Genomic DNA, 115343 nt, shown 5'->3' with positions numbered 1-115343 from the left:
CGGTGTCGCGGGCCTGGTCCTGGCCATCGTGCTGGGCAAGCGCAAGGGCTGGCCGGGCACCCCGATGCGCCCGCACAACCTGCCGTTCGTCATGCTCGGCGCCGGTCTGCTGTGGTTCGGCTGGTACGGCTTCAACGCGGGCTCCGCGATCGGCTCGAACGGTATCGCCGGCGCCACCTTCGTCACCACCACCGTCGCCACCGGTGCGGCCATGCTCGCCTGGCTGCTGGTGGAGAAGGTGCGTGACGGTCACGCCACCTCCCTCGGCGCCGCTTCGGGCATCGTGGCCGGTCTGGTCGCCATCACCCCGTCCTGCTCCTCGGTCAACGTGATCGGCGCGCTCGCCATCGGTGTGGTCGCCGGTGTGCTGTGTGCCCTGGCCGTCGGCCTGAAGTTCCGCTTCGGCTTCGACGACTCGCTCGACGTGGTCGGCGTCCACCTCGTCGGTGGTATCGCGGGCACCCTGATGGTCGGTCTGGTCGCCGCCCCCGAGGCCCCGGCCGCGGTCAAGGGCCTGTTCTACGGTGGCGGTTTCGATCAGCTGGTCAAGCAGGCGATCGGCGCCGGTGCGGTGCTCGCCTACTCCGCCGTCGCGACGCTCGTCATCGCGCTCGCCATCAAGTACACCATCGGCCTCCGTGCGGACGAGGAAGCCGAGTTCGTGGGCTTGGACGAGTCGGAGCACGCTGAATCGGCATACGATTTCGCTGCTGTGGGTGGCACGGCACGTACCACCGCCGTCAAGGAGGCATGACGCATGAAACTGGTAACCGCAATCGTCAAACCGTTCACGCTCGAGGACGTCAAGTCCGGGCTGGAGCAGGCGGGCGTGCTCGGCATGACCGTCAGCGAGGTGCAGGGCTACGGCCGCCAGAAGGGTCACACCGAGGTCTACCGCGGTGCCGAGTACTCGGTCGACTTCGTCCCGAAGGTCCGGGTCGAGGTGGTCGTGGACGACACCTCCGTCGAGAAGGTCGTCGAGGTGATCGTCGAGGCCGCCCGCACCGGCAAGATCGGTGACGGCAAGGTCTGGGTGACGCCCGTCGAGGCGGTCATCCGGGTCCGCACCGGTGAACGCGGGTCGGACGCTCTGTAGTCGAGGACCGAGCGGCGGCCCCGTTCCCACCGGTGCACGATCGGGTGGGTGCGGGGCCGCACGCATATAACTGGACAGCTGATGCGCCCGAAAGTTCGCGGCCCGTCTCACTTCTGGACTGAGTGGAGCGGAGGAGCGAAGCGGGGGAGCGGAGCGAGGGAACAAGTGAGACTCCCAGGGCCGCGAACTCGCCGGAGCGCAGCGGAGGCAAATTAGATACAGGGGTGTGGTGTGGGTTTCCAGCAGGCACGCGACGAGAAGGACTCCACGGAGAAGGTCTCCAACGGCGCTTCGGATCTGGTCCGGGCTCGCAACCAACTACTCGCCGAACACACCGCCGCACATGGGCGCGCCACCCGGTTGGACCCGGAGGCGCTGCGGTTGGCGCTGGTCGACCTGTACGAATTATGGCTGACCACAAAGGGTCACGAGGTCGGCATCACCGAGGGGAGCGGGCTTTCGATCGTCGCGGTGGGCGGATTGGGCCGCCGCGAAATGCTGCCCTACTCGGATCTGGATCTGGTGCTGCTCTACGACGACATAGACCCCGCCAAGGTCGCCGAAGTCGCCGATCAGCTCTGGTATCCGCTGTGGGACGCGCACATCAAACTCGATCACAGCGTGCGCACGGTGCCGCAGGCGCTGCGCGTGGCAGCCGATGATCTGACCGCCGCCCTGGGCATGCTGGAGGCCCGCCATATCGTCGGCGATGAAGGTCTCAGCAATCTGCTCGTCAGCGGGGTGCGACGGGATTGGCGGACCGGGATCCGTTCCCGCTTCGACGGTCTCATCGCACAGGCTGAAACCCGTTGGCGGCGTAGCGGAGAGATCGCGCATCGCGCCGAACCCGATCTCAAGAACGGGCGCGGTGGGCTCCGCGATATCCAGCTCCTGGACGCTCTCGCCATCGCACAACTGACCGATGCCATGCCGGGGCTCGGTCCGGATGTGCCCGGTGGCGGGCTGAAACAGGCGCACCGCAGATTGCTGGATGTTCGCACCGAACTGCATCGGGTGGCCGGTCGTGCCCGCGATCAACTGCGCGCCCAGGATGCGGACGAAATCGGCGCGGCCCTGCGCATCGGTGACCGCTTCGACCTCGCCCGCACCCTCAGCGATGCGGCGCGAACCGTCAGCTACTCCACCGATGTCGGGCTGCGCACCGCCGCCAACGCGCTGCCTCGCCGCGGCCTGGCCCGGCTGCGCCGGATGCCGGTGCGCCGACCACTCGATGAGGGGGTGGTCGAGCACTCCGGTGAGGTGGTGCTGGCCAGGGACGCGCGGCCGCAGCGTGATCCGGGATTGATACTGCGCGTGGCCGCCGCCTCCGCGCAGACCGGATTGCCCATGTCCGCGACGACGTTGAACAGGCTCTCCGAGGACGCACCCGAGCTACGCGAGCCGTGGCCCAAGGAAGCCCTCAACGACCTGCTGGTGTTGCTGGGCACGGGCCGCGGCGCCATCGACGCGATCGAGGCTCTCGACCGAACCGGCTTGTGGGGCAGGCTCTTTCCGGAGTGGGGTGTGGTGCGCGATCTACCGCCGCGCGATGCCATGCACACCTGGACCGTCGACCGTCATCTCATGGAGGCGGTCGCGCAGGCCGGTGCCCTCGCCACCCGGGTGGCCCGCCCGGACCTGCTGTTGATCGGCGCGCTGCTGCACGATATCGGCAAGGGGCGCACGGAGGATCACAGTGCGGTCGGCGCGGAGCTGGCCACCTCCATCGGGCGCAGGCTCGGGTTGTGGCCCTCCGATGTGCGGCTGCTCTCGGCCATGGTGCGGCATCATCTGCTGCTGCCCGATACCGCCACGCGTCGCGATCTCGCCGATCCGGACACCGTGAAAATGGTGGTCGAGGCCCTCGACGGCGATTCGCAATTGCTCGAATTGCTGCACGCGCTGGCCGAGGCCGATTCGCTGGCCACCGGGCCGGGGGTCTGGAACGACTGGAAAGCCTCGCTGATCGGTGATCTGGTGCGCCGCTGCCGGTTGTCCATGGCGGGGGAGGAGCTGCCCGAACCCGAGGCCATTCCGGATGATCTGCGCGAAAAGGCGGAAAGCGGTGGCGTACATGTGGAATTGAAGCCCGGGGACGGGCGGTATACCCATATTGTGACGGTTGTCGCGCCGGATAATCCGGGTTTGCTCTCGGATGCGGCGGGCGTACTGGCACTGCATTCACTGCGCGTGCTCTCCGCGGATCTCGCCGGTGTCGGAAAATCCGCCATCGATACCTTCGCCGTCGCACCGCGTTTCGGAAATCCACCGGAGCCCGGCCTGCTGCGCCAGGAATTGATCAGGGCCATTAACGGTGATTTGGACCTGGTTTCGGTTCTCGCGCGTAAGGAACGCGAAGCCGGTGGCACCCAGCCGAGTCCATACGCGCAGGCCGCGCCGCGCGTGCTCTGGAATGAAACCGCCGAGCCCGGCCGGGTGCTGCTGGAATTGCGCGCCGAGGATCGAATCGGATTGCTGAGTCGTTTGGCGGCCGCGCTCGCGGAATCCGGTGCGAATGTGAGCTGGGCGAAGGTGTCGACCATGGGCGCGGCGGTGGTGGATACGTTCTGCCTGGATCTGGGGGCTGCCGACACGCCGGAGCGGCGCGCGGAAATCGCGGCGGCGGTGCTCGCGGTGGTGCCTCCGCAACAACCGAAGAAAACGCCCGAATCGGACACGGAAAACGGATCAACCTCGGTTTTCTGACCGATCGCCAGGATGCTGGATTAACTGGCAAACCGTACGTTTGCCAGTTAATCTGATCGTTGCACGTAATTTGCTGAAATACTGATCGAGCAATCCCGAATCCCCCTAATATCGCCTCAACCAATGCGGTCGCGTGTGCTATGAGGGGAGTTGGTCGGTGGCAATCGAAGTTGTTTCAGCATCGATGATGACGAGCGATTCGACCCCGCACATGGCGCGCTGCGTAGGCGGCGACCGCTGGGTGGTCTCCTGGCTCCCCGGTCGCACCCTCTCCGGTCAACAGGCGGTGACCGCCATGACCATCGCCGCCACCCTCGTCGACCATGTGCTCACCGACGCCGAATGGACCGTCCTGGACGCACTCGCCCTCGAACTCGGGCTCACCGCGCGCGAAGCCGTCGGCATGGTCGCCGCCGAACTGCACGATCTGCGCCGGCCCCCCACCCGCCCGCGCTCGCTGGAATAGCCCCGCCCGCAACGAATAGCGCTGCTCACGGTCCCTGGAATAACGGCCCGTCGCAGATCCCACTACCCTGGTATCTCGAGTGACGTCCCTCGAGATCAGGAGCATCGGTGTTCGAATCCCTTTCCGACCGGTTGGCCGGTGCCCTCAAGGATCTGCGCGGAAAGGGGCGCCTGTCACCCGCCGACATCGATGCCACCGCCCGCGAGATCCGACTCGCCCTGCTCGAGGCCGACGTCGCGCTGCCGGTGGTCCGCACCTTCATCGCCAAGATCAAGGAGCGCGCCAAGGGCGCCGAGGTCTCCGCGGCGCTGAATCCGGCGCAGCAGGTCGTCAAGATCGTCAACGAGGAGCTCATCGCCATTCTCGGCGGCGAGACCCGGCGACTGCAGTACGCCAAGAACCCGCCCACGGTCATCATGCTGGCCGGTTTGCAGGGCGCCGGTAAGACCACCCTCGCGGGCAAGCTCGCGAAATGGCTGAAGGGGCAGGGGCATCAGCCGCTGCTCGTCGCCTGTGACCTGCAGCGGCCGGGCGCGGTCACCCAGCTTCAGGTTGTCGGTGAACGCGCCGGTGTGCCGGTGTTCGCGCCCAATCCGGGCACCTCCATCGGCGGTGGCGAGAACCCGCTCGGTGTCTCGGCCGCCGATCCGGTGGATGTGGCGCGCCGCGGTATCGAAGAGGCCAAGGCCAAGCAGTACGACATCGTCATCGTCGATACCGCCGGTCGCCTCGGTATCGACGCTGAGCTGATGGCACAGGCTGCGGGCATTCGCGATGCCGTCAATCCGGACGAGACCCTGTTCGTCCTGGACTCGATGATCGGTCAGGACGCGGTCACCACCGCCGAGGCCTTCCGCGACGGTGTCGGCTTCACCGGCGTCGTGCTCACCAAGCTCGACGGTGACGCCCGCGGTGGTGCGGCGCTGTCCGTGCGTGAGATCACCGGCCAGCCCATCCTTTTCGCCTCCACCGGCGAGAAGCTGGAGGACTTCGACGTCTTCCACCCCGACCGTATGGCCAGCCGCATCCTGGGCATGGGCGATCTGCTCACCCTGATCGAGCAGGCCGAACAGGTCTACGACGCGCAGCAGGCCGAGGAGGCCGCGCGCAAGATCGGCTCGGGCGAACTCACCCTCGAGGACTTCCTTGAGCAGATGCTCGCCATCCGCAAGATGGGCCCGATCGGCAACCTGCTCGGCATGCTGCCGGGCGCCGGTCAGATGAAAGATGTTCTCGCGCAGGTCGATGACAAGCAACTCGACCGCGTCCAGGCCATCATCCGCGGTATGACCCCCGCCGAGCGCGATAACCCGAAGATCATCAACGCCTCTCGCCGCCTGCGCATCGCCAACGGCTCCGGTGTCACGGTCTCCGAGGTCAACCAGCTCGTCGACCGCTTCTTCGAAGCCAAGAAGATGATGGGCATGATGAGCCGCCAGTTCGGGCTGCCCGGCTCGCGCGGTGGCAACAAGGGTAAGGGCAAGGGCAAGAAGGGTAAGAAGGGCGGCCGCGGCCCCACCCCGCCGAAGGTGCGCGGCGGCTTCCCCGGCATGCCCGCCCTCCCGGGTGGGATGCCCGGCGGGATGCCGGACCTGTCCAACATGCCCGCCGGTCTGAACGAGCTCCCCCCGGGTCTGGAGGGCTTCGACCTCTCCAAGCTCAACTTCCCCAAGAAGTAAGGCTCACAAGAGAATCCGGCCCTGCCTTGCGGCGGGGCCGGTGCTCGTTCGGGCCCGGACTCGCCTTTCCGAGTAACTCCCATCCCCGCCCGGACGGGGTCCGGCCTCGTTCTAGTATGTGAAACAGTCCGAGACACGGAGGTCGGCGATGCGGCTGCATTTTCGCGGAGTGGTTCTGCCCGGATCTGAGGTACTCGATCTGTGGGTGCATGACGGGGTCATCTCGTTCGAGCCGCTCGCGGGTGCCGAGACCGTGCACGCTTCGGGATGGATCGTGCCGGGGCTGGTGGACGCGCACTGCCATGTCGGAATCAAATACGGTGGCGGGGACGAGGATTCGGACGGGGCGATCGCGCAGGCCGAGGTGGAGCGGGATGCGGGAGCGCTGCTGTTGCGCGATGCCGGTTCGCCGATAGATACGCGGTTCATCGACGACCGCGAAGACCTGCCCGAGATCATTCGCGCGGGGCGGCATATCGCCCGCCCGCGCAGGTACATTCGCGAACTCGGCATCGAGCTCGACGACGAACGGGATCTACCGGAGATCGTCGCCGAACAGGCTCGGCGCGGGGACGGCTGGGTGAAGATCGTCGGTGACTGGATCGACCGGTCGATAGGTGATCTGGCTCCGCTGTGGTCGGATGCCATTCTGAAAGAGGCCATCGACGCGGCCCACCGAGAGGGCGCGCGGGTCACCTCGCATGTGTTCGGCGAGGACGCGCTCTACGGGCTGCTGGACGCGGGTATCGACTGCATCGAGCACGGCACCGGCCTCACCGACGAGACCATCGCGATGATGGCGCGCAACGGCACCGCACTGGTCCCGACGCTCATCAATATCGACACCTTCCCCGAAATCGCCGACAGCGCAGGTAAATTCCCCATCTACGCGGCGCATATGCGCGACCTGCATCGGCGTTCGCGGGAGACCGTGGCCAAAGCACACGAGGCGGGGGTGCCGATCTATACCGGCACCGATGCGGGTGGTTCGATCCCGCACGGTCGCATCGCCGATGAGATATCCGCCCTCGCCGGTGCGGGTTTCAGCACGCACGACGCGTTGGGCGCCTCCTCCTGGAATGCGCGCTCCTGGCTGGGCCGCTCCGGTATCGAACCCGGAGCTCGCGCGGATTTCGTGGTCTACCAGCAGGATCCGCGCCTGAATCTCGCCGCGCTGAGCACTCCCGCCTGGGTGGTGCTGCGTGGTCGCGTTTACGATCGCCGCGATCCCGTCACCGGGTACCGGTAATTCCATGGGCTACTCCGACCGGCGGTCCGGCTTCTAGAATCCTTCTCACGCAGGCATTCGGAGGGGAATTGCCATGAGTACCACACCCGGCGGTCCCCAGCCGCTGCGGCGAATTCCCGGTCGAGGGCAGATTTCTCGACCGGTTCGCCGTGCCCGCCGATAGGCGCCCGTACCGCCGCGAATTACTCGGATAGCCCCCTTATCAGGGCGTACTCGTCGGTGCCGCATGTCAGAATCCCAGGGATCGAGAGTGATCCCCCACCGCATAAGCGCGGAGGTCTACGCGGCGGCAGGCGAGACCGTCGTCGCGCCGGGGCCTGTTCCGGTCACGGTCGACACCTCACTCTTGAGCTGACCGCGCGAAATCGGTTCACAGGTTGACGGATTCGGCTACGCGAAACAAGTGAATCAGTCATGCTTCACATGTTTTGTCGTTCCACCTTGTGAGGAGAAGACCTTGGGTTCCGTCGAGAGCTTTGTGACGGCCGTGCTGGCCGGACTGGTCGTCAAGCTGCTGACCGGCAGCATCGGCCACTAGCCGCACGCACACCAGCCCATCGAGGTCGCGCGGGCTTCGGTGGGCTGTCGCATGTCCGACCGATGAATTCCGGGTCCCAAGGGAGTCCTGAGTCGAAGGACGTTTCACGACCGGGAGGTTGATCATGCGGGATCTGGTTGTCACACAGAACATCACGCTCGACGGAGTCATCGACGCCAGCCAGGGCTGGTTCAGCGTCGGCGCGGGCGAACACGGCGAAACCGACGATGTACTCGCCGAACTCATGAAACACACCGAGAACTGCGATGCGGTGCTGTACGGGCGGGTCACCTTCGAAGGCATGCGCGAGTACTGGCCGAAACAGGCCGACGATGAAACCGGCATCACCGCCGAACTGAACGAGATGCGCAAATACGCGGTCTCACGGACCATGGGCGATCCGGGCTGGCAGAACTCCGAGGTGCTGCGGGACCTCGATGAGGTCCGCGTGCTCAAACAGCAGCCGGGCAAAGATATCGTCAGCACCGGCAGTATCACCCTGGTTCACGATCTGACCGCCGCCGGACTTGTAGACGAATACCGGCTGTTCGTCTATCCCGTGGTGCTCGGACAGGGTGCACGCATGTTCCCCGAGGGCGCCAAGGTGCCGTCGCTGCGGCTGATCGAGAACAAGCGGTTCCGCTCCGGCATCGTGCTGCTGCGCTACCGCACCGACTAGCCCGATTTCCGAGGCGTGTGGCCCGTCTGGCAGAATGGTCGATCGTCCTCATCGAGGACAGTGCAGCCCGTCTCCGGATACGTTCCGCGCGGCGGTCACACACTCAACGCAAAACCGGGCCCACCCCGTGTGGGCTGCTGAATTGCGCCGTGACCAATCAGGCCCTCCCGTGTGGAAGGCCGCCATCGAAAGGCACAGCTAATGGCTGTTCGTATCAAGCTGACCCGCATGGGCAAGATCCGCAACCCGCAGTACCGCATCGTCGTCGCCGATGCCCGTACCCGTCGTGACGGCCGCGCGATCGAATCCATCGGCATCTACCAGCCCAAGGAAGAGCCCTCGCTCATCCAGATCGATTCCGAGCGCGCGCAGTACTGGCTGGGTGTCGGCGCGCAGCCGACCGAGCCCGTGCAGCGTCTGCTGGAGATCACCGGCGACTGGCAGAAGTTCAAGGGCCTGCCGGGCGCCGAGGGCACCCTGAAGACCAAGGCCCCCAAGCCGTCCAAGCTGGACCTGTTCAACGCCGCGCTGGCCGCCGCCGACAGCGAGCCCACCGCCGAGGCCGTCACCCCGAAGAAGAAGGCCGCCAAGAAGGAGGAAGCCGCAGAGGCTTCCACCGAGGCTGCCGAGACCCCGGCTGCCGAGTAATGACGGCCGTCGTCGCCGATGCCGTCGAACATCTGGTTCGCGGCATCGTCGCCAATCCGGACGATGTCCACGTCGAGCTGATCACCAGCCGTCGTGGCCGGACCGTCGAGGTGCACGTGCACCCCGATGATCTGGGCAAGGTGATCGGTCGCGGTGGTCGTACCGCCACCGCACTGCGCACCCTCGTCGCCGGTATCGGCGGTAAGGGCATTCGCGTCGACGTGGTCGACACGGATCAATAGAGATGGAACTCGTCGTCGGGCGGGTCGCCAAGTCGCACGGAGTGCGCGGCGAACTCGTCGTAGAGGTCCGCACCGACGAGCCGGATCTGCGTTTCGCGCCCGGCAGCACCCTCAAGGGGCGGCTGCCGAAGGCGAAGCAGATCAACCAGTACGTCGTGGAGTCGGCCCGGGAGCACTCGGGCCGGCTTCTCGTGCGTCTGGACGGGCTCGTCACGCGTGAAGCCGCGGATGCGTTGCGCGGCATGCTCTTTGTGATCGATACCGCCGATCTGCCGCCTTCGGAGGAGTCGGACGAGTACTACGATCACGAACTCGAAGGTCTGACAGTGCAGCTCGGTGACGGCACTGTCGTCGGCAAGGTGCGCGAAGTCCTGCATTCCGCTGCGGGAGAACTGCTTTCGATCACCGCGGCCGAGGGATTCCCGCCCGCGGGGCGAGAGATCCTGGTGCCCTTCGTGAATGCCATGGTTCCGACCGTCTCGATCGCGGACTCGCTGATCGTCATCGATCCGCCCGAGGGTCTGCTGGATCCGGAGTGAGCGCGATGCGAATCGACGTCGTCACGATCTTCCCCGAATACCTGGAGCCGCTGCGAACGGCCTTGCTGGGCAAGGCGATCGACAAGGGGCTGCTCGAGGTCGGCGTGCACGATCTGCGCGGGTGGACCCATGACGTGCACAAGGCCGTCGACGACACCCCGTACGGCGGTGGGCCCGGCATGGTCATGAAGCCCACGGTGTGGGGTCCGGCGCTGGACGATGTGTGCCCGGACGACGCGTTGCTGGTGGTGCCCACCCCCGCCGGTGTGCCGTTCACCCAGCGGACCGCCGAAAGATGGTCCGCCGAAAAGCATTTGGTGTTCGCCTGTGGACGCTACGAGGGCATCGATCAGCGGGTTTTCGATGATGCCGCCCGGCGCGTACGCGTCGAAGAGGTCAGCATCGGCGACTACGTGCTGATCGGCGGGGAGGCCGCGGTGCTCGTCATGACCGAGGCCGTCGTCCGCCTGATTCCCGGCGTGCTCGGCAATCAGCAGTCACACGAACAGGATTCGTTCTCCGACGGACTGCTCGAGGGGCCCAGCTACACCCGTCCGGTCTCCTGGCGCGGTCTGGACGTCCCGGAGATCCTGCTCTCGGGCAATCACGCCAAGATCGACGCCTGGCGGCATGAGCAGTCCCTGGAGCGCACCCGGGAACGCCGCCCCGATCTGCTGCCCCCGACCGGCGAGTAACCTTCGCGCCGTTCGCGTTTCCGCGTGTCTCGCGGTGTGTCGAAAATCCCGGCGAGTGCGACTATCCGGTCTTTCGGTGCGGCACTGTTCAGCCTTGTCCCCGTACGACGGTAGTGTCTGCGGGCGTGACGATAGCCTCCGAACCTGTCAACGCAGACACCGTCAGCTCCACCGGAACCGGAACCGTCCGCCTAGCCAGTGTCGGCCGCCGTATCGCCGACGAGCTGGGGGTACGGGAAGAACAGGTGCGTGCCGCCGTCGAACTCCTCGACGCCGGATCCACCGTTCCGTTCGTGGCCCGGTACCGCAAGGAGGTCACCGGCGGCCTGGACGACGCGCAACTGCGCCAGCTCGACGAGCGCCTGCACTACCTGCGCGAACTCGACGAGCGCCGGGGATCGATCATCGAATCCATCCGCGGTCAGGGCAAATTGGATGACGCGCTGCACGCGCAGATCATGCTCGCCGACACCAAGGCCCGCCTGGAAGACATCTACCTGCCGTACAAGCCCAAGCGGCGCACCAAGGCGCAGATCGCGCGCGAGGCCGGACACGAGCCCGTCGCCGATGCCCTGATCAACGATCCGACCACCGATCCCGCGCAGTACAACGCCGAACAGCTCGACGGCGCGCGCTCGATCCTGGTGGAGCGCTTCGCCGAGGACGCCGACCTGGTCGGTGAATTGCGCGAGCTGATGTGGAATCGCGGGCAGATCAGCTCCAGCGTGCGCGCGGGCAAGGAAGAGGCGGGCGCGAAGTTCGCCGACTACTTCGAATTCAGCGAGCCGTTCTCGAAGCTGCCGTCGCACCGCATCCTCGCGCTGCTGCGCGGTGAGAAGGAAGAGGTGCTCACCCTGCACCTCGAGGCCGACACCGAAGAGCCCGAACCCGGCGAGCGCACCATCTACGAAGGCCGCATCGCCCACAAGTTCGGCATCGCCGCCCAGGGCCGCGCCGCCGACACCTGGCTGCTCGACACCGTGCGCTGGGCCTGGCGCACCAAGCTCCAGGTGAGCATGGGCATCGATATCCGCATGCGACTGCGCCAGTCCGCCGAGCGCGACGCCGTCGACGTCTTCGCCATGAACCTGCGCGATCTGCTGCTGGCCGCACCCGCGGGCACCCGCACCACCATGGGTCTGGACCCCGGCTTCCGCACCGGTGTGAAGGTCGCCGTGGTCGATGCCACCGGCAAGTGCGTCGCCACCGAGGTCATCTACCCGCACACCGGACAGACCGAGAAATCCCTCGCGGTGCTGGGCGCACTGGTGGCGCGCTTCAAGGTGGAGCTCATCGCCATCGGCAACGGCACCGCCTCGCGCGAAACCGATGCCCTTGCCGCCGAACTCATCTCGCGTATTCCGGAGAACAAGCCCACCAAGATCGTGGTCTCCGAAGCGGGCGCGTCGGTGTACTCCGCCTCCGCGTACGCCTCGGTGGAGCTGCCCGATATGGATGTCTCACTGCGTGGCGCGGTCTCCATCGCCCGCCGCCTCCAGGACCCCCTGGCCGAGCTGGTGAAGATCGACCCGAAGTCCATCGGCGTCGGCCAGTACCAGCACGACATCTCCGAGACGCTGCTCGCCCGCTCCCTCGGCGCGGTCGTCGAAGACGCCGTGAACGCGGTCGGCGTCGACGTCAACACCGCCTCGGTTCCGCTGCTGTCGCGCGTCTCCGGTATCAGCGGCGCGGTCGCGGAAAGCATTGTCGCCCACCGCGACGCCAATGGACCGTTCCGCAGCCGCACCGCGCTGCTGAGCGTTCCACGCCTGGGCCCCAAGGCCTTCGAACAGTGCGCGGGCTTCCTCCGCATCCGCAACGGTGACGACCCCCTGGACACCTCCTCGGTCCACCCCGAGGCATATCCGGTGGTCCGCCGCATGCTCGAGGCCAGCGGCCGCGGCATGCACGAACTCATCGGCAATACGACGGCCCTGCGCGCCCTGCGCCCGGCCGACTTCACCGACGAACGCTTCGGCGTCCCCACGGTCACCGACATCATCGCCGAACTGGAGAAGCCCGGTCGCGACCCCCGCCCCGAATTCAAAACCGCCGAATTCGCCGCTGGCATCGAAAAAGTCGCCGACCTGAAGCCCGGCATGGTCCTGGAAGGCGTGGTCACCAATGTCGCGGCCTTCGGCGCCTTCATCGACATCGGCGTCCACCAGGACGGCCTCGTCCACGTCTCCGCCATGTCACACAACTTCATCAAGGACCCTCGCGAGGTCGTGAAATCCGGCGATGTGGTCAAGGTCAAGGTCATGGAGGTGGACGTCCAACGCCAGCGCATCGGCCTGTCCCTCCGCCTCGACGACGAGCCCGGCGCACCCAAACCCGAACGCGGCGAAGGCCGTCCGCGCGGCGGCCAGGGCCAGCGGCCCCAGGGCCAGGGGCAAGGCGGCGGTGCCCGCCAGGGCGGCCAAGGCAATAACCCCCGGGGCGGCCAGGGTGGCGGTGGTGCTGCGCGCGGCGGCCAGGGTGCCGGTGGCGCTCGCGGTGGCCAAGGTGGCGGCGGTGCCCGCGGTGGCCAGGGCGGCAACCGCCCGCAAGCCGCGCCCTCCGGCTCGATGGCCGACGCCCTCCGCCGCGCTGGCTTCGGCAAGTAGCTCCGTACCTACCGGTCGGCAGAGACGAATCAACATGGATGTACTCACGCAGGGGTCTACTCGACGTTTGCCTGCGTGAGTACATCGGTGTACGTCTCTCCCGGGGAATCGGTCGAATGGGACGGTAGAAGGGGATGTACCCGGGGCCTTCGTAGCCGAATGCCCTGCGGGGCATCACGTTCCAGCGGGGTTCGGCAGAATGCCACGATTTTTCAGAGTGGTTACCTCGCCTGCCGTACCCGGCTTTCGCTCCCCACTCGGGCGCGAATACTCGCGCCCCAGCCGGGTCGGCCGGTAGCGGGAACCTTCAGAACCACCACGAAAAAACAAACTCCCCCACCCTCGAAGTCATCACACCCCGTGTCTAACCCGCACACCCCTTGTACGGGGTGTGATACCAGTACGCGGGGTGTGATAGCCCTGTGTCAGTGGTGCGGTCACCTCGGAAGTGGGGTACGGGCACCCCGAGGCGGCCCACTTTGCCCGGATTGTCTACTTCGTGCGGGTGGTTCCTCTGGTCCTGGCGTCTTTTGTCTTGGTTCTTGGTCTCTTGTTTTTTGTCGTTGGGGTTCTGAAGGTTCCCACGGCCGGCCGACCAGGCTGGTAGGTGAGAGTGTGCTCCCAAAAGGGGGAGCGAAAGCCGGGTACGGCAGGCGAGGTAACCACGCTGAAAAATCGTGGCCATCCTCCGAACCCCGCTGAGGCTGAAGGTGATTCGTCCGAGTCTGCTACGTAGGCCCCGAGTCGTAGCCGGAGGTTCATTCGACGGCCGATCTCGCGCGGGAGAATAGCCCTGACATGGGCATCCACAACCCATGGCTAGGCTCGGCAATGACCTTATGAGCGGATCCCGGAGACGAGAGTGGCATGAGAGGTTTTCACCGGTGGTGGGAGGACGACGTCATCGACAACGGCCGCCTACCCCTGGCCTGCCTGCTGCTCGGCTTCATCATCGGCTTCATCCTGATCCGCATCAGCGTGCGGCTCATCCGCAAACAGGTGCGCTGGTGGCCCGGGAACGTCCGCGCGGGCGATGTGCACATCCACCACATGGTCTTCGGCGTGATCCTGGTACTGGGTTCCGGTGTCGGCCTGGTGACGCTGTACGACAGCAGCAGCGGTGTGGTCGGTGCGGTGGCGGCGGTCTTCGGTGTGGGCGCGGCGCTGGTGCTGGACGAGTTCGCGCTCATCTACTACCTGCGTGACGTGTACTGGGAGGAGCAGGGCCGCACTTCGGTCGACGCCGTATTCGTCGCGGTCGCGGTGACCGGGTTGCTGCTGCTGGGTTTTCATCCACTGTGGTTGCTGGACATCAATGATCTGCGCTCGGATCCGGGTACCGCCGAACGCGTGGTGATCGTCGTCTTCGCGGTGGTGAATCTGCTGCTGGCCGCGATTGTCATTGCCAAGGGCAAGATTTGGACCGGCCTGTTCGGCATGTTCTTCCCGCCGCTGCTGTTCGTCGGCGCGCTGCGCTTGAGTCGGCCGGGTGCGCCGTGGGCACGCTGGCGTTACGGCACTCGCCGTGGGCGGATGCGGCGTGCGATCGTGCGCGAACGCAGGTATCGGCGGCCGGTGATTCGCGCCAAGATCTTCCTGCAGGATCTGGTGGCCGGTAGCCCCGATGTCGCCCATGTGCGACGCGCCGCCGAGGAGGAGTTGGTGCGCACCGTGGTGCCCGCGCCCTCCGCACCATTACCCACGCCACACCTGGGTAGCCGAAAGATCGCTGACTGAGCGATCGGCATGCCAGGGTTTGAGCATGGGCTACGTTGTCGGCGATTATCTGCTCGATCGGCTCCACGAACTCGGAGTCACCGAAATATTCGGGGTACCTGGCGATTTCAACCTGCAGTTCCTAGATCATGTGGTCCGGCATCCGGGCCTGCGATGGGTCGGCAGCGCCAATGAACTCAATGCCGGCTACGCGGCCGACGGGTACGCGCGACTACGCGGGATCGGCGCGGTCGTCACCACCTACGGTGTCGGCGAGCTCAGCGCCGTCAACGCGATCGCGGGCAGTTACGCCGAATACGTCCCGGTCGTGCACATTGTCGGTGTCCCGGCCAAGGACATTCAGGCCAATCACCGGATCATCCATCACACACTCGGCGACGGGGACTTCCACCACTTCCGCCGGATCGCCGCCGAGGTCACCTGCGCCCAGGCCGATCTCGGTGCCGCCGATGCCTGCCAGGAGATCGACCGGGTACTGAATTCCGTTCTGGTGCACCGCCGTCCGGGCTATCTGATGCTCGCCACCGATACCGCGCGCATGGCGGTCGACCCGCCGACCGCGCGCCTGTCACCACCCGCCGACTTCAGCAGCGACGGCGCGCGAGCCGCTTTCGCCGTGGCCGCCCGCGAATTCCTCGCCGAGCGACGCGTGACGATACTGGCCGACATCTTCGTCAATCGCATCGGCGCGACCGATCAACTGCGCGGTCTGCTCGCCTCCGGCGATCTGCCGTACGCCACCCTGGCCTGGGGCAAAACCCTGGTCGACGAATCGACCCCGAACTTCCTGGGCGTCTACACCGGCGCGGCCTCACCCGAGAGCGTGCGCGCCGCGGTCGAGGACGCCGAACGCCTGGTGACCGTCGGCGTGCAGTACACCGACAGCATCACCGCCGGATTCAGTCATCGCATCGACCCGCGCCGCACCATCGATATCGGCCCGGAGCGCACGGTCATCGGCGGTGTCGACGCCTTCGCCCCGCTCTCGCTGACGGCCGCGCTGGAGGTGCTCACCGATCTCACCGAAGAGTTCGCCGATCCGGACAAGACGATGCCGACCGCCGATGTCATCCCGATGGTCACCGACGCCAATGAAACCCCCCTCACCCAGGCCACGCTCTGGCCGCTCATCGCCGGAGCCCTCGACAACAACAATGTGGTTGTCGCGGACCAGGGTTCGGCCTTCTTCGGCCTGGCGACCCTGCGCATGCCGACCGGCATCACCTTCATGGGCCAGCCGCTCTGGGGCTCCATCGGCTACGCCCTGCCCGCCGCGCTGGGCGCGGGCCTGGCCTGTCCGGATCGCCGCGCCGTGCTGGTGATCGGCGACGGTGCGGCGCAGCTCTCCATCCAGGAGTTGGGCACCTGGATTCGTGAGCGGCTCACCGGCGTCATCGTCCTGGTCGACAATGACGGCTACGCCATCGAACGCGCCATCCACGGACCGAACGCCCCGTACAACGACATCGCCCCCTGGCGCTGGTCCGAACTCCCGCACGCCTTCGGCGGCGATGAGGACTCGGTGCTGACACTGCGCGCGACCACGGTCGGCGAACTACGCGAATGCCTGGAGGTTGCCGCGGCAGCGCAAGACTGTCTGGTTTTCCTGCAGGTGGTCACGGGACGCACTGATTACCCGCCGCTGGTCTCCGATATAGCATCGGCGATAACCCGGGCGAACTCCCGCTCCTAGCCCCGATTACAAGGGGTGCGGTTTCGTCTGGCACAATACTCAGGTTGCCTTGGGCGCTCGCATGCCCGGGCACCGCCCAATTATCCGGAGCACGAACCGGTAGAGCATCTCCCGCTCGGGAGGTAGCCGCCAGGTTCCTCTGTTCGCGCGAATCCAATAAGGACGGAAATGAACACCCTCGACTTCGTCGACGAAAAGTCGCTGCGTAGCGACATCCCGGCATTCCGCCCGGGTGACACGGTCAACGTGCACGTGAAGGTTATCGAAGGCAACAAGGAGCGCGTCCAGGTCTTCAAGGGCGTCGTGATCCGCCGTCAGAACGGTGGCATCCGCGAGACCTTCACCGTGCGCAAGGTGTCGTTCGGTGTCGGCGTGGAGCGCACCTTCCCGGTGCACTCGCCGAACATCGACCACCTCGAGGTCGTCACCCGTGGTGACGTCCGCCGCGCGAAGCTGTACTACCTGCGCGATCTGCGTGGCAAGGCCGCGAAGATCAAGGAAAAGCGCTGAGCTAGCTTTTCGCCCAGAACGCCGAGTAGCCCGGCACCGCATGGTTCTTCGCGGTGCCGGGCTACTCTGTTCCGGTGGCAGACGAGAGCGAGTCGGTGACGGTGTCCGGTGCGGACGACGAGGGTCGGGCAGCGGATGCGCCGACCAGCAAGCCGAAGAAGAAGCAGCGGCCGTTCTGGCAGGAACTGCCGATGCTCATCGGCATTGCCGCGGTCATCACCGCGCTGGTCGTGACATTCATCGGACGGCCCTATGTGATTCCGTCGCAGTCGATGGAGCCCACCCTGCACGGATGCGCGGGCTGCACCGGCGACCGCATCTATGTGGAGAAGCTGAGCTACTACTTCGGTGATCCCAAGCCGGGTGATGTGGTGGTGTTCGTCGGCCCGACCAATGACTGGAACAAGCACTACACCTCCATCCGCTCGCGGAACACCGTGGTGCGCGGCGTACAGAACTTCCTCTCGTTCTTCGGCCTGGTGCCGCCGGATGAGAACGACCTGGTCAAGCGGGTGGTCGCGACCGGCGGCCAGACCGTGCAGTGCTGTGACGCGCAGGGCCGCATCCTGGTCGACGGCAAACCGTTGGACGAGCCGTACGTGAAGTTCAACAATCCGTTCGATCCGGCGCACCCGGATGTGCCGTTCAATGCCGGCGGTCGCGCGTTCGGGCCGATCAAGGTGCCGAACGGCAATCTCTGGGTGATGGGCGACAATCGCGCCGAATCCGCGGACTCCCGCTATCACATGCGTGACGAGTTGCAGGGCACGGTTCCGGTCGACGATGTGCGCGGTAAGGCGGTCTACAAGATCTGGCCACTGGGCCGGATCGGATTCGTGAAGTCGCAAGACCCTCAGTCCAACTGAGCACAGCGGGATAATCGACCGGTGGGGAAGATGGCGAACGGGTCCATACGTGGTGTGAAGCCACGGGGCGGCAAGGTGATTCAGCCGATCGAACGCGGCGACTGGCCGCCGCGCGTGGTCATGCGCAAGGCGGGCGGGCTACGCACGCTCGAAGCGGCCTTGATTCGCAGCGGCCTCGGTCCCGTCGCCGGGGTCGACGAGGCGGGCCGCGGTCCGTCGGCGGGCCCGCTGGTGGTGGCGGCCTGTCTGCTCGCACCCAAGGCGTACACCTCGCTGGCCGGACTGGACGACTCCAAACGGCTCACCGAGGCGGCCCGCGAGGAGCTCTTCCCGATCATCAAACGGGTCGCCCTGGCCTGGAAGGTGATCGTCATCCCCGCCTGGGAGATCGACGCCATCGGTATTCACGTCGCCAATATCGAGGGCATGCGGCGTGCGGTGGCGGGGCTGGACCCGGTGCCCGGGTACGTTCTCACCGATGGGTTCCGGGTGCCGGGCATTCCGGTGCCGTCGCTGCCGGTGATCGGCGGCGACGCGTCGGCGGCCTGTATCGCCGCGGCGAGCGTGCTCGCCAAGGTCACCCGGGATCGGATGATGGTGCAGCTGGACGAGCAATTCCCCGGTTATGGATTCGCCGGTCACAAGGGCTACAACACGCCCGAACACACCGAGGCCCTACAGCGGTTGGGCATCACCCCGGAGCACCGTCGGTCCTGGCGCAATGTGCGCGAGACCGGCCGGGTGGCTACCGATACCGCGTATGCGGGATGATGTCTCTACACCCAGTTGGGCGACAAGGAGGACGTTCCACCCGATGAGCGCCGAGGATCTCGAGAAGTACGAAACCGAGATGGAACTCTCGCTATATCGCGAGTACAAGGACATCGTCGGCCAGTTCTCATATGTGGTGGAGACCGAGCGCCGCTTCTACCTGGCCAATACGGTTGAACTGCGGCCGCAGAACGCCGATGGCGAGGTGTACTTCGAGGTGCGCATGTCCGATGCGTGGGTCTGGGATATGTACCGGCCCGCTCGCTTCGTGAAGCATGTTCGCGTCATCACCTTCAAGGATGTCAATATCGAAGAGCTGGAGAAGCCTGACCTGCGGCTTCCGGAGTAATCCACAGCTTTTCGCTATCCACAGGCAACCTGTTTCCGCAGGTCGGCATGGCCGGGTCCGCTTCGGGCCCGGCCATGCTGGCCTCATGGGAGACAATCTCGCGCTCGGAGCGCATGGGGAGGAGCTGGCGGCGCGGTACCTGAGCGCCGCCGGGATGGAGATCGTTGCACGCAATTGGCGATGCCGGTACGGGGAACTGGATCTGATCGGGCGGGACACCGAGGGGGTGACCGCCTTCGTCGAGGTGAAGACGCGGCGCGGGGTCGCCTTCGGGTCGCCTGCCGAAGCGGTCACGTTTCTGAAGCAGCAGCGGATTCGGCGGCTGGCGCTACTGTGGCTGCACGAACAGCAGTGGCCGTGGTCGCGGGTCCGGTTCGATGTGGTGTCGGTGCTCATGCGGCAGGGCACCGAGCCGGTGGTGGAACACCTCAAGGGGGTGTTCTGAAATGCCTTTGGGGAGAGCGTTTTCGGTGGCCGTCGCCGGGGTGGACGGGCAACTGGTGGAGATCGAGGCCGATATCGGGCAGGGATTGCCCTCGGTGCACCTGGTGGGGCGGCCCGATACGACATTGCAGGAATCCCGTGATCGAGTGCGGGCGGCGGTCAGCAATACCGGGGAGAAGTGGCCGGACGGCCGGGTGGTCCTGGCCCTGTCCCCGGCGACATTGCCCAAGGTCGGCAGCGTCTACGACCTGGCCTTGGCGGCGGCGGTACTGGATGCGGCGGGCTCGATTCCCGCGCAGCGGCTCGCCGATACGGTGCTGCTGGGTGAGCTGGCCCTGGACGGCCGGGTCCGCCGCGTCCGCGGCATCCTGCCCGCCGTACTCGCCGCCCGCACGGCCGGTCGCGGCACGGTTGTGGTGCCCACCGCCGCGCTGCCCGAGGCCGGGCTGGTGGACGGTATCCGCGTCCTGGGCGCCGCCAGCCTGGGCGAACTGGTGGATTGGCTGCGCGGCGGCGGGGAGTTGGCACTGCCGGAGCCCACCGCGCCACCGCTCGTACCGCCCACCGGCGACCTGCGGGAGGTGGTAGGCCAGGACGAGGCCCGCTGGGCGCTGGAGGTGGCCGCCGCCGGTGGGCACCACCTGCTGCTCACCGGCCCGCCCGGCATCGGCAAAACCATGTTGGCGCAGCGTCTTCCGGGCCTGTTGCCGCCACTGCGCGAACGTGAGTCCCTGGAGGTGACCGCTATTCACTCGGTGGCGGGGATCCTCTCGGATGATCACCCGTTGATCTTCTCGCCGCCCTTCGTGGCCCCGCACCACTCGTCGTCGGTGGCCGCGATGATCGGCGGCGGTTCGGGTTCGGCCCGCCCGGGCGCGGCCAGCTGCGCCCATCGCGGCGTCCTGTTCTTGGACGAATGCGCGGAGATCGGAACGAAGGTCCTCGAAGCGCTGCGAACTCCCTTGGAGGAGGGCGAGGTTCGCATAGCCCGCCGCGACGGCGTGGCGCGCTATCCGGCCAGATTCCAATTGGTCCTCGCCGCGAACCCATGCCCTTGCGCGCCCGCGCGCGATATCGACTGCATCTGTGCCCCGCTGGCCCGCCGTCGCTATCTGGGCAAACTCTCCGGTCCCTTGCTCGACCGCATAGACCTCGCTGTCCAAATGCATGCCCAATCCGCAGGAGCCTTGAGCGGTGAAGAGGTCGAAAGCAGCGAGGTGGTCCGAGCCAGGGTGGCGGTGGCCCGTAACGCCGCCGCCGAGCGCTGGTCCGCCCTGGGTCTGTCCACCAATGCCGAAGTCCCAGGCCACATCCTGCGCCAAATGTTCCGCCTCCCACGGGAGGCCCTCGCCCCGGTGGAGAACGCTCTCCGCCACGGCCGCATGTCCGCCCGCGGCGCGGATAGAGCGATAAGGGTTGCCTGGACGGTTTGTGATCTTCGCGGCGGCGATCTCCCCACCGCCCAGGACGTCCTGCAGGCCTTGAACTTCCGACAGCGAGGTGCCGCATGACCGCGCGGCCCGGCCATGCCTCCGGCGATCACCGCATCGGACGTACCGACCACAGCCGAAGCCGCGGCCCTGCCTGCGATTCGAACGACTCGGACCCCTGGTCGCCTGACTACGCTGCGGAGAATCGCTGTACCCCAAGAGAATCCACGCCTGCCTCGGTCGAATCGAGCAGCGGCACAACAGCGCCGACCGTTGACCAGGAATTCGCGGTGACAGCGCAGTCCGGACGTGACAGCGAATCAGCGGGCGGCGAGACCGCTGCGAATGGGACGGTGCCGCTGACTCTTTCGAAATGCGGCCTTCCTGCCGGGAACGAGACCGTGGCCGCCGGAGCGGCCGGCGATGACCATCCCGCGTGCGCGGCGGTCGATGCCGACCGGCTCGGCAACGGAGATGCCGAGGCACGCAGACTGGCCTGGGTCTATTTGTCGCGGGTTGTCGAAGGGCCTTGTGCGGCATTGTCTTCGCTGATCGAGTCGGTCGGGGTGGTGGAGGCGGCGCGGGCGGTGCGAGAGTGTGCGCTGCCCGAGGTGCTACGGGGGCCGACCGAGATGCGGCGTGGGATCGACCGGGCCGCAGCGGATTTGGCGTTGATGGCCAAACTCGGAGGGCGGGTTGTGACCCCGGATGATGCGGAGTGGCCCGCTTGGCGGATGTTGGGGTTGCGACAGTTGGATCCGGAACAGGATGACGCGGCTGCCGTGCCGTTGGTGCTGTGGGTGCGCGGACCTCGGTCGCTGTTGGAGTGCACCGAGCGGGCCGTGGCCGTTGTAGGTGCTCGGTGCAGTACCGGGTATGGAAATCACGCCACGGGGGAGATCGCGGGGGAGCTCGCGGCGCGGGGGTGGACGGTGGTGTCCGGGGCGGCGTTCGGGATCGACGGGATGGCGCATCGGGCGGCACTGGCGGTGGGCGGGTCCACGATCGCGGTGCTCGGATGCGGTGTCGACCGGCCGTATCCGGTGCAGCATGATCACCTGCTGGCCGAGATCGCCGCCAGCGGGCTGGTTGTCAGCGAGTATCCGCCCGGTACATCGGCCCGGAAGCATCACTTCCTGGCGCGGAATCGGCTCATTGCCGCGCTGGCGGACACGGTGGTGGTCGTGGAGGCGGGTGCGCGGAGTGGTGCGCGCAATACCGTGAAATGGACTCGTCGCCTGGGGCGCCCGGCCTTGGCGGTCCCGGGGCCGATCACTTCGGCGGCCTCGGTCGGCTGCCACCGGATGATTCGCGATGGTGAGGCATTTCTGGTGACCAGCGCTGCCGACATCCTCGACGAGGCCGGGCCACTGCGCTTCTCCCTGCCGACGACCGTCTCCGCATCGCCGGAGGACGATCTCTCCGACGACGAGGCGCTGATCTACGCCGCCTTACCCGCGGCCGGTTCACGAGTGGCGCGCTCGTTGATGGTCGAGACCGGACTTTCGCTTCCGGTTGTCCGCGCGACATTGTCCGCATTGGAGATCGCGGGGCTGGTCGCCTGCGACGACTCCGGCTGGTACCGCCTCGCCCGCTCCACCACCCGCGGCGCGGAAGCCATAGTGGCCGAACACGACCGGAACCGGCGCAGGCGCGGCCGTGGCACGGTCGACGGCGCGGGGGCTTGATTTGCCGGGTGGGGGAGGTGAACGGTGGGGGGATGAGTGGATTGCCCGAGGATCTGGAGGAGCTGCTGACCGAGTACGGGCGGCATTTGCGGCTGGGGCGGAATCGGTCGGAGCATACGGTGCGGGCCTATATGGGGGATGCGCGATCGCTGCTGGAGCATTTGGTGGAGCGGGCGGCGGATTCCGGTGTGGGGGAGGTGGATTTGGCCTTGCTGAGGGCGTGGTTAGCGGCGCAGGCGGCGGGCGGTGCGGCTCGCACGACCATGGCGCGACGGACCTCCTCGGCGCGGACATTCACGGCCTGGCTGACGCATACCGGGAGGTTGGGCGTGGATCCGGGGCCTCGGCTGGGGTCACCCAAGGCGCATCGGGTGCTGCCCGCTGTTCTCGGGCGAGATCAGGCACGAGCGGCCATGGATGCGGCGGAATCGGGTGCGGCGCAGCATGATCCGATGGCGCTGCGGGATCGGCTTATCGTGGAGATGTTGTACGCCACCGGGATTCGGGTGAGCGAATTGGTCGGCCTCGATATCGAGGATGTGGATCGGGAGCGGCGATTGGCGCGGGTGCTGGGTAAGGGGAACAAGGAGCGGGCGGTGCCCTTCGGCGGACCGGCCGATCAGGCACTGGACGCCTGGTTGCGGTTCGGCCGGGCGGCGGTGGCGACTCCGCAGTCCGGGCGGGCGCTGCTACTCGGGCGGCGCGGGCGGCGACTCGATCCCAGACAGGCCAGAACCGTTGTGCACGAGGTTATCTCCGCGATTCCCGGTGCACCGGATATGGGGCCGCACGGCTTCCGGCATACGGCGGCGACACATCTGCTGGAGGGCGGGGCCGACCTGCGGGTGGTACAGGAGATTCTCGGTCATGCCAGCCTGGCCACGACGCAGCTCTACACGCACGTCTCGATCGATCGCCTGAAGAAGGTGCACGACCAGGCCCATCCGCGCGCATGAGCACGGCTGCGATGCCCGACTCGGTCGCATTGTGGCCGGGCGCGGCCGATTCACCGGTGATCCTGCACGTTCCGCACTCCTCGCGAGTGATTCCGGCAGCCGTTCGCGGCGATATCGTCCTCGATGACCAGGCGTTGGTCCGCGAACTCGACCACATCACCGATGCGCACACCGCACAATTGGCCGCCACCGCCGCGGCACTTGCCGCGACGCGGCCCTGGCAATTCGTGAACCGGCTTTCCCGGCTGGTCATCGACCCGGAGCGCTTCCCCGACGAGCGTGAGGAGATGCTCGCCGTCGGTATGGGCGCGGTCTACACGCGCACAACGCATCGGGACCTGCTGCGGGACAAGGATTTCGACCCCGTACTGCTCCTGGATAGTTACTTCCGTCCGTATGCGCGGGCAATGACCGATGTGGTCGCCGACCGACTGCTGGCGACCGGACGTGCCGTAATCATCGATGTGCACTCGTACCCCACCGAACGCCTGCCCTACGAACTGCACGGTGACGGCGACCGCCCGTCGATCTGCCTCGGCGTGGACGATTTCCACACTCCGGCCGAGCTGAAAGCCTATGCCGCGGAGGCATTCGCGGAGTTCGGCGGCGTCGGAATCAACAGTCCGTTCGCGGGAACCTATGTTCCGCTGGACTGCTACGGCATAGATCCGCGCGTCTCCGCGTTGATGGTGGAGATTCGTCGCGACACCTATATGACCGAGCCCGGCGGTCCGCCGGGTCCCGGCCTCGAGCCCCTGGCCGACGCACTGGCCACGCTGGTCGACAAGTTGTCGTGATCGACGATCTATCGGAACTCTATCGACGAACAGTCGAAGCGCATGCTAGGTTGAGTTAGGTAACCCTAATTATGGAGGTGCCCCTTGGCCCGCGTCCGCACAACCTTTGTCGTTCAGAACACCATCCGCCTCTCGGAGCATCTGATCCGCGTGCACCTGGGCGGCCCCGGCTTCGCCGCCTTCCAGCCCAACGGCTTCACCGATGCCTACGTCAAACTGGCTTTCCCCAGCGCGGACGGTGACGTCATGCGCACCTATACCGTGCGCTCGGTGGATGCCGCCGCGCAGGAGATCGCCATCGACTTCGTCTACCACGGTGACGAGGGCGTAGCCGGTCCGTGGGCGGCCGCCGCCGAACCCGGTGACACCATCGACCTGCTCGGCCCCGGCGGTGCGTACGCTCCGCGCGCGGACGCCGACTGGCATCTGCTCGCCGGTGACGACTCCGCCCTGCCCGCCATCGCCGCCGCTTGTGCCGCCCTCCCCGGTGACGCGATCGGTCGCGTCTTCGTCGAAATCTCCGGCCCCGCGGACGAACTCGCCTTCGTCCATCCCGAGGGTGTGGAACTGACCTGGATCCACCGCGGCGACGCCGATCCGGGCGAGCGCCTGGCCGCCGCCGTGCGCGCCGAACCCTGGCTCGAAGGCCAGGTCCACGTCTTCATCCACGGTGAGGCACAAGCCGTCATGCACGACCTGCGCCCGTACATCCGCAAGGAACGCGGTGTCACCGCCGAATGGGCATCCATCTCCGGTTACTGGCGTCGCGGCCGCACCGAGGAGGGCTTCCGCCGCTGGAAGTCCGAACTCGCCGAGAGCGAAAAGGGCACGCCCGCAGGGGTTTGACCGACGCCGTAAGGGTCGGACCGCCGACGGTGACCGGCCCGACCGCGCGACCGACCTCGAATATGTTCGACGAAGCTCGCCGCCGCACGTAGCGTCGATGATCATGACGACCGAACGCCCCAGCGAAGTCCCGCCCCTGCGTGATCGCCTGCGCGCTGCCCTCCCGGTGGCCATGAAGGCGCGCGATCGAAGTGCCACCGCCGCACTTCGATCGGCGCTCGGGGCGATCGACAATGCCGAGGCCGTCGACGCATCCGATGTTCACGCGGGCGCGATCGAGACCAGCGCCGTCGGTTTGGGCACCGCCGAGCGTGCTCGCCGCATCCTCACCGAAGCCGATATCGCGGCCATCGTCCAGTCGGAGGTCGACGAGCGCCGCACCGCCGCAACGGAATACGAGTCCCTGACCGGAGGAGCCGACCGAGCCGCCGCGCTCCGCGCCGAAGCGGACGCCCTCGCCGGACATCTGGACTAGCGAAAGAGCCGACCGCGATCCCTCGGCGTCGCATCCGTCCCGTCAACGACCGCGCAGGTATTCACGCTGGTGATAGTCGAGAAGGCCACTGCGGCATTACCCGCACATCGGCTGTATCAGCGCGGGCGCAGGGTTGCTATGTAGCGAGCGGCGAACCAGCGCTGGATGATTCGGACGACCGGGCCGCCTACCCGGGTGTACCAGGTGCCGGGGCGGGAGAAGGCCGCGACCATGCCGTGGACCGAGTCATCGGCGGGGTCGTATTCGACGGCGAACAACTCCTCTCCGCTCTCCGGGTGTCCGGGAAGCGTGCCGTAGGCGAAGCCGCGTCGGTTGGGTTCATCGAGGACATAGACCACACGGCACGGGGCGGTGATCCCGAACGGACCGAACCCGAGCCGGACACTCAATTCGGTGCCGGGTTCGGCGTTCGGCGTACTCGCCTGAACGAAAATGCCGGTCCCACGCTGCATTTCGTATGCGAGGAGCTGCGATCCGGCCTTGTCGAACAACGCCCGCCCCGAACCGATTCGGCGGCGTAGCCGGAAATGGTCGTACCCCGGTGGGAATTCACCACCGGTGGCTCCGACATCGGAGTAGGTGAATGGGGCTGAAGCGGACTCGTGCGACATTCCTACATCCTGGCCCCATCGTTCTTCATCCGGTGGTCGGTGTCAGGGGTTTGAGCCGGATAGGCGTCTGATGGATCAGGCCCAGCGGATTCAGATAGTCGCGTCCCCGGCGCAATCCCCAGTGCAGGCAGGCACTCACCGGACAGCCGCTGTGACCGCGATCGAGGGTCCCGATCGCGGTACCGCGATTCACCGTGCGCCCCACCGGAATTGACGGCGTCACCGGCTCATAGGTGGTGCGCAGTCCGCCGGGATGGTCGATGGAGAGCACCGGTTTGCCCGCGACCGTTCCGGCGAAGACCACCGTGCCAGCAGCCGCGGCCAGCACCTGCTGTCCCGGGGATCCGGCCAGGTCCACGCCGCGATGCCCCGGCAGCCAGTTCCGCTCCGGTTTGTCGAATCCGCGCACCACCGCCGGTCGAGGTTGTAGCGGCCAGTCGAATCCGGTCGGCGCGGCGAGGCATTCCGGTGCGAACAGCACCGGTCCGAGCAGCAGTAGGGGCAACCAGCCGAGGGCGATCGACACGATCAGGCGCATGCGTTCACTGTGCGCGTCCGCGTCTGTCCCCGGACTACCGTGAACGGCGAATGTGGATACTCCGCGCCTTGTGAATACCGCATGGTTGAAATCCTCGAAAGTTGCTGTACCAGGCACTATTCGCCAGCTCACCCGCAAAAACGAAGGAGAATGCAGATGGGCTCCGCCGAGCCGTCCGGAAATCCCGCGAAGCGGGACGAGACCGCTGTCGAACGAGGGATCGCCGACAGCGAAGCCCGGATCGAAGAGCTCACCGAGGTCCATGAGCAGGAGCTCGACTACCGTTTCACCCTCGCCAACGAGCGCACCTTCCTGGCCTGGATGCGCACCGCGCTGGGCCTGCTCGCGGGTGGCGTCGCGGTGCATGAACTCGTGAAACCCTTCCGCCATCACGGAGTCCGTTCGGCGGTTGCTGTCAGCTGCATCGTGCTCGCGGGCGTTATCGCGGTCGGCGCGTACGGTCGCTGGCGGCATGTGCAGGCGTCGATGGAGCGCGGTGACAAGCTCCCGCGCACGCTGATGGTCCCGATTCTGGCCGGCGGCATCGCGGTGATCGCGGTGCTCGCGGGCATCGGCCTGCTGCTGTCGTGACCGGTCCGGAGGCGGGTCTCGCGGCCGAGCGCACCGCTCTGGCCTGGCGGCGCACCGCGATCGCGGCCATGGCCAACGCGGTGCTCTTCCTCAAAGCCGGTTTCGACAGTGATTGGCCTGCGGTGACGGTGGCCGAATTCTTCGCCTGTATCGCATTGTTGGTGGTCACGGTGGTGTGTGTGCGCCGCGGTCGAGTACTGCATTCACATCGCAAGGGCGACTGGAACAATGGCGCGCGAGGTATTCGCGCGGTGACCGTCTCGATTGTCGCGGTGGCGTTGGTCGCGATGGTGCTCACGGTCGAATACGCCGTCCTGGGAAAGTGAGTATCCCCAGGCCAGCGGGTTGCGCGCGGGGCCGATTTCGGTCTCGGATGACGGCACCGTAAACTGATCCAGCGGTTTGCTTGAACGCAACCCGACTTCGCGCGCCCACATCGAGGGTCGTCGGCTGGTCCCCCAGATTTTCAGTTGGAGGTTCCGGTGGCCGTGGGCGCCAGGGCAGAGATCGCCGATCCCTGCGTCAACCAGCAATGAAAGGGTTACGAGGCCATGCCCGTCGTAACAATGCGGCAGCTGCTCGACAGCGGCGCCCACTTTGGACACCAGACCCGTCGCTGGAACCCGAAGATGAAGCGCTTCATCTTCACCGACCGCAACGGCATCTACATCATCGATCTGCAGCAGACGCTGACCTACATCGACAAGGCCTACGAGTTCGTCAAGGAGACTGTCGCCCACGGTGGCACCGTCCTCTTCGTCGGTACCAAGAAGCAGGCCCAGGAGTCGATCGCGGCCGAGGCCACTCGCGTCGGCATGCCCTACGTGAACCAGCGCTGGCTGGGCGGCATGCTCACCAACTTCGGCACCGTGCACAAGCGCCTTCAGCGTATGAAGGAGCTCGAGGCCATGGAGCAGACCGGTGGCTTCGAGGGTCGCACCAAGAAGGAAATCCTCATGCTGACGCGTGAGAAGAACAAGCTCGAGCGCACCCTGGGCGGCATCCGGGATATGGCCAAGGTTCCCTCGGCCATCTGGGTTGTCGACACCAACAAGGAGCACATCGCCGTCGGTGAGGCTCGCAAGCTGAACATCCCGGTCATCGCGATCCTGGACACCAACTGCGATCCCGACCTGGTCGACTACCCGATCCCGGGTAACGACGACGCGATCCGTTCGGCCGCGCTGCTCACCCGCGTTGTGGCTTCCGCCGTCGCCGAGGGCGTGCAGGCTCGTGCCTCGCGTGCCGGTGGCGATTCGAAGCCCGAGGCCGCCGAGCCGCTCGCCGAGTGGGAGCAGGAACTGCTGTCTTCGGCCACCCCGGCCGCCGAGGCCGAGGCTCCTGCCGTCGAGACCGCCGCTGAGGCCGCGGTTGCCGAGGTTCCCCCGGCTTCCACCCCGGCTGATTTCTGAGTCGCGTCCTAACGACGTTCGTTCACCCTGCCGCCCCTTCCTGTTCGGAAGCGGGCGGCAAGGTGTGACCACCACAGACCAACACTGAGGAGGCTCGCCCGACATGGCGAACTACACCGCCGCTGACGTGAAGAAGCTTCGCGACCTCACCGGCTCCGGCATGATGGACTGCAAGCGGGCGCTCGAGGAGACCGACGGCGACTTCGAGAAGGCCGTCGAGATCCTGCGCATCAAGGGCGCCAAGGACGTCGGCAAGCGCGCTGAGCGCGCCACCGCCGAAGGTCTGGTCACCGCCCTCGACGGCGTGCTGATCGAGATCAACTCCGAGACCGACTTCGTCGCCAAGAACGCGGAGTTCCAGGAGCTGGCCAACGCTGTCGTCGCGGCTGCCGCGAAGGCTCGTCCGGCCGACCTGGACGCACTCAAGGCTGTCGACCTGGGCGGCAAGACCGCCGATCAGGCCGTGCAGGAGCTGGCCGCCAAGATCGGCGAGAAGCTCGAGCTGCGTCGCGTCGTCTCCTACGACGGCCCGGTCGCGACCTACCTGCACAAGCGTGCCACCGATCTGCCCCCCGCCGTCGGCGTGCTGGTGCAGTACACCGGTGACAGCGAAGCCGCCGCCGAGGCTGCCCGCGCCGCCGCCATGCAGGTCGCCGCGCTCAAGGCCAAGTACGTCACCCGCGAAGAGGTCCCCGCCGACCTCGTCGAGAAGGAGCGTTCGATCGCCGAGGCGACCGCTCGCGAAGAGGGCAAGCCCGAGGCCGCCCTCCCGAAGATCACCGAAGGTCGCGTCAACGGCTTCTACAAGGACGTCGTCCTGCTGGAGCAGCCGTCGGTCACCGACAACAAGAAGACCGTGAAGCAGCTCCTGGACGAGGCCGGTGCCGTTGTCACCGCCTTCTCCCGCTTCGAGGTCGGCCAGGCGTAATTCGCCTGCCAAACCTGAAAAGGCCCCTCGCTCATCGGATTCCGATGAGCGAGGGGCCTTTGCCGTGTACCGCTGCGCTTTCGACGCGGCTCCGCTCAGCCGCCCTGCTGGTTGCAAGAATGCCCTGCGCTTTGGCACGAACTTCCGAAGGCGATGAGGAAGGGCACGAGCACCGCGTTTCCGAAGGCTTTCCAGATATCACCCAGTGGGTGGCTGTTGGAAGCCGCGGCGCTCAGTGAACTGAGCAGATCGGTGGTTCGCGGGATGGTGACCGAACCGAGGTTGATGGTTTCGCCGGATGTGTAGATGTTGTCGGCGGTGACCACCGGCGCGGCGTCCAATGGCACATCCGCGGCGGCCGACCCTGCGGCGGCCACCAGCGTGGCGGCGACCGCGAGCCCTGCGACCGCGCCTCGGATTCGAGATGTCGAATCCATATGATCAGCCGCCCTGCTGGTTGTTGCCATGGCCCGAGCCGGACTGACACAGCCCGCCGCCGCTCGCCGAGTCCGCACCGCAGACCACGGTGATGATGCCGTTGAGGATCGGGAACCAGATCGCTTGCACCGCGGAACTTCCGCTGGCAGCCGCGCTGAGTGAGCTGAAGTCGGGCAGGTTGTTGGCCTGCGCCCAGCCGCTGAAGCTGACCAGGGGCGCGCCGAGTGAACCGGCGGCGGAGCCTATGGGGCTGTCGAACGGACCACCGTCGACGCTGGTGTTGGCGGTAGTGTCGGCGGCCGGGGTAAGGGGGATATCCGCCGAGGCTTGGCCCGCGGTTGCCATCAGTCCCGCCGCGATTGTCAGGCCGGCAATGAACGCGCCGGTCCGATGTGTGAGATTCATACCCGCACATTAGCGAAATGCATATGTTTCAGACTGTGTTTCGGCAATTCCCCCGGATCATCCGACCGGGCGACTCTGTAGGGCTGTCAGCTGGTGAATGTCGTGCTTCAGCCGCAATTCGGCGATGAGGTCCGGGGTTGCTTCGCCGGACAGGAGTAGTTCGCTGAGTTCGGCGAGGTATTTCTCATGGCCGGAGGGGGTGACCAGGAAGAGCATTTTGGCGATTGCGGTGCCGGGGTTGTAGAAGGCGTGTGGGCAGCCCGCCGGGACGTGCATGAAAGCGCCTGGGCTGCCGCGGAATACGGTCATGCCGTCTTCGGCTTGCCAGGTCGTCCAGTCGCCGATGGGGTCGGCGGCGGGGTGGAAGGCCAGGAGATCCAGTTCGCCTTCGACTACGTAGAAGATCTCCTCGGCGTGGCCGTGCCAGTGGGCGCCGACGTCGAAGCCTGGTGGGACTTGGGCTTCGAAGGCGGACCAGATATCCGAGCGCTCCGCGCCGACCTTGAGGGTCATGGTGGGCTGGACCTTATCGCCCGCGCCGGGCGGCAGGAGTAGGCCGTTTCCGGCCAGCAATCCGTCGGTCATGGTGGCTCCTCAGAGTTTCCAGTCGGTGGCCTGCACCCAGTCGGCGAGGGTCATCAGGCCGGGGTGGAGGGCGCGCAAGGCGGTGACGTTGATGGCGGGGGCGGGGTGGGTATTGAACCAGGCGAACATCTTGGCCACCTGCTCGTCGAAGGCGCGCAGTTGTTCGATCGGGATCTGGACGGTGCGCGGGGTCAATCCGCTTGTCGCGGCCAAGGTTTCGGCGATCTGAACCGGTGAGAGGACGTCTCCGGCGAGACCGAGGGTGCGGCCGAGGAATTCGTCCGGCCGCTCGAAGGCGATTGCCGCGAATTCGCCGATATCGTGCACGGCGATCAGTGCCATCGGTGTTTCGGGTGCCATGGCCAGTGCCAGCGTCAGATTGTCACCGTCGCGGGCGGGTTTGTTGTAGGTCGCGAAATTATCCATGAACGACACCGGCCGCAGCACGGTGAAGGGCAGGCCGAGGGTGCGAATGTAATCCTCGATGTGCTCTTTGGCGTCGTAGTATTCGATGCCCGAGCCCGCGTCGACGCCATTGAGCGAGCTGTAGACCAGGTGTGCGACACCGGCTTTCGCGGCGAGGTCGGCGACGGTGCGCCCGTGCCGCTCTTCGGCGGCGACGGCCTCGAGGCTGATATTGACCCCGGACATCATGGTCAGCATGAGGAAGACGCCGTAGACGCCGTCCAGGGCCGCCCGCAGCGAATCCTCGTCCTCCAGATCGCCGACGACGAGCCGCGCCCCGGCCTCGCGCAGCGCGACGGCCTTGGGTGACTCCGGATCTCGGACGAAAGCCCTTACCTCCCAACCTCTTTCGAGTAGTGCTCGGGCGGCTGCCCCGCCTTGCTTGCCGGTTGCCCCGATGACCAGTACCGGTCCGTTGTGCTCGTTCACGTCGACTCCCCATGTTCTCGATCTGAGGATCACGGTAGGAACTCGCGCGCGGATCTGTCCTGGTGGCGATACTGCTACCCATAGTCTCAGCGCGGGGGAAGACGAAATGGTAAGTGGCGACGGCAATCCCGGACCGATTCCGAGCAGGCACGCCCAACTCGGCGAGTTCCTGCGCGCCCGGCGGGCCAAACTGCAACCGGGGGATGTGGGTTTGGCGCCGTACGGCGATCCGGCCCGCAGGCGCACCCCGGGTTTGCGCCGCGAGGAGGTCGCCGAACTCTCCGGTGTCGGCCTGACCTGGTACACCTGGCTGGAGCAGGGCCGCGATGTGGCGGCCAGCGCGCAGGTGATCGACGCCCTCGCGCGCACGCTGCGCCTGGATCCGGATCAGCACAGTCATCTGCGTTTCCTGGCGGGCCTGGCCGCACCCTACGACCGCACCGATGATGCCGACCGGAAACGCCTGCAGCGCTTGGTGGATGCGTCGATGCCGAATCCGGCCGTCATCTACGCCGCGGATTTCGACTATCTGGTGTGGAATAGCGCCTACACGCGGGTCCGGCACGATCCGATGGAATTGCCGCCGCGGCAACGCAATCTGCTGTGGATGATGTTCACCGATCCGGATAATCGCGACCGCATGCCGCGCTGGGAATTCGCCGCCAGGGCGGTGCTGAGTCAACTGCGCGAGGCGATGGGCCGCCGTCCCGGCGATCCCGCATTGGCCACGCTGGTCGCCGATTTGAGCGAGGCCAGTCCGGAGTTCCGCCGCTGGTGGTCGGAGTACCCGATCCGCCGTTTCCGCCCGAGCACCATTGTCGTCGAGCACGCGGAGGTGGGCGTGATCGAGTTGGAGCTCTTCCAATTACGCCCGGTGGAGAACCCGTGCCTGCTCATGGTCGTTCAGGTCCCGACCGGGGAGATCGCCGCCGCCCGGATGGCGACTCTGCTGGCCGGTGCGCGGCATTCGCCCAATGTCACGAATTCGGGCACGGTATAGAGGGTCGCCGCACCGTCGTACCCGCGCGTGGTGCAGGATAGACAGAAGTTTGTTGCCGTCCCGTGTGGTTTCATGCGCCGGGATGGTCTTTTCATGTGCGTGGTTACGCATCACCGCCGAGGACAAGGAGACCGATGACGGACCCGGATACGGCCCCAGACCGCAAGGGCTATCGCCGAGTGCTCCTCAAGCTGGGTGGCGAGATGTTCGGTGGTGGCAAGGTCGGTCTCGATCCCGATGTGGTGCAGGCGGTTGCCGAGCAGATCGCCGAGGTCGTCGAGGACGGTGTCCAGGTCGCCGTGGTCATCGGCGGCGGCAATTTCTTCCGCGGTGCGGAGTTGGAGGAGCGCGGTATGGAACGCGCCCGCTCCGATTACATGGGCATGCTCGGCACCGTGATGAACAGTCTTGCGCTGCAAGACTTTCTGCAGAAGCAGGGTATCGACACCCGCGTGCAGACCGCCATCACCATGGGTCAGGTCGCCGAACCGTATCTCCCGCTGCGCGCCAAGCGGCATCTGGAGAAGGGGCGCGTGGTGATCTTCGGTGCGGGTATGGGTATGCCGTACTTCTCCACCGACACCACCGCGGCGCAGCGTGCGCTGGAGATCGGCGCGGAGGTGGTGTTGATGGCCAAGGCCGTCGACGGTGTCTTCAACGCCGATCCGCGCGAGGATCCCAACGCGACCATGTTCACCGAGATCACCCATAAAGAGGTGCTCGAACAGGGTTTGAAGGTGGCCGACGCCACCGCGTTCAGCTTGTGCATGGACAACCAGATGCCGATGCTGGTGTTCAATTTGTTGACGAAGGGCAATATCGCCCGCGCGGTCGCCGGTGAGAAGATCGGCACGCTGGTCCGTTCGTGACCACCGAAGAACGAATGACGCTGTGGAGGAAACGCCGTGATTGAAGAAGCGCTCTTCGACGCCGAGGAAAAGATGGAGAAGGCCGTCTCGGTGGCGAAAGACGACCTGGGTGCCATTCGGACCGGTCGCGCGAATGCGGGCATGTTCTCCCGGATCGTTGTCGACTACTACGGGTCGCCCACACCCATCACCCAGATCTCCGGCATCACCGTGCCGGAGCCGCGCATGGTGATCATCAAGCCGTATGAGCAGTCGCAGTTGGGTGCCATCGAAACCGCGATTCGCAACTCGGATCTGGGTGTGAACCCGACCAATAACGGCGACATCATCCGGGTGTCCATCCCGCAGCTCACCGAGGAGCGGCGCCGGGAGATGGGTAAGCAGGCGCGGTCCAAGGGCGAGGACGCGAAGATCTCCATTCGCAATGTGCGCCGTAAGGCCATGGAAGAGCTGGGGCGCATCCAGAAGGATGGCGAGGCGGGTGAGGACGAGGTCGGTCGCGCCGAGAAGGATCTCGACAAGACCACCGCCCGGTACGTCTCGCAGATCGACGAACTGGTCAAGCACAAGGAAGCCGAGCTGCTCGAGGTCTGACGGCCTCGCGGGCGCTTCGAATCCCGGTACGGCGACTCGGCATCTGGTACGGACGGTCGGCGGCGCCGACCGGGGGTAGGGACGAACGGACGACAAGTGAGCGACAGGACAATCGTGGCCGAAGAAACTGCCGCCACCGGTGCGGTGACGCCGCCCCGCGAGGGCACCGCGGGGTCGGTGCCCGCCACACCGGGTACGCCGGGGTCCGAGTCGAGTACGGGCGGGGGAGAGCGGGACGCCGGTTCGCGGGGAGCGGCTGATCCGCAGGGCGCTGTTGCTTCCCCCACGTCATCCGATTCCCTGGGAACCGGATCCGACGCCACCGGAGTGGGTTTCGCCGCGGCTGGTTCGCAGTCGTCGTCCGGTCCGGCCGGGGCCGAGTCCGCCGCCGCCGGTTCGCCATCCGCTTCGGAGCCGCCCGCGCCCGCGTCGAAGGCGGGCCGTAATCTGCCCGCCGCCCTCGGTGTCGGCTTCGGTTTGGGCCTGTCGCTCATAGCGATTCTGCTCTTCGCCCCCAAGGTCCTGATCGGCGTTATCGCCGCGGCCGTCGCGGTCGCCACCTGGGAGGTCGCCAAGCGCCTGCGCGAGGCCGATGTCCTGGTCCCGCGCATCCCACTGCTGCTGGGCGGGCAGGCGATCATCTGGCTGGCCTGGCCGTTCGGCCCGCAGGGTGTACTCGGCGCGTTCGGCGCCACCGCCCTGACGGTGATGGTGTGGCGACTGTTCGACCACGGCCTGCGCGCGACCCCGCGAAACTATCTGCGCGACACCGCGATCAGCCTGTTCACCCTGTCCTGGATTCCGCTGCTGGCCGCCTTCGCCGTCCTCATGCTGACCGAGGACGACGGCAACCTGCGCGTCCTGACCTTCATGATCCTGGTCGTCTGCTCCGATGTCGGCGGCTATATCGCCGGTGTCCTGTTCGGCAAGCATCCCATGGTCCCGCACATCAGTCCGAAGAAGTCCTGGGAGGGCTTCGGCGGCTCCCTGGTCTTCTGCGTCATCGGCGGTCTGCTCACCGTAACGTTGCTGCTGCAAGCCAATTCGATGATCGGCGTACTGCTGGGAGTGGCCCTCGTCCTGGTGGCCACCAGCGGCGACCTCATCGAATCCCAGGTCAAGCGTGAACTCGGCATCAAAGACATGGGCACCCTCCTCCCCGGCCACGGCGGCATCATGGACCGCCTCGACTCCATGCTCCCGTCAGCCTTCGTGGCCTGGCTGGTCCTGACCGCCCTGCTCTGAATCGTCGCGTCAATTCCGGGGTTTCGACGGACCGGGGGACCGGGTGAGAGCGGCGAGGTGGTCGTCCAAGACCTCCAGCGCCCAGTCCGTCGACTTCCGCCGAGGTGTGGTCACAAGCTGAACCGCCAGCCCGTCGAAGAGCAGCCGCAGGCGGGTCGCTTCTTTTTCCGCATCCAAATGCCCCGGCAGCTCGCCCGTTCGTATGGCATGCGCGATGCGCTTCGCGAGTGGTTCGTGTAGTCGCCGGACCGCTTCTTCGGCCGCGTTCGCCAATGCCGGAACCACTGCGGCCTGAGCCATGAATGCCAGGTGGACTGTTGCCTCCTCGCGCCGTGCGGCGTCGAGTGGGAGCAATTCGAGTGCGGCGGTTCGCAGATCGGCCAGGCGCATGCCCCCGGCGGTATGGCGCCGAATGCGGTCGTCGACGCGCTCTCCCACTCGCCATAGCGCGGCGGCGATCAGCTCGTCTTTGTTCGGGAAGTAGTGCCGGATGGAGCCGATCGACCAGCCCGACTCCGTGGCGACATCGGCCAGGGTGGTGCCGGCGAGTCCGTTGCGTGCGATCACCGTGCAGGCGGCATCGGCGAGTATGCGCTGGCGCGCCTCGTGGTCCACCGTCTTCGGCATGGGTTCAATGTAGCATCGCCGTACTAGCATGATGGTGTTAGCATGGATGTGCTATTTAAATCTCATTGTGCTCGAAGGGAATTGGCCATGGTGCCGATCAAAGTTCCTGGGTTCCGCGTGCCGCGTGGCCTGCTTACCGGAACAATCGTGGCGAACGTGCTGGTATGGGGGCCCTTCGTGCTGCTGCCGGGTCAGAGCCCCATCGCCTCGCTCGTCCAGAGTGCGGTCTACCTCGGGTTGTTGGCGCTCACGTGCCACAGTCGACGGGCGAAGGTGCTGATCATCCGGACGGTGCAGCGGTACACCGTCAATCCGCTGATGCGTATGTTGCTCGCCATCGGGGTGAACCCGCTCGGACTGGCGATTCTGGAGACTCGGGGACGTCGGACCGGCGAGATTCGCCGGGTCCCGGTGGGGAACGGCCGCGAGGGGAACTCGTTCTGGATCATTGCCGAACACGGCACTCGCGCCGGATACGTCCGCAATATTCAGCAGGATCCACGCGTGCGGGTGCGGTTGCGCATCGGGCTGCGTTATCGCTGGGTGCCGGGCCTCGCCACCGTCATGCCCGATGATGATCCGCTCGCCCGGCAGCGGCGCATCATCGCCTGGCATCCATTGCGCGCGTTCAATGCGCTCAATGTGCGCGTGCTCGGCGCCGATCTACTGACCGTGCACGTTCGACTCGACCGTCGGGGCGAGGCGCTGGCCGGGTAGCGGAGTCGGCGGCCACGGCGGCATCGTGGATCGCCTGGACTCCATGTTGCCGTCCGCGTTCGTTGACCTGGCTGCTGCGCGATACCGATGCGCCGCTCGCGAGTGTGGCCCGTCGTACCGGGGCGGCTCGGAGTATGCCTTCGGCAAGGCGTTCAAACGCGAATACGGTACTGCCCCTGGGCAATACCGTAAGTCCGCGGACGATCTGCTGTTGGCGGGAGTGTGGTAGCGGTCAGCCGTGCTTCTTGGTGGCGCGGCGCAGCTGCAGAATGCGGTAGCCGCCGACGAGTGCTGTGAAGAGCGCGCCGGCGAACACCGAGAGCAGCACCAGTACGCCGATTGGCAGGTTCCAATCCCAGGCGAACAGGGTGACATGCGCCTGTTCCAGGTTCTGCAGGATGAAGATCAGTACGACGATGCCGAGCAGGGCGGCGATGACGAGGCCGACCCAGGCGTAGCCGGCGCGGGTTTTGAGGACGCCCTGGCCCTTGTTCTTGGTGTTCCCGGTATTCGGGGTCGGCTCAGACCCGGCGGTCGGTGCGGCGTCAGCGGTCATTGCTTTATCATTGCCGATTGCTATGACCGTTGCACGCATATTGCCCCTTATCGGCTATATGTCGTTTCTGCTGAGTGTTAGCCAGCGCACTGTTGCCGGTCTCACGGCGAATGTGATGAGCGCATCGCACCCCGCACGCCCGAAACGGCTGTTCGGATGGAACACTGGAAGGGCTATGACTGCCATCCCCGTGCCCCTCGTGTTCGACGCCCCCCGCCGTGGCCTGCCGCCCCGGCATCTCGCCGACCTCGATCCGCAGGAACGCAAGGCGGCCGTCGAGGAGCTCGGGCTCCCCAAGTTCCGCGCCGATCAGATCGCGCGCCAGTACTACGGTCGTCTGGTCGCCGATCCGGCCCAGATGACCGATCTGCCCGAGGCCATGCGCGCCAAGGTCGGCGAGGCGCTGTTCCCGCCGCTGCTGACCGAGGTCCGGCATGTGGTCTGCGATGACGGCAGCACCCGCAAGACGCTGTGGCGCGCGGGTGACGGCACGCTCCTGGAGAGCGTCCTGATGCGCTACACCGACCGCAATACCCTCTGCATCTCCAGCCAGGCGGGCTGCGGAATGGCCTGCCCGTTCTGCGCCACCGGCCAAGCGGGCCTGACCCGCAACCTCTCCACCGCCGAAATCGTCGACCAGGTGCGCGCCGCCGCCGCATCCCTGCGCGACGGTGAGGTCCCGGGTGGTCCGGGTCGCCTGTCGAACATCGTCTTCATGGGCATGGGTGAACCTCTCGCCAACTACAAGCGCGTGGTGAACGCGGTCCGCCGCATCACCTCGCCCGCCCCCGACGGCCTGGGCATCTCCCAGCGCAGCGTCGTGGTCTCCACCGTCGGACTGGCCCCCGCCATCCGCAAATTGGCCGACGAGAACATGTCCGTAACCCTCGCCGTCTCCCTGCACACCCCTGACGACGAACTCCGCGACACCCTGGTCCCGGTCAACAACCGCTGGTCCGTTGCCGAAGTTCTGGACGCCGCAAGGTATTACGCCGACAAATCCGGCCGCCGAGTCTCCATCGAATACGCCTTGATCCGAGACATCAACGACCAGCCCTGGCGAGCCGACATGCTGGGCCAGAAGCTCCACAAGGCCCTCGGCTCCCGAGTCCACGTGAATCTGATCCCCCTGAACCCGACCCCGGGCTCCAAATGGGACGCCTCCCCGAAACCCGTCGAGCGCGAATTCGTCCGCCGCGTGGAGGCGCAGGGCGTCCCCTGCACCGTCCGCGACACCCGAGGCCAGGAAATCGCCGCCGCCTGCGGCCAACTCGCCGCCGAAGGCTAGTCGAATACCGCTGGCTCAGCTGGGCCGACGCAGGGGTAGGCCCGCGGCTTCGTAGATGGCGTCGATGACGGTCATATTGGCGACCGCATCCTCGGGTGGGGTTTTCACCGGTTCGCCGCGTAGGACGGCGGCGGCGAAGGCTTCCAATTGGAAGGCGTAGGTGGGGCGGTGGGTGAAGCGTTGGGTGCGCTTGCCGTGGGGGGAGCGGACGGTGAGGCGGTGGGGGAGTTGGGGGCCGATGGGGTTGAGGATATGTAGTTCGCCCTGGTCGCCGATTACGCGGGCGCTGACGCGCAGGATGTCCGAGGACCACATGGAGCAGCGGATGCTGCCGGTGTGGCCGCTGGGGAAGCGCAGGTCCGCGCGCATGGCGCGATCGATGCGGGGGTCGCGGACTTTCGCCTGTGCCGCGGTGACTTCGGGGGTTTCGCCGCCGAGCACGCGCGCCATGTGGACCGCGTAGCAGCCCGCGTCCATGAGTGCGCCGCCGGCCAGGTCGTAGTTGTAGCGGATATCGGAGAACCGGGGAAGCGGGAAGCAGAAGGCGGTTTCAACGCGTTGGAGTTTGCCCAATTCTCCTGAGGCGATGATGTTTTCGGCCGCGAGGGTCAATGGGTGATAGCGGTAGTGGAATGCCTCCATCACCACGCGATCGGAATCCTTTGCCAGGTCCGCGATTTCGCGGGCTTCGGCGGCATCGGCGGTGAACGGCTTCTCACACAGCACATGCTTGCCGGCGGCGAGCGCGGCGCGAGTCCATTTGCCGTGCAAGCCATTCGGCAGCGGGATGTAGACGGCGTCGAGGTCGGGTGCGGTGACGAGTTCGTCGTAGTCGTCGTAGATCTGGGCGATACCGTGCTTGTTCGCATAAGCCTTCGCGCGGGCGGTGTTTCGGGCGGCGACCGCCGCGACCTGGACCTCCGGATTCGACTTCGCCGGGTTGATCAGAGCCGCGGGTGCGATACGCGCCGCGCCGAGGATGCCGATGCGCAGCGGTGAGATCGCGGGTTCGTTCATCAGGCCACCGTAACCGGTTATCGGTGGCCCGGGGGAGGTGGCGAGGTGCGGTGCAGTGCGATCAGCAGCCGCCACACCCGCGCGGCGACCGCATCGGCATCGGCGTCGATCAGACCGTGCAACCAGTCGGCCAGCACACCGGTGAAGGTGCCCGCCACCGCCGAGGCGATCAGATCGGCGGCGGGGGCATCGATCAGCAGCCGCTCCTGTCTGGAGCGTTCGCGCAGTTCGCGGTGGAGCAGCTCACCCAACGGCCCGGAACCGCCGGGGCGCAACAGGGTTCGGTACAGCGCGGCACTGTGTTCGATGACGCGGAAGAAATCGAGCAGAGCGCCCGGCGGCGTATCCGGATCGGGGATTCCGCGCCAGGCGTGCAGCGCCTCCACCCCATCGCGGACCACCTCCGCGCAGGCATCCACGGCGAGGGTCTCGAGATCCGGGTAATGCAGATAGAACGCCCCCCGGCTCACTCGCGCCCGCCGTACCACCGCCGATACGCTCACCTGCTCCAGCGGCCGTTCCGCGCACTCGTCGAACAGCGCCTGTCGCAGCTTGCCGCGAGTGCGTTCGGCCCGCGGGTCCCCCATAACGCTCACCCGGCGATGAGAACCGCGGCCAGCGCCAACGCGCCGGGTAGGGCCTGCGCGAAGAGAATTCGCCGATTCGCCGTGAGAGCACCGTAGACGCCCGCGATCACCACGCAGAGTGTGAAGAACACCTGCACGTCATGTCCGGCATCGCCGCCCAGGATCAAACCCCACACCAGGCCGGCCGCCAGAAATCCGTTGTAGAGCCCTTGATTCGCGGCCAGTGGTTTGGTGGCGACCGCCATCTCGGCATCGAATCCGGACAACTTCCGTCCCGGCGCCTTGTCCCACAGGAACATCTCCAACACCAGGATGTACGCGTGCAGCGCGGCCACTAGTGCGACCAGTACGACGGCAACGGTCCCCATGAGCCCTCCTCAGTTAATGAACGGTTGTCTAAATACTATAGACAGTTGTTCATAACAGCACGTAGGCGGGGCCAACCCCGTACCTCAGCCGGTGGCGGATTCCAGCAACGTGCGAATGGCGGCGGTACCGAAGGCTTGGCCGGTGGCGATTCGACCGTCCGAGGAGATTTCGATGGCGGTGGGGGTGCCGCGAACGGCGTAACGGTCGGCCACCTCCCGGTACTCCTGGACCAGGTAGCGGGTAAGGCCGTACTCCTCGGACCAGAGCGCATTGTCGGCAAGGGTGCCCGAGCCGATAACGGTGAGGTCGACGCGGCCGTCGAGTTTGGTTGTCCAGGACGCCAATTCATCGGCCAACTGGCGGCACGGGCCACAACCGTGATGCAGGAAGAGCAGGATCTGAGGATGACCGCTCGCGAGCAGATCGCGCAGGCTCGCCGGTGTTCCGAGCGCCGCGGGGAGCGTGAATCCCGGTGCGAGCGACCCGATCGGGAGTTGGCTGGGCGTCGACGCGGTGGGAACGGGGACGCCCCGCTCGCGTCGTAGTCGGCGCAGCGCCGAGCCCTGCCAGAGTTGAACTGTCACTACGGCGACAGTCACCGTTATCAGAGCGGTGCGGTCGAGGGGCAGCGGTGCGGGAAGCCGAGGGTAGCGCAACCCCACCAAATGCACTCACTATGTCGCGTGCGTGGGACATCAGCACGCCTATGAAATGGCGTGCGCCACCGGCCCGAACGGACAGCTTCTGCACTATGTCCAGGACTCCGGCCCGGACCCGACGACTTCTCGCTGTGACTATCCGGAGGTCGCGGGCTGCATGTACTAGCGGAATCAGGTGGTGACGACGAGTTTTCCTGTCGCACTGCCGGATTCCATAATCCTGTGTGCCTGCTGAATCCGGTCCATGGTGAAGACCTCGCTGATGGGCACGATCACTGTCCCGGCGGCGACGGCATCCAGGAAGTCCTGGAGAACCGCGGCGGGCAGATCACCGGCCTCGCCGCCGTAACCGGCGAGGCGGACCCCACGTGGCAGGTAGCCGATGGGATAGAAGTTCTCGACCGTCCATTGGTTCGACAGCATGCCGGTGAAGCAGACAACGCCGTGGAAACGGGTGGCGCGCAAGGTATCCGGGAGAGTCGGGGTGCCGACGAGTTCGAGCGCCACATCCACACCGCCATCGATGATCGCGCGGGCGGCGGGCGCCACCTCGCCCTTGTCCAGCAGGACGTGGTCGACCCCGATGCTATGCAGCGCCTCGGTCTTGTCCGGATTGCGTGTGGTGGCCAGCACGGTCATACCGCGCTGTTTGGCCAGCACCGTGGTGCACATGCCGATGGAGGAGGTGCCGCCGCGAATCAGAATCGACTGACCGGGCTGGGCGTCCAGGCCGACGGTGAGTGAGCCGTAGGAGGTCTGCAGCATCTCCGGGATCGCGCCGAGGGTGGCCCAGGGCAGTTCGCTCCGGAACGGAATCACCTGTCCCGCGGGCACACACGTGTACTCGGCATAGCCGCCGTCGAAGGTGCGGCCCATACCGCCCATGAGCGTGGCGACCTGCTGTCCGGGCTCGAACTCGCCGCCGGGGCACGCCTCGACGATGCCCGCGGCCTCGATGCCGAGTACGCGCGGAAAGACCACGCCCTCGGCCAATCCCAGCCGGGTGTGCAGTTCGGAGCGGTTGATACCGAACGCCTTCACCCGTATCAGTACCTGTCCGGGTGCGGGTACGGGAATCGGAAGATCACGAATTCGCAGGGCCTCGGGAGGCCCCGGCGCATCGAGAACGACGGCACGCATGGTCTCGGCCATTCCACACCTTTCGATCTTGGTCGGATGCGAACAGTATGGACCGCGCCCCGCGGTCGAGAGGAGCGGATGGGTCGCCCGGGTCACATATCCGCACGGTCAGTGACTTCCGCTATCAATACGCTTTCTTAGCTACCTATCAGTAACTTATTCCTGGACACTTGACTAGGGAGCTTTGAAAGGCCCTGAAACCGAATTCCCGTCAGTGTTCGAGCAAGGAAAGCAAACGAAGTGATGAAGTTCAGCAAGGTTGCCGCAACATCGGCCATGGTTATCGCGGCTCTCGGCATCACTGCCGGAACCGTTCACGCAGCTCCCGCTCCCGCTCTTCCCGCGGTTCCCGACATTGTCGGCGGCCTCAACCAGGCGGTCGACGGCCTGGTCCCGTCCATTCACTGGAATGCCGCCATCGAAGGCGATTCGGTCGTGCTGACCACCGATGCCGGTGTCATGACCACCGAGGATGACCAGTTCCAGCTGCTCGACAACAAGGGCGGTCTGGTTACCGCGTTCCCGCTCGGGTTCGTCAAGGACGGCATGCAGTACCCGATCCACGCCGCCATCGACGGCCTGCGCGCCGTGCTGACCCCGGATGTGAATCCGGCCGCCGCCCGCCCCGCCGATCTGCCGGTGCATCAGGTCGTGCAGCAGAAGGCATTCGACGATGCGGTATCGGCCGCGGGCTCGCAGTTCGGTGTCATCACCGCCGTCGGCACCCTGGTCGGCACCCTCGTGGGCGGCATCGGCGGTTGCGCGCTGGGCGCGTTCCTCGGCACCCCGGTACTGCTGCCGGGTTGGATCGGCGGCTGCTTCACCGGCGCGCTGATCGGTATCCCGCTGGGTGCCGCCGCTGGCCTGGTGCTGACCGGCGTTCCGGCCGCGATCATCGTGGGCATCGGGTTCTTCCAGCGCATCAACGATCCCGCGAACCAGTAGTAGAACCGCTCTGAACCACTAGGGGCCCGTACCGATCCAAGGATTGGTACGGGCCCTAGTCATGTACTGGAAGTTTGCTTAAACCGGCCTGAAAAGACCGTTTGAACATGAACTGTAACCGAAACGTGCTTGACGACCCATCGTTGCCATAGTTCGGCAACATCACGGCAACACATTGAAACGATGCTTCTTCTCAGGTGCTCGACGAGGACCTGCTCCCCAAGACAGGGGTCCCGCCCGCTGCAGAAAGCGACGAGAAGTCATGCGTTTCAAGAAGTTCGCCGCCACCTCGGCCCTGGCCATCGCGGCCCTCGGTATCACCGCCGGCACCAGCTATGCCGCCCCCGCCGACGCCCCGGAGGCCTCGGCCATCCACTACGACGCCAAGATCGAAGGCGCGTCCGTGGTTCTGAAGACCGATATCGGCTCCCTGACCACCCAGGGTGATCAGTTCCAGGTGCGCGATCCGCAGGGCGGTCTGGTCACGGCCTTCCCGCTGAACTTCATCAAGGACGGTCTGGCCTTCCCGATCGCGGCCCAGATCGACGGCAATACCGCCACGCTCACCCCGAATATGGATCCGGCCGCCGCTCACCCGGCCGATCTGCCGCTGCAGAATGTGGCCAGCCAGGCCGATCAGGACGCCGCCTTCTCGGCCGCCTCCTCGCAGTTCGGTGTCATCACCGCCATCGGCACCATGGTCGGCACCCTCATCGGTGGTATCGGCGGCTGCGCCATCGGCGCGTTCCTCGGCACCCCGGTGCTGCTGCCCGGTTGGATCGGCGGCTGCATGGCGGGCGCCCTGGTCGGTATCCCGCTGGGTGCCGCCGCTGGCCTGGTGCTGACCGGTGTTCCGGCCGCCATCGGCGTCGGTATCGGCTTCTTCAGCCGCATCTCGCAGCCGTGATAACCCTCGCCACAACAGATATCTTCGCGCCGTGATCGGCTGCGCTGCAACAGATATCTCCGCGCCGTGATCAGTTGCGCTGCAACAGACTTCGGGCCGGATCGCGTACTGCGATCCGGCCCGAAGTCGCTGCGGATGTCCGGAGACTAGGACTGCGCGCACACACCGTTGAGGATGATGGTGGCGTTGCCGATGCTCGCCGCATCGCCGTTCTTCAGCGCGTCGGCGTACTGCGCGATGGCGGTGCGCTCCTGGCCGCCGGCATCGATGGCCAGCAGCTGGTCGGCCACGCGGACCTCCAGGTCGTGGTCGGGACCGAGGGCCGTGACGCCGCCCAGCACATCGGCGACCTGAGCGCAGGCGGGGGACTGGGCGGTCGCGGTGCCGGCGGGCAGCACCAGCAGGGCGCCGACGGCCGACGCGGCCAGCAGGGTGGAGGGCAGGATCTTGCGCATACGTTTACTCCCGGAAACTCGTTGGCGGGTTTGCCGAATCGAGTTTGCCTGATGTTCAAGAGGAAACGACCACGGCCCCGCGAAAAACTTTGCGAGGCCGGGTATTAGCGCAGGTGAGAACCTAGCGAGGCTTCTTGTGCAGCAGCGAGTCGCGAATCAGGATGCCCGCGAGTCCGACCGCGAAGACGATCAGGAAGATGTATCCGGTGTGACCGCTGCCCGACGAGGCGCCCTGCGGGCCCTCGAAGAGCATGCCGAGCAGGATGAGGACGACGACCCAGCCGGCGGTGCGGAAGGTACGGCGCGACTCGCCACTCCAGCCCCACGCTGCCGACGGAACCTCGGCGGTGTCGACCTTGGTGACGACATCGGCGCTGTGGACGGATTCCAGTTCCGTGGCGGCCACTTTCGCTCCTTATAGGCTCGAATCGAATACTCGCCCATATCGTGGCATACGACCCAGCGTCGTAGCCAGCAGGGTGACGGCAGGGCGGCATGTCACCGCACCCACCGCCCGGACAGGGGTGGCGACAGCGGATTACGGACAAGGGAGAATGAGCGGGTGTCCGACGTTGTGAAGGTTCTGCTGCTGGGCAGCACGGGTTCGATCGGTACCCAGGCGCTGGAGGTGATCGCCGCCAATCCCGACCGGTTCGAGGTGGTGGGATTGGCCGCTCGGGGCGGTAATACCGAGTTGCTGGCGCAGCAGATCGCGGCCACGGGGACTCGGAACGTGGCGGTCGCGGATGCGGCCGCGGCGGCGAAACTCGGTGTGGCGCTGGCGGGTCCGGATGCGGCGACCGAGTTGGTGCGGCGCACCGATGCCGATGTGGTGCTGAACGCACTGGTCGGTTCGCTCGGGTTGGCGCCGACCCTGGAGACGCTGCACTCCGGCCGCAGGCTCGCGCTCGCCAATAAGGAATCGCTGGTCGCGGGCGGCTCGCTGGTGACCCGCGCCGCCAAGCCCGGCCAGATCGTGCCGGTCGACTCCGAGCATTCGGCGCTGGCACAGTGCCTGCGTGGCGGTCGCGCCGAAGAGGTGCGGGCCCTGGTGCTCACCGCCTCGGGCGGGCCCTTCCGCGGCTGGACCTCGGAGATGCTCGAATCGGTGAATCCGGCCGAGGCCAAGACGCATCCGACCTGGTCCATGGGTCCGATGAATACGCTGAACTCGGCGTCGCTGGTGAACAAGGGCCTCGAGTTGATCGAGACGCATCTGCTGTTCGGCGTCCCCTACGACCGCATCGAAGTGACCGTGCACCCGCAGTCGATCGTGCACTCCATGGTCACCTTCTACGACGGTTCGACCCTGGCTCAGGCCAGTCCGCCGGATATGAAACTGCCCATCGCACTGGCCCTGGGCTGGCCGGACCGGGTGCCCGGCGCTGCCACCGCCTGTGCTTGGAACACCGCCTCGACCTGGACTTTCGAACCCGTCGACAACGAGGTCTTCCCGGCCATCGACCTGGCGCGGCAGGCCGGTATGGCGGGCGGCTGCGTGACCGCGGTCTACAACGCCGCCAATGAGATCGCCGTGCAGGCCTTCCTGGACGGCCACATCCGCTTCCCCGAAATCGTGCGCACCGTCGCGCGGGTCGTGGAGTCCGCCGACCGCTGGACGGCCGAACCCAGTACCTTGGACGAGGTGCTCGCGGCCGATACGTGGGCGCGAGAGACCGCGCGCACGATCGTGCGCGGCTGACTGCAGGAGGGTTCGATACCGCATGGTCTACGCGATCGGCTTCGCACTGTTCGCCCTCGGTATCACCGTGTCGGTCGCGCTGCACGAGTGCGGCCACATGTGGGCGGCGCAGGCGACCGGCATGAAGGTGCGCCGCTACTTCATCGGCTTCGGCCCGAAGGTGTGGTCCACCACGCGCGGTGAGACCGAATACGGTGTGAAGGCGCTGCCGCTGGGCGGTTTCTGCGATATCGCGGGTATGACCGCCCTGGACGAACTCGATCCCGTGGATCTGGACCGGGCGATGTACCGGCAGAAGACCTGGAAGCGGCTGGTCGTCATGTCCGGCGGCATCCTGATGAACTTCTTCCTCGGCTTCCTGCTCATCATGCTGCTCGCGGTGGTGTGGGGACTGCCGCGCTTCGATCAGCCGCCCGCCACCCAGCTCGGCTCGATGAGCTGTGTGAAGGCGCAGAACCCCGATCAGACGTACGGCCCGTGCACCGGTGACGGCCCCGCCCAGCGCGCGGGCCTGCGGCGCGGTGATCTGGTGACCGCGGTCAACGGCACACCGGTCAAGACCTGGGAGGACTTCACCTCGCAGACGCAGAAGCAGACCGGCACCTTCACGTACACCATCAAGCGCGACGGCCAGACCCTCACCATCCCGGTCACGCCCGAGCAGTCGGTGGTCTACCCGGTGAAGGATGGTGCGCCCAAGACGGTCGGCAAGATCGGCGTCGGCCAGGACCAGTACCTGCCCGTCAAGCACGATTTCCTCGCCGCCATTCCGGCCTCGGCCGCGTTCACCGGTCAAATCGGTGTCCGCACGGTGCAATCGCTGGCGCAGATGCCCGCCAAGGTCGTCGATCTGTGGCATGCGGTGACCGGCGGCGAGCGCGATCCGGAGACCCCGGTCTCGGTCTACGGCGCCAGCAAGATCGGTGGCGAGACCGCCGAGCACGGCCTGTGGTCCCTGTTCGTCTTGACCCTGGCGAGCCTGAACTTCTTCCTCGGCGCGTTCAACCTGCTGCCGCTGCTGCCTTTGGACGGCGGGCATATGGCCGTGGTCATCTACGAGAAGATCCGCAATGTGCTGCGCGGCCGCAAGGGTCTGCCGGACGGCCCGCCGGTCGATTATCTGAAGCTCCTCCCGGCAACCTACGTGGTCGTGGTGCTCGGCGGTTCATACATGGTTCTGACCCTCGTCGCGGACATCGTGAACCCGGTCAAGCTCTTCCCCTGACGGATCGTGCCGATACTCCGGTGGCCGAAGCGTGTTGTCGGTCGCCGTGGGTAAGGTTGCTCCGGGGCAGCCGTTGAGCTCGGGGTGGGGATAGCTGTCACCGAACTACCTGGCGCAGTGGATGTCTCGACATTTTCTGGGCGAGAGAGAACGGTGTTGCGTCGTGGAGTTGACGCGTGGAGCGAACGCGCCGGTGGGTTCGGCCGCGGTATCGCTGGTGCTGGAGTGGGGCGCGGGCCGCGAGGTGGATCCGCAGGCGCTACTCCTCGCCGCGAGCGGAAAGATCAGGGGCAATGACGATTTCGTCTTCTTCAACGCGCCCCGCCATCCCTCCGGTGCGGTGGTGCTGGAGGACTCCGGCTTCGGCCGGGCCACCCTGCACCTGGCGCTGACGGCCATCGAACCCGGTGTCGATAAGGTAGTCATCGCGGGATCCGTTGAGCAGGGCTCATTTCGGGACGTCGACAATCTGACCCTGACCGTGCGCGATACCGGCGGAGTCCTGCTCCGCTACCCGCTGCAGCGCTCCGACGCCGTGACCGCCATGGTGCTGGGCGAGTTCTACCGCCGCAACGGGGATTGGAAATTCCGCGCCGTAGGCCAGGGCTGGGCCAGTGGATTACGCGGCCTCGCAGAGGAATTCGGCGTCGAGGTCGACGACGAGCAGACAGCGCCGCCCGTCGAATCGACTCCGCCGTCAATCGCGACTTCACCGGCTCCGCCTCCGGCATCGGCGGCCGTTCCGGCTCCGTCGCTGTCAGCCTCAGCTGTTCCCGCATCACCGGCAACCTCCGACATTCCCGTCGGATGGTATTCCGCCCCAGGCGATTCCACGCGGCTGCGCTGGTGGAGTGGCTCGGTGTGGACCGAGGATTACCGGCAGTCGTTCCCCGCGAACGATCCGGCCACCTGTCCGCGCTGCGGCCGTCCCAAGCATGTGCCGCGCTTCGGCGGCCCCGGTGCCTGCCGCTGGTGTGAGTCCGAGGTCAACGGTCTGCTGGACGCGTGGCGTGGGCAGGTGTGGCAGGTACTGACCTCCGGCGGCCCGCACGGCCCGGCGTGGGATGAGGTGTGGGGGCAGCTGCGCTTTCACATGATCAGCGACGCCACCGGTCGCGAAGCGCTGCGCCCGCTGGCGGTCGCCCATCTCGAGCGGGTGGTGGCCTTCGCCTTCGCGGACGGCGAGATCGACGAGAGCGAACTGGCCGACTTCGACCGCACCGTCGCCATCCTGCGGGCCGTCACCGATCTGTCCCAGGCCGCCCAGCACCTCGAGGGCTTGCGTCAGCGGATGCTGCGCGGCCGGGCCCTGACACAGGTCAAGGTCGGCGATCTGCCCCTGATCGAGCGTCCCGGCCTACACCTGGAGGCCGATGAACTGCTCTATCTGGATGTGAACGCCACCCAGATCCGCTATCTCGCCAACGGCCCCAAACAGACTCCCGGCCGGCTGATCGCCAGCAGTAAGAAGCTCCGCTTCGTCGGCGATACCGCGGGCACCGAGCTGACCTGGGCGAAAATGGTCGCCATTCGCCACGAGTACGACACCGTCGTCATCCAGGCCACCACCGCTCGCGGCGGCGGCAGCTACCGCGTCCCCGACGCAGAATACGTCGCCGCCATCCTCGAGGGTGCCCTCCGCGTGGCAAAACGCCTCGTCCTGGCCCCCGGCCAGCGTGATTCTCGCGCCGTCCCGCAGGACGTCAAGGCCCGTGTCTGGCAGCGCGACGGCGGCAAATGCCAACAGTGTGGCGACAACCGCTATCTGGAGTTCGACCACGTCATCCCCTGGAGTCAGGGTGGCGCGACCAGCGTCGACAATCTGCAGATCCTCTGCCGCAAATGCAATCAGCAGAAGGGAGCCCGCATCTGAGCCGGGTGTGGGGGCGGTCTCAGGCCGCCAGTTCGGCGAGGAGTCGGCGGCAGAGGCGGTCGGCTCGGCGGGTGGTTTCGGGTTGCCGGTATTCGGGGGTGAGTGAAAGCACCTGGGCGGTGGCGGTTTCGATATCGATGAGGTGGCCGATCGAGACGAAGACCGGCTTGACGTTGCTGCGGGTTCGCAGAGCTCGGCCTACCGCTTCGCCGTCGATGGTGATCTCGCTGCGGGAGCCGCGTTCCGCATCGGGCATCGTGTAGTCGCCCCAGGCGTTCTTGGCCACGCCCAGGGTCGGGATTCCGGTCAGCAGACCCACATGGCAGGCGAAGCCGAAGCGGCGGGGATGGGCCAGGCCCTGGCTATCGCAGATGATGAGATCCGGTGTGGTGGTGAGGTTTTCGAAGGCCGTCAGGGTGGTGGGCAGTTCTCGGAAGGCCAGCAGGCCGGGGACGTACGGGAAGTCGGTGGTGCCCCGGGCGGTCGCGGTGTCGACCGTTTCGAGGGTTTCGGCGTCCAGCACCACTATGGCCGCGACCACATTCCCGTCATCGTCATAGGCCGAATCCAGTCCGGCGATCGTGTGGAAACGCGGCGGAGCCGGATTGCTGGAGATAATCTGGGTGCGCAGTCGATCCTGAAGTGCCACGGCCTCTTCCGGTGTGCGGGGCCAGGGATCGAGGTTCGCTACCTTCACATCTCGAAACGTATACCTTCGCGCCGTCCGCAACGAATACAAAGCGTAGGCCCCGGCCGATTCCGGGCCGCTGCCCGGGCGCGGGTACCCTTGTCGCCGCCGTCACAGGGCGACCGGTATCCGTGCCTCGGTAAGCTCGGGACCGGAACGGGTGAGCACAAGACGAAAGTAGGCAACTGATCGTGAGCAGTGCCATCGCATTGGGGATGCCGGCCGCACCGGCCGCAGTCCTCGCGCCCCGGCGCAAGACCCGTCAGTTGATGGTGGGCAAGGTCGGCGTCGGCAGCGAATTCCCGATTTCGGTTCAGTCCATGACCACCACCAAAACCCATGACATCAATGCCACCCTTCAGCAGATCGCCGAGCTGACCGCGTCCGGTTGTGACATCGTGCGCGTCGCCTGCCCGCGGCAGGAGGATGCGGACGCGCTGGCGACCATCGCCAAGAAGTCCAAGATTCCGGTGATCGCCGATATCCACTTCCAGCCGCGCTACATCTTCGCCGCCATCGACGCGGGATGTGCTGCGGTGCGGGTGAATCCGGGCAATATCAAGGAGTTCGACGGCCGCGTCGGGGAGGTCGCCAAGGCCGCCGCTGCCGCCGGTATCCCGATCCGCATCGGAGTCAACGCCGGTTCGCTCGATAAGCGCATGCTGGAGAAGTACGGCAAGGCCACTCCCGAGGCGCTGGTGGAGTCCGCGCTGTGGGAGGCCAGCCTCTTCGAGGATCACGGCTTCGGCAATATCAAGATCTCGGTGAAGCACAATGACCCGGTCGTCATGGTGGAGGCGTACCGCCAGCTGGCGGCGCGGTCCGATTACCCGCTGCACCTGGGTGTGACCGAGGCCGGTCCGGCCTTCCAGGGCACCATCAAGTCCGCGGTGGCGTTCGGCGCGTTGCTATCGGAGGGCATCGGTGACACCATTCGCGTCTCGCTCTCGGCCCCGCCCGCCGAGGAGATCAAGGTCGGCGATCAGATTCTGCAGTCGCTGAATCTGCGCCCGCGCAAACTGGAGATCGTCTCCTGCCCGTCCTGCGGTCGCGCGCAGGTCGATGTCTACACCTTGGCCAACGCGGTCTCCGCGGGGCTCGAGGGTATGGAAGTGCCGCTGCGCGTTGCCGTCATGGGTTGCGTCGTCAATGGTCCCGGTGAGGCCCGCGAGGCGGATCTGGGTGTGGCCTCCGGTAATGGCAAGGGCCAGATCTTCGTCAAGGGTGAGGTCATCAAGACCGTGCCCGAACATCTCATCGTGGAGACCCTCATCGAGGAGGCCATGCGCATCGCAGAGGAGATGGGCGAGGCCGCCGGCAGCGGTTCCCCGGTCGTGAGCGCCGGATAACCCCTGGTCGACGCGCGGTCCATACCAATAGTGCGGCACGTTTTCAGAAGTTCTGGCAGGCTGTGAACGTGCGGAGTGTGCTGGAGCCGACTCGCCGGGGCAAATCCTCCGGCGCCCAACAGCTCGTGAACCGCGATCTGACACAGGTTTTGCGTGTCCTCGACACCGACCCGGTGGCGAGTTGCATGGTGGCGGCCCGATTACAGGAGTATGGGCTGGACACCCGCGGCGCGTACGGCGAACTGTGGAGTCGTGGCGGACCGAGTACGTCCCTATGCTTCTCGGGCGCGAATCTGGTGCCGTTGCGCGGTAGCAGAGGGGATCTGCGGGCGTTCGCCGAGCGCGCGGTGCGGTCACCGCGCGCCTGCTCCTCGGTGGTGGGCCGTCGCGAACTCGCGCTGCCGCTGTGGGAACTGCTCTCCGATCATTGGGGTCCGGCTCGTGAGCTGCGTGCCGATCAGCCACTGCTGGCCTTGGACAAGACCGCGGGCGTGGAGCCCGATCTGCGGGTCCGCCGGGTGCGCCCGGAGGAGTTGGACCGCTATCTCGTTGCGGCCGTTGCCATGTTCACCGAGGAGATCGGTGTCGACCCGCGCGCCGGGGACGGTGGCCGCGGCTATCGTCGCCGGGTGGCCGGGCTCATCGAATCCGGCCGGGCCTGGGCACGTTTCGAGGACGGCGAGGTGGTCTTCAAGGCCGAGGTGGGTGCGTTGTCCCGGCGCACCGGTCAGATTCAGGGTGTGTGGGTGCATCCCGAGCATCGCGGAATCGGTGTCGGCACCGCGGGTACGGCGACCGTCGCGAATGTGGTGGTCGCCTCGGGTCGTATCGCGAGTCTGTATGTGAACTGCTACAACGAGATCGCTCGTCGCGCCTACGCGAAGGTCGGATTCCGACAGATCGCAACATTTGCGACAGTGCTGCTGGACTGACCGCTTCCGGTGCTGTGACGTTGCAGTGAAATCCGTTCTCCCCCCGTGTGTCGCGCGGGTTTGCCCATAGTTGGCTCTACCATCTGTGCCGATGTCCACACGGGTCTTCACCATGCTGATGGCCGCCGCGATCTCGGTTGCCGCGGTGGGTTGCTCGTCGGGTCCGCAGGGTCCGGCGCAAGCTGCCGACGCCTTCCTGCAAGCCTTCGCCGACCATGACGTCCAGGCCGCCGCCGACCTCACCACTGCGCCCGAGAAGGCCGCTCCCGCAATGGCTTCCGCCTGGGATCAGCTACAGGCCGACCAGCTCACGGCGCATACCGGTCCTGCCCGCGTCTCGGGTGACACCGCCACCATCGACTACAGCTACGAGTGGCGGCTACCCAAGGATCGCGTCTGGTCCTATCAGGGCGAGTTGCAGATGGGCCGTAGTGAGGGCCGTTGGAGGGTGCGCTGGACCTCCTCGAATATCCATCCGCGGCTGGGTGATACGCAGACTCTGCAATTGCGCTCGATTCCCGCACCCCGGGCCCGGGTGAACGAGCGCTCCGGACGTGATGTGCTGGTGCCGGGCGCGGTCTACCGCGTTGTCTTCAATCGCGCGGCGACCAACGACCCGGTCGCGGTGGCAAACGCTCTCGCGAATACGTTGGGGCAGTTCGACGAGCGCATTTCTCCGGAGGGGATTCTGTCCGGGGCGCGGAAGGCCGATGGCGGGTACGGCGTGGAGGTGCTTTCGGAATGGGAGTACCAGCAGGTGAGTGCCGAGCTGGTGGGTTTGCCGGGGGTCACGTTCGGCCGTGAGTGGGATCTGGTGCCGACCGATCGTCATTTCGCTCCAGACCTGCTGACTCAGGTCCGCAAGGCCGTTGTCGACGAGGTGGATGGTCAGGCGGGCTGGAGTGTGGTCATAGTCAACGCCAATGGCGTGGATACCGATGTGCTCAAAGAGGTTGCGCCGCAGACTTCCCCGTCATTCTCCCTGGGTATCGATCGCAATATTCAGAATGCCGCGCAGCACGCGGTGGATTTGCGGGAGGACCAGGCCATGATGGTGGTTATCGAGCCGTCCACCGGTTCGATTCTGGCCATTGCCCAGAACGAGGCAGCCGATGCCGACGGTCCACTCGCCGCCTCCGGTATGTATCCGCCGGGCTCGACCTTCAAGACGGTGACCGCGGCCGCCGCGATGACCGAGGGGCACGCCACCCCCGATACGGTGGTGCCGTGTCCGAGCCGGATTACGGTGGGGGACCGCACGATTCCGAACTACAACCTCTTCTCCCTCGGTGATGTACCCATGTCGACGGCGTACGAGCGCTCCTGCAATACCGCGTTCGCCAAGATCGCCTCGGAGTTGAGCGGTGATGATCTGCGCACGGCCGCGGCCGCCCTGGGTATCGGCCTGGATTACACGGTGGTCGGCCTGCCGACGGTCTCGGGTTCGGTGCCCCAGGACGATGATCTGGTGCAGCGCGCCGAGGACGGTATCGGTCAGGGCAAGGTGCTGGTGAGTCCGTTCGGTCTGGCCATGGTGGCCGCGACGGTGGCGCACGGTTCCACGCCGGTGCCGTATCTGATCTCGGGTCATCCGACGGAGGTCAAGGGTGACCGTCCGCAGTTGACTCCCCAAGTGGTGGATGGTCTTCGGCTGATGATGCGCAAGGTGGTGCTCGGTGGTACCGCCGAGCGCATCGCCGATCAGGGCGAGGTCTTCGGTAAGACGGGTGAGGCCGAGGTGGATGGCGGTTCGCACGCCTGGTTCATCGGCTATCGCGGTGATATGGCCTTCGCGACGCTCGTGGTGCGCGGTGGCAGCTCCGACAATGCGGTGGCGGTGACGCGGGACATGCTGACGGCGCTACCGGCCGGATATTGAGGCGGGAATATCGCAGACTCAGCGATCGGACGGCGTGCCGGCGATATGCACGCAGGCCGATGGCTGAATCTCCCCCAGGGCGGTGTCGGTGATGTAGTGCTGTGTGGCGAGGGTCTGTCCGGAGGGCGGGCCCGCGGTGGAGGCGTCGCCGAGCATCTCGGTGACACCGGCTCCGGCGAGGATCATGCCCGCGGTGGTGAGTAGCAGGAGGGCCGAACGTTTCATGTCCAACTCCCTTGATTAGAGGGATGAGTCATCGCCTCCGAACGGTCAGTTTCGGAAAAGAGATGCTCATGAGGGTTGGCTGACTGTTTGCCACCGTAAAGAACGGTAATCCGGCAATCATGCCAAAAGCAACCCAATGGTGTGACCTCGCACACTTATGGCGACAAAGTGTGCCAGGTCACGCCGATGTTGGATGCGAAGAAAATTTCAGTTCTGTCGCTGCATGGTGGCGGCGAGGTGATGCTGGAGCGGTTGCTCGACCGCGGCCATGCGCAGGGTGTAGCTGAGCGTGTCACCGGCGACCGAGAGGGTGCGGCCCAGTGCGGTCACCGATTTGGCGCTGGAGCTGCGGCCGATGGAGGTGGAGTCGAGTTCGATGCGCAGGCCGTCGTCATCGGCGACCAGGCTGCCCTCGCAGATCTCGGTGATACCGGTCGGATGCGCCAGGATCAGCTCGATCCGATCGTCCGGCAGTGCGCGCAGGTATCCGGTCTCGCTGTGCATGGGTCGTCCGTCGTCGACCGCGCGGGTGCGCTGCCGATAGGTCAGGAACGGTCGCCCGACATGACCGAACTCGACCTCCTCCAGATAGTCGAAGGTTTTGATGGTCGGGTACTCACCCTGACCGCGTCCGCGCCAGGTGCCGAGCAGTGGCGCGAGGTGTGCGATATCCGGGTGGGGCGCGATGGGCGATTGGGGTTCGAGCACGGCGGCCAGCATAGTGCGCCGCGCGGGGTCCGGCGCGCGGTCGGCGCCCGGTGTTGCCGGTATTTCCGGAAAGGGGGCTGGATGGGGGATTGTGTTGCGGCCATGGGGGTCCCGGCTCCGGACGTTCCGGACCAATCGCCCATGGCCGCGGTAATTCAGCGGCGGCTGGCGCGGCGGTAGCCGTAGGCGGCGGGGACGGCGAAGACGATGATCAAGCCGATCGACCAGACGATGGTCAGCGTCAGCGGCCGGGCCAGCGCACCGCCCTCGGCGAGGGCTCGCATGGTGTCCACCGCGACCGACATGGGCTGATTCCGCACCACCGGTTGAATCCAATTCGGGTACGCGCCGAGCGGGACGAAACCGGTGCTGAAGAACATGAGCAGGGACGACAGCAGCGCCACCCCCTCGACCAGGGTGGACTTGGCGGTGAAGACCGCGATGGCGGTGACCATGGTGGCGAAGGCCAGGCCGAACAGCACCGGCAACCACAGGAAGACGAATGCGGCCAGCGGCCCCTCGTGGAAGCGGAAACCGAGCAGCATGCCGAAGGCGACGATGATGATGGTGCCGCAGAAGATTCGGCAGCCCTCGGCGAGAATCCTTGCGGCCAAACCGGATCCGCGATGCACCGGCAGCACCCAGAAGCGCGCGAGGAGTCCGGCATCGCGTTCGCGACCGAGCATGACGCCACTGGCCACCGTGCCCGAGAGCGCGCCGACCAGGGTCACCATGGGGGTGGACCCGTAGAGCGCACTGTGTCCGGAGAACTTCTGAATCTGGCTGCCCACCACGATATTGAGCATGAGCAGCAGCAGGCAGGGGACGATCAGCGTCTCCAGCAAGGTGATCGGATCGCGCGCCCAGCGCAGTAGCAGCCGCTGGGTCTGAATCCAGGTGTGCCGCAGCAGCGCCGGTATGGACGATTCGCGCGGGCGCAGGATGTCGACGGTATCGCGATCGGCGAGGGTGGTTTCGATGGACATGTCACGACCTCTTCGTATTCAGCCGGACGGTGAAGTACAGCGAGACCACGATGATGGCGGCGGCCCACAGTAGCGGCGGTGTCATGAGTGACCAGGTCACCGCACCGGCGTTCCCGCGGGTGTCACCGCCGAGCGCCCGCAGCCCGTACGCGAATTGTGAGACCGGCTGATTGCGCACGAAAGCCTGTACCCAGTGCGGGAATTGGGTGGCGGGTGCGAGTCCGGTGGAGAGCATGCCGAGAATCAGGGGTGGCAGCACCAGCATCTGGGTGGTGGCCTCCGGGCTCTTGGTGACGGTGCCGATCACATCCGCGCCGAGGCTGAAGGCGATGCCGATGAGCATGGCGAAGGCCAGGAAGCCGATGGTGTTGGCGGTGCCAGCGTGGAAGTGGAAGCCGATGAAGCGAATGCTCACCAGCGCCGAGATGAGCCCGATGACCATGCGAAACGTATTGGCGGACATGCGTGCCGCGGTCGGGATGAGTGGATGCATGGGCATGGCGTCGAAGCGCCGGTCGAGTCCGGAGACCATATCGGTGGCGGCCCGGAAGGCGGCGGAGATGGCGGTGAACGCGGCGGCCTGCAGAATCACGATGGGTGCCATGAACTGCGCGTAGCTGCTGAATCCCGTTCCGGCGAAGGTCATCACGCGATTGAGTGGGATATAGAAGCTGGCGGTGAAGGTGATCGGCGCGAGCACCGCGGTAATGATCTCGCCGGTGGTGATGGCGGGCACGATGAGCCGCACGGTGAGCACCCACCACTGTCGTAGGGTGGCGGGGGTCGCGCGGGTGCTGGTGAGCCAGGCGTCGCGGGTGGCGGCCACGGTGGTCATGACCGGCCCTTTCCATTGGGTTCGGGCTTCTCGGTGAGATGTCCGGTGAGGGTGAGGAATACCTCGTCCAGGGATGGTCGCCGCAGTGCGATATCGACCAATTCCATTCCGGCGCTGTCGAGTCGGCGCAGCGCCTCGGCGAGCGTTTTCGCGCCCTCGGGTGCGGGTATGGCGAGCCGGTCGGCATCACCGGTCAGCGCGGCCCGATTGGCTTCGGGGAACAGGTCGCCCAGTGCCAGCGCGATGGCGGGCAGATCCTCCATGCGCAACGGCACGATCTCGCAGTAGCTGCCGCCGGTGCGCGCTTTGAGTTCATCGGCGGTGCCGCTGGCGATCACCACGCCGTGGTCGATGACGATGATCCGATCGCAGAGCGCGTCGGCCTCCTCCAGATACTGCGTGGTGAGCAGGGTGGTGATGCCGTGCTTGCGGAAACCGCCGACGAGGTCCCAAACCCCTTGGCGGCTACGGGGATCGAGTCCGGTGGTGGGTTCGTCGAGGAAGACCACCTCGGGTCGCACCACGAGTCCGCAGGCGATATCGATACGCCGCCGCATACCGCCGGAGTAGGTGCCGACCCGGCGTTTGGCGGCGGCGATGAGGTCGAACTCCTCGATGAGTTCGTCGGCGCGGGCGCGGGCGGCGCGTTTGCGCAGCCCCATCAGCCGCCCGAACATGACCAGGTTCTCATAACCGTTCAAAGCGTCGTCGAGGGCGGCGAATTGGCCGGTGAGCATAATGCTGCGGCGCACTTCGGCGGCGGCGGTGACCACATCGTGCCCGGCCACCGAGGCGCGTCCGGCATCGGGTGCGATGAGGGTGGAGAGAATATTGACGGTGGTGGTCTTGCCCGCGCCGTTGGGGCCGAGGATGCCGAGTACCTCGCCCGGTGCGGCCTTGAAAGTGATGCCGCGCAGGGCTTGTACGGCTCCGAAGGATTTCTCGACGCCTTCGACAATGACGCCGTCGGCCGCGCTGTCGGTGGTTGTCACGGTTGGTCTCCCAGGTGTTCGTCGAGAAGGTGTTCGTCGAGGACGCGTGCGATCTCCGCGAGCGCGTGCGGCGCGGTCAGCTCGTCGTGGCCGACCTCGATATCGTGATCGGTGATGCGGCCGGTGATCCAGGGTCGCCAACCGGCGGGTCCGAAGATGTCCGAGGTGCCCACGGTGGCGCTGAAATACAGTGCGTCGCCGTGGAATACGGGTCGTTGATAGCCGGTGCGGGTGCGGGCGGAGGCATTGTAGGAGGCCGCCATGCGCTCCAGGGTGAGCGCGTCGACCAGCGAAACTCCGCCCATCCGTTGACGTATGAGATCGGCGGCCTCCTGTGCGGTGGCATCGGCGGGCATATCGGTGATGCCGAAGACCGAGCCGAAGGCGGCGACGAAGGAACCGGCGGTGAGCGGTTCGATACTGTCTCCGTCGATATCGGTGTGGTCGGCATCGAGCAGGGTGAGCACACCCATTCGCGCGCCCGAGGCCGCGAGCTTGGTGGCGACGGCGTGCGCGATGAGTCCGCCGAAAGACCAGCCCAACAGGTGATATGGGCCTTCCGGTTGCAGGCGGCGGATCTCCCGGGCATAGCGCTCGGCGAAATCGTCGATGCTGCGCGCGTGCGGTTCCCCGGACAGGTCGGGGGCCTGTAGACCGTAGATGGGGCGTCCGGGCCGCAGGAGTTCGGCCAGGCCGAGATAGGTCCAGGCGATACCGGAGGACGGATGGATGCAGAACAGCGCGGGCTGATCGCCGCCGGGGCGAATGGGCAGCACCACGTCCAATCCGAGTCCGGGTGTCGAATCCGGTTGTGCCGCAGCGAGTGCCGCACGTGCCTGCTCGGCGAGGTAGTCCCGCTCCGCCTCGGCCGCTGCCTCGGCCTCCGGCGTCGCGGCGAAACGGGCCGCTGCGGTGAGCGCTTCGATCCAGAGCCAGGCCAGGGTCGCGACTCGCGCTCTGGTCAATAGTGCGTCGGGATAGGTGAAGGTGGCCTGGAGCCGGTTGTCCGCCACCACCGCGTTGATCTCGATCTCGGTGGTGACCGGTACGTCCGCATGCTCGGTGGCGTGCAGGTCGCCGAACTCCTCGGTCGGCAGCCAGCCGAGCCCTTCCAGCCCGGCGGGGATATCGGCGGCGGCGTAGCGGCCGAGGTAGTTGAATCCGATGCGGCCCGGAACCCGTTGCGGCAGTTGGGCCGCCGTGTCCTGGTTGAGATAGCGCAGCAGGCCGAAGCCGATGCCCTTGTCCGGCACGGCGAGTAGCTGATGTTTGACGGCGCGGATCGCCTCGCCCATGGCCGGGCCGCCGTCGATGGCATCGTCGATATCGATGCCGGGCAGCTCCAGGCGCACCGGGTACAGGGTGGTGAACCAGCCCATGGTGCGGGACAGGTCCGCGCCCGGAATGATCTCCTGCTGGCGTCCGTGGCCTTCCATACGTATGAGTACGGATTCCTCATCCGAACGGGTTCGCCACCGCCGCACCGCGAGCGCCAGGGTGGCCAGCAGCGCGTCCTCGACACTGCCGCCGAAGAGCGCGGGCAGGGTGGTGAGCAGGGCGGTGGTGACCTCGGCATCGGCCTCCACATCGACCGCGCGCACGGTGCCGACGCGATCGATGGCCGGGTCGAGTTCGCGGCGGCCGATGAGCGGATCGGGTGATTCGGCGAGTGCGCGCCAATGCTCGAGTTCGGCGACGCGGGTCGTGGTGTACGCCTCCTCGTGCAGTGCGTGTCCCCAGCGGCGCATGGAGGTCCCGGTGGCGGTCAGTACCGGTTCAGCGCCACCGGAGATCTGAGCCCAGGCGGCGATCAGATCGGGCACCAGGATTCGCCAGGACACACCATCTATTACGAGATGATGGGCGATCAGGATCAATCTTCCGGAGCGACCGGTCGGTCCCGTCGGATCGAGCCACACCATCTGCAACAGCACCCCGGCGGCCGGATCGAGTCGGCTCATGGCCGTATTCAGCTCGGTTCGGGCGTATTCCCGCAGCTCGGAGCTGCCCGCCGCATCGAACTCCACCCGATACAGCAGGGCGTCCACATCGACAGCGCCCGGTTCCCGGGTGCGCAGCCAGAACGCGCCGTCCTCCTCCATGAGCTGGGCGCGCAGCATATCGTGCTGATCGACCACGGCGCGGACGGTGGCGACGAGCTGTTCGCGGGTGATCGCGGCGGGCATCTCCAGGACCGCGGTCTGCGCGAACCGGCCGAAGTCGCCGCCGCGCTCGAGCATCCACCGCATGATCGGGGTGAGCGGGAAGTCACCGACCCCACCACCGGGCAGTTCCTCCAGCACCACGGTCTCGCCCGCCGCATCCGCCAGCGCTGCCAGCGCGGCGACGGTGCGATGTTCGAAGATCTGTAGCGGGGTGAGTTCGAGTCCGTGCAGTCGCGCTCGCGACACCAGTTGAATGGCCAGAATGCTGTCACCGCCGAGCGCGAAGAACGAATCGTGCACCCCGACCCGATCCCGCCCGAGCAGCTCCGCGACGATCGCGGCCAGCTTGGTCTCGGTATCGGTGGTCGGCGCGCGGTACTCGGTCTCGGCCTCGAATACCGGTTGCGGCAATGCTTTCCGATCGAGCTTGCCGACGGCATTGAGCGGTATGGCGTCGAGGACCACGAAGGCCGTCGGCACCATATAGCCGGGCAATGAGTCGGCGGCGTACGCGCGCACGGCCGCGAGATCGAGTGCCGCTCCGGGCTCGGGCAGCAGGTACGCGGCCAGCGCCGTCGCTCCGCCGGGACCCGGAACACCCAGTGTCACAGCGAATTCGACCTTATCCGCGCGATTCAGCACCGCGTCGATCTCGCCGAGCTCGATCCGCTGACCCCGCACCTTGACCTGGAAGTCGGTGCGACCCAGATACTCCAACCGCGGCGAGCTGAGCGCCCCGGTCCACCGCACCAGATCGCCGGTGCGGTACATGCGTTCGCCCACGCCGCCATAGGGATTGGCGACGAAGCGGCCCGAGGTCAGCCCCGGGCGCGCATGATACCCGCGAGCCAGTGCGGGACCGGCCAGATACAGCTCACCCGCGACGCCCAAGGGCACCGGTCGCAGCCGATCGTCCAGTACCAGGGTGGCCGCTCCGCGAATCGGGTGACCGATGGTGACCGGTCCTTCGGCCCGCAGCACATCCGAAGTCGTTGCCCAGATGGTGAATTCGGTGGGACCGTAGAGATTCACCAGCATGCGCCCCGCCGCCCAGCGACTCACCAGGTCCGGCCCGATGGCCTCACCGGCGACCGCGAGTACCCGCACACTCGGAACGGCGGCGGGATCCATGGTCGCGAGCGCGGAGGGCGTGATCACCAGGTGGGTGACCCGCTGTGTGGCGATGAGTTCGGCCAGCGCGTCACCGCCGAAGACGTCCGGCGGCGCGACCACGGCGGTTCCGCCCGCACCGAACGCCATGAGCGCCTCGAAGGCGGAGGCGTCGAAACTGGGTGAGGCGACCTGCAATACCCGCGAGTTCGCATTGAGCCCCAGCATGTGGTGCTGTGCGCGGACGAGATCGGCGATGCCGCGATGCGAGACGGACACACCCTTGGGCGTGCCGGTTGATCCGGAGGTGTAGATGAGCCAGGCCGGATGGTCCGGATGGATCTCCCGCTCGGTCGAGTACCAGCCGGATTCGATCGACGCCCATCGGGATTCCGCTGTGCCCCAGTGGAAGTCGGCAGCAGTCGGATCCTGGTCCGATGCCAGGGTCAGCCACCGGATGGTGTCGGGCAGCACCGGCCGATGTGCGTTGGTGGTGAGGCCGAGTACCGCGCCGGAGTCCGAGAGCATGTGGTCGATACGGTCGAGGGGGTGGCGCGGGTCGATGGGCAGGAAGGCCGCACCCGTCTTGGCGGTGGCGAGCAGTGCGATCAACAGTTCCGTACTGCGTGAAAGTGTCAGTGCCACCACGGTTTCGACGTTCGCGCCGGCGCTGGAGAGCTTGGCCGCCAGTTGTTCGGCGGCCTCCTCGAGCTCACCGTAGGTGGTGGTTCGCCCGTCCGCGACGATGGCGGGGCGATCCGGGTGGAAGGCCGACGGTGTGGTGAGCAGCTCGGCCAGGGTGCCGGTCGCGCCGCCACGTGGACCGCGCACCGGAACCAGTGCCTTCCGTTCCGCCGCCGACAGCACGTCGATATCGGATATCCGGATATCCGGGTTCGCGGTAATGGCGGTGAGTACCAACTCCCACCTGGCGACGAGCTGTTCGGCCGTGGCCGGATCGAATAGGTCGGTGGCGTAGGTGAGTGTGCCTTCCAGTCCGCCGGGTTCGGCCCCGGCGCGCGGATCACGCAGGTCGAAGGTCAAGTCGAACTGTGAGGTGTCGCGGTCGAAGGGCTCGACACCCACCCGCAGGCCCGGGAATTCCAGTTCGGGCAGGCTGAAGTTCTGCAGTGACAGGGAGACCTGGAACAGCGGGTGGTGTGCGGTCGAGCGTGGCGGGTCCAACACCTGTACCAGGCGTTCGAACGGCACATCGGCGTGCGCGAAGGCATCGAGGTCCGAAGTCCGCACCGCGGAGAGGAATTCGCGGAAGCCCCGGCCTGGATCGACCGGCGTACGGAGCGCCAGTGTATTCACGAACATGCCCACCAGATCGTCCAGCGCGGCGTCCCCGCGTCCGGCGATGGCGGTGCCGATCAGGACATCGGGTGTTCCGGCGAGCCGGGACAGCAGTACCGCCAGCGCGGCATGCACCACCATGAAGAGGCTGGACTCGGTCTCGGTGGCCAAAGTCGTCAGCGCGCTGTGCAATTCGGGTCGCACCGTGAACGGCAGATCGGCGCTGCGCATGGACTGCGCGGCGGGTCGTGGGCGATCCGTTGGCAGCTCCAGCACATCCGGGGCGGCCGCCAGTCGCTCGGACCAGTACCGGATCTGCTGAGCGGCAAGGGAATCCGCATCCTGCTCATCGCCGAGCAGCTCGCGCTGCCACAGCGAGTAGTCCGCGTACTGCACCCGCAGCGGTGGCAGCCCCTGGCTCGCACCGCTGGTCCGGGCCAGGTAGGCGGCCATCAGATCGGTTGCCAGCGGTGCCATCGAGGTGCCGTCCGCACTGACATGGTGTACGACCAGCACCACCACATGGGTGGTGTGCTCGGGTGTATCCGTGGCGATGCGGAACAGCCCTACCCGCAGTGGTGCCTCGCGGGTCAGGTCGAAGCCCGCGCCGGTGATCTCGGCGATGTGATCGGCCAGGGCCGCACCGTCTTCGGTGTCGATGAGGGTCAGATCCGGCGTGGCCGATTCCACGCCGACGACCACCTGGCGCGGCCCGTCGGCATCGGCGGGGTAGATGGTGCGCAGCGTCTCGTGGCGGGTCACCACATCGATGACGGCCGCCCGCAGTGCGGTCACCTCGAGTTCGCCGAAGCGCGGGTCGACGGAGCGAAGCCGCAGGGCGACCGAGATGTTGTAGGCCGCCGAGGTCGGGTCGAGGCGGTTCATCACCCACATGCGCTGCTGTGCGGGGGAGAGCGGAATCCGGTCGGGGCGAATGCGCGCCGCGAGGACGGGTCGCCCGAAGCCTGCACCGGCTGGCACCACACGGGCCGCGAGTTGGGCGGCGGTGGGCGCGTCGAAGAGGTCGCGCAGGGCCACGGTCGCGCCGAGAGCGGTATTGACGCGGGCGATCACCCGGGTGGCGCTGAGCGAATTGCCGCCGAGTTCGAAGAAGGACCGGTCGATACTGACCTTCTCCACTCCGAGCACCTCGGCGAACACCTCGGCGACCGCGGTCTCCACGGCGGTGCGCGGGGCCAGGTAGCGCTCTTGCAAACTGCTGAAATCCGGTGCGGGCAGCGCGTTTCGGTCGAGTTTGCCGACCGGGGTGAGCGGTACGTCAGCCAATTCGATGATGTAGCTCGGCACCATATATCCGGGCAGCGCGGAGGCCACCCGGGTGCGCAGCAGTTCGGTATCGAGGGTCCGTCCGGCCAGCCCGACCACGTGGGAGATCAGTACGGTTTGGCCCGCCGGTCCCGGAGCGCCGATGGTGGCGGCGTATTCGACCTGATCATCGGCATTGAGTACCGCGTCGATCTCACCGAGCTCGATACGCAGGCCGCGGATCTTGACCTGGAAGTCGCTGCGCCCCTGATACTCCAGCTCGAGCCGGGTCCCACCGTCATGCTTCATCTCGACCCAGCGCACCATGTCACCCGTGCGGTACATGCGCGCTCCCGGCGCACCGTACGGGTTGGTCACGAAACGTGTTGCGGTGAGCCCGAATCGGTTGAAGTAGCCACGTGCCAGGGCGGGGCCTGCCAGATACAGCTCCCCGGTCACCCCGATCGGCACCGGCCGCAGCCAGGTATCCAGCACCATGGCGGCGGCGCCGCGAATGGGTGCGCCGATGGTGATGGGTTCACCGGGTCGCAGTTCACCCGGACCGGTGGCCCAGATGCTGAATTCGGTTGGGCCGTAAAGATTGACCATGCGCCGACCGGGTGACCAGTCGGCGACCAGCTCCGGCCCGGAGGCTTCACCGGCGACGGTGAGATTGCGCAGTTCGCTCAGCCCGGCCGGGTTCATGGTGGCCAGTACGGACGGTGTGATGACCGCGTGCGTCACCCCCTGCGTGCGCATGAGCTCTTCGAGTTCATTGCCGCCGTAGACATCCGGCGGTGACACCACCAATCGCCCGCCCATGGCATGCGCCATGAACATCTCGTGCACGGAGGCATCGAAACTGGGCGAGGCCACCTGGAGCGGACTGCACTCCTCGTTCAGATCGAGGAAGGTCTCCTGCGACGAGGCGAGATTGGCCAGCCCGCGATGGCTCAACAGCACCGCTTTGGGCTTACCCGTCGAGCCCGACGTATAGATGAGGTACGCAACCTGATTCAGGTCGATCGGCCCACCGCGCTCGGCATCGGTGATCGGCGCGTCCGATACCGTCATCACCCGCCGAATGGTGTTGAGATCATCCAGCAGCAGCCAGTCGATACTCCCCGGCAGTGTCTCGCCGACCGCGCACACCGTCACCCCGATCGGCGCCCGCGAATCGGAGAGAATGTGTTCGATCCGCTCCACCGGATAATTGGGATCCAGCGGCAGGAACGCCGCCCCGGTCTTGGCCAGGGCCCACACGGCCACAATGGATTCCACCGAGCGGGTCAGCGCCAGCACCACGAAGACCTCGCGGCCCACCCCGCGCCGCAGCAGCACCCGGGCGAAGCGATTGGACCAGGCGTCGAGATCGCGGTAGGTCATGGTGAGGGTGCCGGAGCTGATGGCGATGCCGTCCGGATTGACTCGCGCTCCCGCCCCGAGGATTTCGGGCAGCGTGCGCATGGGCACCGGATCGCCGCCGCGCACCGGCAGCAGTTGACGGCGTTCGGCGGGCTCACAGTGCTGGAGCTGCGCGACTCGATACTGCGGCGCGTTGGAGATCTGGGTGAGCAGGTAGCCGAAGCGTTCGAGCAGTCGCCGTGCCTCGGCCTCGGACAGTTGATCGGCCATGAATTTCACGGTGAGCTGCAGGCTTTCGGCCCCGTCGGCGGCGCGCTGCGGAATCACCATGAGGTTGAGCGGATACGGGGTGGCATCGGTGCCCGAGACATCGAGTATCCGCATTCCGGCGATATCCATTGCCTGCGAGAGGGTTTCGCGATCGATGGGGTACGACTCGAAGACGGTGAGGGTGTCGAACAGTTCGGGCAGTCCGACCGCCTGGTGGATGGCGGCCAGCCCGACATGCTGGTGATCGAGCAGCCGCGCCTGCTCGTCCTGTACCCGCGCGAGCAGATCCGCTACGCGCTCACCGGGATCCAGCCGCACCCGCACCGGCAGCGTATTGATGAAGAGCCCGATCATCTCCTCGACCCCGGCCAGCTGCGGCGGCCGCCCGGAGACGGTACCGCCGAACACCACATCGGTGCGACCGGTGAGCATGGCCAGCAGCAGCGCCCACGCGGTCTGCACCGCGGTGTTCACCGTCGCCCCCGCGGCGCGCACGGTGGTCTCCAGGCGCGCCAGCTGTGCGGGCCCGAAATCGATGGAGACCATGCCGGATTCGGTCGATTCGATACCCGCCAGGCTCGGCACCGCCCGGGTGGGCGAGTCCACGCCCGCGAGTGCGTCGGTCCACGCGGCCATGGAGGCGGCATCGTCCTGCTCGCCCAGCCAGGCCAGGAATTCCCGATAGGAGTGCGCGGGTGCGCCGATGAGCTGCTGCCCGGTGACGGCCGAAAGATATCCCGCGAGCAGTTCGCGCACCAGCAGCGGTGTGGACCAACCATCCAGCACCAGATGGTGATTGGTCATGAGCAGCGTGTACGCCTCGTCGCCGGTGCGAATCAGGTTGAAGCGCAGCAGCGGTGGCCGGGCCAGGTCGAAGCGGGTGCCCGCGTCGACGGCGATCAGTCGTTCCAGTTCGCGTGAGCGCTCACCGGCATCCTCGATATCGGTGAGATCGATTTCCTGCCACGGGAGTTCGGCGGCCCCGAGCAGCAGTTGCCGCGGTCCGGCGGCCGTTTCGGTGAAGACGACCCGCAATACGTCGTGCCGGTCGAGCAGGCTCTGCGCCGCACCGCGCAGCCGCGCGCCATCCACCCGCCCGGCCAGTCCCAGCCGGGTCTGCACGGTGTATCCGTCGGCGGTATCGGTGTCGTAGCGGGCATGGAAGAGCAGCCCGTACTGGAGCGGTGAAAGGGGCCAGACATCGCTGAGCCGCTCGTAATCCCGTTCCCACGCATCGATATTCGGCTGCGAGACGGTGACGAGGGGGAAGTCCGAGGGTGTGTGCCCGCCCGCCCGGGAACGCCGGGCATGGCTGGTGAGCGCGGTCAGTGCCGCCGCCCACAGCTCGGCGAATTCGCGTACCCGCGCCTCGCTGAGCAGTCGTGAGGCGTACGCCCAGGTCACCTCGAGTCCGGCGTCGGTGTGGATGGCGTTGATATCGACGGCTGCCGCCAGGGGTGCGGCATCGTCATTGGTGGCATCGAAGTACTTGGGCAGCCAGGGCGTATCGGCATCCATCGCGCCCGCCCCGGTGCGGCCGAGATAATTGAAGCTGAGCTGCGGTGTATCCGCACCCGAAAGTGATGCTGCCGTAGCGGTATTCAGGTATCGGAGCATGCCGAAGCCAACGCCCTTGTCGGGAATCGCCCGCAGCTGCTCCTTCACCGTCTTGAGCGCGATCCCGGCAGCGGATCCGCCTTCGAAGGCATCGTCGATATTGATTCCGCGCAGATCCAATGCCACCGGATACACGCTGGTGAACCAGCCGATGGTGCGTGAGATATCGGCCCCCGGCAGGATCGCCTCCTCGCGGCCGTGGCCCTCGAGGGTGAGCAGGGTGCGATTGTTCCCACGCCAGCGGGCCGCGGCCAGTGCGAGCGCGGTGAGCAGTGCGTCATCCGCACCGCAGTGGAACCGCTCCGGAATGAGTTCCAATGCGGCCGAAGAGGTTTCGGCATCGATGGTGGTCCGCAGCTGCCCCATGGTCGCCACGGTGTCCAGTGCGGTATCGAAGGCGCGCGCGCCGATCGGCGGATCGGGGGTAGCCAGAATCTCCTGCCACAGCGGCAGCTCCACCGCGCGCTCCGCGGCCTGCTCATGCTGTGCGTGCGCCCACCGCCGGAACGAGGTCCCCACCGGTTGCAGCTCGACCCCCGCCCACGCGGTTGCCAAGTCGGGCAGCAGAATTCGCCACGTGACACCGTCACTGACCAGGTGGTGCAGCACGATCCACAGCAGTGGATCGGTATCGGGAGGGTCGATGAGTACGAACCGCGCCATGATTCCGGCTGCCGGATCGAGCAGGTCCGCCGCATGCTCGAGCTCCGCCGCGCCGTCCCGCCCGGTGGGTGCGTGCGAGATATCGACGAGCGTCTCGGCGTTCACCGAACCGGGTTCGCCGACGCTCCATTCCCAATCGTCATCGGTGCGTTTCAGCGTGCTTCGCAGCAGGTCATGCCGATCCAGGAGCGCCTGCACGGCGGGTAGGAGCTGTGCTCGGCCGACGCCGCGGGGGAGTCCGATCAGCACCGCCTGCGCGTACCGCTGCCAGGACTCGCCGTGTTCGAGCATGTCGTAGACGATCGGCGTGAGCGGTATCGGGCCGATGCCGCCGCCCGGCAACTCCCGCACCACCGGTGTCGTCACCTCGGTGGCGGCCAGCGCCAGACCGGCAATGGTCTTGTGTTCGAAGACATCTCGGGCGCGCAGCGCCAGTCCGGCGGTCTTGGCCCGCGCCACCAGTTGGATGGCGATAATGCTGTCGCCGCCCAGGGCGAAGAAATTGTCGTCCGCGCCGATATCGTCGGTGCCGAGCACCTCGGCGAAGATCGAGGCGAGAATCCGCTCGCGGTAGCCCTCGGCGGCCCGGCCGGTGCGGGTCCGCGCCCCGAACTCCGGTTGCGGCAGCGCCTTCCGATCCACCTTGCCCGCCGGGGTGAGCGGGAAGGAGTGCAGGACCATCACCACCGACGGCACCATATGCGCCGGAAGATGATGGGCCACCGTGGCTTTCACTGACTCCGGGTCGACCGCGGAACCCGATGCGGCGAGTACATAGGAGACCAGCGCGGTCGCGCCACCGGGCGTGGTGGCTCCCACGGTGACCGCCGACTCCACACCCGCGTGCCGTGCCACCGCGGCATCGACCTCGCCCAGTTCGATGCGGAAGCCACGCACCTTCACCTGGGTGTCGCCGCGTCCGGCGTACTCCAGTTCATTGCGCCCACCGCGCCGCCGCCAGCGCACCAGATCCCCGGTGCGGTACATGCGCTCCCCGGGCGCGTACGGATCGGCGACGAAGCGCTCCGCGGTGAAGGCGATGCGCTGGTGATAGCCGCGCGCCACCCCTGGCCCGCTCAAATACAGTTCACCGGTCACCCCGGGCGGCACCGGCCGCAGCCACGGATCCAGCACCACCGCGCGCACACCGCGTGCGGGTGTGCCGATGGTGATGGGCGCGCCGGGCGACAGCGGTGAACTGAGCGTCGCGGTCACGGTGGTCTCGGTGGGCCCGTAGCCATTGAGTACCGAGCGCCCGGCCCAGCGCACCGGCAGCTCGGGCGGGCAGGAATCGCCGCCGACCACCACGGTCCGCAGGCGGGGGAGTGTCTCCGGTTCGAGTGAACCGGCCACCGCCGGAGTCACGTTCAGATGTGTCACCTCGAGGGTGCGCAGTACCCGTGCCAACTCCTCGCCGGCGTAGGCGGCCGGCGGCACCACCGCCACCGTGGCGCCCACCGCGAGGGCGACGAGCAACTCTTCGACCGAGATATCGAAGCTCGGCGAAACGGCATGCGCCATAACGGCATCCGATCCGACACCGAACGCGGCACCGGATCCGGTGGCGAGATTCGCCAGCCCCCGATGGGTGACCCCGACACCCTTGGGCAGTCCGGTCGAACCGGAGGTGTAGATCAGATAGGCCAGTTGGTCGACCCGCACCGGCGCGCGCCGATCGGCATCGGTGAGCTCATCGGAATCCGCTGCGGCCATCCGGGTTTCGGTGGATTCGGTATCCAGCACCAGCCACCGCACCCGATCCGGCAGTGCCGCGCGCGCGGCGGTCACCGTCACTCCGGCCACCACGCCGCTGTCGGTGAGCATATGTTCGATCCGGTCCGTCGGGTATCCCGGATCGATAGGCACGAATGCCGCCCCGGTCTGGGCCACCGCGATCATGGCCAGGACCGACTCCGCCGAACGGGGAATCGAAATGGCAACGGCTCGTTCGGGTCCCGCGCCCGCCTCGATGAGCACCCGCGCCAGTCGATTGGTGTACTCGGTGACCTCACGATAGGTGAAGGCGGTACCGTCGGCGCGCATGGCGATGGCCGCGGGATCGAGCCGGGCGCCCGCGCTCAGAATCTCGGGCAGGCTGCGTGGACTGACCCCCTTACGCCCCTGTGCCGGAACGAGTTCCGCGCGTTCGGTCGCCGACAGCGCGGTGACACCCGCCAAGGGTGCGCTCTGCCCGCCGGACAGGAATCGGTGCAGGAAGTCCAGGAACCGCGCATGCAGTCCGGCCAATTCTGCCTCGTCATAGCGGTTCGGGTTGGCCTGGAAGTCGATGTGGGTGGGCTCGCCACCGGTACCGGGGTACACATTGACGAACAGGTCGTCGATGAGCCCCGAGGTCAGCACATGCAGCTGTCCGGTGACCCCGCCGAGCCGGATCCGGGTATCGGCGAGCATGAGGTTCACCGTCGGCCCGAATCCGGCGATCTCGTCCATGGCCCAGCCGAGGTCGCGAATGATGTCCTCTTGCCGGTACCGCTGTCGTCGCAGCGCGGCGGTGAGTTCACCCTGGGTGGCGCGAATCAGCTCGCCGATGGTGGCGACGGGCGCGGGATGCAGCCGCAGCGGCACCACATTGGCGACCATTCCGCCCGAACGCCGCAGCGCCGCCGTCGTGCGCCCGGAGACCGGCAGGCTCAGCACGATCTCGCCGCTGCCGGTCATGGCTCCGACGAAGGCTCCGAAGGCGGCCACCACCACGGGTGCCGCGCTGGTGGAGAGTTCGGTGGTGATGGCCTCCAGCAGCGCCGCGGTCTCCTCCGGCAGCGCACCGCTGAGCAGTCGGGGGTGCGCGTCCACCGCTCCGGCATGCCTGCCCAGGTATACCGGCTCGGGCATACCGGCCAGATGCTGTTTCCAGTACTCCCGATCGGCATTGATGCGATCCGAGTTCCGGTATGCCACATCGGCTTCGACGATATTGCGGAGCGGCTCCGCCTTGCCCTCGGGTGCCTCGGCGCCGTTCGCCCAGCTGTTGTAGAGCTCGGAGGTGCGCTGCAGCATGGTGAGCGCGCCGACCCCGTCGAGCAGGATGTGATGCAGTCGCGAGTACCAGAACCACCTGTTCTCGGCCAGCTTCAGCATGGCCACCGTGCAGAGCCGGTCCCGGGTGAGGTCCAGTGGCGCGGTGTACTCCGCACGCATCCACGCCTGTGCGGCGGCCTCCGGATCCGGCGCACCGCTCAGGTCGATGGTGAGAATTCGGTCGTCGAGGCCGGTGTCGACCAGCTGCCAGGGGAGTTCGTCGATCTCGAGCAGCCGCAGATAGCCGGTGCCGAACTCGCGACCGGCCTGCCGCGCCGCATTGGCGAGCAGTTCCACATCCACCGCGCCGTCGAAGGTGACGTACTGTGCGATGGAGATCGGGGTGTCACGAGCCAGCTGCTGGGCGAACCAGATGCCACGTTGTGCAGCGGACAGAGCGAAGGCTGAGGTGGCAGAGCTGGAAGCCATGAAACATCCTGCGGGCTGGGGTGATTCGACGGATCAGGAGGCCATGGACAGCTGCAGCTCCGTGGCCGTGAGCGGTGCGTCCGAACCGGTCAGGTACTGGATCAGGGTGGAGCGCTCGTCCAGCACCAGCCAGCGTGCGGTATCGCCGAAGCGGTCCCGCTCGTCCTTGACGGTGATACCGAAATCCACTCGCGTGGTGGTGATTTCGGTGGTGTAGGGCACCGGGGTCGCGCCGGTCTTGGTGATGGCCACGCGGGCCACGATGGACTCCAGCTTCGGGGTGCCGGCGATGGCGACCCGGGTGCCGGGGCCCGCGCCCATGCTCAGCAGCATGCGGGCCATCCGATTGGACCAGCGGTCCAGCTCGGCATAGGTGAGCTCGCAGTCGCCGACGCTGGCGGCGACGGCGGTGGGGTCGGCCTGGGGGGCAAGCGGCTGCGCGCTCGTACGGAGGGGAACGAGGGTGGCTACGGGCGATTCGACCGGCTTGCACATCGGTAATCATCCTCTCGGAGATGCGGCTACGTGGTGCTGTTGGGGATGTATCCAACTGTCGTCGCATTCGGTTCGATCCGACAGCAACCTCAGTACTGCCGATCACCCCTCCGAGGGGTGCGCCTTTCCCCACCTAGGGTGGGTGGTTGATCATCTGCCCATCTCCTCGATGGCCTGCTCGATCATGGTGATGGAGTCGCGCGGGCTCAGCGCCATGGCGCGCAACTGGTCGAACATGACGCCGTAGCGGCGGACTTCCGGATGGCCCTCGATCAACTCGTCGCTGGCGATGCCCTCCACGTACACCAGCTCCGGATCGGCGGGATCCGGAAAGTCGAGCAGGGTGAAGGAGCCGAGCATGCCGGGGTGCGCGCCGGCGTCGAAGGGCAGGATCTGGAGGATGACATTGCGCTTGTTGGTGTGGTCCAGCAACTGATCGAACTGCTGGCGCATCACCTCCTTACCGCCGACGAGACGTTTGATCACGGCCTCGTCCAGTACCACCCACAGTTCGAGCGGATCATGTTTGCCGAGCACCCGTGAGCGTTCGAGGCGAGCCCGAACTCGTTGTTCGCGAACCTGTTCGGAGATCTTGGGCATGGTGGTCTCGTAGACCGCGTTGGCGTACGCCTCGGTCTGCAGCAGGCCGGGGACGAAGCTGGCCTGGAAGAACCGGGCCGAGAGCGCCTCGGCCTCGAAGTTGATGTACGCGCCGTAGACCTCGGAGACCGCGTCCTCGAAGGATCTGGCCATACCGGGTTTGAGCGCATCCACCAGCAACTGCAAGGCATCTGAACGCTGCGGTTCGGGGATGTCGTAGAGCTCCAGCATGGCGGTGAGGGTGCGGCGCTGCGGCCGGGCCTGCGCGGTCTCGATCCGGTACAGCGTGGTTACGTTGATACCGGTCTTGGCGCTGACCACCTCTTTGCTGAGGCCGGCGGTTTCGCGCATCTCGTGCAGCATCGCCGCGAGCCTGCGCAAACGTACGGTTAGCACGGTTCGCTTGCCTGCCATGACATCCCTTTCGCCTGGCGCACTAGCCCGAACGCAGTATTGCGTTCTTGCATTTGTAAGAGCATGATCCGAGCTAGCCTATTCGTGAACAACCGATCCGATGCGCGGTATAGCTGAATCCGGAGACCAATCATGTTGGTGCGATTAGTGATGTTGTCGGGTGCATGTGGGGGGTCACGATGACCATGTCGATAGCGGGCGCCCTGCCGACCGCTCCACAATTGCTCTGTGCCTTCCAAGGCAGGCGTTTTCAAGATCGAGTTCTGCTTCGGACCGCGCACGCTCTGGCCGAGCTGCACGAACGGCGAGCCGAGATAGGCGATCTCACGTTGATCGCCGAGATCGATTGTCGGCGCACCGAACTCGTTGACGATATCAACGAATGGGTGGAACAGGAACTGCCGCAGCACCGTAACGGCGCGCTGTTGCACACCGAAAGTCTGGGTGCGGTGGTCGACCGCATGGCCATGAGCTGGGTGGAAGCCAACCAGGTCATCGATCATGAGGGCGCGGCCAGCGATAATACCCATAAACACTGGTACCATCTCGCCGAACTCGTGGACGGTTACACTGATCTCGTAATCGACGTGGCCGGTGGCCGTCGTCGTTTACCGGAGCAATGATTCCAAATGCATTGACACAATTGATGCATTGCTACAGAACCATTGTCGCCAGCGGTGACGTCGACCGAGTCGCGCTATCCGACCAGTAGCCCGCTCGAACCGCAAGACGTCGCCCGCCCCGAGAACGGCGGGCGCAACGGGGCGCCCCGCCCGGCGTGCCGCGTGGTCGACTGGCGCGGCACGCCCGTTACGAATGCGGGCCGTTTCGGCGAGGGCTTCGCTCCATCAATCTTGATATGTCATTTGCGAAATTGCGGTTGTAAAAAGGCGTTTCACATTTCGGTCGACCATGTGGACGGAGTGCTGTCATGAATGTGGGGGAGACGGCCGCGGCGGAGCTCTATCAGAGCGCCTGCGGCGGCACATTCCAGCTGGACCCCGCGGTGGCACGCGAGTGCGCCGCACACTTCCTGCGATTCGCGGACTCGCTGGACCCGCACCTCGGGCAGTCCCACCGCATCCAAACCCTCACCGGCTTCGGCGCCCTCGATTCGTCCCGCCAGCTAAGCCGTGGCTTCGAATCCAAAGCTGTAGCTCTGACCGCAACCCTCACCACCCTCCAATCCAACGCCCTGGCCATGGCCGCCGCCTACCTCCTGTCCGCCGGCCTCATCCAGCAAACAGACGAAACCCGCTCCCGCGCACTACTTTCCGCCCGCGCGGGCCTCTGACTCCGGGACCGATCCCTCACCGGAGAAGCAGCTGGGCCGGTACCACTGCCAAGGTACCGGCCCAACTGGTGTGTTCACGGCGGTTTCAGCGCAGTGCCGCACGGCCCTTCAATCGGCCCAGGATGATCAGGGCGATGAGGGTTACCAGGACCAGCAGGGTGGTGCTGGCGGCGGCGTCGAAGACCTCGCCGCGGTCGGTGGCGGCGAAGATGCTGACGGGCAGGGTTTTCCAGGTGGCGGGGTAGACCATGATGGTCGCGCCGAGTTCACCCATCGAGAGGGCAATGGCGAGACCCGCTGCCGCGCCCAAAGCGGGGAGCAGGAGCGGCAACGTGATTCGGAACAGGACTCGGACCGGGCCCGCGCCGAGGGATTCGGCGGCCTGTTGATAGCCGGGGTCGAGGCGGTCCAGGGCGGCCGAGACGCCGCTGAAGGCGTAGGCCAGGACCAGGACCGTATGGGCCAGGATGACAATCCATTTGGTGCCACCGAGCAGCAGCGGGCGCTCGTTGAAGGCGATGAGGACGCCGAGGCCGATGGCTACCGAGGGGACCGCCACCGGGACGTGGAAGACGGCATCGGTGATGCGGCGCAACCACTCCGGGGCTTCCCGCGAAGCCAGCGCGGCCCAGGTGCCCAGGATCAGGGAGATCAGTCCGGCCAGCAGGGCGGTTTGCAGGCTCACCGAGAGACTGGCCGACTCCTCGCCGGAGAGCACATGATCGAAATTGGTGAAGCCGAGATCCGAAGGGAGCGGGCCGCTCCAGTGTCCGGCCAGGGCCGCCGCCGCCACGGTGGCGATGGGGGCCACGAAGACCACGGCGACCACGACGGCGAAGAACGCCAGTACCGTCAGGCGGCCGCGGCGAGTCCATACCAGCATCGTTCAGCTCTCCTTGCGGGCGCTGGTCAGGCGGGCGAACAGCAGCCGGTAGCCGAGGTAGAGGGTCAGTGACAGCAACACCTGCACCGAGGCCAGCACCGCCGCGCCCGGTAGATCGAAGGTGACGATGCCGCGGGTGTAGATGAGCGCGGGCAGCGTGATGACGCCCTTGGCCCCGGTGAACAGCACGATGCCGAACTCGTTGAGCGTCAACAGAAGTACGAGACTGCCGCCCGCCGCGAGCGCGGGCCACGCCTCGGGCAGCACGACCTGGCGCAGTACCCGCCACGGCGTCGCGCCCAGGCTGGAGGCCACATCGAGTTGTTCCCGGGGCAGCTGCGCGAACGCCGCCAGCAGCGGTCGTACCACGAACGGAGTGAAGAAGGTGATCTCCGCCAGGATGATGCCCCACGGCGTGGACAGGAAGTTGATCGCGGGTTCCGAACTGCCGGTGAGGTTTCCGATGAGCGCATTCACCGCCCCGGCCGTGCCGTACAGGAAGGTGAACGACAGCGTCACCAGGAACGAGGGCAGCGTCAGCACGGTGTCGATGAGCCGTCCGACGAACTGCGATCCGGGAAACGGTATGAACGCCAGCACAATCGCCAGGAACGTGCCGAGCACCAGACATCCGGCTGTCGAGCTGACCGAGATGGTAATGGTGCGCCACAGCGCTTTTCGCACCGACTCCTCGGCCAGCACGCTCGACCAGGTGGAGGTCCCGCGCCCGCCCCCCTTGCTGCTGGTCGACTCCCACAGCACCCGCACGATCGGATACACGGCGATGGACAGCACCACCAGCACCGGCGGCAGCGTCCACAGCACCGGCCGCCACGACCGCCGCGGATCGTTCACCTCGGGATCGGAAGGGGTGGTGGGTGATTCGAGCAGTGCGGTCATGACTTCCTCCGATCGCGCGCGGTTCGAACGCCGGTGAAGAGCTCGGACCACACCTCACCCCGAGCCGGACGTGTGGTCGTGGCCGGGCGGTGCGCCCGGGGCGCGGGATCGGCGGCGCGGCGTGGGGCGTCGGATTCGGACCGGCGGCGCTGTGGCAGCGCGGTCATGCTCGTACCTCGGAATCGGCTGCGGCGGCATCGGTTCCGATCCCCGGCGGAATCAGCACACCCGCCGGATCTGGGAATCTCACACCCACCATGTCACCGGCGACCAGTTCGGTGTGACCCGGAATATCGGCGGTGAACTCGACCGGAATGCCCTCGACGGTCAGATGCAGTCGGGTGGCCGCACCCTTCCACACCGAGGTGATCACGGTGCCGCGCAACGCATCCTGTTCGGTGAGCGGCACGATCTTCACGGTGTGCGGACGCACGCAGAGCATGGCATCGGCGTCGGGCAGCCAGTCCGGGCGGCCGACGCCCGGGCGCGGGGCCTGTGCGCGCAGGGTGTGCTCACCGACCGTGACCAGCGCCGCGGTGCCCGATACATGCCGGACCACACTGGGCAGCAGATTCGCACCGCCCAGGAAGGAGGCGGTGAAGTCGGTGGAGGGCTGCTGCCACAGCTTGTGCGCGGTATCGATATCGACGAGCCGGGCATCGCGCATGACCGCGATCCGATCGGCCAGTGCCAGCGCCTCGGCCTGATCATGGGTCACATACAGCATCGCGGTGTCCGGCAACGCCTTTCGCAGCTGCTGCAACTCACCGAGCATGGACTGGCGCAGCTGCGCGTCCAATGCCGCGAGCGGTTCGTCCAGCAGCAGCACCTTGGGCCGGATGGCCAGTGCGCGGGCGATGGCCACGCGCTGCTGCTGTCCACCCGAGAGCTCACGCGGCAGGCGCTTGGCATAGGACCCCATGCCGACCATCTCCAGCGCCTCGGCCACTCGGGTCGCGATCTCATCGCGCGGCACATGATGTGCCTTGAGCCCGAAGGCCACATTGTCGTGCACCCGCATATGCGGGAAGAGGGCGTAGGACTGCACCACCACCCCGATCCCGCGCTTGGCGGGGGAGAGGTTGGTGACATCGCGGCCGGCCAGTCGCACCGCGCCCGAGGTCGGCCGGACGAATCCGGCCAGCGCCTTGAGCGCGGTGGACTTGCCGGAACCGCTGGGCCCGAGCAGCGCAACCGTCTCCCCCGCGGCGACCCGCAGGTTGAAATCGGCCAGTGCGACAGTGGATTTACGGCCGCGGCCATAGGTGACCCCGACTCGATCGAACACGATGGCCGGTTCGACGGCCGAGGTTCCGGTCACCGTGGATGTCGTCAATGCGGAGGACATGGTTGCTACTCCCGAATGTGAAATCAGCTGCCGGTGGCCTTCTGGTACGCGGCGACATCGGTGTCGAGGGAATCCAGGACCGCGTTCCAATCCGGGTGCACGACATCGACATTGCGAACCAGCGAGGCGGGCGAGACGGCGGTACCGGCCGGAGCGGCGGCATCCTCGAGATCGGTGCGGGCCGAGACAGCCATGGCATCGGTCAGGGTCTTCTGCGCATCAGCCGAGAGCAGGTAGGTCATCAGCTTCTTGGCGGCGTCCGAGTGCGGGGCGCCCTTGGCCAGACCCATCAGGTACGGCAGTGCCACGGTGGACTGCTTACCGTCGGTGGCGGCCGGGAAGAAGACGTTGAACTTGGAACCCTTCTCCTTGATGGTCGCCAGGTTCATCTGCACATCGCCATTGGCGATCAGGATCTCGCCCTTGTCGACCTTGGCCTGCAGCTTGCCGGTGGAGGAGGACGGGCCGACATTGTTGGCCTGCAGCTTGCCGAGGTAGTCCAGCGCGCCCTGCTTACCGTAGAGCTGCTGCAGCAGGATCAGCACCGCGGTGCCGTCACCGGCCTGACCGGGGGTGGAGTACTGGATCTTGCCCTTGTAGTCGGGCTTGAGCAGATCGTCCCAGGTCACCTTGGATGCCTCGACGGACGGGTTGGCGATGAAGCAGAGGTAGTTGCCCGCCAGGCTGACCCAATTACCGGCGGCATCCTTCTCCGAGGCGGGGAACGCGCTCAGGTCGACGCCGCTGGGCTGCAGCAGGTTCGACTTGGCGGCCTTCTGCATGAACGGCGGCAGGGTGACGATGACGTCGGCCTGCGGGTTGGACTGCTCCTTCTCCACCCGGTTGACGACCTCACCGGAGCCGGCCTCGACCAGATTGACCGAGATACCGGTCTGGTCCTTGAACTTCGCGAACTGGGTCTTGTACCAGTCGCCGACGCCGTCGGCGGAGTAGACGGTGACGGTCTTGCCGTCGCTCGAATCGCTGCCGGTGCCGCCGCAGGCGGTCAGGCTGAACGCGACCGCGGTGGCCGAGGTGAGAATGAGAGCGGTACGGGCGATGGTGCGTGCGAGGCGGTTGTTCTTATTACGCACGGTGACTGCAACTTTCAGTTCGTGGGGTCGGGACGTCGAAGGGGCAGTGGGGGTTCTCCGCCACCCCCTCATGCGAGTGGCGGAAATCTGTGGGAGTCAGCCGCGTTCGGCCAGCAGTAGCGCGGCGAAGTCGACGACCGACGGCACCACATGGGTGGCGCCCGCGGCGCGCAGCTGCTCCTCGTTGTGGGCGCCGGTGAGCGTGCCCGCGACGATCCGCGCGCCCGCGGCCAGACCGGTGCCGATATCGCTGGACGTATCGCCCAGCACCGCGACACGATCCACGGCGTCGATACCCAGCCGCAGCAGCGCGGTCAGCACCATGTCCGGGTAGGGGCGGCCGCGCCCGGCATCGGACGGGGCCAGGGTCAGGTCCGCGATCTCGTTCCAGCCCAGGGCATCGATCAGCTTGTCCTGCGTCCGGCGGCTGAATCCGGTGGTCAGCGCCACCTTGATACCGGCCTTGCGCAGCGCCGAAATAGCTTCTTTCGCACCGGGAATCGGGGTCACACCGGCATCGGCGAACTCGGAGTACGCGGCCTCGAAGGCAGCGTTGGCCTGCTGCGCCTTGTCCTCGTCGCCGAGCAGTGCGCGGAAGACGACGATCTTGGACTGGCCCATGGTGTCGATGACGTACTGCCGGGCCGACTCGCGCTCGGGACCCTCGGCGGGGATGCCAGCCACGGTCGCGGCCTGTTCGAAGGCGCGGATCACCAGACCGTCATCGGCCACGGTGGTACCGGCCATATCCAGGACGGCGAGGTCGATCTGCTTGTCGGACATGGTGTCTCCTTTGACGTCAGAGGTTGAGCAGGTCGGCGGTTTCCTCGCCGATGGCCGGGCCGAGCGTCATACCGCGACCACCGGGACCGGTGATCACCCAGACGTTGTCGGCGGCCTGCGCGCGGGTCACGATCGCGCCCGGATCGATGGACTGGCTGTAGACGCCCGCCCAGCGGCGCACCACCTGCGGAAGTTCGCGGCCGAGCAGTTCCTCGGCGACGGTGACCAGATGCTCGTACGGGGCCTCGTCCACATCGAAGTTGAACGGTTCGTCGTACTCGTGGGTGTCACCGATGGTGAGGCCGCCGTGCAGGCGCTGCACACACAGCAGTTGCATCTTGTGCTGGGCGGCCGTGAAGGGTTGTGCCTCTTCGTTATTGAGGCGATCCAGCTCCGCACCCTGGAAGGCGGGGTAGTAGCGGAAGCTGTCGCCGTCGGCGAAGGCGGTGGTGAGATCCTCGCCGAGCGGGGCGGTCTGCATCATCTGCAACCGAACCCGGCGCACGGGGATGTCGCCGACGAGTTCGCGGGTGAGGCCGGTATGCGCCGCGCCCGGACAGGAGATGACCAGATCGCCCTCGTGGCGGCGGCCGCGATCATCGAGCACGGTGGTGCCGGTGATGGTGCGCGCCTCGGTGCCACCGAAGAAGCTGTAGCGCCCGGTGGCCTCCATGTACCGGCGCAGTGCGGGCAGCGCCTGCCGGGACTCGACCGCGCCGTCCTTCGAACAGTGCAGTCCGGCAAGGAATTTGCCGCGCAGGGCCGGATTGACCTTGCGCACATCCTCCGGCTCGAGCAGTTCGAACCCGCGTTCGGCGGCGGTGGGGTTCTTGATGGCCGCCTCGGCCACGGCGAGCTCATTCGCGCTACGCACCAGGGTCATCGATCCGGCGGGCCGGAACCCGACACCGGGCACCTTGCCGCCGATCTCCTCCCACAGCTGCCGCGAGCGCAGCGTGATACCGAGTTCGTTCGCACTGCGCCCGGACACCCACACCAATCCGAAGTTGCGCACGGTCGCTCCGCGCGCCTCCACCTCACGCTCGAGCTGAACGACTTCGTGACCGCGTCCGATCGCGGCGAGGGCGTGGGCGGTGCCGAGAATGCCGCCGCCGATGATGACCAATCGCATGGACCCATGGTGGCCAATGGTCTAGACCTAGGAGTGTTTCGTGTGCAAACGCTAGGTTAACAATTGGTATAGACCAATCTTGTGTACATTGGGGGCATGGACACTACGGACGTCGCCGGACTGGGCGGCCCCCGGCAGGGAGCCGCGTCGTCGGCTGAATTGTCCAGTGAGAGCGCACTTTCCGCAGCTGAAGCCCGCATGCCGAAGTCGTATCGGGTGCGCACCGAACTGGAGGCGCTACTCGCCGAGTTGAGCGAGGGCGATCCGCTCCCCTCGGAGCGCGACCTCGCCCTGCGCTGCGGTGTAGCCCGCGAAACCGTCCGCCAGGCGGTACGGGAACTCCTGGTGGAGGGCCGCATCCGCCGCCAGGGTCGCGGCACGGTGGTCTCCCGCCCGAAAATGGTGCAGCCCTTGACCCTTCGCTCCTACACCGAGGGCGCCCTGAAGTTCGGCCGCACACCGGGCCGTCTGCTGGTCGATTGGACGGATATCCCCGCCGATGCCGACACCGCCGCCGACCTCGGACTGGCCCCGGGCACACCGGTCATGCACCTCGAGCGAATCCTGCTGGCCGACGGTGAACGCATCGGCCTGGAAAGCACTTTCATGCCGGTCCCGCGCTTCGGCGTCCTGCGCGACTTCTACAACCCGGAGACATCCCTCTACGCCGCAACACGTTCGATGGGCGTCGACTACGCCTCGGCAACCGAACGAATAGAAACCGTCCTCGCCTCCCCCCGCGAGGCGGCTCTCCTGGAATGCACCACTGCCCTCCCGATGCTCCTGCTCCACCGCCGCAGCATCGGGACCGACGGCATCCCGATAGAACGCGTCCGCTCCCTCTATCGAGGCGACCGAATCGCCTTCCAGGCCACCCTCACCGACTGATCCGACAAATCGAGTGTGCTCTCGCTAGTCGTGGCACACTCAATCATGTTGCGGCTCAACGCTTCCAAATCCCGCTGGCGATGAAGGCATCCCACGCCTGGGGGCTGAATGCGAGTTCGGGACCGCCGGGACTCTTCGAGTCCCGCACCCCAACCGCGCCGCTCTCGAACTTGACCTCTACGCGAACCGCGCCGAGTTCCACGGCGTACGGCAGGTATCAGCCGGAACGCGGTGATGGCGGCGGAGTCGGATCGCCTGAAGATCGCCGACCAATTACTGTCCGCATGCGCGGGAATTTGCCGGTGGCGATGACGGACGTGGGTGTTCGTTGTGCCGGAGTTCGTGTTAGATCGACGAAACTGGTTGCGGCACAGTCAATTCTACCGACAAGTCGTTCGGGATGGTTTATTCGGGACCGTAGGGTCCTTGTGCTCTAGAACGCCGTCCGCGTATTTGCGAGGGTGATTCACGCGTGGTTACCAGAACCGGAAGGAGTGGGCGGCATGCCATCTCTGGTGTGGATCATATTGCCCTACGGTGCATTACTGTCCTTCGCCGGCGGCCACCTATGGCGGGCGCGGCACGACGGATTCCGTCGTTTCACCAGCGGAGCTGATCTGGACCAGGCCGAGCGCATCGGGTCGACAGCATTCGGAATTGCCACGAGTCTGATCGTCGTCGCCAGGATCACTGATTCGCTGACCTCTGCACCGCCTTCCCAGCCGCAGGGTGGCGTCTACTCGAGCATCACGATCATCGAGGTACTCGCCATACCGCCCGCGATCATCGGCGCCGCACTGCTGGTGATTCCGAATTTGATCACCGCCACCGCTGGACGACCGATCACTCCGCTGGACCGCGCGACATTGCCCACGCTGGCCGCCGTTCTGCTGTCCGGAGTGGCCATTCGTCTCGACTCGATCCACTCCGAGAGCCGAAGCCCCCAAACGCTATTCGCCTGGTTCCGGTCATTGCTCACCACCCACCCGCACGCCGACTCGATGTCGCACGCCCCGCTGCTGTATCAGGCCCGCGGACTGATCTTGTTGCTGTTCGTCGCGATCTGGCCCTACACCCGACTCGCCGGCACGTTCGCGCGTCCGGTCGCCAGCACCGCCAAACGCATCGCCTCGCGCCTGACCGCTCAATCAATGCTGCCCGCTCCGATGACTACATCAAATCCCTCTTGGACCGATACTCGACCGACCGCGCGACGAGCGGATCCATCGGCCGCGCCGCAAGCAATCAAGACGGCGCTGTAATCGGCAGTTGCGCGCACTACCTGCCCGCGATCTACACCAACAGCGGCACGCCCGGGGCGGGAGCCGCCGTTCTCGAGTGATCGTTCGATTACCAGATATCGAGCCACCCTGGCCGATCCGGGATATCGAATGCCGCGTACCTGCCGCGAAGAAGCACGGGTATCGTTGTGCCCGCGGGGAATTCGCCATGCAACGCCCTGGCCCGGCGGGCACGGAACTCGACAAAGCGGTATCTCTTGACGACCTTCAGGGTCTCGCCGGTCTCGGGGTGGGTGACCAGCGCCTCGATGCTCACTTCGCGCTGGGTTACCGCACTGGACCGAAGCGTGTGCCGGTAAGTCGAGTCGACCACCAAGCCGGTGCCGTGGGTTCCCTTCCGGCGCAGATACTCTCGTCTGCGGTGCCAAGCCAACCGTAGCAGCAGCGACCATGCCACCAGTCCGGTGATGACGCCGCCGATGAGCCCGAAGAATGGACCGATGTCGGCATTGACATGCTGGCCGATCCGGATCCCCTGCCCGGTCGCCGCCAGCACGAACAAGACAGACCCCGCACAAACTCCGAGCATCCACCCGACTGTGGAGGGGCCACCCACCACTTTGCGTACCCGGCTCACCACACACCTCTCGACATCGAGTTCTACTTCTACCGCAGTGCGCTGCCGACGCTGAAATGACCCTGCCGTCCTCGGCCCGCCCTCGCGCTCCTCGGAACCGCGCGGATCGCTGCATGGGGATGGCCCGAATCGCTTGCGCCGGCTCACCATGCGTCCTGCTACGCCCAGCAGATCAACATGATTCGCGGTGACGCGATCGACGGGCCGGCGTTGAGCACCTTCGAACCGGTGACCGAGATCCGCGGCCTGACCGACACCTGCCGGCGGGGCCCGGATTCACCGATCGCGATATATCCGGGAGCGGCCGAATGCTTCGACGCGCCAAAGCTCCCTGTCGCCCGCGTCTACACCGGCCTCGATAATAGGAACTGAGCGGAGGCGGCAGTGATCCTGTCGCGCGAGGCCCACCGCAAACGCATCCGCACATGGACACGGCCACTTGATCTTCCGCGCCCGCGCTGGCCGGCCGACCAACGCGCGGGTTGCGGCATTTCAGTGGTGCGCCACGATGCGCATCGTCAGATCCCCGGCGCAGCCGGGACAGACTGGAAGGGGGTCTGTGGGTCCGCTGGCTTACCCGAGGCCGAAAGGTTAACGGGGACAAGAGCATGTCAGGAAACCGGCGGCCGTGCCCGAGCATCGGGATGGCGCGTCCGGGGGACCCGCGCGATAGGGTGAAAGCTGGATTGCCTGAAGCCCAATCTCCAGTTGGTGCAAATGCCCGCCCGTCGGAAGATGATGCTTGATGACCGACGCCGTGTCCCGGACCGGTCCCGCACTGTGGCCGGCTCGCCTTCCGGACGCGGGGCGATGTCCAGTGAGGACATTCAAGGAGATGAGTGGGCCACCTACGTCGCGCTCGATACGTCTGACGATGACGAACGTGGGATCGCCTACGGGACAAGGTCCTAGTACTCCAGCAGCACTTCGTAATACGACGTTGTGTGCGATTCCGCTGACGGGCGGTCGGGTTCGGCAGTAGTGTGCTCGGCTTGTGTCGATTGATGAGGATCTTTCGGTGTGGGTGGCCGGTTTGGACGATCTGTTCGCGCGGGTGGCGGGCCGTTTCTGCAGGCCGGAGCCACGACGACGGGCTCGGGCGTATGTGCGCGGGCTGTTGGCGCCGTTGGCGGGGAAGAACGGGTGGACCCTCGCGGAGGCGGCCGGTGACAACACGCCCGACGGGATGCAGCGGCTGTTGAACGCGGCGGCCTGGGACGCCGACGGCGTGCGCGATGACGTACGCGCCTACGCCGTCGCCCACCTCGGGGACGCCGATGGTGTCCTGGTCGTCGACGAGACCGGATTCCTGAAGAAGGGAACGAAATCCGCTGGGGTGCAACGGCAATACTCCGGAACAGCGGGGGCGTGTGAATGAATAACTGTCAGTGTTGATCTGGGGCGCTGTGGTCTGCGGGTTCGGCGCGGGCGTTTAGTTGGCTCGGTGTGCGTGCGGGGGTTCCGGGTATGGGTGTGATGTCGAGCCGGTGTAGGTCGAGAATCCGGTGGCCGTCTCGGAACTGCATGTTCAGGTTGGTGCGTTTGACGCCGAGTAGCTGGGCCATCAGTGTCGTGGTGGCGGCTCTTCGCCGGTGCAGCAGGGCGGTCAGGAGTCGGTGGAAGTGGTCGATACTGCTGGTTTGCGGATGCAGGTAGCTGCGCGGACGGTGGAAGCGACGTTGAAAAGCGGCCTCGGCCAACCCATCCCAGTACGGTTCCGAGACGGCTGCCAGATGTGTGAACTCCGCCCGTGACATTCCGGTCAGGGCTGGCTCGGTGAGCAGTGCGGTCACGTCGGGATCGATCGGGCGGCGGGTTGCGGGAACTTCGGGATCGCGAGGTGGCGCGGGGTCGAGAGTGTAGTTCCAGTCCGGGTGAAACGCTGCGGGCCTGATCGGCAGGGCAAGGAACTGCGCCGGTGCGATGGCGACCGCGAGCGGATAACTGCCGGTGTCGAGTTCGGCGCCGATCACCAATCCGCTCGTGGTGGTGGTCGCGGCGATGGTTTCCACGACGATCTGGTAGCTGGTCAGCGGTCGTCCGCGCCAGTTGGCGGTGATGTGGCAGAACATCCGATGCTCGATCTTGTTCCACTTCGACGTTCCGGGAGGGAAGTGGCAGACGCTGATCTCGAGGCCGCTCTCGTGGGCGAAGGAGTGCAGGTGTTTCTTCCATGTCCAGCGGCGGGGATCGTTGGAGCCACCGCAATCGGCGGTGATCAGCAACCGAGTCGCGTCCGGGTGATCGGCCTGTCCGCGGTGTCGCCACCAGCGGCGGATGGACTCGACCGCGAACTCGGCGGTGTCGTGGTCGGTGCCGACGTTGACCCAGCCGGTGTTGCGGGCCAGATCGTAAATCCCGTAAGGGATGACGACCGGCTGGTCCTCGGTGACGAAGGTGTGACAGTCCACCATGATCGGGTCTTTGCCCGGTCGCCAAGTGCGGCCGGGCCGGTCGCGGTTGCCGATCCATTCCTTGGCCTTGGTATCGACGCTGATCACCGGCTGGTGGTCGTCGAGGAAAGCGGTGGCAGTGGCATTGATGTGAGCGAACTGGGCGTCACGATCGGGATGGCGAGTGCCCTCGGTGGTCTTGGCGGTGCCCTGCAGGCTGTAGCCCATCGTGTGCAGCAGATGCCCGACGGTCGCAGCGCTGACCGGATGGCCCTGCACGGTCAGCGCCGAGGCCAGCGTGCGCAGCGACAACGTGGTCCAGCGCAGCGGGGACACCGGATCGCCACGAGTACGCGGCTCGATCAGCGCCTCCAGCGCCGGCCGAAGACCAGGGTCGGTGCCCGTCAGCGGCTTACGACCGGCCCCCGGAGCCCGAACACGTTGGGGTGCAACAGGAGCAGTATCAAGTTCGGAGGCGCCGCGCGCGATGGTGGCGGTACTGGCACCCGAGGCTGCAGCCACGGCGGCGATCCCTCCATGGCCCAGCGCGGCGGCCTCGCTGGCCAGATACAGACGACGACGTCGTTCATCGAGGTGGGGCAGGATCCGATCGAACTTGACCTTCAGTTCGGTGATGGGAATGCGAACTCGTGCAGGCACAGCCATACCCCAGCCTCCCACCACAGCCCCGGAAACGCCCCAGATCAACACTGACAGTTATTCATTCACACGCCCCCGGGCGGACGGAGAATTGCCAGATCGGGGTTTTCCTGGCTTATGCCTCGACGCACGGGCATGCGCTGGTGGATCGGGAGTTGTATCTGCCGCAGTCGTGGATCGATGACCGGGATCGGTGCCGGGGCGCCGGGATTCCCGACGAGGTCGAGTTCGCGACCAAACCGCGGTTGGTGATCGCGATGCTGGAGCGGGCGTTGGCCGCGCGGCTGCCATTCGCATGGTTCACCGCCGACGAAGCCTATGGCCAGGCCGGTTATCTGCGGGAATGGCTCGAAGACCACGCGGTGTCGTACGTGATGGCGACCCGCCGCGACGACCGGGTCGCCACTCGTGCCGAACGCGGCGGACGGGCCGATGCGTTGATCGCGGAGCTGCCCGCCGCCTCCTGGCAGCGGCTCTCGGTCGGTGCCGGAGCGCACGGCCCGCGCGAATATGACTGGGCCAGAAGGCCGATCGATGGTCGGTGGAGCGGTGGACGCGGGCACTGGCTGCTGGCGCGGCGCTCGATCAGCGATCCGAGCCAGATCGCCTACTACGTCTGTTACGGCCTGGCCCGGTCGCGTCTGGTCGATCTGGCCTGGACCGCCGGTTCGCGCTGGCATGTCGAGGAATGTTTCCAGCAGGCCAAGAACGAGGCCGGGCTCGACCATTATCAGGTGCGTTCCTGGCGGGCCTGGTATGCCCACATTACGTTGTCGATGCTCGCTCTGGCCTGGCTGGCAGCGTCGAAAACCGTTGCGTTAAAAGGGGAACCGATTCCAGCGCTGCGGGCATGATCGCTCTCACGCTACCGGAGATCCGCCGTCTGCTGGTGGCGTTCGTGCTGGCCCGAGTCAATCCCGCCGAGCTCGTGTGGTCCTGGTCGTGCTGGCGGCGTCGCCGCCAGCACGAGGCCCGCCTATCGCACTACCGCCGCCGAGGACACCCACTTACCTGACCACCGAGTGCCGTTGCAGTATTAACCGAGCCAGGGAGGACGAAGGGATGCTTGCCGTGGAGGATTGGGCTGAAATCCGTCGTTTGCACCGGGCGGAAGGAATACCGATCAAGGCGATCGCGCGGGTGATGGGCGTGTCCCGCAACACCGTGCGTGCTGCTCTGGCTTCGGACAGACCACCGAAATATCAACGGCCGCTGAGAGGTTCGATCGTCGATGCGGTCGAACCACGGATCCGGGAATTGTTGCGGGCCTATCCCACGATGCCGGCCACGGTGATCGCCGAACGGATCGGGTGGACCAGGTCGATCCGGGTGCTCTCCGAGCGTGTCGCGCAGCTGCGACCGGCGTATCTGCCGCCGGATCCGGCGTCGCGGACCGCATATGTCGCCGGAGAGATCGCCCAATGTGATTTCTGGTTCCCGCCGATCGAGCTGCCGGTCGGATTCGGGCAGGTCCGTGGCCCGAAACAGTTGCCAGTACTCACGATGGTGATGGGGTATTCACGCTGGTTGATGGCGATCCTGGTGCCGACTCGCCATGCCGAGGATCTGTTCGCTGGATGGTGGAGGTTGATCCACGGATTAGGTTCGGTGCCAAGGGCTTTGGTTTGGGACGGTGAAGGGGCGATCGGGCGCTGGCGCGGCGGTCGGAGTGAGTTGACCGCACAATGCCAGGCGTTCCGGGGAACGCTGGGCTCGAAGGTGATCATCTGCAAACCCGCTGATCCGGAGGCGAAAGGGATCATCGAACGCGCACACGACTATCTGGAACGCTCGTTCCTTCCTGGTCGATCATTCTGCAGCCCAACCGATTTCAATTCTCAGATGACCGATTGGCTGGCACTGGTGAACACCCGTCAGCGGCGGGTACTCGGTTGCGCGCCGACCGACCGAATCACCGCCGACAGGCAAGCGATGCTGACATTGCCACCCGTTGCGCCAGAGATCGGGTGGCGGCGCTCGGTCAGGCTGCCGCGTGATCATTACATTCGCCTGGACTCCAACGACTATTCGGTGCACCCGAGCGTGATCGGCCGTCCGGTCGAGGTCTTCGCCGACCTGGCACGAGTGCGCGTCCACTCGGGCGGCAAGCTGGTGGCAGATCACGAACGGATCTGGGCTTGGCATCAGACGATCTCCGACCCCGATCATGTCACGGCGGCGAAAGCGTTGCGGCGCAGCCGCATCGGGGTATTGCGGGCAACACCCGAACCGGAGGTCGAGCAACGAGCCCTGAGCGACTACGACACCGCACTGGGCATCGACCTCGACACCGAAGGCGGGGTGGCGTGATGGCGACCACAAGAACATCAGCCAAAACATCCACCAACGCAAGGGATCTCGCCGCTGAGATCGCGTTCCTGACTCGCGCTTTGAAGGCACCGACCCTGCGGGAATCGGTGGGTCGGCTCGCCGAGCGCGCCCGCGCGGAGAACTGGACCCACGAGGAATTCCTCGTCGCTTGCCTGCAGCGGGAAGTCTCTGCTCGCGAGTCCCATGGCGGTGAGGGACGCATCCGCGCTGCTCGGTTCCCGGCCCGGAAGTCGTTGGAGGAGTTCGACTTCGACCATGCGCGCGGACTCAAACGAGATGTCATCGCTCATCTGGGGACCCTGGATTTCGTTACCGCGAAGGAGAACGTCGTGTTCCTGGGCCCGCCCGGGACCGGCAAAACCCACTTGGCGATCGGGTTGGCGATCCGGGCTTGCCAGGCCGGGCATCGGGTCGCGTTCGCCACCGCCGCCGAATGGGTTGCCCGCCTCGCCGAAGCGCATCACAACGGCAGGTTGCAGGCCGAGTTGATCAAGCTCGGCCGCTATCCACTTTTGGTAGTCGACGAGGTCGGTTACATCCCGTTCGAGAACGAGGCCGCCAACCTCTTCTTCCAGCTGGTCTCGTCCCGTTATGAGCGGGCCTCGCTGATCGTGACCAGCAACAAGGTCTTCGGCCGTTGGGGCGAGGTCTTCGGCGACGACGTCGTCGCCGCGGCCATGATCGACCGCCTCGTTCACCACGCCGAAGTTCTCGCCCTCAAGGGCGAGAGTTACCGGCTCAAGGACCGTGACCTCGGTCGCGTTCCCGCCGCCGGCACAACTGAAGACTGAAACCAACCAGAACCACCGGGCACAGGGGGTCAGGATTCACTTGCCGGAAAGGGGTCAGGATTCAGGTTCTGGCACAAATTCCGTGATCCGGTTGGTCCGGATTGATCAGTCGCTCAATAGGATTCGCTTCCGGAGAAGGTCTGGCTTTGCACGCCCGAACATCTGGCGTTTGACCATCTTGATGCGGTTGACATGCCCTTCGACCGGTCCGCTGCTCCAGGGCAGCGTCAGGCCGGCGGTCACTGCATCGAAGTCGCGGCGCAGGCCGCGGACGAAGGAGTGCAGGGCCGGTAGGTCGTCGGCGTCGACGGCTTTCATCCATTGCTCCAGTTCCCGGCCGCGTCGCTGGCGCATCATCGTGGCGAAGGCCCGGATGTGACCGGCCAGGCAGGTGAGTTCGGGGCTCGCGGTGAGGATCGCATCGAGCCGGTGCTGATCATCGGAATCGAGGTTGGCGGGGTCGCTCATGAGCCAGCTCACGACACGACGCACCGATGGCGGCTTGCGGGCAGCGCGGGGAATGTGGCCGGTCGTGCGGAAGGGGTGCAGGTAGTTCATGACGATCTTCGGTCCGCCGCGGTAACCGCGGGCCTTGATCTCGTGGAACAGTTCGGTGGCGTTGGTGCAGCCCTCGTTCCATCGTTGATGCAGGTAGGGCTTGAACTCCTCGAGCAGGCTGCGGCGCTGCCCGGTACCGGTGTTGACCAGTAACTCCTCGACGTTGGCGGCACGCGCGAAGCGCCGAACGGTTCCCCGGGCAAGACCCAGCTGGGCGCCGACCGACCGCATGCTCACGCCGTCGGCAAGAAGTGTGTGGATTGCGGCGTAACGTTCGCGGGTCCGCACGGCCCACTTGTCCGTCCGAATCAGCGGTGGCGCAACCACTTCGGGAATCACCGGGATTTCCTGCCCGTCTGTGCTCGCTTGCTCGGTGTCGGTCATGGTGTCGAGGCAGTTTCGGTATCGAGCCACGGCCCGCTCGACCGCCTCGCCGAGGTTGTGCCAGACGTGCCAGCGGTCCGCGACCTGCAGAGCGTCGGGCGCTGCGGTCGCCACGCCGTCTGCGTAGGCGCCGGCGCGGTCGCGGCAGACGATCTCGACGCCGGGATGTGCACGCAGCCAGGCGGCCAGGGTTGCGGCGGTGCGGTCGCCGAGTACGTCGACCGGTCGCCGGGTTTCGATGTCGATCAGGATCGTTCCGTAGTGGTGTCCGCGGCGCAGGGCGAAGTCGTCGACGCCGAGTACTCGCGGTGTCGCATGGTCGGGATCGGGCAGCGCGCGGATCTGCCGCAGCAGCGTCATCCGGCTGACCGTGGCCGCCAGATGCCCTGTCATCCGGGCACCCGGCCGACCACCCAAAGCCAACGCGACGGCACACAGCAGGCGTTGCAGAATCGTGGTGCGCCGGGCGTGCCGAGCTGCCAGCTGCGTCACCTGCTCGGCGAAAGTCCTTCTCCCACAGTCGGAGTTGACGCAGAACAACCTCCTCACCCGCAACCTGATCACCACTTCCCGCCCGGTGATCGCGGTGTCGGACAATCGGCGTCCGTAGCGACTGTGGACTCGGCGGGACAACATGCCACACCCGGGGCACGCGGCTGGTTCGTCACCCGTCCGTGCTTCGATTCGCACCCGAACCCCTGTCGAGTCCACACTCTCGATCCGCAGCCCGTTCAGATGAGGGAACAGGACCGCCATCGGTCCAAGATCAGAACACCGGCCACATGATCGATCATCAAGCGCCCGTTGGCAATACGGTCCCGGTCAATCACGCAAACCGTGCCAGATCCAGGATTCAACTGCCGTTGACACATGTCGGGTGAATATCTGAAATACCTTGTGGGGCAACAGATCTAGAATCCTGGTCGCGATCTGGGGGCAGTGTGGCAACGATAACCCCGTCTGTCTGGCGGAGGCGTAAATCAACCTGAAGCTGTCGCGAATCGCTCTCCCGCTTCGTTGCCCGTGGTCGATAGCCTTCCTAACAGTTGGGGAGTTCTGGATAGAAAAGGTGGCGGGGCGTTATGGTCGAGAAGCGTGGCTCTTTCATGGGCGAAAGCGAGCCGATCGCGATCATCGGTATGTCGTGTCGGTTGCCCCAAGCATCAAGTCTGGAAACCTTGTGGGAGCTCCTGTGCGACGGGAAGAGCGCGATCAGTGTCGTTGGTACAGAGTCTCGTGCCTCGGAAGCTGACGATCGGGACGCCTCCGCGACTGGGTTGAGTCATGCCGCATTGCTCGATGAGATCGACCATTTTGATCCTGCCTTCTTCAGCGTCTCACCTCGCGAAGCGCTTGCTATGGATCCTCAGCAGCGTTTGATGTTGGAGCTGAGTTGGACTGCGCTCGAGCAGGCGGGCGTGGTTCCGGGAAGTCTTGCCGGGACCTCTACAGGCGTTTTCGTGGGCGTCATGCGGGACGAGTACGGCGCAGTGTTGGATGAGCACACCTCTTCCGAGGTGCGTCGGCACGCTATGCCGGGAACCAGTCGCTCGGTGATCGCGAACCGGGTTTCTTATTTCCTCGGGGCGCACGGACCGAGTCTGAGCGTCGATGCGGCACAGGCTTCTTCGCTGGTAGCAGTGCATTTGGCATGTCAGAGCCTGCGATCGGGCGAATCGTCGGTTGCACTTGCCGGAGGCGTCAACCTGTTGGTTGGCTCGCAGGGGAATGCGGAGTCGATCGCATTCGGAGGTCTGTCTCCGGACGGTCGTTGCTACACCTTCGATCAGCGCGCGAATGGCTATGTGCGCGGCGAAGGCGGAGCGGTCGTGGTGTTGAAACGACTCCCGGACGCGCTCGCCGACGGCGATACCGTCCACGGTGTCATTCTAGGCAGCGCGGTTAACAATGACGGGGCTACGACCGGGCTGACAGTACCCAGCGCGCAAGCGCAAGCGGAGGTCATCGAATCGGCGTTGCAGGACGCGGGAATTGGTGCAGGGGATGTGCAGTATGTGGAGCTGCACGGAACGGGTACCCCGGTTGGTGATCCGATCGAAGCCGAAGGGCTCGGGATGGTCTACCGCGGGGCGGGATCACTCAAGGTTGGATCGATAAAGACCAACATCGGCCACCTCGAGGCGGCCGCGGGTATCGCAGGTCTGCTCAAGGTGGTCTTGAGTCTGACCCATGAGAAGCTGCCACCGAGTCTGAATTTCTCGGCGTCGAGCCCTCTGATGGGTCTATCAGAGCTCGGTTTGGAGGTGCAGACCGAGCTCTCGGACTGGCCCGACCCGAGTCGGCCTCGCTTGGCTGGAGTCAGCTCATTCGGAATGGGGGGCACCAACTGTCACTTGATTCTTGGCGAGGTGTCGCGGCCGCAGTTTACGCAGGAGGACAGTCCGGCTACGTCCGGTATCACGTTGAACGTCACGCCGGTGCCGGTTTCAGCGAAAGACGCAGCGGGACTGGCCACGATGGCGGCATTGCTACGCGATCGGATGGACGTCGACACAACCTTCAGCGAAATCGACCTGGCCTGGTCCCTGGCTACCACGCGGACCAGCTTCCCCCACCGTGCTGTGATCGTAGGTGGGAGCCGAACGGACGTCCGAGATGCGCTGCATGCCATTGCCTCCGCCGAAGCCGCGCCAAATGTGGTGCAGGGCAGGGCCGGTGAGTTCGGCAAGCTGGCTTTCGTCTTCTCCGGACAGGGGTCGCAGTGGGTTGGTATGGCGGCGGACCTACTCGTGTCGTCGCCGGTTTTCCGGACCGAACTCGAAGCGTGCGCCGATGCGTTGGCCCCGCACATCGATTGGTCGCTGTTGGACGTGCTGCGCGGGATCGAGGGTGCGCCGTCCTTGGAGCGTGTGGACGTGGTTCAACCCGCGCTGTTCGCGGTTATGGTGGCGCTCGCCCGGTTGTGGCAATCGCTTGGCGTGCAACCAGAAGCGGTGGTCGGGCATTCGCAAGGTGAGATCGCCGCGGCGCATTTCGCAGGAGCGCTGACATTGGCCGATGCGGCGGCCGTGGTCGCGTTGCGTAGCCGTTTGATCGCCGCGATCTCCGGTACCGGTGGCATGGCGTCGATTCGGTTGTCCGAGGCTCGGACGCTGGAATTGCTGCGCGAATACGACGGGTTGCTGACTGTTGCCGGTGTCAACGGACCCGCCGAAACGGTGGTCGCAGGTACCGGTGCTGCTATCGAGTCGATTGTGCGCCGGTGCGAGGACGAGGGGACCCGGGCGCGCCGGGTACCGGTCGATTACGCATCGCATTCGCCGCAGATCGCCCCCGTGCGCGAGAAGTTGCTCGAGGCGCTAGCCCGAATCCAGCCGCGCCGACCGGATTTGGCGTTCTACTCGACCGTCACGGGCGGGTTGCTCGATGCCACCGCACTCGACGCCGAGTACTGGTTTGCCAATCTTCGTGGCCAGGTTCGGTTCATGGACGCGATCAAAGCGCTCGATGCCGACGGCTACGACACATTCGTGGAGACCAGCCCGCATCCGGTACTTGCGATGTCGATCCAGGAGACGCTCGAATCCACCGCGATCGTGGTCGGTTCGCTGCGTCGCGGTGAAGGCGACTGGGCGCGCATGCTCACCTCGGCTGCCGCGCTGTCGGTGCGTGGAGTGCCAGTCGACTGGGCCGGATTGCTGTCCGCGGCTGCCCCGGCCCGTATCGCCCTTCCCCCGTACCCGTTCCAGCGCAAGCGGTTCTGGCCGACCTCCGCCCGTAGCGTCCTGATGCCAGAACACAACGCGTCGCATACCCCGGTCTCGGCCGGCCCATCGAATGACGCCGACGACGTCCCAGATCTGATGGCGCTGGTTCGCACCAATGTGGCTGCGGTCCTGGGTCATGCGTCCTCGACCAGCGTTGATCCCGAATGCACGTTCAAGGAACTCGGCTTCGACTCGGTGACGGCGGTCGATCTGCGGAATCGCCTGGTTCAAGCCACCGGGATGCGGTTGCCCGCTGGACTGCTGTTCGACTATCCGACTCCGGTCGGGCTGGTGCGGTATTTGTCGGGAGCCGAGCGTGAATCGGCACGAAGTGGACCACGTGTCATGACCGAGTCCGACGACCCGATCGTCATTGTGGGGATGGCCTGTCGCTATCCGGGCGAAGCCAATACACCGGAACAGCTTTGGGACTTGCTCGCCTCCGAAACCGATGCGATATCGCCGTTCCCCGCGAATCGAGGGTGGAATCTCGACTCGCTGTACAACCCTGATCCGCACAAGCACGGGACGACCTACGTCCGGCACGGCGGATTCCTGAGCGATGTCGATCGGTTCGACTTCGAGTTCTTCGGAATCAGTGCGCGTGAAGCGCAGGCGATGGACCCGCAGCAGCGGCTGTTGCTCGAAGCCGGTTGGGAGGCGATGGAACGCGCTCACATCGACCCCGCCACCCTGCGCGGGAGCCGTACCGGTGTGTATGTCGGTGCGATGGCCACCGATTACGGTCCTCGGCTGCACCAGGCGCCGGAGGGCTTCGAAGGCTATGTCCTGACCGGCTCGAGCGGCAGTGTGGCCTCGGGGCGGCTGTCGTATGTTTTCGGGTTCGAGGGTCCCGCGATCACAATCGACACCGCGTGCTCCTCCTCGTTGGTCGCACTTCATATGGCAGTGCGCGCCCTGCGTTCGGACGAGTGCGATATGGCGCTGGTCGGTGGCGTCACGGTGATGGCGACGCCGGGTATGTTCCTGGAATTCGGCAAGCAGCGCGGGCTCGCACCCGACGGTCGCTGCAAGCCCTTCGCCGCGGGAGCCGATGGCACCGCCTGGGCAGAGGGCGCCGGAATGCTTCTGGTGGAACGTCTCTCGGACGCGCAGCGGAATGGGCACCCCGTGCTGGCCGTGGTTCGCGGGTCCGCCGTGAATCAGGACGGCGCCAGCAACGGTCTGACCGCACCGAACGGCCCATCGCAGCAGCGGGTGATCATGCAGGCGCTGGCGGATGCGCGACTGTCCCCGAGTGCCGTGGACGCCGTCGAGGCACACGGCACCGGAACGAGTCTGGGTGACCCGATAGAGGTCGAGTCACTGGTCGCCACCTATGGCGCGGATCGAACCCGACCGTTGTGGCTGGGTTCGCTGAAGTCGAACATCGGTCACGCCCAGGCGGCGGCGGGCATCGGCGGGATCATCAAGATGGTGATGGCGCTGCGGAATGGCCTGTTGCCGAAGACACTTCACGTCGATGTGCCCAGTCGGCACGTGGATTGGGACGGGTCGGCGATCAGTCTGCTCACCGAGGCGCAGCCTTGGCCCGCGCGCGGCGAATCTCGTCGTGCCGCGGTCTCTTCGTTCGGTATCAGCGGTACGAACGCACACGTCATTATCGAGGAGCCGCCTGCCACCGCCCCATTCGACAGCACGGCGGATCTCGGTCCGTTCCCGTTGCTGGTGTCCGGGAAATCGGACAACGCAGTTCGGGCACAAGCGGTACAGCTGTCGAGACAACTCGCGGATGACGCCGATCTATCAGCAATCGACGTTGCCTTCACCCTGGCACACCGGTCGCACCTCGAATACGGCGCCGCGGTGGTCGGTTCCACGCGCGAGGAACTGATTGCCGGTCTGGACGAGCTCGCGAGCGGTTCGGCGAAAATCACCCGTCGAGCCGGTGTCGGCAAGATCGCCTTCCTGTTCACCGGGCAGGGCAGCCAGTACCCGGGCATGGGGCGTGATCTGTACCGCAGGTATCCAGAATTCGCCGCCGCCCTGGATGAGGTCTGCTCCTATTTCGATACTCATCTCGATCACTCGCTGCGTGAAGTCATGTTCGCCGAACCCGGTTCGGGGTCGGCGCAGCTGATCGACGACACCGGATATGCCCAACCCGCCCTCTTCGCATTCGGCACCGCCCTGTACCGGTTGCTCGATTCGTGGGGAGTGGCACCGGACTATCTCGCGGGGCATTCTCTCGGTGAGATAACCGCCGCTCACATTGCCGGTGTGCTGTCCCTGCGTGACGCTGTCGCACTCGTAGCCGTGCGGGCCCGCCTGATGCAATCCGCACGATCGGGCGGAGCCATGGTTTCGATCGCCGGGACCGAGGCGGAAGTTCGGGAGAGTCTCTCGGGGCTGACGAACCGTGTCGACATTGCCGGAGTGAATACCGCTACGTCGGTTGTTATCTCGGGGGACGAGCAGGCCGTACTCGATATCGCGGCACAGTGGGCGGCGCAAGGCCGCAAGACCAAACGACTCCGGGTCTCGCATGCGTTCCATTCACCTCATATGGATGCGGTGACCGCTGAATTCGAGCGCGCGATCGCGGACTTGACCTTTCATCCGCCCTTGCTTCCGGTGCTCTCGAACGTTACGGGTATGCGCGCGAGCGCCGAGCAATTGAGCTCTCCGTCGTACTGGGCCGCGCATATTCGTGAGGCCGTTCGTTTCCACGACATGGTGGGAAACCTTGTCGCCGAGGGAGTCACCACCTATCTCGAACTAGGTCCGGACGCCACGCTCGCTGCCCTGACCGCGGCCGGCGTTCCGGAGAACGCCAGCGCGGTGATTGCGGCGGCCGTGCGGCAAGGAAGGCCTGGGCCGGCGTGCCTGGTCGCGGCGCTCGCCGAGATACATCGCGCGGGAATCGGAATCCATTGGGCCGCAGTGTTGGCTGGTGGAAACTACGCCGTATTGCCCACCTATCCATTCCAACGGCAGCGTTGCTGGATTCCATCGAGCAGCGCGGCCGGCGAACTCTCCTCGACCGGACTCGACCGTGCCGACCATCCGCTGCTCGTCGCCGAAGTCGAACTTCCGGACGGTGGTCTGCTGCTGACCGGGCAGCTTTCGCTGTCGTCCTTCCCATGGCTGACCGACCATGTGATTTTCGGTTCCGTCGTGGTTCCCGCGACGGTATTCGCGGAGATCGCCCTGCGCGGAACCGGTCGCGGCCCGCTGGGCCGGGTGGCGGAGCTGACCCTGTGGTCCCCGTTGCTGCTCACGCCCGCCGATCCGGTCCGGCTGCAGGTCGCGGTCGGTCCCATCGCGGACGGAGGCCGTCGATCGGTGACGATTCGATCCCGTTCCGAGGGGGATTTCCAGAGCCAATGGGTTACCCACGCCAGTGGATCCCTGATCGGAGCAACGATCGAAAGCGATGATGCGCTCGGCCGTCGCCGGATCGAAATTCCCTCGGCAGCAACACCTGTCACCGTGGCGGGATGCTACGAACAGCTGGCCGAGCGGGGTTATCAGTACGGTCCGGAGTTCCAAGGCTTGCAAGCGCTGTGGCGCCACGGCGACAACATCTACGCACAAATCGAGCTGCCGCACGCTGAGACGGCCGAGTTCGGCCGCTACGCGATCCACCCGGCGCTGCTGGATGCCGCGCTGCATGCGCTATTGATCGGTTCGGACGAGTTCGGGCGCGACCGCACCGAGCCGGACGGATTACTGCTTCCATTTAGCTGGACCGGGATCGAAGTGGTCTCACCCGGGGCGACCAGTCTGCTCGTGCGACTGGTTCCGGCCGGGTCCCATGCGGTATCGGTGGACATTGCTGACGCCCAGGGAACTCCTGTCGCGTCGATCGCTTCGCTTGTGTTCCGTCCGGCGACCGCGAAAGATGTGGTAGGACAGTCGAACTCGCGCCTCGGCAGCCAAGGCGAAGAGGCTGATCTGTATCACGTCGACTGGCAGCCGATCTCGAGTTCTCCTGCGGCGCAACCTATTGGGTCTTGGGCGGTGCTGGGTTCCGATCCCGCCCTGCTCGCTGTACTCGGTGCCGAGGCCCAGGTCGTCGGTTCCCGAGATCTGGCGGCACTCGCGCAGGCGTTCACCAGTGGCGGGACACGTCCTGATGCGGCCGTGGTGTGTTTCGACAACCCCGACGGTGATCCGGTGACAGTGACCCATGAGGTCGCGCAGCACGCGTTGGCCCTTGTTCAGGAGTGGCTGCGCAATGACCGCGTCGCTGATTTCCCCCTCGTCCTGGTGACTCGCCGGGGGGTGGTGACGTGTCCGGACGACCGGGTGGTCGCACCGACCTTCGCGGCCGTCTGGGGTTTGGTTCGCGCCGTATCGGCCGAAGCGCCCGGTCGCTTCAGGCTTATCGACATCGATGGCACGGAACCTTCTTATGAGGTGTTCGCGGCGGCCGTGGCAAGTGGTGAGCCGGAATTGGCGATTCGCTCGGGCAACATCGTGATTCCCGGACTCGTCCCTGTCGACGGTGGCAGCAGTCTGCCCGCATCGCTCCGAGACGCCAACTGGCGAGTCGACATCCGGAATACGGGGACGCTCGCGAACGTCACGATTGTCGACAACGAGCGTGCGACGATGCCGCTCGCCCCGCGCGAGGTGCGCATCGCGGTGCGAGCGGCCGGGGTCAACTTCCGCGATGTCGCGCTGGCTCTGGGGATGGTCCCCGAGCACAGCATGATGGGCTTGGAAGCCGCCGGCGTGGTGGTCGAGGTCGGCTCAGACGTAACTCGGTTCGTGGTCGGTGCGAAGGTTATGGGGTTGTGCCCGGCGGCGTTCGGGCCGCTTGCCGTCGCCGATGAGCGCCTGTTTGCCGCCATTCCGGATGGATGGACCTTTGCCCAGGCCGCGTCCGTGCCGGTGGTGTTCCTCACCGCGTACTACGGTCTCGAGCGTCTCGCCGGACTGCGCCGCGGTGAATCCTTGCTCGTGCACGCCGCCACCGGTGGTGTGGGAATGGCGGCGGTCCAGCTGGCTCGGCACTGGGGCGCTGAAGTATTCGGTACCGCGAGCATCGGCAAATGGGATGTCTTGCGTGCACAAGGTTTTCCTGAGGAGCGGATCGCTTCCTCCCGTGACGCCTCGTTCGAAGGAAAATTCCTAGCCGCTACTGCGGGACGCGGTGTGGATGTCGTATTGGACTGTCTGGCAAATGAGCTCGTCGATGCGTCGCTGCGGGTTCTGCCCCGTGGTGGCCGGTTCATCGAGATGGGTAAGACCGATATTCGAGACCCCGAGCGAATTGCCGAGCAGTACAACGGGGTCGAGTACCGGGCATTCGATCTGTTGTCCCTCGATTACGGTTCGATCGAGCGCATGTTCGATGAGCTGGGCGAGCTTTTCGACTCCGGGGTGCTTACTCCGCTGCCCTTGACGACGTGGGATATGCGGGAAGCGCCCAGGTCGCTCAGGCAGCTCGGTGAGGCGCGCCATATCGGCAAGATCGTATTGACTTTGCCGGCGCCGCTCGATCCGAACGGCACCGTGTTGATTACCGGTGGCACGAACAGTGCCCTGGCGATCGAAACGGCTCGCCACCTGGTGACCCGGTACGGCGTGAAGCACCTGCTCTTGGCTGGTCGGCGCGGCCCGGATGCGGCCTCTTCCGAAGTCGCGGAGCAGTTTTCGGTCCTCGGCGCCGAGCTGACGGTGGTCGCGTGTGATGTTGCCGACCGAGACGCGCTCAGCGCCACGCTGGCGGGAATTCCCAGGGATCAGCCCCTGACCGCGGTGATTCATGCGGCCGGCGTCCTCGATGACGGTCTCGTCGAGGGCCAGGATTCGGCGCGGCTGCGTCGAGTCATGCGACCGAAGGTCGACGGGGCATGGCATTTGCACGAGCTGACCCGGGACCGTGATCTCGCTGCGTTCGTGCTGTTCTCCTCGGTAGTCGGCACGCTCGGCAACGCGGGTCAAAGTACCTATGCCGCCGCGAACGGCTTCCTGGACGGGCTCGCTGAACATCGTCGAGGCGCGGGGTTGGCGGCCAGCTCGCTCGCTTGGGGTCTCTGGGCCGACGCGGGAATGGCTGCGACGCTGGGCAATTCAGATCTCGTGCGGATGGCGCGCGCCGGAATCCTGCCCATGTCGGCGGATACCGGCCTACGGGCGCTGGATGCCGCACTCGATTCGGGCTTGGGCGTTCTGGTCCCGGCGCGTCTGGACCCGGCGGCCACGGCCACGAAATCGCCGTTGTGGCGTGCCCTGCAGCAGCGGGCGGGAATTCGGGCGACCGCGATTCCCGAGACGCTCCCCAGCGTGCCCCGGCCGTCCAAGGCACCGAACTCCGAACTATCTCCCGATCAACACCGCGAACAGGTGATGAACGCAGTGCGCGCCGAAGTCGCCGCGGTGCTGCACAGTCCGGTCGCGGCGATCCTCGCCGATCGGCCATTCAAGGAAGCGGGTTTCGACTCGCTGACGGGAGTCGAGCTGCGTAATCGGCTCTCCAGCGCACTGGGTGTCTTGCTGCCACCGACAGCGATCTTCGATCACCCGACCCCCGAAGCGCTCGCGGAATTCATCTTCGCCGAACTCGCTGGAGTCGAGACGAAGGACGCGGAGCCCGCGCCGAATCCGAACGAGTTTCGGGGAGAGGAGCCCATTGCGATCACGGCGATGGCTTGCAGGTTCCCCGGCGGTGTCGCTACTCCGCAGGATCTGTGGGACCTGGTTTCCAATGGCATTGACGCCGTGGGAGATTTCCCGGAGAACCGAGGTTGGGATATCGCGAATCTCTACGATCCGGATCCGGAAGCGTCCGGCAAGACCTACGCCAGGCAGGGCGGCTTCATCTACGACGCGGATGAATTCGACGCCGAATTCTTCGGTATCAGCCCGCGTGAGGCGCTGGCGGTAGAGCCACAACAGCGGATGATGCTCGAAATCGCTTGGGAGGCAATCGAAGCGCTCGGTGTCGATCCGACGACGCTGCGCGGCAGTCGAACCGGAGTCTTCGTCGGAGCCTTCGCGCAGGAGTACGCGTCGCTCTCCCATACGGGCTCGGACGACGTCGACGGATATCTGCTGACCGGTACGACCTCCAGCGTGATATCCGGTCGTGTGGCATACGAACTCGGGTTGGAAGGCCCAGCCCTGACCATCGACACGGCCTGCTCATCGTCCCTGGTCGCATTGCACACTGCGGTTCAGTCACTCCGAAACGGCGACTGCGACCTGGCATTGGCCGGTGGAGTGACGGTGATGTCCACTCCAGGCATCTTTGTCGACTTCAGCCGGCAGCGTGGCCTGGCTTCCGATGGCCGGTGTAAATCCTTCTCGGACAACGCCGACGGCACCATCTTCGGCGAAGGGGCCGGCCTCTTGGTTGTCGAGCGACTCTCCGATGCGCGGCGCAACGGCCATCCGGTCCTCGCGGTCATTCGCGGTTCGGCAATGAACCAGGATGGCGCCAGCAACGGCCTGACCGCGCCCAGTGGCAAGGCTCAGCAACGCCTCATCCGTCAGGCGCTCACCAATGCGGGTCTGATGGCAGATCAGGTGGACGCGGTCGAAGCACACGGCACCGGGACCACGCTCGGGGATCCCATCGAGGCGCAGGCGCTGATCGATACCTATGGCCGAAACCGCCCGGCGGATCAGCCACTGTGGCTGGGCTCGATCAAGTCCAACGTTGGTCATACCCAAGCCGCAGCCGGGGTGGCCGGAACCATCAAAATGATCATGGCGTTGCGCAACGGCCTGCTGCCGAGAACACTGCACGCGACGAAGCCGACGGGTCATGTCGACTGGAACGCCGGTGTCGAACTCCTGACGGAATCGCGTCCTTGGCCGATGCTGAATGAGCCACGCCGGGCGGGTATCTCCTCGTTCGGTGTGAGCGGCACCAACGCGCACTTGATCATCGAAGAAGCGCCGCGCACCGCAGACCCGCAGGTTACGCAGGACGCATCAACAACGAGTGCGATGCCGACAATGTGGTTGCTGTCGGGAAAGACCGAAGCCGCGCTTCGCGATCAGGCCGACCGATTGCATTCCGCGTCGGTGGAACAAGCTGTGGATGCCGACGCAGTCGCGCGTGCGCTGGCGATGGGCCGCACCCATTTCCGGTACCGAGCCGCAGTGCTGGGGCTCCCGGGTGACCTGCTCGCCGGGCTCGAGACGCTGGCCACGGGGCAGCAATCCGACGCGGTAATCGCCGGTGCCGCAAGCGATATCGGCAAGACCGTCTTCGTGTTCCCCGGCCAGGGTTCGGAATGGCCCGGAATGGCGGTGGAACTCGCCGTGAGCATGCCGGTGTTCCGGGAACATATCGCCGAATGCGCGGCCGCTTTCGATCCGCTGACGGGGTGGTCCCTGCAGGATGTGCTCGACAACCGGCCTGATGCTCCGTCATTCGATCAGACCGATGTCGTTCAGCCCGCGCTTTTCACCGTTATGACTGGCCTGGCACGTCTTTGGATGTCTGTCGGGGTGCTGCCGGATGCGGTCGTCGGCCACTCGCAGGGGGAAATCGCCGCTGCGTACATCGCGGGCGCGCTCACGCTCTCGGATGCCGCGAAAATCGTGACCTTGCGCAGCAAGTCGCTCAACGCTCTGAAGGGGCGTGGGGGCATGGTTTCCGTTGCTGCGTCCTTGGCCACGGTCGAACAGTTGCAGGCATCGGCGCCGGGCCACATCCACATCGCAGGGGTGAACTCGGCGTCCGCGACGGTCCTCGCCGTCGATGACGAGGCGCTCATCGCGGACCTGATGAACCTTTGCCGGGAACGCGGAATCCAAGCGCGCCACCTCCCCGCGAGTGTGCCCTCGCACTGTTCCGCGGTCGAGTCCCTGCGAGAGGCTGTCGTAGGCGGTCTCGCCGGGATCGCTCCGCGATCGGGAGAGATCGCGTTCTACTCCACCGTCACCACAACCGCTATCGATACAGCGACCCTCGACGCCGACTACTGGTTCACGAATATGCGTGAGCCGGTCCGGTACCACGACACCGTGCTGCGGTTGCATGCGGATGGGCATCGCACGTTCGTCGAGAACACTCCGCATCCTTCCCTGGCCGCGGCCACCAGCGACATCTTCGATGATGCGGGCGTCGACGGGGTGACACTCGCATCGCTGCGACGCAACAGCGGCGGCCGAGCTCAGTGGTTGACAGCGCTCGCTCATGCCCACGTAGCCGGAGTCTCCCTCGATTGGCAATCGATACTTCGGGAGAGCGCGAGCGAACGAGTCGACCTACCGACCTATGCGTTCCAACGGCAGCGGTACTGGCTGAACGTGTCCTCGACCGTCACCGATGCCAGCGATCTCGGTTTGACGGCGGTCGATCATCCGCTGCTGAGCGCCGAGATCGAGGTACCGGAGAGCCAGACGCATGTGTTCACGGGCAAGCTTTCGCTGCATCACCAGGCCTGGCTCGCGGACCACCAGGCATTCGGCACGGTGTTGTTGCCTGGCACCGCCTTCCTCGAGATGGTGCTGCACGCGGGTGGTCGCGTGGGATGCGACAGGGTCGTCGAACTCGTCTTGGAAGCGCCGCTGGTGATGACGACCGACTCGGCGATCACCGTTGAGGTGGTACTCGAAGGCGTGGACTCCGACGGGCGGTATCCGGTGACGGTCTATTCGCGCTCCGGTGCCGCTGGACGAACGCGGCACGCGGTCGCGTTCGTCGCCGAAGACGTCGCGCCGATCGAGGGATTCGATTTCGCGGTATGGCCGCCGCAAGGAGCGCAATCCCTCGATATCGCGGGTACCTACGAGCGCCTCGCTGAGCGCGGCTACGGTTACGGCCCGGCATTCCAGGGCCTGCGCGCGGTGTGGCGTCGCGGCGCGGAGATCTTCGCTGAAATCGGTTTGCCCGCAGATCAATCCACCAATAGTGAGACCTTTGCCTTGCATCCGGCGCTGTTGGACGCCGCCCTGCATGCGACGCAATGGGCGGACGGCATGGACGATGCGGTGAATCTGCCGTTCACCTGGTCGAACGTTTCGCTGTACACGGTGGGGGCCAATGCCCTGCGCGTGGCGTTGCGGCCCACGGGGCGTGGCGAATTCGCGCTGGAAATCGCGGACGGCGCCGGTGCACCGGTCGCTTCGGTGGGGCAGCTGATCGTTCGGCCTGCATCGGCCGAACAGCTCGAAGCAGCGAGTGCGAATCAGGATGCTCTGTATGAGATCGATTGGGAGAGCGGAACTCTCGCCGAAGTCGCGGAACCGGCGGCTGCGGAGTCCAGCTGGGCCATCATCGGACAAGAGGTAGCCGCCGCGCTGGTGGCGACGATCGGCAGCGAGCAAGCCGTGTATCGGGACTGGGTCACCCTCGATACTGCACTGACCGACGGAGCCTGGGTTCCTGAACAGCTCCTGCTGGTTTGCGATTCGCCGACGGCGGTAAACCCTGTCGAGCAGGTGCGAACGCTGCTACACGAGACGTTGCACTTCGTACAATCATGGTTGTCGGACAATCGATTCCAGCGCTCGAAGCTGATCGTCCTGACCTATGGGGCAGTCGGCATCGATGAGGGGCGATCCGCGCTGGACCTCGTCAGTGCACCCGTATGGGGGTTGCTGCGATCGGCGCAGGCCGAACATCCGGGCCGAATCGTCCTTGTCGACCTCGACGATAGGGTGGAAAGCGCGCGGCTACTGCGGGCCGTCGCCGCGAACGACGAACCTCAAATCGCCATCCGGAATGGCAAAATCTGGATGCCACGGCTCGGCAGGGTGGGCAAGACGCTGCAGCGATCGGGCGAGGGCCCCTGGCGGCTGGAAGCGATCAGCAAGGGAACGCTCGACGGTCTCGGCCTGGTCGACTTCCCGGAGGCGGCGGAACCGCTGGCTCCCAACGGTGTACGAGTGGCGGTGCATGCCGCCGGCGTCAACTTCCGCGATGTCGTCACCACCCTGCAGCTTGTCGATGTTTCCATACCACTGGGCAATGAGGGCGCTGGCGTAGTGCTCGAGGTTGGTACCGAGGTAACCGACTTCGCGCCGGGCGATCACGTCATGGGGATGTTCCATCAGGGTGCGTTCGGGCCGGTTGCGGTTACCGATCAGCGGGTGCTGGTCAGAATGCCGCGCGGTTGGTCGTTCGAGCAGGCGGCATCGGTTCCCGGTGTCTACCTGACGGCGTACTACGGATTGGTCCATTTGGCCGGTGTGCAAAGCGGTGAGCGCGTACTCATACATGCGGCAGCGGGTGGCGTCGGCATCGCCGCGGCGCAGATCGCTCGGCATTTGGGTGCGACGGTGTTCGGTACCGCATCCCCGTCGAAGTGGGATGTACTGCGCACCTTCGGAATCGACGATGAACATCTGGCTTCGTCACGGACATTGGAATTCGAACAGAAATTCACCGCGTCCACATCGGGGGCCGGTTTCGATGTAGTGCTGAATTCCCTGGCCGGGGAGTTCGTCGATGCGTCCTTGCGGCTGACCAACCGTTCCGGCGGTCGATTCTTGGAGATGGGCAAGACCGATATTCGAGACGCTTCCGAGGTTTCCGATGCCCACGGCGGAGTGATCTACCGTGCCTACGACCTGATGAGCCTGCCCTTCGAGGTGATCGGGGAGATGCTTCGGGACCTTGCGGCGCTCTTCGAAGCGGGCGTGTTCCGGCTCTCACCCATCTCGCTGTGGAGCGTGGATCGAGCGCCGGACGCCTTCCGGTTCATGAGCATGGCCAAGCACGTCGGCAAGCTGGTGCTCACTATGAAGGGCCGGATGTCGATGGGCGGCACCGTGCTCATCACGGGCGCTTCCGGCGCGTTGGCGGCGATCGTGGCCCGGCACCTGGTTATCGAGCACGGAGTTCGTAACCTGCTCTTGCTGAGTCGAAGTGATGCGCGAGCTGAGCTGATAGCCGAACTCACCGCAGCGGGAGCCGAGGTCATCTGGGCAGCATGCGACGTGGCCGATTTGGCAGCACTCGAGGCGGTTATCGACGCGGTGCCGGCCGAGCACCCGCTGACCGGGGTAATTCACCTCGCCGCGGCGTTGCACGATGGTGTTTTCGACCGGATGACTCCGGAGCAGCTCGATACGGCTCTGCGTCCCAAGGTCGATGGAACTTGGAATCTGCACACCGTCACACGCGGCCTGCCACTGAGCGATTTTGTGGTGTTCTCATCGGGTGCGGGCGTACTGGGCAATCCAGGCCAGGCCAACTACGCCGCCGCGAATACCTTCCAGGACGCGTTGATCGCCCATCGTCGTTCCCAAGGTTTGCCCGGTACCTCGCTGGCATGGGGACTGTGGGAGGAACGTGGCACGAGTGTTACCGGCGCTTTGGGCGCCGCCGACCTCGCACGGTATCGCAGCACCGGGTTGAAGCCACTGACCAGCACCAACGGCATGCGGTTATTCGATAATGCCCGTGCGATCGACAAGGCGCTCCTGCTGCCGTTGAACCTCGACGTGGCCCTGCTGCGAGCGGGGGCAGGCCTGCCGTCGCCACTCATGCGCCGTTTGGCGCAGGCGCCGGCCGTCCGCACCCGTGCCGCGGCCCTTTCCCACAACACCGAGAGTGGTCTGGGAGAACGGCTTTCGAGCCTTCCCCGGGAGAAGGCGCGGGCCACACTGATCGAGCTCGTCGCGACCAGCGCCGCCGCGGTTCTCGGATACCGCAATGCGAGTGAAGTGCCGGTATCGACACCACTGCGCGACCTTGGATTCGACTCTCTGACCAGTGTGGATCTCCGGAACCGGCTCAACGCCGCGACGGGGCTGCGCCTGCCGACCACATTGGTGTTCGACTACCCCACGGTCCAGGCGATCGCTCGGCATCTCGAGGCCGAGCTCGTCGGTGAAAACGCCGAGCCGGCAACGATTTCGACCGCGCCGGTCATCGATCCGGACGACGATCCGATCGTTATCGTCGCCATGGGCTGCCGCTATCCAGGTGGCGCGAACACTCCGGAAGACTTCTGGCGGCTGGTGGAGTCCGGAGGAGATGCGATCTCGGAGTTCCCGAACGATCGTGGCTGGGACCTCGAGCACCTCTTCGACAACCTGTACTCACCCGAGGTCGATGACACGCGAAAGTCCTTTGTCCGAGAGGGCGGCTTCCTGCACGAAGCCCCGGAGTTCGACACCGAGCTGTTCGGTATCAGCCCGCGTGAGGCCATCGCGACGGATCCACAACAACGAGTGTTGCTGGAGACCGCGTGGGAGGTATTCGAACGCGCAGGGATTCGGACCGACAGCCTGCACGGCAGCGCGACCGGTGTCTTCGTCGGATGTATCAACCAGGGCTACGGATTCGGCCAGAACCAGCCGTTGGAAGGTACCGAGGGCTATTTCGCCACCGGCACCAACACGAGTGTGGCGTCGGGTCGGGTGTCCTATGTGTTCGGGTTGGAAGGTCCGGCGGTGACGGTGGATACGGCGTGTTCGTCGTCGTTGGTGGCGTTGCATTTGGCGGTGCAGTCGTTGCGGGCGGGGGAGTGCTCGCTGGCGTTGGCCGGTGGTGTGACGGTGATGGCCGCGCCGACCGCGTTCGTGGAATTCCGCCGCCAGCGGGGCCTTGCGGCCGATGCTCGGTGCAAGTCGTTCGCCGACGCTGCGGACGGCACGATCTTCGCCGAAGGCGCGGGGCTGGTCTTGTTGGAGCGGTTGTCCGATGCGCGGCGTAATGGTCATCCGATTTTGGCTGTCGTTCGTGGGTCGGCTATCAATCAGGATGGTGCCTCGAATGGTTTGACCGCGCCGAATGGTCCGTCGCAGCAGCGGTTGATTCGTCAGGCGCTCGCGAGCGCGAAGCTGTCGGCGGATCAGGTCGATGTGGTCGAAGCGCACGGCACGGGAACGACTTTGGGTGATCCGATCGAGGCGCAAGCGATTCTCGCGACATACGGGAAGGCCCGGTCCGCGCAAGAGCCCCTGTGGCTGGGAACAGTGAAGTCGAATATCGGGCATACGCAAGCGGGTGCTGGTGTTGCGGGTGTGATCAAGATGGTGTTGGCGATGCGGCATGGTTTGTTGCCGCGGACGTTGCATGTGGATGCGCCGACTTCGCATGTGGATTGGTCTTCGGGTGGGGTGCGTTTGCTGACCGAGGCGCGGCCGTGGGTGCGGGGTGAGCGGGTGCGTCGTGCGGGTGTGTCTTCGTTCGGGATCAGTGGTACGAATGCGCATTTGATTTTGGAGGAGCCGCCGTTGGTGGAGCCTGTTGGGGTTTCTGGTGGTGTGGTTTCGGGTGATGTGTTGCCCAATGGTGTTGTGCCGTGGGTGTTGTCGGGGCGTAGTGCGGTGGGTTTGCGTGCGCAGGCGGGTCGTTTGCGGGAGTTCTTGGATCGGTGTCCGGAGGTGGGTTCGGCCGATGTGGGGTTCTCCTTGGCTACGACGCGGGTGCGGTTCGAGCATCGTGCGGTGGTGATCGCACAGGATCGTGCGGGGTTCATCGCGGGGTTGGAGGCGTTGGCGGCCGACCGGCCCAACCCGAACGTCGTTAGCGAAACGGCTGCTTCGAACGCCAAGGTTGCGTTCTTGTTCACCGGCCAGGGATCTCAGCGCCTCGGAATGGGCCGCGAACTCTGTGCCCGGTATCCGGTGTTCGCCGCCGCATTCGATGAGGTTTGCGCGCATTTGGACGCACAGCTCGAACAGCCGATACGCGATGTGGTCTGGGCCGAAATCGACTCCCCACATGCTGCGCTCCTGGATCGAACCGACAACACGCAGGTTGCGTTGTTCGCGGTTGAGGTGGCGTTGTTCCGGTTGGTTGAGTCGTGGGGTGTTGTTCCTGATTTTTTGATGGGGCATTCGGTGGGTGAGATCGCTGCTGCTCATGTGTCGGGGGTGTTGTCGTTGGCCGATGCGGTGTCGGTGGTGGTTGCGCGTGGTCGTTTGATGCAGTCGTTGCCGGCGGGTGGGGCGATGGTGGCGGTCGGTGTTGCTGAGGATCGGGTGCTGGAATCGCTTGTGGGGTATGGGGATCGGGTTGGCGTCGCCGCGGTGAATGGTCCGGGTGCGACGGTGTTGTCCGGTGATGAGGATGCGGTGGCGGAGGTTGCGGCGTTGTGGGCCGGGCGTGGTGTTCGGGTCAAGCGTTTGCGGGTGAGTCATGCGTTTCATTCGGCGCGGATGGATGCGATGTTGGTGGAGTTCGGGCGGGTGCTCGAGGGGGTGAGTTTCGGGGTGGCTTCGATTCCGATCGTGTCGAATGTGTCGGGTTCGGTCGCTGGTGCGGAGTTGGGGACGCCGGAGTATTGGGTTCGGCATGTGCGTGCGTGTGTGCGGTTCGCTGATGGTGTGAGTGCTCTTGTGGGGCTGGGTGTTTCGGTATTCTTGGAGTTGGGTCCGGCGGGGGTGTTGTCGAGTATGGGTCCAGATTGCGTACCCGAGGAACACCACGCCACGTTCGTGCCGGCTTTGCAGAGCGATCGAGACGAACCGGCCGCGCTGGCGACTGCGGTCGGTCGAGTCCATGCACTCGGGATTCCCGTGGACTGGTCTGCGCTCTTCCAACAGTCGAGTCCGAACTATGTCGAGCTACCGACGTATGCCTTCGAGCGGCAACGGTTCTGGCTCGAGGCCACGACCGAACAGCGGAAGGAGGCGACCGCTGCCAGCGATGTGGAACGGCGGTTCTGGGAGGCGGTCGATCGGGAAGACCTCGACCTGCTATCCGACACCCTCGATGTCGACATGGAGCAGCCGCTGCGGGCGGTATTGCCTGCGCTGTCGAGCTGGCGGCGAGCACAGCACGGTCTCGCGGTCGCGGATTCCTGGCGATACCGCGCAACGTGGCGTTCGTTGACCGAGCAGGGGGCGTTCCTACCGTCGGGGACATGGCTACTGGTTGTTCCCGGTGCGTTGACTGACTCCGAACTTGTTCGCACATGCGTGGCCGCCCTCCAAGCGGGTGGCGTCATGGTTCGGATACTCGGAGTCGACCTCGCGGGAACGGACCGCGAAACACTCGCGGGCCTGCTCCTGGACGCTGCGGGAAGCACGGACGGAGTGGTGTCCCTGCTGGCGCTGAATCCGGACCCGTCGTCCGCTCCTTCTGGTTCGGACCGTGGGCTGTTTGTGACGGTGTTGTTGGTGCAGGCGTTGGGTGATGTGGGTGTGGTGGCGCCGTTGTGGTGTGTGACGCAGTCGGCGGTGTCTGTTTCGGGTGGGGATCGGGTTGTGAATCCGGGGCAGGCGATGGTGTGGGGTTTGGGGAGGGTGGTCGGTTTGGAGCATCCGGAGCGTTGGGGTGGTCTGATCGATTTGCCGTTGGTGGTGGATGCGGTGGTGGCGGGTCGTTTGGTGCGGGTGCTGGCCGGTGATGAGGATCAGGTGGCGGTGCGGTCCTCGGGTGTGTTCGGTCGGCGGTTGGTGCGCGCGGGTTTGAATCGTTCGGTTCCGGCGCAACCGTGGTTGCCGGGTGGGACGGTGTTGATTACCGGTGGCACTGGGGTTTTGGGTGGGTATGTTGCTCGTGCGTTGGCGGGTAATGGTGCCGAGCATTTGTTGTTGGTCAGCAGGAGTGGGTCTTCGGCGCCTGGTTGCGCGGAGTTGGTGCGGGAGTTGACCGCGTTGGGTTCGCGGGTAACGGTGCGGGCGTGTGATATCGCTGATCGTGAGGCGTTGGCGGGGTTGCTGGAGTCGGTTCCCGCGCAGTGTCCATTGACTGCGATCATCCACACCGCCGGCGTTGTAGACGACGGCGTGATCGAGAGCGTCACAGCCGAACGTCTCGAACGGGTCCTGCGTCCGAAGCAAATCGCTGCCATGAACCTGCACGAGCTCACCACTGACTTGGACCTGAAGGCATTCGTGCTGTTCTCTTCGGCTGCCGGTGTTCTCGGCAATGCCGGTCAGGGTGTGTATGCGGCGGGTAATGCGTTTTTGGATGCGTTGGCGCGGCATCGTCGTGGGTTGGGTTTGGTGGGGACCTCGGTGGCGTGGGGTGCGTGGGAGGGCTCGGATATGGGTGCGGACACGGCTGCGGTGGAGTCGATGGTGCGTCGGCACGGGATCGGGCGGATGGATCCGCGGGTGGCGGTGCGGGCGTTGCAGGAGGCGGTGGCGCACGATGATGTGGATGTTGTTGTGGCCGATATTGATTGGGGTGTTTTCTTTCCGTCGTTCAGTGCTGCGCGGCGTCGTCCGTTGCTGGAGGATTTGCCTGATGTGGTGGATCTGATCGCGGTGGAGTCGGTGCCGGTGCCGGTGCCGGGTTCGTTGGTGCATGTTCTGGCCGAGGCGGACGCGGCGGAGCGGGTTCGGATTCTGACGGGGTTGGTCGCGGACAATGTGGCTGTGGCGCTGGGTTATTCCAGTGGTGCGCAGGTTTCGCATAATAAGCCGTTTCAGGAGTTGGGGTTCGATTCGCTGACCGCGGTGGAGTTGCGGAATCGGTTGAACGCGGCGACGGGGTTGCGGTTGCCGACGAGTTTGCTTTTCGATCATCCGACGGTGCTGTCCATCGCTGAACACCTCGAAAACGTCCTGATTCCGGGTGGCGATTCGAGTCCGGTGGATATTACGAACGAGCTGGATCGCTTCTTGTCCACGCTGTCGGAATCGGCAGCCGAGGACGATGTCCTGCGGTCGCACGTTCGTGTTCGGCTCGAGCGTTTCCTGACGGAAATGCGCCCCGCGAGCAGTGCTGCTGCGGCATCCACGGCATTGGACAACGTAACAGCGGAAGAATTGATCGAGTTCATCGATCGCGAACTTCAGTGATATTCAGGATAATTGGGGATAGGGAACAGAATGACTTCTCGGGAAGAACTCCTCGAATACTTGAAGCGGGTCACCGTAGATCTGCACCAGACGCGTGCCCGCCTGCGAGAACTGGAAAAGGGACACTCCGATGATCCGGTGGTGATCGTGGGTATGGGTTGTCGTTATCCGGGTGGTGTTGGTTCGCCGGATGATTTGTGGCGGTTGGTGGATTCGGGTGGGGACGCGGTGTCGGGTTTTCCGGTCGATCGTGGGTGGGATGAGGGTTTGTTCGATCCTGATCCTGGTGTGGTGGGGAAGTCGTATGTGCGTGATGGGGGGTTTTTGCATGATGCGGCGGAGTTCGACAACGAGTTGTTCGGGATCAGTCCGCGTGAGGCGGTGGCGATGGATCCGCAGCAGCGGTTGTTGTTGGAGACGGCGTGGGAGGTGTTCGAGCGGGCGGGGATCGGTGCGGATTCGTTGCGGGGCAGCCGAACCGGCGTCTTCGCCGGAGTCAGCGCGCAAGGGTACGGAGAAGGTGTCCAGCGATCCGCGGAGACCGAGGGATTCTCCCTGACCGGTGTCGCCAGCAGCATTGCCTCGGGTCGGGTGTCGTATGTGTTCGGGTTGGAAGGTCCGGCGGTGACGGTGGATACGGCGTGTTCGTCGTCGTTGGTGGCGTTGCATTTGGCGGTGCAGTCGTTGCGGGCGGGGGAGTGCTCGCTGGCGTTGGCCGGTGGTGTGACGGTGATGGCCACGCCGACCGCGTTCGTGGAGTTCAGTCGTCAGCGTGGATTGTCGGCTGATGGTCGATGCAAATCGTTCGCTGAGGCCGCCGATGGCACCGGGTGGTCCGAGGGAGTAGGTCTGGTCCTGCTGGAACGGCTTTCCGACGCTCGGCGTAACGGTCATCCGGTGTTGGCGGTGGTGGCGGGGTCGGCGGTGAATCAGGATGGTGCCTCGAATGGTTTGACCGCGCCGAATGGTCCGTCGCAGCAGCGGTTGATTCGTCAGGCGCTCGCGAGTGCGGGTTTGTCGGCGGATCAAGTGGATGTGGTCGAAGCGCACGGCACGGGAACGACTTTGGGTGATCCGATCGAGGCGCAGGCATTGATCGCCACCTACGGAAAGGGGCGATCCCCCGACCGGCCACTCTGGCTCGGTTCGATCAAATCCAATATCGGCCACACTCAAGCTGCTTCGGGCCTCGCGGGTGTGATCAAGATGGTGTTGGCGATGCGGCATGGTTTGTTGCCGCGGACGTTGCATGTGGATGCGCCGACTTCGCATGTGGATTGGTCTTCGGGTGGGGTGCGTTTGCTGACCGAGGCGCGGCCGTGGGAACCGGGTGAACGCCCGCGCCGGGCAGCCGTTTCCTCATTCGGGGTCAGCGGTACCAATGCTCATGTCCTGCTTCAGGAGGCTCCTGCGACCGGCGTCGAGAGCGAAACCTCGCCCGAGCCGGTGCGGATCGCGCCGGAGCCAGTAACCGTTCCGTGGGTGTTGTCGGGGCGTAGTGCGGTGGGTTTGCGTGCGCAGGCGGGTCGTTTGCGGGAGTTCTTGGATCGGTGTCCGGAGGTGGGTTCGGCCGATGTGGGGTTCTCCTTGGCTACGACGCGGGTGCGGTTCGAGCATCGTGCGGTGGTGATCGCACAGGATCGTGCGGGATACGCGGCCGGTTTGAACGCATTGGCTGCCGGACAGCCTCGATCGGGCGTCGTGACCGGAGCGGTGGCCGGACTCGGGGGTCTCTGTTTGCTTTTCACGGGACAGGGTGGGCAACGAGTCGGAATGGGTCGCGTTCTGTACCAGACGAATCCGGTATTCGCGGGCGCACTCGACGAGGTGGCCGCGTGTTTGGACGTACACCTGAATCGGCCGATTCTGGAAGTGATGTTCGCCGCGCCGGGATCTCCCGAAGCCGAGCTGCTCGACCAGACCGGATATGCGCAGGTTGCGTTGTTCGCGGTTGAGGTGGCGTTGTTCCGGTTGGTTGAGTCGTGGGGTGTTGTTCCTGATTTTTTGATGGGGCATTCGGTGGGTGAGATCGCTGCTGCTCATGTGTCGGGGGTGTTGTCGTTGGCCGATGCGGTGTCGGTGGTGGTTGCGCGTGGTCGTTTGATGCAGTCGTTGCCGGCGGGTGGGGCGATGGTGGCGGTCGGTGTTGCTGAGGATCGGGTGCTGGAATCGCTTGTGGGGTATGGGGATCGGGTTGGCGTCGCCGCGGTGAATGGTCCGGGTGCGACGGTGTTGTCCGGTGATGAGGATGCGGTGGCGGAGGTTGCGGCGTTGTGGGCCGGGCGTGGTGTTCGGGTCAAGCGTTTGCGGGTGAGTCATGCGTTTCATTCGGCGCGGATGGATGCGATGTTGGTGGAGTTCGGGCGGGTGCTCGAGGGGGTGAGTTTCGGGGTGGCTTCGATTCCGATCGTGTCGAATGTGTCGGGTTCGGTCGCTGGTGCGGAGTTGGGGACGCCGGAGTATTGGGTTCGGCATGTGCGTGCGTGTGTGCGGTTCGCTGATGGTGTGAGTGCTCTTGTGGGGCTGGGTGTTTCGGTATTCTTGGAGTTGGGTCCGGCGGGGGTGTTGTCGAGTATGGGTCCAGATTGCGTACCCGAGGAACACCACGCCACGTTCGTGCCGACACTGTTGGACGATCGAGACGACACAGTGGCGATGCACACCGCAGCAGGCCGGTTGCACGTAGCAGGGATCCCCGTGGACTTCGCAGCGATGTGCAGCGGGCACGGTGCGCGCCGAGTCGAGTTGCCGACGTATGCGTTCGAGCGGCAACGGTTCTGGCTCGAAGACGCTGCCGGCCGGCGTGGCGAACCGACGCCGGTCGACGAAATCGAGCGGCAGTTCTGGGAGGCGGTCGAACGGGAAGATCTCGATACGTTGACCGGCACCCTGGATGTCGATGCCGAGCAGCCGCTGCGGGCGGTATTGCCGGCATTGTCGAACTGGCGGCGAGAACAGCAGGGTCGCATGATCGCAGATTCCTGGCGGTACCAGATCTCGTGGCGGTCCTTGCCCGAGCCGCCGATGGCGCCAGCGGGTACGTGGCTGCTTGTCGTGCCGGCCGGGTGGGCGGACTCCGAGCCGGTGCGTTCGTGTGTGGATGCAATCGAGGCATCAGGCGACACCGTCCACTTGCTCAACGTGGATCTCACCGGCGCCGGACGCGAATCACTGGCCGGCGACCTGAATGACGCACTCGCGGAGTGTGATCCTTCCCAACTGCGCGGGGTGCTGTCCATGCTGGCCCTTGCCGATGACCCGCGCGTGTTTGTGACGGTGTTGTTGGTGCAGGCGTTGGGTGATGTGGGTGTGGTGGCGCCGTTGTGGTGTGTGACGCAGTCGGCGGTGTCTGTTTCGGGTGGGGATCGGGTTGTGAATCCGGGGCAGGCGATGGTGTGGGGTTTGGGGAGGGTGGTCGGTTTGGAGCAT

At 65.9% G+C, this 115343-nt stretch carries 84 protein-coding genes and 3 pseudogenes (2 of these 87 cut by a window edge); 53 read left to right on the top strand and 34 right to left on the bottom strand.

The window, feature by feature from the left end; genetic code table 11:
* The 25 genes from OHB26_RS00950 to OHB26_RS00830 all read left to right on the top strand — a co-directional run.
* Positions 1–754 carry the 3' portion of an ammonium transporter gene (locus OHB26_RS00950; protein WP_330185447.1) on the top strand. It extends 551 nt beyond the left edge of the window, so the window shows 754 of its 1305 coding nt (coding positions 552–1305); its start codon lies off the left edge, out of view; the stop codon is at positions 752–754.
* A gap of 3 nt (positions 755–757) precedes the next feature.
* Entirely contained in the window at positions 758–1096 is a 339-nt protein-coding gene (locus tag OHB26_RS00945) for a P-II family nitrogen regulator (protein ID WP_153807843.1), read from the top strand.
* Between the two features lie 231 nt (positions 1097–1327).
* A complete protein-coding gene (locus OHB26_RS00940; RefSeq protein ID WP_330182341.1) occupies positions 1328–3802 on the top strand; it encodes a [protein-PII] uridylyltransferase in 2475 nt (824 codons plus the stop codon).
* A gap of 157 nt (positions 3803–3959) precedes the next feature.
* A complete protein-coding gene (locus tag OHB26_RS00935) occupies positions 3960–4268 on the top strand; it encodes a hypothetical protein (protein WP_330182340.1) in 309 nt (102 codons plus the stop codon).
* A gap of 107 nt (positions 4269–4375) precedes the next feature.
* Complete coding sequence (ffh, locus tag OHB26_RS00930) at positions 4376–5947, top strand: signal recognition particle protein (protein WP_330182339.1); 1572 nt, start codon at positions 4376–4378, stop codon at positions 5945–5947.
* A 148-nt stretch (positions 5948–6095) separates the two neighbouring features.
* A complete protein-coding gene (locus OHB26_RS00925) occupies positions 6096–7196 on the top strand; it encodes a metal-dependent hydrolase family protein (RefSeq protein WP_330182338.1) in 1101 nt (366 codons plus the stop codon).
* A gap of 662 nt (positions 7197–7858) precedes the next feature.
* A complete protein-coding gene (locus OHB26_RS00920) occupies positions 7859–8413 on the top strand; it encodes a dihydrofolate reductase family protein (RefSeq protein ID WP_330182337.1) in 555 nt (184 codons plus the stop codon).
* Between the two features lie 201 nt (positions 8414–8614).
* Positions 8615–9061 carry a 30S ribosomal protein S16 gene (gene rpsP / locus OHB26_RS00915; protein WP_330182336.1) on the top strand — a complete coding sequence of 149 codons (447 nt, stop codon included), beginning with the start codon at positions 8615–8617 and terminating at the stop codon, positions 9059–9061.
* A complete protein-coding gene (locus tag OHB26_RS00910) occupies positions 9061–9303 on the top strand; it encodes an RNA-binding protein (protein ID WP_067574801.1) in 243 nt (80 codons plus the stop codon). The genes rpsP and OHB26_RS00910 overlap by 1 nt, the downstream gene beginning before the upstream one ends.
* A 2-nt stretch (positions 9304–9305) precedes the next feature.
* Positions 9306–9842, top strand: a complete 537-nt coding sequence (rimM, locus tag OHB26_RS00905) for a ribosome maturation factor RimM (RefSeq protein WP_330182335.1) — start codon at positions 9306–9308, stop codon at positions 9840–9842.
* Positions 9843–9847: 5 nt separating this feature from the next.
* Positions 9848–10537 (top strand): tRNA (guanosine(37)-N1)-methyltransferase TrmD, encoded by a 690-nt coding sequence (gene trmD / locus OHB26_RS00900; RefSeq protein ID WP_067574804.1) that lies wholly within the window; start codon positions 9848–9850, stop codon positions 10535–10537.
* A 125-nt stretch (positions 10538–10662) separates the two neighbouring features.
* A complete protein-coding gene (locus tag OHB26_RS00895) occupies positions 10663–13143 on the top strand; it encodes a Tex family protein (RefSeq protein ID WP_442942827.1) in 2481 nt (826 codons plus the stop codon).
* 867 nt (positions 13144–14010) lie between these two features.
* Positions 14011–14880, top strand: coding sequence for a hypothetical protein (locus OHB26_RS00890; protein ID WP_330182334.1), 870 nt, complete (start codon positions 14011–14013; stop codon positions 14878–14880).
* Between the two features lie 25 nt (positions 14881–14905).
* The gene (locus tag OHB26_RS00885; protein ID WP_330182333.1) at positions 14906–16573 is read left to right on the top strand and encodes an alpha-keto acid decarboxylase family protein; all 1668 of its coding nucleotides are present in this window, start codon (positions 14906–14908) and stop codon (positions 16571–16573) included.
* 168 nt (positions 16574–16741) lie between these two features.
* Complete coding sequence (gene rplS / locus OHB26_RS00880; protein WP_153807837.1) at positions 16742–17083, top strand: 50S ribosomal protein L19; 342 nt, start codon at positions 16742–16744, stop codon at positions 17081–17083.
* A 74-nt stretch (positions 17084–17157) separates the two neighbouring features.
* Positions 17158–17949 carry a signal peptidase I gene (lepB, locus tag OHB26_RS00875; RefSeq protein ID WP_442942826.1) on the top strand — a complete coding sequence of 264 codons (792 nt, stop codon included), beginning with the start codon at positions 17158–17160 and terminating at the stop codon, positions 17947–17949.
* A gap of 87 nt (positions 17950–18036) precedes the next feature.
* A complete protein-coding gene (locus OHB26_RS00870) occupies positions 18037–18720 on the top strand; it encodes a ribonuclease HII (protein ID WP_330185444.1) in 684 nt (227 codons plus the stop codon).
* Positions 18721–18763: 43 nt separating this feature from the next.
* Positions 18764–19069 (top strand): DUF2469 domain-containing protein, encoded by a 306-nt coding sequence (locus OHB26_RS00865; protein ID WP_067514125.1) that lies wholly within the window; start codon positions 18764–18766, stop codon positions 19067–19069.
* Positions 19070–19154: 85 nt separating this feature from the next.
* The gene (locus tag OHB26_RS00860; RefSeq protein WP_330182332.1) at positions 19155–19514 is read left to right on the top strand and encodes a YraN family protein; all 360 of its coding nucleotides are present in this window, start codon (positions 19155–19157) and stop codon (positions 19512–19514) included.
* Between the two features lies 1 nt (position 19515).
* Positions 19516–21024 (top strand): YifB family Mg chelatase-like AAA ATPase, encoded by a 1509-nt coding sequence (locus OHB26_RS00855; protein WP_330182331.1) that lies wholly within the window; start codon positions 19516–19518, stop codon positions 21022–21024.
* A 410-nt stretch (positions 21025–21434) separates the two neighbouring features.
* Positions 21435–22631: a DNA-processing protein DprA gene (gene dprA, locus OHB26_RS00850; RefSeq protein ID WP_330185443.1), complete on the top strand. Its 1197-nt coding sequence runs from the start codon at positions 21435–21437 to the stop codon at positions 22629–22631.
* Between the two features lie 32 nt (positions 22632–22663).
* Positions 22664–23587 (top strand): tyrosine recombinase XerC, encoded by a 924-nt coding sequence (locus OHB26_RS00845; protein WP_330182330.1) that lies wholly within the window; start codon positions 22664–22666, stop codon positions 23585–23587.
* An 11-nt stretch (positions 23588–23598) separates the two neighbouring features.
* Positions 23599–24384: an N-formylglutamate amidohydrolase gene (locus OHB26_RS00840; RefSeq protein ID WP_330182329.1), complete on the top strand. Its 786-nt coding sequence runs from the start codon at positions 23599–23601 to the stop codon at positions 24382–24384.
* Between the two features lie 84 nt (positions 24385–24468).
* Positions 24469–25230 carry a siderophore-interacting protein gene (locus OHB26_RS00835; protein WP_330182328.1) on the top strand — a complete coding sequence of 254 codons (762 nt, stop codon included), beginning with the start codon at positions 24469–24471 and terminating at the stop codon, positions 25228–25230.
* Positions 25231–25333: 103 nt separating this feature from the next.
* A complete protein-coding gene (locus OHB26_RS00830) occupies positions 25334–25705 on the top strand; it encodes a hypothetical protein (protein WP_330182327.1) in 372 nt (123 codons plus the stop codon).
* Between the two features lie 116 nt (positions 25706–25821).
* On the opposite strand, the gene OHB26_RS00825 is transcribed toward OHB26_RS00830, so the two are convergent.
* Complete coding sequence (locus OHB26_RS00825; protein ID WP_330182326.1) at positions 25822–26337, bottom strand: DUF1990 family protein; 516 nt, start codon at positions 26335–26337, stop codon at positions 25822–25824.
* Between the two features lie 25 nt (positions 26338–26362).
* Complete coding sequence (locus tag OHB26_RS00820; protein ID WP_330182325.1) at positions 26363–26875, bottom strand: M23 family metallopeptidase; 513 nt, start codon at positions 26873–26875, stop codon at positions 26363–26365.
* Between the two features lie 156 nt (positions 26876–27031).
* Here OHB26_RS00820 and OHB26_RS00815 point away from each other — a divergent pair, with 156 nt between their 5' ends.
* The 4 genes from OHB26_RS00815 (at position 27032) to tsf (ending at position 29806) form a co-directional block, all read left to right on the top strand.
* Positions 27032–27466, top strand: coding sequence for a YidH family protein (locus OHB26_RS00815; protein WP_330182324.1), 435 nt, complete (start codon positions 27032–27034; stop codon positions 27464–27466).
* Complete coding sequence (locus OHB26_RS00810; protein WP_330182323.1) at positions 27463–27792, top strand: DUF202 domain-containing protein; 330 nt, start codon at positions 27463–27465, stop codon at positions 27790–27792. The genes OHB26_RS00815 and OHB26_RS00810 overlap by 4 nt, the downstream gene beginning before the upstream one ends.
* Before the next feature lie 225 nt (positions 27793–28017).
* Positions 28018–28878, top strand: a complete 861-nt coding sequence (rpsB, locus tag OHB26_RS00805; RefSeq protein ID WP_330182322.1) for a 30S ribosomal protein S2 — start codon at positions 28018–28020, stop codon at positions 28876–28878.
* Between the two features lie 103 nt (positions 28879–28981).
* The gene (tsf, locus tag OHB26_RS00800) at positions 28982–29806 is read left to right on the top strand and encodes a translation elongation factor Ts (RefSeq protein ID WP_330182321.1); all 825 of its coding nucleotides are present in this window, start codon (positions 28982–28984) and stop codon (positions 29804–29806) included.
* A 95-nt stretch (positions 29807–29901) separates the two neighbouring features.
* Here the strand turns inward: tsf and OHB26_RS00795 are convergent, their stop codons facing one another.
* Genes OHB26_RS00795 through OHB26_RS00780 form a run of 4 tightly spaced genes read right to left on the bottom strand, consistent with a single transcriptional unit; the run spans position 29902 to position 32128 of the window.
* Complete coding sequence (locus tag OHB26_RS00795) at positions 29902–30243, bottom strand: hypothetical protein (RefSeq protein WP_330182320.1); 342 nt, start codon at positions 30241–30243, stop codon at positions 29902–29904.
* A gap of 4 nt (positions 30244–30247) precedes the next feature.
* The gene (locus OHB26_RS00790) at positions 30248–30649 is read right to left on the bottom strand and encodes a hypothetical protein (RefSeq protein WP_330182319.1); all 402 of its coding nucleotides are present in this window, start codon (positions 30647–30649) and stop codon (positions 30248–30250) included.
* Between the two features lie 57 nt (positions 30650–30706).
* Entirely contained in the window at positions 30707–31234 is a 528-nt protein-coding gene (locus OHB26_RS00785; RefSeq protein WP_330182318.1) for a cupin domain-containing protein, read from the bottom strand.
* Positions 31235–31243: 9 nt separating this feature from the next.
* Complete coding sequence (locus tag OHB26_RS00780; RefSeq protein WP_330182317.1) at positions 31244–32128, bottom strand: NmrA/HSCARG family protein; 885 nt, start codon at positions 32126–32128, stop codon at positions 31244–31246.
* A 106-nt stretch (positions 32129–32234) separates the two neighbouring features.
* Here OHB26_RS00780 and OHB26_RS00775 point away from each other — a divergent pair, with 106 nt between their 5' ends.
* From OHB26_RS00775 to OHB26_RS00760, 4 genes are all read left to right on the top strand, one after another.
* Entirely contained in the window at positions 32235–33128 is an 894-nt protein-coding gene (locus OHB26_RS00775) for a helix-turn-helix transcriptional regulator (RefSeq protein ID WP_330182316.1), read from the top strand.
* A gap of 134 nt (positions 33129–33262) precedes the next feature.
* A complete protein-coding gene (pyrH, locus tag OHB26_RS00770) occupies positions 33263–33997 on the top strand; it encodes a UMP kinase (RefSeq protein ID WP_067567919.1) in 735 nt (244 codons plus the stop codon).
* A 36-nt stretch (positions 33998–34033) separates the two neighbouring features.
* A complete protein-coding gene (frr, locus tag OHB26_RS00765) occupies positions 34034–34591 on the top strand; it encodes a ribosome recycling factor (protein WP_330182315.1) in 558 nt (185 codons plus the stop codon).
* 327 nt (positions 34592–34918) lie between these two features.
* A complete protein-coding gene (locus OHB26_RS00760) occupies positions 34919–35836 on the top strand; it encodes a phosphatidate cytidylyltransferase (RefSeq protein ID WP_330185442.1) in 918 nt (305 codons plus the stop codon).
* A gap of 9 nt (positions 35837–35845) precedes the next feature.
* On the opposite strand, the gene OHB26_RS00755 is transcribed toward OHB26_RS00760, so the two are convergent.
* Positions 35846–36463, bottom strand: a complete 618-nt coding sequence (locus tag OHB26_RS00755) for a TetR/AcrR family transcriptional regulator (RefSeq protein ID WP_330182314.1) — start codon at positions 36461–36463, stop codon at positions 35846–35848.
* A gap of 147 nt (positions 36464–36610) precedes the next feature.
* Here OHB26_RS00755 and OHB26_RS00750 point away from each other — a divergent pair, with 147 nt between their 5' ends.
* A complete protein-coding gene (locus OHB26_RS00750; RefSeq protein ID WP_330182313.1) occupies positions 36611–37180 on the top strand; it encodes a nitroreductase/quinone reductase family protein in 570 nt (189 codons plus the stop codon).
* Positions 37181–37412: 232 nt separating this feature from the next.
* On the opposite strand, the gene OHB26_RS00745 is transcribed toward OHB26_RS00750, so the two are convergent.
* Positions 37413–37736: a LapA family protein gene (locus tag OHB26_RS00745; protein WP_330182312.1), complete on the bottom strand. Its 324-nt coding sequence runs from the start codon at positions 37734–37736 to the stop codon at positions 37413–37415.
* A 175-nt stretch (positions 37737–37911) separates the two neighbouring features.
* Here OHB26_RS00745 and rlmN point away from each other — a divergent pair, with 175 nt between their 5' ends.
* Complete coding sequence (rlmN, locus tag OHB26_RS00740; RefSeq protein ID WP_330182311.1) at positions 37912–39024, top strand: 23S rRNA (adenine(2503)-C(2))-methyltransferase RlmN; 1113 nt, start codon at positions 37912–37914, stop codon at positions 39022–39024.
* Positions 39025–39039: 15 nt separating this feature from the next.
* Here the strand turns inward: rlmN and OHB26_RS00735 are convergent, their stop codons facing one another.
* From OHB26_RS00735 to OHB26_RS00715, 5 genes are all read right to left on the bottom strand, one after another.
* Positions 39040–40041, bottom strand: coding sequence for a Gfo/Idh/MocA family protein (locus OHB26_RS00735; protein WP_330182310.1), 1002 nt, complete (start codon positions 40039–40041; stop codon positions 39040–39042).
* Positions 40042–40058: 17 nt separating this feature from the next.
* Positions 40059–40628 carry a TetR/AcrR family transcriptional regulator gene (locus OHB26_RS00730; protein WP_330185441.1) on the bottom strand — a complete coding sequence of 190 codons (570 nt, stop codon included), beginning with the start codon at positions 40626–40628 and terminating at the stop codon, positions 40059–40061.
* Positions 40629–40633: 5 nt separating this feature from the next.
* The gene (locus tag OHB26_RS00725; protein WP_330182309.1) at positions 40634–40996 is read right to left on the bottom strand and encodes a DUF1304 domain-containing protein; all 363 of its coding nucleotides are present in this window, start codon (positions 40994–40996) and stop codon (positions 40634–40636) included.
* A gap of 84 nt (positions 40997–41080) precedes the next feature.
* Complete coding sequence (locus tag OHB26_RS00720) at positions 41081–41581, bottom strand: peroxiredoxin family protein (protein WP_330182308.1); 501 nt, start codon at positions 41579–41581, stop codon at positions 41081–41083.
* Between the two features lie 246 nt (positions 41582–41827).
* Complete coding sequence (locus OHB26_RS00715; RefSeq protein ID WP_330182307.1) at positions 41828–42808, bottom strand: zinc-binding alcohol dehydrogenase family protein; 981 nt, start codon at positions 42806–42808, stop codon at positions 41828–41830.
* A 231-nt stretch (positions 42809–43039) separates the two neighbouring features.
* Here OHB26_RS00715 and OHB26_RS00710 point away from each other — a divergent pair, with 231 nt between their 5' ends.
* Together OHB26_RS00710 and OHB26_RS00705 are read left to right on the top strand one after the other, a co-directional pair.
* Positions 43040–43741: a hypothetical protein gene (locus tag OHB26_RS00710; protein ID WP_330182306.1), complete on the top strand. Its 702-nt coding sequence runs from the start codon at positions 43040–43042 to the stop codon at positions 43739–43741.
* 262 nt (positions 43742–44003) lie between these two features.
* Positions 44004–44648: a hypothetical protein gene (locus OHB26_RS00705; protein WP_330182305.1), complete on the top strand. Its 645-nt coding sequence runs from the start codon at positions 44004–44006 to the stop codon at positions 44646–44648.
* 146 nt (positions 44649–44794) lie between these two features.
* Here OHB26_RS00705 and OHB26_RS00700 read toward each other — a convergent pair whose 3' ends face one another.
* Together OHB26_RS00700 and OHB26_RS00695 are read right to left on the bottom strand one after the other, a co-directional pair.
* Positions 44795–45103 carry a hypothetical protein gene (locus tag OHB26_RS00700; protein WP_330182304.1) on the bottom strand — a complete coding sequence of 103 codons (309 nt, stop codon included), beginning with the start codon at positions 45101–45103 and terminating at the stop codon, positions 44795–44797.
* 121 nt (positions 45104–45224) lie between these two features.
* Complete coding sequence (locus OHB26_RS00695; RefSeq protein ID WP_330182303.1) at positions 45225–45509, bottom strand: DUF2631 domain-containing protein; 285 nt, start codon at positions 45507–45509, stop codon at positions 45225–45227.
* Positions 45510–45665: 156 nt separating this feature from the next.
* Between OHB26_RS00695 and dxr the strand changes: the two genes are divergently transcribed.
* The 3 genes from dxr to OHB26_RS00680 all read left to right on the top strand — a co-directional run bounded on the left by dxr (position 45666) and on the right by OHB26_RS00680 (position 49903).
* The gene (dxr, locus tag OHB26_RS00690) at positions 45666–46805 is read left to right on the top strand and encodes a 1-deoxy-D-xylulose-5-phosphate reductoisomerase (RefSeq protein WP_330182302.1); all 1140 of its coding nucleotides are present in this window, start codon (positions 45666–45668) and stop codon (positions 46803–46805) included.
* A 22-nt stretch (positions 46806–46827) separates the two neighbouring features.
* Positions 46828–48030, top strand: a complete 1203-nt coding sequence (locus tag OHB26_RS00685; RefSeq protein WP_330182301.1) for a M50 family metallopeptidase — start codon at positions 46828–46830, stop codon at positions 48028–48030.
* A gap of 163 nt (positions 48031–48193) precedes the next feature.
* The gene (locus OHB26_RS00680) at positions 48194–49903 is read left to right on the top strand and encodes a TerD family protein (protein WP_330182300.1); all 1710 of its coding nucleotides are present in this window, start codon (positions 48194–48196) and stop codon (positions 49901–49903) included.
* A 19-nt stretch (positions 49904–49922) separates the two neighbouring features.
* On the opposite strand, the gene OHB26_RS00675 is transcribed toward OHB26_RS00680, so the two are convergent.
* Positions 49923–50600: an endonuclease V gene (locus tag OHB26_RS00675; protein WP_330182299.1), complete on the bottom strand. Its 678-nt coding sequence runs from the start codon at positions 50598–50600 to the stop codon at positions 49923–49925.
* Between the two features lie 206 nt (positions 50601–50806).
* Between OHB26_RS00675 and ispG the strand changes: the two genes are divergently transcribed.
* From ispG to OHB26_RS00660, 3 genes are all read left to right on the top strand, one after another.
* Positions 50807–51940, top strand: a complete 1134-nt coding sequence (ispG, locus tag OHB26_RS00670) for a flavodoxin-dependent (E)-4-hydroxy-3-methylbut-2-enyl-diphosphate synthase (protein ID WP_442942976.1) — start codon at positions 50807–50809, stop codon at positions 51938–51940.
* A 68-nt stretch (positions 51941–52008) separates the two neighbouring features.
* On the top strand, positions 52009–52872 hold the full coding sequence (locus OHB26_RS00665; protein ID WP_330182297.1) for a GNAT family N-acetyltransferase: 864 nt from the start codon (positions 52009–52011) through the stop codon (positions 52870–52872).
* Between the two features lie 91 nt (positions 52873–52963).
* Positions 52964–54751: a penicillin-binding transpeptidase domain-containing protein gene (locus tag OHB26_RS00660; RefSeq protein ID WP_330182296.1), complete on the top strand. Its 1788-nt coding sequence runs from the start codon at positions 52964–52966 to the stop codon at positions 54749–54751.
* 18 nt (positions 54752–54769) lie between these two features.
* On the opposite strand, the gene OHB26_RS00655 is transcribed toward OHB26_RS00660, so the two are convergent.
* From OHB26_RS00655 to OHB26_RS00620, 8 genes are all read right to left on the bottom strand, one after another.
* On the bottom strand, positions 54770–54976 hold the full coding sequence (locus tag OHB26_RS00655) for a hypothetical protein (RefSeq protein ID WP_330182295.1): 207 nt from the start codon (positions 54974–54976) through the stop codon (positions 54770–54772).
* A 207-nt stretch (positions 54977–55183) separates the two neighbouring features.
* Positions 55184–55696, bottom strand: coding sequence for a peroxynitrite isomerase (locus tag OHB26_RS00650; RefSeq protein ID WP_330182294.1), 513 nt, complete (start codon positions 55694–55696; stop codon positions 55184–55186).
* Positions 55697–55839: 143 nt separating this feature from the next.
* Positions 55840–56670 carry an ABC transporter permease gene (locus OHB26_RS00645; protein WP_330182293.1) on the bottom strand — a complete coding sequence of 277 codons (831 nt, stop codon included), beginning with the start codon at positions 56668–56670 and terminating at the stop codon, positions 55840–55842.
* 1 nt (position 56671) lies between these two features.
* Positions 56672–57505: an antibiotic transporter gene (locus OHB26_RS00640; RefSeq protein ID WP_330182292.1), complete on the bottom strand. Its 834-nt coding sequence runs from the start codon at positions 57503–57505 to the stop codon at positions 56672–56674.
* Positions 57502–58497: an ATP-binding cassette domain-containing protein gene (locus OHB26_RS00635; RefSeq protein WP_330182291.1), complete on the bottom strand. Its 996-nt coding sequence runs from the start codon at positions 58495–58497 to the stop codon at positions 57502–57504. The genes OHB26_RS00640 and OHB26_RS00635 overlap by 4 nt, the downstream gene beginning before the upstream one ends.
* The gene (locus OHB26_RS00630; protein ID WP_330182290.1) at positions 58494–71720 is read right to left on the bottom strand and encodes an amino acid adenylation domain-containing protein; all 13227 of its coding nucleotides are present in this window, start codon (positions 71718–71720) and stop codon (positions 58494–58496) included. The genes OHB26_RS00635 and OHB26_RS00630 overlap by 4 nt, the downstream gene beginning before the upstream one ends.
* A gap of 33 nt (positions 71721–71753) precedes the next feature.
* The gene (locus tag OHB26_RS00625; RefSeq protein ID WP_330182289.1) at positions 71754–72215 is read right to left on the bottom strand and encodes an AMP-binding protein; all 462 of its coding nucleotides are present in this window, start codon (positions 72213–72215) and stop codon (positions 71754–71756) included.
* A gap of 150 nt (positions 72216–72365) precedes the next feature.
* Positions 72366–73178 carry a helix-turn-helix domain-containing protein gene (locus tag OHB26_RS00620; RefSeq protein WP_330185440.1) on the bottom strand — a complete coding sequence of 271 codons (813 nt, stop codon included), beginning with the start codon at positions 73176–73178 and terminating at the stop codon, positions 72366–72368.
* Positions 73179–73492: 314 nt separating this feature from the next.
* On the opposite strand from OHB26_RS00620, the gene OHB26_RS00615 reads away from it, so the two are divergent.
* Positions 73493–73852 (top strand): DUF4254 domain-containing protein, encoded by a 360-nt coding sequence (locus OHB26_RS00615; RefSeq protein ID WP_442942975.1) that lies wholly within the window; start codon positions 73493–73495, stop codon positions 73850–73852.
* Between the two features lie 308 nt (positions 73853–74160).
* A complete protein-coding gene (locus OHB26_RS00610; protein WP_330182287.1) occupies positions 74161–74523 on the top strand; it encodes a hypothetical protein in 363 nt (120 codons plus the stop codon).
* A gap of 85 nt (positions 74524–74608) precedes the next feature.
* Here the strand turns inward: OHB26_RS00610 and OHB26_RS00605 are convergent, their stop codons facing one another.
* From OHB26_RS00605 to OHB26_RS00580, 6 genes are all read right to left on the bottom strand, one after another.
* A complete protein-coding gene (locus OHB26_RS00605; protein WP_330182286.1) occupies positions 74609–75406 on the bottom strand; it encodes an ABC transporter permease in 798 nt (265 codons plus the stop codon).
* A gap of 3 nt (positions 75407–75409) precedes the next feature.
* Entirely contained in the window at positions 75410–76306 is an 897-nt protein-coding gene (locus OHB26_RS00600; protein ID WP_330182285.1) for a 2-aminoethylphosphonate ABC transporter permease subunit, read from the bottom strand.
* Between the two features lie 163 nt (positions 76307–76469).
* Positions 76470–77654, bottom strand: coding sequence for an ABC transporter ATP-binding protein (locus OHB26_RS00595; protein ID WP_330182284.1), 1185 nt, complete (start codon positions 77652–77654; stop codon positions 76470–76472).
* Positions 77655–77677: 23 nt separating this feature from the next.
* Positions 77678–78748, bottom strand: a complete 1071-nt coding sequence (locus OHB26_RS00590) for a 2-aminoethylphosphonate ABC transporter substrate-binding protein (RefSeq protein WP_442942825.1) — start codon at positions 78746–78748, stop codon at positions 77678–77680.
* A gap of 96 nt (positions 78749–78844) precedes the next feature.
* On the bottom strand, positions 78845–79531 hold the full coding sequence (locus OHB26_RS00585; RefSeq protein ID WP_330182283.1) for a phosphonatase-like hydrolase: 687 nt from the start codon (positions 79529–79531) through the stop codon (positions 78845–78847).
* Positions 79532–79547: 16 nt separating this feature from the next.
* Positions 79548–80663: a TIGR03364 family FAD-dependent oxidoreductase gene (locus tag OHB26_RS00580; RefSeq protein WP_330182282.1), complete on the bottom strand. Its 1116-nt coding sequence runs from the start codon at positions 80661–80663 to the stop codon at positions 79548–79550.
* Between the two features lie 198 nt (positions 80664–80861).
* On the opposite strand from OHB26_RS00580, the gene OHB26_RS00575 reads away from it, so the two are divergent.
* The gene (locus OHB26_RS00575) at positions 80862–81551 is read left to right on the top strand and encodes a GntR family transcriptional regulator (RefSeq protein ID WP_330185438.1); all 690 of its coding nucleotides are present in this window, start codon (positions 80862–80864) and stop codon (positions 81549–81551) included.
* Between the two features lie 55 nt (positions 81552–81606).
* Here OHB26_RS00575 and OHB26_RS00570 read toward each other — a convergent pair whose 3' ends face one another.
* Positions 81607–81753 carry a DUF397 domain-containing protein gene (locus OHB26_RS00570; RefSeq protein ID WP_330182281.1) on the bottom strand — a complete coding sequence of 49 codons (147 nt, stop codon included), beginning with the start codon at positions 81751–81753 and terminating at the stop codon, positions 81607–81609.
* Between the two features lie 259 nt (positions 81754–82012).
* On the opposite strand from OHB26_RS00570, the gene OHB26_RS00565 reads away from it, so the two are divergent.
* A complete protein-coding gene (locus OHB26_RS00565) occupies positions 82013–82813 on the top strand; it encodes a respiratory nitrate reductase subunit gamma (RefSeq protein ID WP_330182280.1) in 801 nt (266 codons plus the stop codon).
* 88 nt (positions 82814–82901) lie between these two features.
* On the opposite strand, the gene OHB26_RS00560 is transcribed toward OHB26_RS00565, so the two are convergent.
* Positions 82902–83354, bottom strand: a complete 453-nt coding sequence (locus tag OHB26_RS00560; protein ID WP_330182279.1) for a hypothetical protein — start codon at positions 83352–83354, stop codon at positions 82902–82904.
* Between the two features lie 1075 nt (positions 83355–84429).
* Between OHB26_RS00560 and OHB26_RS00555 the strand changes: the two are divergent.
* A pseudogene (locus tag OHB26_RS00555) lies at positions 84430–84804 on the top strand (transposase); the annotation flags it as partial.
* A gap of 38 nt (positions 84805–84842) precedes the next feature.
* Here the strand turns inward: OHB26_RS00555 and OHB26_RS00550 are convergent.
* Positions 84843–86488, bottom strand: a pseudogene (locus OHB26_RS00550) (ISAzo13 family transposase); the annotation flags it as partial.
* Positions 86489–86544: 56 nt separating this feature from the next.
* Between OHB26_RS00550 and OHB26_RS00545 the strand changes: the two are divergent.
* The 3 genes and pseudogenes from OHB26_RS00545 to istB all read left to right on the top strand — a co-directional run.
* Positions 86545–87336 (top strand): annotated as a pseudogene (locus OHB26_RS00545) (IS701 family transposase); the annotation flags it as partial.
* 208 nt (positions 87337–87544) lie between these two features.
* Positions 87545–88792, top strand: a complete 1248-nt coding sequence (gene istA / locus OHB26_RS00540) for an IS21 family transposase (RefSeq protein WP_330185437.1) — start codon at positions 87545–87547, stop codon at positions 88790–88792.
* A complete protein-coding gene (istB, locus tag OHB26_RS00535) occupies positions 88792–89604 on the top strand; it encodes an IS21-like element helper ATPase IstB (protein ID WP_330185436.1) in 813 nt (270 codons plus the stop codon). Before istA ends, istB begins: the two co-directional genes overlap by 1 nt.
* A 105-nt stretch (positions 89605–89709) precedes the next feature.
* Here istB and OHB26_RS00530 read toward each other — a convergent pair whose 3' ends face one another.
* Positions 89710–91302 (bottom strand): ISL3 family transposase, encoded by a 1593-nt coding sequence (locus OHB26_RS00530; RefSeq protein ID WP_330182278.1) that lies wholly within the window; start codon positions 91300–91302, stop codon positions 89710–89712.
* 326 nt (positions 91303–91628) lie between these two features.
* On the opposite strand from OHB26_RS00530, the gene OHB26_RS00525 reads away from it, so the two are divergent.
* Together OHB26_RS00525 and OHB26_RS00520 are read left to right on the top strand one after the other, a co-directional pair.
* Positions 91629–111914 (top strand): type I polyketide synthase, encoded by a 20286-nt coding sequence (locus OHB26_RS00525; protein WP_330182277.1) that lies wholly within the window; start codon positions 91629–91631, stop codon positions 111912–111914.
* A gap of 30 nt (positions 111915–111944) precedes the next feature.
* Positions 111945–115343, top strand: partial view of a type I polyketide synthase gene (locus tag OHB26_RS00520; protein WP_330182276.1) — the 5' portion only. It continues 1476 nt past the right edge of the window; 3399 of the gene's 4875 nt are visible here — the first part of the coding sequence; it begins with the start codon at positions 111945–111947; the stop codon falls past the right edge of the window.

This window comes from Nocardia sp. NBC_01503 (assembly GCF_036327755.1).
Lineage (GTDB): Bacteria > Actinomycetota > Actinomycetes > Mycobacteriales > Mycobacteriaceae > Nocardia.
This window is presented reverse-complemented; position numbering and strand designations above follow the sequence as displayed.

Bases quoted from the DNA above. Each gene is read 5' to 3' on its own strand.
- OHB26_RS00945 (WP_153807843.1), top strand. From the start codon at position 758: ATGAAACTGGTAACCGCAATCGTCAAACCGTTCACGCTCGAGGACGTC.
- OHB26_RS00925 (WP_330182338.1), top strand. From the start codon at position 6,096: ATGCGGCTGCATTTTCGCGGAGTGGTTCTGCCCGGATCTGAGGTACTC.
- OHB26_RS00920 (WP_330182337.1), top strand. From the start codon at position 7,859: ATGCGGGATCTGGTTGTCACACAGAACATCACGCTCGACGGAGTCATC.
- rpsP (WP_330182336.1), top strand. From the start codon at position 8,615: ATGGCTGTTCGTATCAAGCTGACCCGCATGGGCAAGATCCGCAACCCG.
- OHB26_RS00910 (WP_067574801.1), top strand. From the start codon at position 9,061: ATGACGGCCGTCGTCGCCGATGCCGTCGAACATCTGGTTCGCGGCATC.
- rimM (WP_330182335.1), top strand. From the start codon at position 9,306: ATGGAACTCGTCGTCGGGCGGGTCGCCAAGTCGCACGGAGTGCGCGGC.
- trmD (WP_067574804.1), top strand. From the start codon at position 9,848: ATGCGAATCGACGTCGTCACGATCTTCCCCGAATACCTGGAGCCGCTG.
- OHB26_RS00890 (WP_330182334.1), top strand. From the start codon at position 14,011: ATGAGAGGTTTTCACCGGTGGTGGGAGGACGACGTCATCGACAACGGC.
- OHB26_RS00885 (WP_330182333.1), top strand. From the start codon at position 14,906: ATGGGCTACGTTGTCGGCGATTATCTGCTCGATCGGCTCCACGAACTC.
- rplS (WP_153807837.1), top strand. From the start codon at position 16,742: ATGAACACCCTCGACTTCGTCGACGAAAAGTCGCTGCGTAGCGACATC.
- OHB26_RS00865 (WP_067514125.1), top strand. From the start codon at position 18,764: ATGAGCGCCGAGGATCTCGAGAAGTACGAAACCGAGATGGAACTCTCG.
- OHB26_RS00860 (WP_330182332.1), top strand. From the start codon at position 19,155: ATGGGAGACAATCTCGCGCTCGGAGCGCATGGGGAGGAGCTGGCGGCG.
- OHB26_RS00855 (WP_330182331.1), top strand. From the start codon at position 19,516: ATGCCTTTGGGGAGAGCGTTTTCGGTGGCCGTCGCCGGGGTGGACGGG.
- OHB26_RS00845 (WP_330182330.1), top strand. From the start codon at position 22,664: ATGAGTGGATTGCCCGAGGATCTGGAGGAGCTGCTGACCGAGTACGGG.
- OHB26_RS00840 (WP_330182329.1), top strand. From the start codon at position 23,599: ATGCCCGACTCGGTCGCATTGTGGCCGGGCGCGGCCGATTCACCGGTG.
- OHB26_RS00830 (WP_330182327.1), top strand. From the start codon at position 25,334: ATGACGACCGAACGCCCCAGCGAAGTCCCGCCCCTGCGTGATCGCCTG.
- OHB26_RS00825 (WP_330182326.1), bottom strand. From the start codon at position 26,337: ATGTCGCACGAGTCCGCTTCAGCCCCATTCACCTACTCCGATGTCGGA.
- OHB26_RS00820 (WP_330182325.1), bottom strand. From the start codon at position 26,875: ATGCGCCTGATCGTGTCGATCGCCCTCGGCTGGTTGCCCCTACTGCTG.
- OHB26_RS00815 (WP_330182324.1), top strand. From the start codon at position 27,032: ATGGGCTCCGCCGAGCCGTCCGGAAATCCCGCGAAGCGGGACGAGACC.
- rpsB (WP_330182322.1), top strand. From the start codon at position 28,018: ATGCCCGTCGTAACAATGCGGCAGCTGCTCGACAGCGGCGCCCACTTT.
- tsf (WP_330182321.1), top strand. From the start codon at position 28,982: ATGGCGAACTACACCGCCGCTGACGTGAAGAAGCTTCGCGACCTCACC.
- OHB26_RS00795 (WP_330182320.1), bottom strand. From the start codon at position 30,243: ATGGATTCGACATCTCGAATCCGAGGCGCGGTCGCAGGGCTCGCGGTC.
- OHB26_RS00790 (WP_330182319.1), bottom strand. From the start codon at position 30,649: ATGAATCTCACACATCGGACCGGCGCGTTCATTGCCGGCCTGACAATC.
- OHB26_RS00785 (WP_330182318.1), bottom strand. From the start codon at position 31,234: ATGACCGACGGATTGCTGGCCGGAAACGGCCTACTCCTGCCGCCCGGC.
- OHB26_RS00775 (WP_330182316.1), top strand. From the start codon at position 32,235: ATGGTAAGTGGCGACGGCAATCCCGGACCGATTCCGAGCAGGCACGCC.
- pyrH (WP_067567919.1), top strand. From the start codon at position 33,263: ATGACGGACCCGGATACGGCCCCAGACCGCAAGGGCTATCGCCGAGTG.
- OHB26_RS00755 (WP_330182314.1), bottom strand. From the start codon at position 36,463: ATGCCGAAGACGGTGGACCACGAGGCGCGCCAGCGCATACTCGCCGAT.
- OHB26_RS00745 (WP_330182312.1), bottom strand. From the start codon at position 37,736: ATGACCGCTGACGCCGCACCGACCGCCGGGTCTGAGCCGACCCCGAAT.
- rlmN (WP_330182311.1), top strand. From the start codon at position 37,912: ATGACTGCCATCCCCGTGCCCCTCGTGTTCGACGCCCCCCGCCGTGGC.
- OHB26_RS00735 (WP_330182310.1), bottom strand. From the start codon at position 40,041: ATGAACGAACCCGCGATCTCACCGCTGCGCATCGGCATCCTCGGCGCG.
- OHB26_RS00730 (WP_330185441.1), bottom strand. From the start codon at position 40,628: ATGGGGGACCCGCGGGCCGAACGCACTCGCGGCAAGCTGCGACAGGCG.
- OHB26_RS00725 (WP_330182309.1), bottom strand. From the start codon at position 40,996: ATGGGGACCGTTGCCGTCGTACTGGTCGCACTAGTGGCCGCGCTGCAC.
- OHB26_RS00715 (WP_330182307.1), bottom strand. From the start codon at position 42,808: ATGGCCGAGACCATGCGTGCCGTCGTTCTCGATGCGCCGGGGCCTCCC.
- OHB26_RS00710 (WP_330182306.1), top strand. From the start codon at position 43,040: ATGAAGTTCAGCAAGGTTGCCGCAACATCGGCCATGGTTATCGCGGCT.
- OHB26_RS00705 (WP_330182305.1), top strand. From the start codon at position 44,004: ATGCGTTTCAAGAAGTTCGCCGCCACCTCGGCCCTGGCCATCGCGGCC.
- OHB26_RS00700 (WP_330182304.1), bottom strand. From the start codon at position 45,103: ATGCGCAAGATCCTGCCCTCCACCCTGCTGGCCGCGTCGGCCGTCGGC.
- OHB26_RS00685 (WP_330182301.1), top strand. From the start codon at position 46,828: ATGGTCTACGCGATCGGCTTCGCACTGTTCGCCCTCGGTATCACCGTG.
- ispG (WP_442942976.1), top strand. From the start codon at position 50,807: ATGCCGGCCGCACCGGCCGCAGTCCTCGCGCCCCGGCGCAAGACCCGT.
- OHB26_RS00660 (WP_330182296.1), top strand. From the start codon at position 52,964: ATGTCCACACGGGTCTTCACCATGCTGATGGCCGCCGCGATCTCGGTT.
- OHB26_RS00655 (WP_330182295.1), bottom strand. From the start codon at position 54,976: ATGAAACGTTCGGCCCTCCTGCTACTCACCACCGCGGGCATGATCCTC.
- OHB26_RS00650 (WP_330182294.1), bottom strand. From the start codon at position 55,696: ATGCTGGCCGCCGTGCTCGAACCCCAATCGCCCATCGCGCCCCACCCG.
- OHB26_RS00645 (WP_330182293.1), bottom strand. From the start codon at position 56,670: ATGTCCATCGAAACCACCCTCGCCGATCGCGATACCGTCGACATCCTG.
- OHB26_RS00640 (WP_330182292.1), bottom strand. From the start codon at position 57,505: ATGACCACCGTGGCCGCCACCCGCGACGCCTGGCTCACCAGCACCCGC.
- OHB26_RS00630 (WP_330182290.1), bottom strand. From the start codon at position 71,720: ATGGCTTCCAGCTCTGCCACCTCAGCCTTCGCTCTGTCCGCTGCACAA.
- OHB26_RS00625 (WP_330182289.1), bottom strand. From the start codon at position 72,215: ATGTGCAAGCCGGTCGAATCGCCCGTAGCCACCCTCGTTCCCCTCCGT.
- OHB26_RS00620 (WP_330185440.1), bottom strand. From the start codon at position 73,178: ATGCTGCACGAGATGCGCGAAACCGCCGGCCTCAGCAAAGAGGTGGTC.
- OHB26_RS00610 (WP_330182287.1), top strand. From the start codon at position 74,161: ATGAATGTGGGGGAGACGGCCGCGGCGGAGCTCTATCAGAGCGCCTGC.
- OHB26_RS00605 (WP_330182286.1), bottom strand. From the start codon at position 75,406: ATGCTGGTATGGACTCGCCGCGGCCGCCTGACGGTACTGGCGTTCTTC.
- OHB26_RS00600 (WP_330182285.1), bottom strand. From the start codon at position 76,306: ATGACCGCACTGCTCGAATCACCCACCACCCCTTCCGATCCCGAGGTG.
- OHB26_RS00595 (WP_330182284.1), bottom strand. From the start codon at position 77,654: ATGTCCTCCGCATTGACGACATCCACGGTGACCGGAACCTCGGCCGTC.
- OHB26_RS00585 (WP_330182283.1), bottom strand. From the start codon at position 79,531: ATGTCCGACAAGCAGATCGACCTCGCCGTCCTGGATATGGCCGGTACC.
- OHB26_RS00580 (WP_330182282.1), bottom strand. From the start codon at position 80,663: ATGCGATTGGTCATCATCGGCGGCGGCATTCTCGGCACCGCCCACGCC.
- OHB26_RS00575 (WP_330185438.1), top strand. From the start codon at position 80,862: ATGCCGAAGTCGTATCGGGTGCGCACCGAACTGGAGGCGCTACTCGCC.
- istA (WP_330185437.1), top strand. From the start codon at position 87,545: ATGCTTGCCGTGGAGGATTGGGCTGAAATCCGTCGTTTGCACCGGGCG.
- istB (WP_330185436.1), top strand. From the start codon at position 88,792: ATGGCGACCACAAGAACATCAGCCAAAACATCCACCAACGCAAGGGAT.
- OHB26_RS00530 (WP_330182278.1), bottom strand. From the start codon at position 91,302: ATGGCGGTCCTGTTCCCTCATCTGAACGGGCTGCGGATCGAGAGTGTG.
- OHB26_RS00525 (WP_330182277.1), top strand. From the start codon at position 91,629: ATGGTCGAGAAGCGTGGCTCTTTCATGGGCGAAAGCGAGCCGATCGCG.